At 66.3% G+C, this 113,873-nt stretch carries 100 protein-coding genes and 4 tRNA genes (1 of these 104 cut by a window edge); 43 read left to right on the top strand and 61 right to left on the bottom strand.

Annotated features, from left to right (window positions below; genetic code table 11):
• The first annotated feature begins 788 nt into the window (after positions 1-788).
• Both CFE50_RS11720 and CFE50_RS11715 read left to right on the top strand, forming a co-directional pair.
• Positions 789-1,895: an AAA family ATPase gene (locus CFE50_RS11720; RefSeq protein ID WP_286733679.1), complete on the top strand. Its 1,107-nt coding sequence runs from the start codon at positions 789-791 to the stop codon at positions 1,893-1,895.
• Between the two features lie 5 nt (positions 1,896-1,900).
• Positions 1,901-4,165 (top strand): S8 family serine peptidase, encoded by a 2,265-nt coding sequence (locus CFE50_RS11715; protein ID WP_286733678.1) that lies wholly within the window; start codon positions 1,901-1,903, stop codon positions 4,163-4,165.
• Between the two features lie 328 nt (positions 4,166-4,493).
• On the opposite strand, the gene CFE50_RS11710 is transcribed toward CFE50_RS11715, so the two are convergent.
• From CFE50_RS11710 to CFE50_RS11700, 3 genes are all read right to left on the bottom strand, one after another.
• Positions 4,494-5,114 carry a LysE family translocator gene (locus CFE50_RS11710; RefSeq protein WP_286733677.1) on the bottom strand — a complete coding sequence of 207 codons (621 nt, stop codon included), beginning with the start codon at positions 5,112-5,114 and terminating at the stop codon, positions 4,494-4,496.
• Between the two features lie 109 nt (positions 5,115-5,223).
• A complete protein-coding gene (locus CFE50_RS11705; protein WP_027597570.1) occupies positions 5,224-5,712 on the bottom strand; it encodes a hypothetical protein in 489 nt (162 codons plus the stop codon).
• A gap of 214 nt (positions 5,713-5,926) precedes the next feature.
• Complete coding sequence (locus tag CFE50_RS11700) at positions 5,927-6,313, bottom strand: response regulator (protein WP_286733675.1); 387 nt, start codon at positions 6,311-6,313, stop codon at positions 5,927-5,929.
• A gap of 234 nt (positions 6,314-6,547) precedes the next feature.
• Here CFE50_RS11700 and CFE50_RS11695 point away from each other — a divergent pair, with 234 nt between their 5' ends.
• The 4 genes from CFE50_RS11695 (at position 6,548) to CFE50_RS11680 (ending at position 12,536) form a co-directional block, all read left to right on the top strand.
• Positions 6,548-8,161: a histidine kinase famiy protein gene (locus tag CFE50_RS11695; RefSeq protein ID WP_286733674.1), complete on the top strand. Its 1,614-nt coding sequence runs from the start codon at positions 6,548-6,550 to the stop codon at positions 8,159-8,161.
• Positions 8,162-8,422: 261 nt separating this feature from the next.
• Positions 8,423-9,916, top strand: a complete 1,494-nt coding sequence (locus tag CFE50_RS11690; protein ID WP_286733672.1) for an ATPase domain-containing protein — start codon at positions 8,423-8,425, stop codon at positions 9,914-9,916.
• Positions 9,913-12,015: an ATP-binding protein gene (locus CFE50_RS11685; protein ID WP_286733670.1), complete on the top strand. Its 2,103-nt coding sequence runs from the start codon at positions 9,913-9,915 to the stop codon at positions 12,013-12,015. Before CFE50_RS11690 ends, CFE50_RS11685 begins: the two co-directional genes overlap by 4 nt.
• Positions 12,016-12,050: 35 nt before the next feature.
• Positions 12,051-12,536, top strand: a complete 486-nt coding sequence (locus CFE50_RS11680; RefSeq protein ID WP_278439998.1) for a GNAT family N-acetyltransferase — start codon at positions 12,051-12,053, stop codon at positions 12,534-12,536.
• 167 nt (positions 12,537-12,703) lie between these two features.
• On the opposite strand, the gene CFE50_RS11675 is transcribed toward CFE50_RS11680, so the two are convergent.
• From CFE50_RS11675 to codB, 3 genes are all read right to left on the bottom strand, one after another.
• Complete coding sequence (locus tag CFE50_RS11675; protein ID WP_286733669.1) at positions 12,704-13,114, bottom strand: hypothetical protein; 411 nt, start codon at positions 13,112-13,114, stop codon at positions 12,704-12,706.
• Between the two features lie 131 nt (positions 13,115-13,245).
• On the bottom strand, positions 13,246-14,487 hold the full coding sequence (gene codA, locus CFE50_RS11670; protein ID WP_042135569.1) for a cytosine deaminase: 1,242 nt from the start codon (positions 14,485-14,487) through the stop codon (positions 13,246-13,248).
• Positions 14,488-14,594: 107 nt separating this feature from the next.
• Positions 14,595-15,899, bottom strand: a complete 1,305-nt coding sequence (gene codB, locus CFE50_RS11665) for a cytosine permease (protein WP_286733667.1) — start codon at positions 15,897-15,899, stop codon at positions 14,595-14,597.
• Between the two features lie 198 nt (positions 15,900-16,097).
• On the opposite strand from codB, the gene CFE50_RS11660 reads away from it, so the two are divergent.
• The 8 genes from CFE50_RS11660 to CFE50_RS11625 all read left to right on the top strand — a co-directional run bounded on the left by CFE50_RS11660 (position 16,098) and on the right by CFE50_RS11625 (position 25,095).
• Positions 16,098-17,015 carry a 3-hydroxyacyl-CoA dehydrogenase family protein gene (locus tag CFE50_RS11660; protein WP_286733666.1) on the top strand — a complete coding sequence of 306 codons (918 nt, stop codon included), beginning with the start codon at positions 16,098-16,100 and terminating at the stop codon, positions 17,013-17,015.
• Positions 17,012-18,448, top strand: coding sequence for a sigma-54 interaction domain-containing protein (locus CFE50_RS11655; RefSeq protein WP_286733665.1), 1,437 nt, complete (start codon positions 17,012-17,014; stop codon positions 18,446-18,448). Before CFE50_RS11660 ends, CFE50_RS11655 begins: the two co-directional genes overlap by 4 nt.
• A 359-nt stretch (positions 18,449-18,807) precedes the next feature.
• Complete coding sequence (locus tag CFE50_RS11650) at positions 18,808-20,202, top strand: GntP family permease (RefSeq protein ID WP_286733663.1); 1,395 nt, start codon at positions 18,808-18,810, stop codon at positions 20,200-20,202.
• A gap of 10 nt (positions 20,203-20,212) precedes the next feature.
• Positions 20,213-20,965, top strand: a complete 753-nt coding sequence (locus CFE50_RS11645; protein WP_286733660.1) for a 3-hydroxybutyrate dehydrogenase — start codon at positions 20,213-20,215, stop codon at positions 20,963-20,965.
• A gap of 19 nt (positions 20,966-20,984) precedes the next feature.
• Positions 20,985-21,686 carry a CoA transferase subunit A gene (locus CFE50_RS11640; RefSeq protein ID WP_007162850.1) on the top strand — a complete coding sequence of 234 codons (702 nt, stop codon included), beginning with the start codon at positions 20,985-20,987 and terminating at the stop codon, positions 21,684-21,686.
• Position 21,687: 1 nt separating this feature from the next.
• On the top strand, positions 21,688-22,314 hold the full coding sequence (locus CFE50_RS11635) for a CoA transferase subunit B (RefSeq protein ID WP_077173209.1): 627 nt from the start codon (positions 21,688-21,690) through the stop codon (positions 22,312-22,314).
• Between the two features lie 13 nt (positions 22,315-22,327).
• Positions 22,328-23,509, top strand: a complete 1,182-nt coding sequence (locus CFE50_RS11630; RefSeq protein ID WP_286733656.1) for an acetyl-CoA C-acetyltransferase — start codon at positions 22,328-22,330, stop codon at positions 23,507-23,509.
• Between the two features lie 164 nt (positions 23,510-23,673).
• Positions 23,674-25,095, top strand: coding sequence for a short-chain fatty acid transporter (locus tag CFE50_RS11625; protein WP_278388745.1), 1,422 nt, complete (start codon positions 23,674-23,676; stop codon positions 25,093-25,095).
• Positions 25,096-25,151: 56 nt separating this feature from the next.
• Here the strand turns inward: CFE50_RS11625 and CFE50_RS11620 are convergent, their stop codons facing one another.
• The 5 genes from CFE50_RS11620 to CFE50_RS11600 all read right to left on the bottom strand — a co-directional run bounded on the left by CFE50_RS11620 (position 25,152) and on the right by CFE50_RS11600 (position 28,997).
• Positions 25,152-25,376, bottom strand: a complete 225-nt coding sequence (locus CFE50_RS11620; RefSeq protein WP_007159037.1) for a hypothetical protein — start codon at positions 25,374-25,376, stop codon at positions 25,152-25,154.
• A 132-nt stretch (positions 25,377-25,508) separates the two neighbouring features.
• Positions 25,509-26,261 (bottom strand): TerC family protein, encoded by a 753-nt coding sequence (locus CFE50_RS11615; RefSeq protein ID WP_007159038.1) that lies wholly within the window; start codon positions 26,259-26,261, stop codon positions 25,509-25,511.
• Positions 26,262-26,372: 111 nt separating this feature from the next.
• Complete coding sequence (locus tag CFE50_RS11610; protein WP_286733652.1) at positions 26,373-27,188, bottom strand: quaternary amine ABC transporter ATP-binding protein; 816 nt, start codon at positions 27,186-27,188, stop codon at positions 26,373-26,375.
• Positions 27,185-28,036 carry an ABC transporter permease gene (locus tag CFE50_RS11605; protein WP_027597557.1) on the bottom strand — a complete coding sequence of 284 codons (852 nt, stop codon included), beginning with the start codon at positions 28,034-28,036 and terminating at the stop codon, positions 27,185-27,187. The genes CFE50_RS11610 and CFE50_RS11605 overlap by 4 nt, the downstream gene beginning before the upstream one ends.
• 1 nt (position 28,037) lies before the next feature.
• On the bottom strand, positions 28,038-28,997 hold the full coding sequence (locus CFE50_RS11600; protein WP_286733649.1) for an ABC transporter substrate-binding protein: 960 nt from the start codon (positions 28,995-28,997) through the stop codon (positions 28,038-28,040).
• Between the two features lie 284 nt (positions 28,998-29,281).
• Between CFE50_RS11600 and CFE50_RS11595 the strand changes: the two genes are divergently transcribed.
• Positions 29,282-30,115, top strand: coding sequence for an MBL fold metallo-hydrolase (locus CFE50_RS11595; RefSeq protein WP_286733646.1), 834 nt, complete (start codon positions 29,282-29,284; stop codon positions 30,113-30,115).
• Between the two features lie 386 nt (positions 30,116-30,501).
• Here the strand turns inward: CFE50_RS11595 and CFE50_RS11590 are convergent, their stop codons facing one another.
• The 3 genes from CFE50_RS11590 to hpxO form a co-directional block, all read right to left on the bottom strand.
• Complete coding sequence (locus tag CFE50_RS11590) at positions 30,502-31,284, bottom strand: phosphate/phosphite/phosphonate ABC transporter substrate-binding protein (protein ID WP_286733643.1); 783 nt, start codon at positions 31,282-31,284, stop codon at positions 30,502-30,504.
• Positions 31,285-31,330: 46 nt separating this feature from the next.
• The gene (locus CFE50_RS11585; RefSeq protein ID WP_286733640.1) at positions 31,331-32,344 is read right to left on the bottom strand and encodes an ABC transporter substrate-binding protein; all 1,014 of its coding nucleotides are present in this window, start codon (positions 32,342-32,344) and stop codon (positions 31,331-31,333) included.
• 75 nt (positions 32,345-32,419) lie between these two features.
• Entirely contained in the window at positions 32,420-33,577 is a 1,158-nt protein-coding gene (gene hpxO, locus CFE50_RS11580) for an FAD-dependent urate hydroxylase HpxO (RefSeq protein WP_286733637.1), read from the bottom strand.
• Positions 33,578-33,868: 291 nt separating this feature from the next.
• On the opposite strand from hpxO, the gene CFE50_RS11575 reads away from it, so the two are divergent.
• Positions 33,869-34,462: a Yip1 family protein gene (locus tag CFE50_RS11575; RefSeq protein WP_007159047.1), complete on the top strand. Its 594-nt coding sequence runs from the start codon at positions 33,869-33,871 to the stop codon at positions 34,460-34,462.
• A gap of 70 nt (positions 34,463-34,532) precedes the next feature.
• Here the strand turns inward: CFE50_RS11575 and CFE50_RS11570 are convergent, their stop codons facing one another.
• Both CFE50_RS11570 and CFE50_RS11565 read right to left on the bottom strand, forming a co-directional pair.
• A complete protein-coding gene (locus CFE50_RS11570; RefSeq protein WP_286733635.1) occupies positions 34,533-35,309 on the bottom strand; it encodes a DODA-type extradiol aromatic ring-opening family dioxygenase in 777 nt (258 codons plus the stop codon).
• 23 nt (positions 35,310-35,332) lie between these two features.
• The gene (locus CFE50_RS11565; protein ID WP_007159049.1) at positions 35,333-35,731 is read right to left on the bottom strand and encodes a DoxX family protein; all 399 of its coding nucleotides are present in this window, start codon (positions 35,729-35,731) and stop codon (positions 35,333-35,335) included.
• 102 nt (positions 35,732-35,833) lie between these two features.
• Between CFE50_RS11565 and CFE50_RS11560 the strand changes: the two genes are divergently transcribed.
• The 3 genes from CFE50_RS11560 (at position 35,834) to CFE50_RS11550 (ending at position 37,906) form a co-directional block, all read left to right on the top strand.
• On the top strand, positions 35,834-36,742 hold the full coding sequence (locus CFE50_RS11560) for a LysR family transcriptional regulator (RefSeq protein WP_027596810.1): 909 nt from the start codon (positions 35,834-35,836) through the stop codon (positions 36,740-36,742).
• Between the two features lie 106 nt (positions 36,743-36,848).
• Positions 36,849-37,220: a YkgJ family cysteine cluster protein gene (locus CFE50_RS11555; RefSeq protein WP_027602781.1), complete on the top strand. Its 372-nt coding sequence runs from the start codon at positions 36,849-36,851 to the stop codon at positions 37,218-37,220.
• Between the two features lie 413 nt (positions 37,221-37,633).
• Positions 37,634-37,906: an HU family DNA-binding protein gene (locus tag CFE50_RS11550; RefSeq protein WP_007159052.1), complete on the top strand. Its 273-nt coding sequence runs from the start codon at positions 37,634-37,636 to the stop codon at positions 37,904-37,906.
• Between the two features lie 107 nt (positions 37,907-38,013).
• Here the strand turns inward: CFE50_RS11550 and CFE50_RS11545 are convergent, their stop codons facing one another.
• The 4 genes from CFE50_RS11545 to lpxO all read right to left on the bottom strand — a co-directional run bounded on the left by CFE50_RS11545 (position 38,014) and on the right by lpxO (position 44,138).
• Entirely contained in the window at positions 38,014-41,088 is a 3,075-nt protein-coding gene (locus CFE50_RS11545; protein ID WP_286733879.1) for an error-prone DNA polymerase, read from the bottom strand.
• A complete protein-coding gene (locus tag CFE50_RS11540) occupies positions 41,085-42,494 on the bottom strand; it encodes a Y-family DNA polymerase (protein WP_286733627.1) in 1,410 nt (469 codons plus the stop codon). The genes CFE50_RS11545 and CFE50_RS11540 overlap by 4 nt, the downstream gene beginning before the upstream one ends.
• Positions 42,495-42,501: 7 nt before the next feature.
• Positions 42,502-43,116, bottom strand: coding sequence for a translesion DNA synthesis-associated protein ImuA (gene imuA / locus CFE50_RS11535; protein ID WP_286733624.1), 615 nt, complete (start codon positions 43,114-43,116; stop codon positions 42,502-42,504).
• 122 nt (positions 43,117-43,238) lie between these two features.
• A complete protein-coding gene (gene lpxO / locus CFE50_RS11530) occupies positions 43,239-44,138 on the bottom strand; it encodes a lipid A hydroxylase LpxO (protein ID WP_286733623.1) in 900 nt (299 codons plus the stop codon).
• 180 nt (positions 44,139-44,318) lie between these two features.
• Here lpxO and CFE50_RS11525 point away from each other — a divergent pair, with 180 nt between their 5' ends.
• On the top strand, positions 44,319-44,804 hold the full coding sequence (locus tag CFE50_RS11525) for a DUF4124 domain-containing protein (protein WP_286733622.1): 486 nt from the start codon (positions 44,319-44,321) through the stop codon (positions 44,802-44,804).
• 2 nt (positions 44,805-44,806) lie between these two features.
• On the opposite strand, the gene CFE50_RS11520 is transcribed toward CFE50_RS11525, so the two are convergent.
• The 3 genes from CFE50_RS11520 to CFE50_RS11510 all read right to left on the bottom strand — a co-directional run bounded on the left by CFE50_RS11520 (position 44,807) and on the right by CFE50_RS11510 (position 48,102).
• A complete protein-coding gene (locus CFE50_RS11520; RefSeq protein WP_115946136.1) occupies positions 44,807-45,751 on the bottom strand; it encodes a SphA family protein in 945 nt (314 codons plus the stop codon).
• Positions 45,752-45,821: 70 nt separating this feature from the next.
• Positions 45,822-46,589, bottom strand: a complete 768-nt coding sequence (locus CFE50_RS11515; RefSeq protein WP_286733619.1) for a coniferyl-alcohol dehydrogenase — start codon at positions 46,587-46,589, stop codon at positions 45,822-45,824.
• Positions 46,590-46,629: 40 nt separating this feature from the next.
• Positions 46,630-48,102: a benzaldehyde dehydrogenase gene (locus CFE50_RS11510; RefSeq protein ID WP_115946134.1), complete on the bottom strand. Its 1,473-nt coding sequence runs from the start codon at positions 48,100-48,102 to the stop codon at positions 46,630-46,632.
• 227 nt (positions 48,103-48,329) lie between these two features.
• On the opposite strand from CFE50_RS11510, the gene CFE50_RS11505 reads away from it, so the two are divergent.
• Both CFE50_RS11505 and CFE50_RS11500 read left to right on the top strand, forming a co-directional pair.
• Positions 48,330-50,057 (top strand): sigma-54-dependent Fis family transcriptional regulator, encoded by a 1,728-nt coding sequence (locus tag CFE50_RS11505; RefSeq protein ID WP_042135613.1) that lies wholly within the window; start codon positions 48,330-48,332, stop codon positions 50,055-50,057.
• 54 nt (positions 50,058-50,111) lie between these two features.
• A complete protein-coding gene (locus CFE50_RS11500) occupies positions 50,112-50,576 on the top strand; it encodes a MarR family winged helix-turn-helix transcriptional regulator (RefSeq protein ID WP_027602773.1) in 465 nt (154 codons plus the stop codon).
• A 235-nt stretch (positions 50,577-50,811) separates the two neighbouring features.
• On the opposite strand, the gene CFE50_RS11495 is transcribed toward CFE50_RS11500, so the two are convergent.
• The 3 genes from CFE50_RS11495 to CFE50_RS11485 all read right to left on the bottom strand — a co-directional run bounded on the left by CFE50_RS11495 (position 50,812) and on the right by CFE50_RS11485 (position 55,074).
• On the bottom strand, positions 50,812-52,680 hold the full coding sequence (locus tag CFE50_RS11495; RefSeq protein ID WP_286733615.1) for a feruloyl-CoA synthase: 1,869 nt from the start codon (positions 52,678-52,680) through the stop codon (positions 50,812-50,814).
• 75 nt (positions 52,681-52,755) lie between these two features.
• Positions 52,756-54,204: an aldehyde dehydrogenase gene (locus CFE50_RS11490; RefSeq protein ID WP_286733613.1), complete on the bottom strand. Its 1,449-nt coding sequence runs from the start codon at positions 54,202-54,204 to the stop codon at positions 52,756-52,758.
• Between the two features lie 39 nt (positions 54,205-54,243).
• On the bottom strand, positions 54,244-55,074 hold the full coding sequence (locus tag CFE50_RS11485; protein ID WP_241809792.1) for a p-hydroxycinnamoyl CoA hydratase/lyase: 831 nt from the start codon (positions 55,072-55,074) through the stop codon (positions 54,244-54,246).
• A gap of 267 nt (positions 55,075-55,341) precedes the next feature.
• On the opposite strand from CFE50_RS11485, the gene CFE50_RS11480 reads away from it, so the two are divergent.
• Positions 55,342-56,400 carry an aromatic ring-hydroxylating dioxygenase subunit alpha gene (locus CFE50_RS11480; RefSeq protein WP_286733610.1) on the top strand — a complete coding sequence of 353 codons (1,059 nt, stop codon included), beginning with the start codon at positions 55,342-55,344 and terminating at the stop codon, positions 56,398-56,400.
• 10 nt (positions 56,401-56,410) lie between these two features.
• Positions 56,411-57,364, top strand: a complete 954-nt coding sequence (locus tag CFE50_RS11475; RefSeq protein ID WP_286733607.1) for a PDR/VanB family oxidoreductase — start codon at positions 56,411-56,413, stop codon at positions 57,362-57,364.
• Between the two features lie 63 nt (positions 57,365-57,427).
• On the opposite strand, the gene CFE50_RS11470 is transcribed toward CFE50_RS11475, so the two are convergent.
• Together CFE50_RS11470 and CFE50_RS11465 are read right to left on the bottom strand one after the other, a co-directional pair.
• The gene (locus CFE50_RS11470) at positions 57,428-58,135 is read right to left on the bottom strand and encodes a GntR family transcriptional regulator (RefSeq protein WP_286733605.1); all 708 of its coding nucleotides are present in this window, start codon (positions 58,133-58,135) and stop codon (positions 57,428-57,430) included.
• Entirely contained in the window at positions 58,132-59,037 is a 906-nt protein-coding gene (locus tag CFE50_RS11465; RefSeq protein WP_027596841.1) for a LysR substrate-binding domain-containing protein, read from the bottom strand. The genes CFE50_RS11470 and CFE50_RS11465 overlap by 4 nt, the downstream gene beginning before the upstream one ends.
• Positions 59,038-59,188: 151 nt before the next feature.
• Between CFE50_RS11465 and ydiJ the strand changes: the two genes are divergently transcribed.
• A complete protein-coding gene (ydiJ, locus tag CFE50_RS11460) occupies positions 59,189-62,218 on the top strand; it encodes a D-2-hydroxyglutarate dehydrogenase YdiJ (protein WP_286733876.1) in 3,030 nt (1,009 codons plus the stop codon).
• Between the two features lie 516 nt (positions 62,219-62,734).
• Here the strand turns inward: ydiJ and CFE50_RS11455 are convergent.
• Positions 62,735-62,811, bottom strand: a tRNA-Asp gene (locus CFE50_RS11455).
• Between the two features lie 13 nt (positions 62,812-62,824).
• Positions 62,825-62,900, bottom strand: a tRNA-Val gene (locus CFE50_RS11450).
• 210 nt (positions 62,901-63,110) lie between these two features.
• Here CFE50_RS11450 and rdgC point away from each other — a divergent pair.
• Positions 63,111-64,031 carry a recombination-associated protein RdgC gene (gene rdgC / locus CFE50_RS11445; protein ID WP_007159072.1) on the top strand — a complete coding sequence of 307 codons (921 nt, stop codon included), beginning with the start codon at positions 63,111-63,113 and terminating at the stop codon, positions 64,029-64,031.
• 219 nt (positions 64,032-64,250) lie between these two features.
• Positions 64,251-65,192, top strand: a complete 942-nt coding sequence (locus CFE50_RS11440) for a bile acid:sodium symporter family protein (RefSeq protein ID WP_027602755.1) — start codon at positions 64,251-64,253, stop codon at positions 65,190-65,192.
• Here CFE50_RS11440 and CFE50_RS11435 read toward each other — a convergent pair.
• Positions 65,142-67,598, bottom strand: a complete 2,457-nt coding sequence (locus CFE50_RS11435; RefSeq protein WP_077172237.1) for a putative bifunctional diguanylate cyclase/phosphodiesterase — start codon at positions 67,596-67,598, stop codon at positions 65,142-65,144. The genes CFE50_RS11440 and CFE50_RS11435 overlap by 51 nt on opposite strands.
• 187 nt (positions 67,599-67,785) lie before the next feature.
• Positions 67,786-68,352, bottom strand: a complete 567-nt coding sequence (locus CFE50_RS11430) for a GNAT family N-acetyltransferase (RefSeq protein ID WP_027596845.1) — start codon at positions 68,350-68,352, stop codon at positions 67,786-67,788.
• Positions 68,353-68,510: 158 nt separating this feature from the next.
• Between CFE50_RS11430 and CFE50_RS11425 the strand changes: the two genes are divergently transcribed.
• From CFE50_RS11425 to CFE50_RS11410, 4 genes are all read left to right on the top strand, one after another.
• Positions 68,511-71,981, top strand: coding sequence for a hybrid sensor histidine kinase/response regulator (locus CFE50_RS11425; RefSeq protein WP_027596846.1), 3,471 nt, complete (start codon positions 68,511-68,513; stop codon positions 71,979-71,981).
• A gap of 568 nt (positions 71,982-72,549) precedes the next feature.
• On the top strand, positions 72,550-73,431 hold the full coding sequence (rfbD, locus tag CFE50_RS11420) for a dTDP-4-dehydrorhamnose reductase (protein WP_286733598.1): 882 nt from the start codon (positions 72,550-72,552) through the stop codon (positions 73,429-73,431).
• Positions 73,432-73,528: 97 nt separating this feature from the next.
• Positions 73,529-73,810 carry a DUF3509 domain-containing protein gene (locus CFE50_RS11415; protein WP_007159078.1) on the top strand — a complete coding sequence of 94 codons (282 nt, stop codon included), beginning with the start codon at positions 73,529-73,531 and terminating at the stop codon, positions 73,808-73,810.
• A gap of 15 nt (positions 73,811-73,825) precedes the next feature.
• Complete coding sequence (locus CFE50_RS11410) at positions 73,826-74,263, top strand: hypothetical protein (protein WP_286733595.1); 438 nt, start codon at positions 73,826-73,828, stop codon at positions 74,261-74,263.
• Positions 74,264-74,388: 125 nt separating this feature from the next.
• Here the strand turns inward: CFE50_RS11410 and CFE50_RS11405 are convergent, their stop codons facing one another.
• A complete protein-coding gene (locus tag CFE50_RS11405; protein ID WP_007159080.1) occupies positions 74,389-74,676 on the bottom strand; it encodes a DUF3509 domain-containing protein in 288 nt (95 codons plus the stop codon).
• 352 nt (positions 74,677-75,028) lie between these two features.
• On the opposite strand from CFE50_RS11405, the gene CFE50_RS11400 reads away from it, so the two are divergent.
• The 6 genes from CFE50_RS11400 (at position 75,029) to CFE50_RS11375 (ending at position 81,505) form a co-directional block, all read left to right on the top strand.
• Positions 75,029-75,424, top strand: a complete 396-nt coding sequence (locus CFE50_RS11400) for an ElaB/YgaM/YqjD family protein (RefSeq protein ID WP_077172236.1) — start codon at positions 75,029-75,031, stop codon at positions 75,422-75,424.
• Between the two features lie 15 nt (positions 75,425-75,439).
• Complete coding sequence (locus tag CFE50_RS11395) at positions 75,440-75,832, top strand: phage holin family protein (protein ID WP_144955307.1); 393 nt, start codon at positions 75,440-75,442, stop codon at positions 75,830-75,832.
• A complete protein-coding gene (locus CFE50_RS11390; protein ID WP_027596850.1) occupies positions 75,829-76,176 on the top strand; it encodes a hypothetical protein in 348 nt (115 codons plus the stop codon). The genes CFE50_RS11395 and CFE50_RS11390 overlap by 4 nt, the downstream gene beginning before the upstream one ends.
• Positions 76,177-76,267: 91 nt before the next feature.
• A complete protein-coding gene (locus CFE50_RS11385) occupies positions 76,268-77,446 on the top strand; it encodes an EAL domain-containing protein (RefSeq protein WP_115946116.1) in 1,179 nt (392 codons plus the stop codon).
• Between the two features lie 94 nt (positions 77,447-77,540).
• The gene (locus CFE50_RS11380) at positions 77,541-78,872 is read left to right on the top strand and encodes a deoxyguanosinetriphosphate triphosphohydrolase (protein ID WP_058792083.1); all 1,332 of its coding nucleotides are present in this window, start codon (positions 77,541-77,543) and stop codon (positions 78,870-78,872) included.
• A gap of 11 nt (positions 78,873-78,883) precedes the next feature.
• On the top strand, positions 78,884-81,505 hold the full coding sequence (locus CFE50_RS11375; RefSeq protein WP_286733585.1) for a ligase-associated DNA damage response DEXH box helicase: 2,622 nt from the start codon (positions 78,884-78,886) through the stop codon (positions 81,503-81,505).
• Here the strand turns inward: CFE50_RS11375 and CFE50_RS11370 are convergent.
• Together CFE50_RS11370 and CFE50_RS11365 are read right to left on the bottom strand one after the other, a co-directional pair.
• Positions 81,459-82,310 (bottom strand): CvfB family protein, encoded by an 852-nt coding sequence (locus CFE50_RS11370; RefSeq protein ID WP_007159087.1) that lies wholly within the window; start codon positions 82,308-82,310, stop codon positions 81,459-81,461. The two genes, CFE50_RS11375 and CFE50_RS11370, sit on opposite strands and share 47 nt — an antisense overlap.
• 280 nt (positions 82,311-82,590) lie before the next feature.
• On the bottom strand, positions 82,591-82,827 hold the full coding sequence (locus CFE50_RS11365; protein ID WP_007159088.1) for a hypothetical protein: 237 nt from the start codon (positions 82,825-82,827) through the stop codon (positions 82,591-82,593).
• A gap of 548 nt (positions 82,828-83,375) precedes the next feature.
• Here CFE50_RS11365 and CFE50_RS11360 point away from each other — a divergent pair.
• The 4 genes from CFE50_RS11360 (at position 83,376) to dacB (ending at position 86,156) form a co-directional block, all read left to right on the top strand.
• A complete protein-coding gene (locus CFE50_RS11360; protein WP_007159089.1) occupies positions 83,376-83,585 on the top strand; it encodes a cold-shock protein in 210 nt (69 codons plus the stop codon).
• 106 nt (positions 83,586-83,691) lie between these two features.
• The gene (locus CFE50_RS11355; RefSeq protein WP_286733582.1) at positions 83,692-84,348 is read left to right on the top strand and encodes a hypothetical protein; all 657 of its coding nucleotides are present in this window, start codon (positions 83,692-83,694) and stop codon (positions 84,346-84,348) included.
• Between the two features lie 26 nt (positions 84,349-84,374).
• Positions 84,375-84,524, top strand: coding sequence for a hypothetical protein (locus CFE50_RS11350; RefSeq protein WP_017639713.1), 150 nt, complete (start codon positions 84,375-84,377; stop codon positions 84,522-84,524).
• A gap of 168 nt (positions 84,525-84,692) precedes the next feature.
• Positions 84,693-86,156: a D-alanyl-D-alanine carboxypeptidase/D-alanyl-D-alanine endopeptidase gene (gene dacB, locus CFE50_RS11345; RefSeq protein ID WP_007159092.1), complete on the top strand. Its 1,464-nt coding sequence runs from the start codon at positions 84,693-84,695 to the stop codon at positions 86,154-86,156.
• A 159-nt stretch (positions 86,157-86,315) separates the two neighbouring features.
• On the opposite strand, the gene CFE50_RS11340 is transcribed toward dacB, so the two are convergent.
• The 24 genes from CFE50_RS11340 to CFE50_RS11225 form a co-directional block, all read right to left on the bottom strand.
• Positions 86,316-86,474, bottom strand: coding sequence for a DUF3309 family protein (locus CFE50_RS11340; protein ID WP_007159093.1), 159 nt, complete (start codon positions 86,472-86,474; stop codon positions 86,316-86,318).
• A gap of 203 nt (positions 86,475-86,677) precedes the next feature.
• Entirely contained in the window at positions 86,678-88,333 is a 1,656-nt protein-coding gene (locus tag CFE50_RS11335) for a cation acetate symporter (protein WP_286733577.1), read from the bottom strand.
• Positions 88,330-88,641, bottom strand: coding sequence for a DUF485 domain-containing protein (locus CFE50_RS11330; protein WP_144955319.1), 312 nt, complete (start codon positions 88,639-88,641; stop codon positions 88,330-88,332). The genes CFE50_RS11335 and CFE50_RS11330 overlap by 4 nt, the downstream gene beginning before the upstream one ends.
• Positions 88,642-88,737: 96 nt before the next feature.
• Positions 88,738-89,640, bottom strand: coding sequence for an efflux RND transporter periplasmic adaptor subunit (locus CFE50_RS11325; protein ID WP_027596856.1), 903 nt, complete (start codon positions 89,638-89,640; stop codon positions 88,738-88,740).
• Between the two features lie 28 nt (positions 89,641-89,668).
• The gene (locus CFE50_RS11320) at positions 89,669-89,872 is read right to left on the bottom strand and encodes a DUF1656 domain-containing protein (RefSeq protein WP_042135685.1); all 204 of its coding nucleotides are present in this window, start codon (positions 89,870-89,872) and stop codon (positions 89,669-89,671) included.
• Positions 89,859-91,862, bottom strand: coding sequence for an FUSC family protein (locus CFE50_RS11315; protein WP_286733571.1), 2,004 nt, complete (start codon positions 91,860-91,862; stop codon positions 89,859-89,861). Before CFE50_RS11315 ends, CFE50_RS11320 begins: the two co-directional genes overlap by 14 nt.
• A 153-nt stretch (positions 91,863-92,015) precedes the next feature.
• Entirely contained in the window at positions 92,016-93,014 is a 999-nt protein-coding gene (locus CFE50_RS11310; protein WP_286733568.1) for a tRNA dihydrouridine synthase, read from the bottom strand.
• Between the two features lie 2 nt (positions 93,015-93,016).
• Positions 93,017-93,457 (bottom strand): acyl-CoA thioesterase, encoded by a 441-nt coding sequence (locus CFE50_RS11305; protein WP_007159100.1) that lies wholly within the window; start codon positions 93,455-93,457, stop codon positions 93,017-93,019.
• A 142-nt stretch (positions 93,458-93,599) separates the two neighbouring features.
• A tRNA-Arg gene (locus CFE50_RS11300) sits at positions 93,600-93,676 on the bottom strand.
• A 106-nt stretch (positions 93,677-93,782) separates the two neighbouring features.
• Positions 93,783-93,873, bottom strand: a tRNA-Ser gene (locus CFE50_RS11295).
• Positions 93,874-93,934: 61 nt separating this feature from the next.
• On the bottom strand, positions 93,935-94,120 hold the full coding sequence (gene csrA / locus CFE50_RS11290; protein WP_007159101.1) for a carbon storage regulator CsrA: 186 nt from the start codon (positions 94,118-94,120) through the stop codon (positions 93,935-93,937).
• A gap of 155 nt (positions 94,121-94,275) precedes the next feature.
• On the bottom strand, positions 94,276-95,511 hold the full coding sequence (locus CFE50_RS11285) for an aspartate kinase (RefSeq protein ID WP_007159102.1): 1,236 nt from the start codon (positions 95,509-95,511) through the stop codon (positions 94,276-94,278).
• 84 nt (positions 95,512-95,595) lie between these two features.
• Positions 95,596-98,220 carry an alanine--tRNA ligase gene (alaS, locus tag CFE50_RS11280; RefSeq protein WP_108581417.1) on the bottom strand — a complete coding sequence of 875 codons (2,625 nt, stop codon included), beginning with the start codon at positions 98,218-98,220 and terminating at the stop codon, positions 95,596-95,598.
• A gap of 185 nt (positions 98,221-98,405) precedes the next feature.
• A complete protein-coding gene (gene ltaE, locus CFE50_RS11275; RefSeq protein ID WP_286733553.1) occupies positions 98,406-99,404 on the bottom strand; it encodes a low-specificity L-threonine aldolase in 999 nt (332 codons plus the stop codon).
• Positions 99,405-99,415: 11 nt separating this feature from the next.
• The gene (gene astE, locus CFE50_RS11270; RefSeq protein WP_027596863.1) at positions 99,416-100,423 is read right to left on the bottom strand and encodes a succinylglutamate desuccinylase; all 1,008 of its coding nucleotides are present in this window, start codon (positions 100,421-100,423) and stop codon (positions 99,416-99,418) included.
• Between the two features lie 37 nt (positions 100,424-100,460).
• A complete protein-coding gene (locus CFE50_RS11265) occupies positions 100,461-100,757 on the bottom strand; it encodes a GTPase (protein WP_286733550.1) in 297 nt (98 codons plus the stop codon).
• Between the two features lie 14 nt (positions 100,758-100,771).
• A complete protein-coding gene (gene astB, locus CFE50_RS11260; RefSeq protein ID WP_286733548.1) occupies positions 100,772-102,133 on the bottom strand; it encodes an N-succinylarginine dihydrolase in 1,362 nt (453 codons plus the stop codon).
• The gene (gene astD / locus CFE50_RS11255; RefSeq protein WP_286733546.1) at positions 102,130-103,593 is read right to left on the bottom strand and encodes a succinylglutamate-semialdehyde dehydrogenase; all 1,464 of its coding nucleotides are present in this window, start codon (positions 103,591-103,593) and stop codon (positions 102,130-102,132) included. The genes astB and astD overlap by 4 nt, the downstream gene beginning before the upstream one ends.
• Before the next feature lie 9 nt (positions 103,594-103,602).
• Entirely contained in the window at positions 103,603-104,610 is a 1,008-nt protein-coding gene (astA, locus tag CFE50_RS11250; RefSeq protein WP_241809157.1) for an arginine N-succinyltransferase, read from the bottom strand.
• Between the two features lie 26 nt (positions 104,611-104,636).
• Positions 104,637-105,656: an arginine/ornithine succinyltransferase subunit alpha gene (gene aruF / locus CFE50_RS11245; protein ID WP_241809158.1), complete on the bottom strand. Its 1,020-nt coding sequence runs from the start codon at positions 105,654-105,656 to the stop codon at positions 104,637-104,639.
• Positions 105,657-105,718: 62 nt separating this feature from the next.
• Positions 105,719-106,939: an aspartate aminotransferase family protein gene (locus tag CFE50_RS11240; protein WP_286733544.1), complete on the bottom strand. Its 1,221-nt coding sequence runs from the start codon at positions 106,937-106,939 to the stop codon at positions 105,719-105,721.
• A gap of 185 nt (positions 106,940-107,124) precedes the next feature.
• On the bottom strand, positions 107,125-107,589 hold the full coding sequence (locus CFE50_RS11235) for an outer membrane lipoprotein (RefSeq protein ID WP_007159112.1): 465 nt from the start codon (positions 107,587-107,589) through the stop codon (positions 107,125-107,127).
• A 141-nt stretch (positions 107,590-107,730) separates the two neighbouring features.
• Positions 107,731-108,378: a pyridoxamine 5'-phosphate oxidase gene (gene pdxH, locus CFE50_RS11230; protein ID WP_144946073.1), complete on the bottom strand. Its 648-nt coding sequence runs from the start codon at positions 108,376-108,378 to the stop codon at positions 107,731-107,733.
• A gap of 80 nt (positions 108,379-108,458) precedes the next feature.
• Entirely contained in the window at positions 108,459-109,304 is an 846-nt protein-coding gene (locus tag CFE50_RS11225; protein ID WP_286733540.1) for an OmpA family protein, read from the bottom strand.
• Between the two features lie 422 nt (positions 109,305-109,726).
• Between CFE50_RS11225 and CFE50_RS11220 the strand changes: the two genes are divergently transcribed.
• Positions 109,727-110,032, top strand: a complete 306-nt coding sequence (locus tag CFE50_RS11220; protein WP_286733538.1) for a hypothetical protein — start codon at positions 109,727-109,729, stop codon at positions 110,030-110,032.
• Between the two features lie 254 nt (positions 110,033-110,286).
• Positions 110,287-110,880, top strand: a complete 594-nt coding sequence (locus CFE50_RS11215; RefSeq protein ID WP_286733536.1) for an NYN domain-containing protein — start codon at positions 110,287-110,289, stop codon at positions 110,878-110,880.
• A gap of 18 nt (positions 110,881-110,898) precedes the next feature.
• Here CFE50_RS11215 and CFE50_RS11210 read toward each other — a convergent pair whose 3' ends face one another.
• Together CFE50_RS11210 and dinG are read right to left on the bottom strand one after the other, a co-directional pair.
• Entirely contained in the window at positions 110,899-112,044 is a 1,146-nt protein-coding gene (locus tag CFE50_RS11210) for an EstA family serine hydrolase (protein ID WP_027596873.1), read from the bottom strand.
• Between the two features lie 136 nt (positions 112,045-112,180).
• Positions 112,181-113,873: the 3' portion of an ATP-dependent DNA helicase DinG gene (dinG, locus tag CFE50_RS11205; protein WP_286733534.1), read on the bottom strand. 452 nt of this gene lie beyond the right edge of the window; 1,693 of the gene's 2,145 nt are visible here — the last part of the coding sequence; its start codon lies beyond the right edge, outside the window; its stop codon occupies positions 112,181-112,183.

The raw sequence follows: 113,873 nt of genomic DNA, 5'->3' as shown, positions 1-113,873 counted from the left end.
ACCCAATACAGGCCGCGGAAACGCAAACAGCAAGCGCCCTCCCCTCTGACATTCTCCCCTCTATCGCTGAAGGCGATTACCACCTGCCCTGCTTTGACGTAGGCGTTCTCCACTTCCTCTTGCAGACTGAAACAAGAGCCTGCCGACGCCCAGGCGAAATCCAGCTGCGCAGCGTCTAGATCTTGCTGGCCGGCGACAGGCCGCCTACGGGCGGCCTTTTCGTATCCTGCCGCCAAGGCCCGCATCGACGCTCTACGCGCCTTGCAGGGAGTCTGATCAGGTCAGACCCCCTGCCCTCTGGATGCAGAGCTGCGACTGTGGAGCGTCACAGGCTGGGGAGCCGACTGACTGCAGTGATCACCCTACCCTGGCCAGCGAAAGGCCGACGGCGGGCGGCGTGAAGGTGTCTGGGTAGCCGGTCCCACACCTCGGCCGCCAAGAGCCGCGCCGGAGGGCTCTGCACCCGGCGCGCGCCGTTGTCCCCCCGCCACACCTGCGGGCTAAATGCATCAGTTTTTCTGCACCCCTGCACCTACTGCCAACGAAGGCCTGTAGCGGCGCCAGAAAGGCTTGATAAGGGATCAGGGCCCCTGCGGAATTCTGCACCAACAACCCTTTTTCCTTGGCCCACAGCGAGTTAGCCTTTCACCGAACCAGCACCTTCGAGCGCTTCTAGCTTGTCATAAAATCGATCTAGCTTTACATTATCCAAGGCTGGCTTGACGCATTCCCCTGCATTGCTTGACGGCGACCAACCATACCTTTACACTGTAACATTTGAGGTTGACATGCAAATTGAGCATCAAGACATTCTTGCCTTGATCAAAGCGGCGCTTGAAGCAAATTACACAGACGTAAAAAATGCTAGCAACAGAATCGCTAGCACGTTTAGCAAGGACAACATTGAAGTCGCCAAACAGATCAAGTCTCTAATCAGAAAGAAGGGAGTTCCCCTTCGAAGCTCGGGTTATTCTGACGCTCTACCAGTCGACGCAAAATCGAGATCGCCACTTATAGAAGAGCACTCATGGCCGGTTACGCCGCTCTTCTTGAACGAAGATCAAAAAAACATATTTGACACTTTTGTCTCAGACGTATTAAACATTGAGACATTAGTCAAGCACGGCCTTGCAGGTCGTCTGAACCTCCTTCTTTCCGGGCCACCAGGCACTGGAAAAACCTTAATTGCTGGACATATCGCAGCACAACTTGGTCGCCCCCTATATGTGGTTCGGCTTGACTCAGTAATCTCCTCATTACTCGGTGACACTGCAAAAAACCTGAGACAGGTTTTTGACTTTGTTCCATCAAAAAATGGAGTACTCTTTCTAGACGAGGTCGATGCAGTAGCTAAGCTACGAGATGACACCCATGAAGTGGGCGAACTCAAAAGAGTGGTAAATACGCTTATCCAAGGCTTGGACTCCCTTGATGACCAGAGCGTAGTTATAGCAGCAACAAACCACTCGGGGCTTTTGGATCATGCCATATGGAGAAGATTTCCATACAAAATACGATTTGAGCTTCCATCCTTAGAAGTAAGGAAAGACCTCATAAATCACTATTTATTCTTGGATAAAGGTGAAGAATGGATACTGAACACTCTCGCAGCCATATCAAAGAGTTTGAGCGGGGCTGACATTGAAAACGTATGCCTTTCAGCCAGAAGAAGAAGCATCTTGTCAGGAAAGCCGATTTGTGTCGCGTCTGTAGCGCGTGCAATTCTTGCTAGCGAAACCGACCACACTGCAATCGCATTTAACCAAGAATTAAATACAGCACAGAAAAGGCATACTGCGCAGGAACTTCATACAAAGCACGACATTAGCAAAGTAGATCTATCAAAACTACTGAACGTAAGCCGCCAAACAATTTCTAGCTACTTTAGAGACTAATCACTATGGCCGAAGGTAATGGAAAACCGCTTCTCAATCCCGTCTTAAACTTTATGAAGGAACCTGTACCCTTCATGCCTGACGGTAGAGGGAAGAGCGTAAAAGGAATTGTAGTTGATCGGCTAGAAGCCCAAAGAAAGCGTCTATCGAAAAGCCTTATGGAGATCTCGGCGATCAGCTCTGAAATCCCTACACATAAGGGGAGGACGCATTTAATCGCCAGAATGTTTGATGACTCACATGCTCCCACATGGACTCCAAAGGATATTTTTGCCCATAGAAATGGCTGCCAAATACTAGCGCCAGCATTCAACGGATTTCTTATCGAAGCACCAATCGAAAACCTAGAAAAGATAGCGTCGAAACTCAAATCCGCAGAGTCAACAGCTGAAAAAGTCGATATATCCAGGGTCGAATCCATTAAGATTTTCGACTCTACCGAAACCATGCGAGGCAGGAGCATTCGTTCTGCTTGGAAAAATGCCGACTCGGGTAATAAGAAAGAATTCATTTTCTGGCTGCTACCTTTTTTCGACGTTGATGCAAGGAAATCTGTAGCTTCGAAGATCATTGAATTCTATAGACAGAACAAGCTGGAGTTTGGCAACCCAAAATTCGAAAATCCGTTTCAGCCCAACGGGGACTCTGTTCGATTCAATCCAAGAGACAAGCCTGTCGACCCTGACCTTTTGCGCGTACTTCGTGAGTATGTCAAAAACGGTGCGGCGGCATTTTCAGCGCGTGTGGCCAGCGCCGAAAACTTAAGTGAGATAGCAGCGTCTGGTACATCTTATAGAATTGAGCCAGTTGTCCCCATCGGGACAGCTGCTCTTCCCCCTGGAAATGGCAAAGAGCCTACACCTCTAACGGGGCCGATTGATCACTTGCCAGTTGTCGTTGTTTTCGACGGCGGCCTGTCGGCCAAAAGCTACAAACCCCTAGAATTTTGGGCGGCGCCCCCACTGGTCCCGGATCGACTTGCAAACCAAATCCATGGCAACAGAGTCACATCACTCGTATGTCAAGCACATGAGTGGAATAACAATTTGAGCCTGCCGGATCATTTCTGCCGATTTGTGACAGCTCAAGCCATCACGAAGGACGACGCCCCCAGCCAACCAACTCATGAACAATTCATTTCTTATTTAAGAAGCGTGGCCGAGCACACTGCTGCAGAGGCTAAAGTCTGGAATCTATCCTTTAACGAAAGGTCGCCCTCAAAGAATCCTGATGAAATCAGCTTTTTGGGCCACGAAATAAACAAAATCGCGCGCGAATTTGACATTCTACCTGTAATTTCTATAGGCAACTCTAGCGCTAAAAACTCTGCCACGCTGTGCGCTCCTGCCGACTGCGAATCAGCTATAACTGTTAGCGGTAGATCCTCTTGCAACCAAGGCTATCCAGCTGAATTCAGTCCAATAAGCCTGAAAGGGCCTGCACCTGCCGGCATGAGAAAGCCTGACGTATCTTGGTTTTCCAAAGTTCGAACGATAGGCGGCGACATCGTAAACGGAACTAGTTACAGCACCCCACTAGTTTCATCACTTGCTGCACATACGTTCGCCAATTTAAAGAAACCCACTCCAGACTTAGTCAGGGCCCTGCTGCTTAACAACTCTGAACTTGATCAGCACTGTAATGAATTAGGCTGGGGCACCCCTTGGTCCGAGAGCAATACGCCTTGGATATGTGCCGACGGCACCGTGACCTTAGCTTGGGTATCCAAGCTCAAACCTGGCTATTTTTATTACTGGAATGATATTCCCGTACCTCCTGAAATGCTTGTCGAAGGGAAACTTGCCGGCAGGGCATCCTTAACCGCAATCCTCAAGCCAATTGTTTCAGAGCTGGGAGGGACCAACTATTTTTCCACTCGCGTGCAAGTCGCTCTTCAGGCCCTATCAGCAAATGGAAGATGGAAGAATCTCCTTGGATCTATGAAAGAATCCAAAAGCGAGGAGAATGAGGCGCGAAGTGAGCTAGCTAAATGGTGTCCGATACGTCGTCACTCTGCACCATTTTCCAGGACAACCATTCAGAAAAACTCCATGCGCCTTAATGCTCGAGTTTATACTCGCGATTTGTACCAGTACGGCTTGGATAACCACGGACAGTTAGAAGAGCAAGAAGTAGCGTTCGTACTAACCTTTGAAGCGGTAAACCGAGATAATGGTATCTATAACTCTATGACAAACAGATTAGGGACTTTTGTCGAGAGTGCGGTGGTCGAGCAGGGTATCGACGTTATTCTCGGCGATGACACCTGATCGCGAATGCGTCCAGAAGAGACTGACCTCATCCGAGCTCGTCATGCTGGATGGTCATAGGATCCTGGCAGTGGGCTACGTTGCAGCTTTATGCAGATATGGATAAAGGCCCTGATTAACAGCTCGCAGAGGTACGTGTATGCCCGTGTGTATGCCAGGCTTATCCAATGTGAATCAAAGCCAGGCAGCATGCATGTTACCGCAGCCAGTATTGACGTAGTCGCTCGACCAATCCGATCCGCAAGGATCACCGCAAAGCCCGCCCAGTGCGGGCTTTGTCGTTTCTGGAGTTTGGCCTTGGCGCCCCCAAGGAGCGCCGCCCCCCTCTCTATCGCCGACTCAACGCCAGCTTCGCGGCGAACAGCAGAAAGACCACGCCCGTCACTCGATCCAGCCAGCGGATCACCGCGGCTTTGCGCAGGGTCTCGCCCAGGGTGCGGGTGGCGCCGATCAGGGTCATGGACCAGAGCAGGCCCAGCGCCACATGGATGGCGACCAGACCGAAGGTCCAGGCGATCAGGGGTTGGCCCTGGGGGATGAACTGGGGCAGGAAGGACACATAGAAGATGCCGACCTTGGGATTGAGCACGTTGCCCAGCATCCCTTTAAGGAACCAGTTGGAATCTGAGCCGCCCTCGCCTGCCGCGGGGGCGAGGGCATTACGGGGGCGCAGCAGCAGGTTGAGCCCGAGCCAGCAGAGGTAGGCGGCGCCGCAGTATTTGAGCAGCGTATAGGCCAGTTCCGAGACCGCCAGCAGCGCGCCCAGGCCGAAGGCCACGGCAGCGCCCCAGAGTAGGCAGCCGGCATTGATCCCGAGGGCCGCGCGCCAGGCCTGGGCACGGCCTTCTACCGCAGCGGTGCGCAGGATCAGCGCGGTATCGAGACCCGGAGTGAGGGTGAGCAGGGACGCGGCCAGGGTAAAGGCCAGCAGGTTATCAGCGAGGGACATGGCGGGGCTCGTTTCGGCTGGAGAGGCTCGAAACGGTAGCACGGGGTCAGGGCGACGATCAGCCTGCTCTCGGACTGGCATGGCCGCCCGCAGGCGGCCATGCCAAGGCTCAGCCGGCGGCGCGGAAGGCGGGTTCCTGGTCGGCGATGTAGCGGGCGGCGGCGCGGCGGGCTTCCAGTTCGAAGGCCTGGGGATTGCGATCGACGATGCGTTCCAGGGTGCCGCGGGGAATGCCGTCGGCTTCGAAATCGGTGCGGCACTGCAGGGCGCCGGCGTGGCAGACGTTGCGCTCGACCGCCTCGATCAGACCACCGGCGCGCAGGGTCTTGACGATGTTATGGGGCAGACGGCGGCTGCGACGCAGGGCGGCGGTGGCCATGGCCAGGACGTCGAGGATCTCGTTTTCCACCGGGGTGAAGGGGCCGTTGCCGAGCTTGCCCTTCTGCATCAGGTAACGACGCGAGAGCAGATTGCCCTGGCGTTCGAGGGCTTCTCGCGCGGCCAGGTCAAGGCGACCGCGGCTTTCCAGGCTGCGCTCCAGCGCAATGAGAAATTCCCAATCGGTGATCTGAGAAATCTGGGTGATGACTGCGTCCATGAAGCGCTCCTTGCCAGTCGGGAATAGATGGCACATTGATAGCGTTCAGCGCATTTGGTTCCCTGCAAAACCGGGATGCCGACGGACGTCATATCATTTGGCCAGTGGCGACTGATCCCGGCCGACGAGCGTGTCTGTTCGGGGGACGAAAGGAGCGATGACAAGAGCTGGGTACGCAGGCCGCACAAGCCGCTCTACCCCAAGACGCAGGGCGTTAGCGACGCGGCAGCAGGTTCTCGACCAATTGGCTGAGGTCGGCCACGCTCCAGGGTTTGGGCAGGAAGGCGGCGCGGCGCGGCAGGACGGCGAGATCCTGGTCGATATAGCCGGAAATGATGATGAAGGGCACTGTGGGCCAGCTCACCGCCGCGAGCTGGGCGAAGGCCAGACCGTCCAGAATGCCCGGAACGTTGACGTCGGCGATGACCATCTTGGTATCGCTGCCACGGGTGTCCATATGAGCCATCGCTTCATCGCTGGAGGCGACCGCCACGACATCCAGCCCCTGTTCGGTGAGGATTTCGGTCAGCAGCTCGCGCTGCCCCGGATCGTCTTCCAGAACAAGAATTTGTCTTTGTATTTCAAGGCTTCTTGGCTTCATGGCAGCTCAGACAGCGAAGGCGGGAGAGGTTCTCCCCAAACCTACCTAACGGTCACCTGAGGCAGGTGAGCGGTACGCTGGCAAATTGCCGTCAAGGCCGCGCCACGCCTGGCTTTCAGCCCGGAAAACTACGATGCCAGACAGCCTCGCACGAGGTGCGGATGAAGTTTTTTCGCCGCCTGGCTGTCTGAGGGGCAAGACGACCAATTTTGCCTGCGCAAGGATTCCACCTCCGTGAGCCGACAGCCCCCACCCCGCAAGGCGCGGGTCGACAATTCCGCGACCAGCGATGTTTCGCACGAGGGCAAGAACATCTTCTTCGCCGCCGTGGAAACCACGCGGATGCCGATGCTGGTGACCGATCCCAAGCAGCCGGACAACCCGATCATCTTCGCCAACAACGCCTTTACCGACATGACCGGCTACCGGGTGGACGAGTTGCTGGGGCGCAACTGCCGCTTCCTGCAGGGGCCGGAGACGGATCGTTCGGTGGTCGGCCAGATTCGCGAGGCGGTGGAGCAGGAGCGCGAGATCTCGGTGGAGATCATCAACTACCGCAAGGACGGCTCGACCTTCTGGAATGCGCTGTTCGTCTCCCCGGTGTACAACGACGCGGGCGAGCTGACCTATTACTTCGCGTCCCAGCTGGATGTCAGCCGGCGGCGCGACGCCGAGGACGCCCTGCGCCAGGCGCAGAAGATGGAGGCGCTCGGCCAGCTCACCGGCGGCATCGCCCACGACTTCAACAACCTGCTGCAGGTGATGATGGGCTACATCGACATCATCCAGCGCACCGCGGAAAAGCCGAGCTTCGACCAGGAGCGCATCGTCCGGAGCGCCACCCACGCCAAGTCGGCGGCGGAGCGCGCCAGCACCCTCACCCAGCAGCTGCTGGCCTTTTCCCGCAAGCAGAAGCTCGAAGGCCGGGTGCTCAACCTCAACAACCTGATCCGCACCTCCCATGAACTGGCGGAGCGGACCCTGGGCGACGTGGAAATCCGCACCCAGCTGGATCCCGAGCTGTGGAATTGCCGCATCGACCCTACCCAGGCCGAGGTGGCGCTGCTCAATATCCTGATTAACGCCCGCGACGCCCTGGCGGATTGCGCGCAGCCCAGCGTGGGCATCGAGACGCGCAACGTCGAGGTGCGCGAACTGGCGAACATGTCCTACGACGGCCTCATGCCCGGGCGCTATGTCAGCCTGGCGATCACCGACAACGGCCACGGCATGCCGGCCAGCATCCGCGATCGGGTGATGGATCCCTTCTTCACCACCAAGGAAGAAGGCAAGGGCTCGGGGCTCGGCCTGTCGATGGTCTATGGCTTCGCCAAGCAATCCGGTGGCACGGTGCGCATCTATTCGGAAGAAGACGTCGGCACTACCCTGCGCCTGTACTTCCCGGTGGATGACAGCCATGTCACCCAGCAACAGGCCGAGCAGCGCTCGGAGCGTCGCAGCGGAACCGAGCGCATCCTGGTGGTGGAAGACCGTCCAGACGTCGCGGAACTGGCCAAGCTGGTGCTGGAAGACTACGGCTACACCGCGCGGATCGCCTTCAATGCCAGCGAAGCCCTGCGCCTGCTGCGCGAAGACGAGCAGCCGTTCGACCTGGTGTTCACCGACCTGATCATGCCGGGCGGCATGAATGGGGTGATGCTGGCGCGCGAGGTGAAACGCCTGCATCCGGCGATGAAGATACTGCTCACCACCGGCTACGCCGAGAATTCGCTGGAGCGCACCGACATCGGCGGTTCGGAATTCGATGTGATCTCCAAGCCCTATATCCCCAACGACCTGGCGCGCAAGATTCGCCGGGTGCTGGACGGACCCAACGGGATCGCCTGATCCCGGCGCCCGGCCACGCCAGAACCTCGCGCCCCCGGCGATCCGGCGCTTCCCCCCTGGTGGCCGGACTGGACCCGGGGTATTAGACTTACCAATAAGTCAGTACGGGTTGTGCCTTCGCCCGCTCCGCCGTCAGCCGACGGCGTCTCTTCTTCACTGCCTGCACCTTGCCGCCGCACTCCCGGGCCTGTCCGGGGCGTTGGCCGGGCCGCGTCCACGTTCTGCCCTTTCGTTTTCCGACGCCACGAGGTCCGGTCATCCATGAACTCCCCTAGTCCGTCAGTCATGGCGACAGGCAACATCGGCCTGGATCAGGTGTTGCGCGGCGGCCTGCCCCGCGATCGGCTCTATCTGCTCGAAGGGACCCCGGGATCGGGCAAGACCACGCTGGGGCTGCAGTTTCTCTTCGAAGGGGTACGCCAGGGCGAATCGGTGCTCTACATCACCCTGTCGGAGACCAGTGAAGAGCTGCGTTGCGTGGCCGAGTCTCACGGCTGGAGCCTGGACGGCGTCGAGCTGTTCGAACTGTCCGCGGCCGATGCGGTGCTGGGCGGTGCCCAGGAGCAGACCATCCTCCACCCCTGGGAATCCGAACTGGGCGACACCATCGAGCTGATCCAGGCGCGGGTGGACGAACTGCAGCCCAGACGCCTGGTGTTCGACAGCCTGTCGGAGATGCGCCTGCTGGCCCAGGACCCCTTGCGTTATCGGCGTCAGGTGCTGGCACTCAAGCAGTTCTTTGCCGGGCGCGGCATCACCGTCCTGCTGGTGGACGATCTGACCGCCAGTGGGGGCGAACGAGACAATCATCTGCACAGCCTCTGCCACGGGGTGCTGACCCTGGAGCGCCTGACCCTGGATTTCGGCGCTGCCCGCCGGCGCCTGCAGATCCAGAAACTGCGTGGCCGGGACTTCATCGCCGGCTATCACGACTTCACCATCCGCCGCGGCGGGCTGGAGGTCTATCCGCGCATGATCGCCGCGGGGCGCTACGAAGACTTCATCGGCGAATCCGTCCCCAGCGACATCCCCGACCTGGATGCGCTGCTGTACGGCGGTCCGCTGCGGGGTACCAGCACCCTGATCACCGGCCCGGCCGGCACCGGCAAGACCACCCTGGCCCTGCAATTCGTGATGGCCGCCTGCGCGCGTGGGGAAAGGTGCGCGGTCTATGAATTCGACGAGCGCATCGGCACCCTGCTCAAGCGCGCGGAAAGCATGGGCATGCCGCTGCTGCGCTATATCGACGAGGGCCTGGTGGTGGTGCATCAGATCGATCCGGCCGAACTGTCGCCCGGCGAATTCGCCTGGCGCGTGCGGCAGGACGTCGAGAAAAACAGCTGCCGGATGCTGGTGCTGGACAGCCTCAACGGCTACCTGGCCGCCATGCCCCAGGAACAGCACCTGATCCTGCAGTTGCACGAACTGCTCTCCTACCTGAGCCAGTCCGGGGTGGTGACCTTTCTCATCAATCCCCAACACGGCCTGGTCGGAACGATGACCTCCAACCTGGATATCTCCTACATCGCCGATACCGTGGTGCTGGTGCGCTTCTTCGAGGCCCAGGGGCGACTGCGCAAGGCCATTTCCATCCTCAAGCACCGCGGCGGCGCGCACGAGGATGCCATTCGCGAATTGCGCATCGACCGTCAGGGCATCCGGGTGGGTCAGCCGCTGGTGGACTTCCGCGGGGTGCTGACCGGGACCCCGGAATACTTCGGTGCCAGGCAACCCCTGATGGAAGAGCGCGATTGACCGAGCACACCTTGCCCGCCTGCGAGCTGATCATTTGCGCCCCGCTCCGCGGCGACGCCACCAGCCTGCAGCGCCTCTTCACCCAGGGCTACCGCACCCGCTATCTGTCCAGCCTGGACGAGGTCGCGGCGGCGCTGGGTGAGGACACCGGCATCATCCTCTTCACTGAGGAGGCCCTGCGTCAGGACCTGGGCGCCCTGGCCGCAGCGCTGGAGCGCCAGCCAGCCTGGTCGGACATTCCGCTGGTGCTGCTGGCCTCCGACGCCAAGCGCTCGGGACGCGGCAACGATCTGCTGCGCCGACAACTGCCTGCGGCGACCACCAACCTGGTCATCCTGGAGCGGCCGCTGAGCGGCGCCTCCCTGCAGAGCAGTGTCGCCGCCGCCTGGCGTTCACGGCTGCGCCAGTTCGAGATGCGCGACCGCCTCGCCGAACTGGCCCAGGAGCGCGAGCGCCTGCAGACGCTGCTGGAGAATCTGCCGGTGGGGGTGTGTTTCATGGATGCCCAGGGCCGCACCCTAGTCAGCAATCCCTTCTATGAGCAGTACGTGCCGGGTCAGCGCATTCCGTCCCAGCAACCGCAGGAAGCGGCGCGCTGGACCGCGCTCGACAGCAATGGCCGGCTGCTGCCACCCGAACGCTTTCCGGGGGCCCGGGCGCTGGGTGGCGAGCGGGTCAAGGGGCAGGACTTCTATCACACCAGCGCCACCGGCGAGGAATCCTGGCTGCGGGTGAGCGCGGTGCCCCTGCACGACGCCGGCCAGCAGATCATCGGTGCGACCACGGTGATCGCCGATATCAGCGACGAGAAACGCGCGGAACTGGCCTTGCGCCGCTTCAACGAAGAACTGGAAGTCCAGGTCGCAGAGCGCACCCGCACCCTGGCGCTCACCCTCAGCGAATTGCAGCGGGAAACCGCCGAGCGCAGTCGCGCCGAAGAGCAGTTGCGCCAGTCGCTGAAGATGGAAGCGGTGGGTCAGCTCACCGGCGGCATCGCCCATGACTTCAACAACATGCTCACCGGGGTGCTGGGCGCCCTGGATCTGATGAAGATCAAGAACAAGGGGCAACTGGCCGGCCTGGAGCGCTACATGGAGGCGGCGCAGCACTCGGCGCACCGGGCGGCGGCCCTCACCCAGCGGCTGCTGGCCTTTTCCCGCCGGCAGTCGCTGGAATCCCGGCCGATGTCCGCCAACGAACTGATCCTGGCGTTGCAGGACCTGTTGCAGCGCACGGTGAGCGAACAGATCTCGGTGGAGCTGGCGCTGGGCGAGGACCTGCCCTGGATCCTGGCCGATGCCAACCAGTTGGAGAATGCCCTACTCAACCTCGTGATCAACGCCCGCGATGCCATGCCGGATGGCGGCGTCGTGACCCTGGCGACCTCGCTGCTGACGGTCACCGAACCGGGCGCCGAGGACGAGGCCCTGACCCCCGGCGACTATGTCTGCATCGAGGTGCGGGACAGCGGAACCGGGATTCCCGAGCGGCTGCTGAACAAGGTGCTCGAACCCTTCTTCACCACCAAGCCCCAGGGCCAGGGCACCGGCCTGGGGCTGTCGATGGTCTATGGCTTCGCCCGGCAGAGCAATGGCCGTCTGACCCTCGCCAGTGACGCCAGCGGAACCCGGGTGTGCGTCTATCTACCGACGGCGGAACAGCGCCGCGCACCGCAGCGGTCCGAGCCAGCGGAGCTCGTCCAGGGTGCCGGCCAGACCATCCTCCTGGTGGAAGACGACGATGCGGTACGGCTGGTCAACCAGGAAGCGCTGCAAGCCCTGGGCTATCGGGTCTGGAGCGCTGCGGAAGGCAAGGCCGCGCTGCGCCTGCTGGATCAGATCCCGCAGCTGGACCTGCTGGTGACCGATGTCGGTCTGCCGGGCCTCAATGGTCGTCAGCTGGCGGAGGTCATCCAGCAGCTCAGGCCGCGGCTGCCGGTGCTGTTCCTGACCGGTTACGCCGAGGGCGCCCTCAGCAGGAGTGCCTTCCTGGGTGGTAACATGGAGCTGATGACCAAGCCCTTCACCCTGGACCAGCTGGCCGCGCAGGTCGCCGCCATGCTGGCCGGATCCGCCAATCGGGCCGTGGTGCCCTCCTGAGGTCGCCGCCGCCCCGCGACCAGACCAAGGCACCCATGACCGCCCAGATCCGCCCCGCCCGCCGCGAAGACGCCACCCGCATCCACGAACTGATCGTCGAACTGGCCGACTACGAAAAGGCCGTCCACGAGGTGCTGGCCAGCCCGGCCCAGATCGAGGCGACGCTGTTCGCCGCCGACACCCCGACCCGGGCGCTGGTCGCCGAGCACGACGGCGTGGTGGTGGGCTATGCCGTGTATTTCTACAGCTACTCCACCTGGCTGGGCCGCAACGGCATCTACCTGGAAGACCTCTATGTGAGCCCCAGCGCCCGCGGCACCGGTCTGGGCAAGGGTCTGTTGCGCGAACTGGCCCGCGAAGCGGTGGCCAACGACTGCGGCCGCCTGGAATGGAGCGTGCTGGACTGGAACACCCCGGCCATCGACTTCTACGAAAGCCTGGGCGCCCAGGCCCAGAGCGAATGGGTGCGCTATCGCCTGGACGGTGCGGCGCTGCGGGATTTCGCCGAGAGCGGGCGGTAGGATTCACAGGTTGGGTTGAGCGCCAGCAAAGCCCGACGCGATGGGACGCGACATGGGTAATGTTGGTTGCGGTTATGGCGATCCGCTGTTGCCGGGGGACGCCGATCGCGGCCATGGGCCGCTCCTACGGATTCCGATTCCCCTGTAGGAGCGGCCCATGGCCGCGATCAGCGCCGTAGCGTGGAAAACGGCGCAGCCTTTTCCACCGGGGACTTCGGCATGGGGCGCGCCCTCACCCCAGCCCTCTCCCGGAGGGAGAGGGGGTTGTCCGAGTGAGAATCAGCGGCGTAGCGCCGTAGCGTGGAAAACGGCGCAGCCTTTTCCACCGGGGACTGCGGCATGAGGCGCGCCCTCACCCCAGCCCTCTCCCAGAGGGAGAGGGGGTTGTCCGAATGGGTATCAGTGTCGTAGCGCCGTAGCGTGGAAAACGGCGCAGCCTTTTCCACAGGGACTTTGGCATGGGGCGCCCTCACCCCAGCCCTCTCCCAGAGGGAGAGGGGGTTGTCCGAGTGAGAATCAGCGTCGTAGCGCCGTAGCGTGAAAAACGGCGCAGCCTTTTCCACCGGGGACTTCGGCATGGGGCGTGCCCTCACCCCAGCCCTCTCCCAGAGGGAGAGGGGGTTGTACGAGTGAGAGTCAGATCTTTGCCAGTCCTGAAAAATCGCAGGCGACTGGCACAATCCTATCCGCATCGAAGGACCGCCACCCGTTACCGATCCGCCAGTTCCACCTGTGCCGGGCGGCGCTGCATCAGCACCTTGCCGTTACGGATGGAGTACAGCGGCAGGCCCTGGCTGCGGACCATCTCGTAGTCGCTGTCGGCGGAGAGCACCAGCAAGTTGGCCGGGCGCCCCTCCTCCAGGCCGTAGCGATCGCCCAGGCACAGGGCCTTGGCGCTGTTGACCGTGACCAGATCCAGCGCCGATTGCAGGTTGCGATAGCCGAGCATGTGGCAGATGTGCAGGCCCGCTTCCAGCACCCGCAGGATGTTGCCGTTGCCCAGCGGATACCAGGGATCGACGATGGAATCCTGGGCGAAGCAGACGTTGAGGCCGGCCTCCAGCAACTCGTTGACCCGGGTCACGCCGCGACGCTTGGGAAAGGTGTCGAAGCGGCCCTGCAGGTGGATGCTCTCGGTCGGGCAGGAGATGAAGTTGATGCCGGCGTGGGTCAGCAGGCGGAACAGCTTGGCGCAGTAGGCGTTGTCGTAGGAGCCCATGGCGGTGGTGTGGCTGGCGGTGACCCGCGAACCCATGCCGCGGCTGCGTGCCTCTTCGGCCAGCACCTCGAGAAAGCGCGAATGGGGATCGTCGGTCTCGTCGCAATGGACGTCCACCAGGCAGCCGGTGCGCTCGGCCAGGTCCATGAGGAATTTCACCGAGCTCACGCCCTGGTCGCGGGTGTATTCGAAGTGCGGGATGCCGCCGACCACATCCGCGCCCAGGCGAATGGATTCCTCCATCAGCTCGCGCCCGTTCTTGAAGGACTCGATGCCCTCCTGGGGAAAGGCGACGATCTGCAGGTCGATCAGGTGGCCGGTCTCCTCGCGTACCTCCAGCATGGCCTTGAGTGCGGCCAGCGACGGATCGGTGACGTCGACGTGGGTGCGCACGTGCTGGATGCCATGGGCGGCCAGGGCGCGGATGGTGCGTGTGGCGCGGGTCTTGGTGTCTTCCTGGGTGATGGTGGCCTTGCGCTCGCCCCAGCACTCGATGCCCTCGAACAGGGTGCCGCTCATGTTCCAGCGCGGCTCGCCAGCGGTCAGGGTGGCGTCGAGGTGGATGTGCGGCTCGACGAAGGGCGGCACCACCAGGTTGCCGGCGGCGTCGATGTCGTCCGGCCCTACCGCAGGCGGCATGAGCTGCTCGGCGATGGCGGCGATGCGTCCGCCTTCGAGGCGGATGTCATACAGGCCTTCGCGGTCACGCAGGCGGGCGTTGAGGATGCGCATGGTCGATCTCCTAGAGCAAGGCAGGGGCGGCGGCACGTCCGCGATCGTAGCCTGTTCAAAGGCTGCTGCGCGTCGGCCAACCGGCGTTGAAAACGGCTTCGGAATGCTCATTTACTCGCTGTAAATTCCGCTTCCTCAGCCATTTTCGCCTTGTTTGGCTCTAGCTCGCCGGCCTTTGAATAGCCTCCGAGGCCATTGAACACGCCATAGCCGAGCGCCGCCACCCCGATGCCCACCAGGGGCGCCACCCAGGGCGAACCGAAGGCGGCGATGGTGCCCAGGCCGTAGGCCGCCAGCCCCGGCCAGTTGTAGTGCGGCAGGCGGGCCTCGGCGAGCAGCGGATAGCGCCCGCGATGGCGCAGCCAGAAGTCGGCGACGATCACCCCGCCGATGGGTGGGATCACCGTGCCGAGCAGTACCAGATAGGGCACCAGCAGGTCGTACATGCCCAGCACGGCCAGGGCGGTACCGATCAGGGCGCCGGCAAGGGTCACCGTCTTGCGGCGGCTGGTACGCACCAGATTGCAGCCGGCCACGGCGAAGTTGTAGATGGTGTTGTCCTGGGTGCTCCAGATGTTGAGCAGCAGCATGGCCAGGGCGGCGGTGGCGAAGCCCTGCAGCATCAGCACCTCCACCACGTCCGGCTGCTGGTAGACGATGGCGCCATAGGCGCCGATCAGCACCATCAGGCCGTTGCCGATGAAGAAGCCGATCAGGCTGGCCAGCACCGCCACCCGGGTGGAACGGGCGAAGCGGGTCCAGTTGGTGGCCTGGGTGGCGCCGCTGACGAAGGTGCCGAACACCAGGGTGATGGCGGTGGACAGGTCCAGGCTGGCGCTGGGCTGGATCGCCAGCAGGCCGGCCAGACCGCCGGCCTTGGCGGTGGTCACGCTCATGGACAGGATCAGCAGCAGCGCCATGGCCGGCACGGCGATCCAGGAGAGGATCTCCAGGCCGCGGTAGCCGATGTAGGCGGTGGCGCAGAAGCCCAGGCCGAACACCGCCATCAGCGCCAGCACCGCGCCCTGCTCCAGGCCGAAGTACCTGCCCAGCACCACGGCAGCGGTGGCCGTCCCCCAGGCGTACCAGCCGATCTGGGTGAAGCCGAGGATGAGGTCGCACAGCTTGCTGCCGCGTTCGCCAAAGGCGAAGCGCCCCATCAGCACCGAGTTGAGGCCGCTGCGACAGGCGATATGGCCGAGGGCAGCGGCATAGAGACCCAGCAGCAGATTGCCGAGGGCGATCACCCACAGCAGGTCGGTGAAACCAAAGGCCACCCCCAGCTTGCCGCCGGCGAACATGGTGGCGGTAAAGAAGGTGAAGCCCAGCAGCACCATGGCCAGGGAGGCCAGCCCCTTGCGGGCGTGGGGCGGGACTTCGCTCAGGGGATAGTCGTTGCCGGCGTTGCTCATAAGGGACTCCTCGGGATGGGCGTGTCTCTCCTGTAGCAGTGGCCATGCCAGACTCGGCCAAGGGGCGTGGCAGAGCCTAGGGTCGCGTAACAAAGCCTTTGCCGGGGCCCGCCTTTGGTGCAAGGCTGCATCCCGTGCCTTGGCCGGGGGCGGTCAAGTGTGAGACGGTTGCCGCGGCCGTCCTACAAGGAAAAGATCATGACCACGCCACGCCTCGCCGTCCTGGGTTCCGGTCTCATGGGCATCGGCATCGCCGTGCACCTGGCACGCCACGGCCATGCCGTGCGGCTGCAGGACGTCGACCCCGCCCGCCTCGCCGAGGTGGCCGCTACGGCGCGCACCCTGCTCGCCGAGCTGGAGGAAGCCGACATCGCCGTGGACACCGAGGCGGTCATCAGCCGCCTCAGCACCACCACCGAGCTGGCCGATCTCGCCGACTGCGACCTGCTGTTCGAAGCCGTGCCCGAGCGCCTGGAGCTCAAGCACAGTCTCTATGCCCAGCTCGAAGCCGTGCTGCGCCCGGACGCTCTGATCGCCAGCAACACCAGCGGCCTGCCACCGGACGAACTGGCCGCGCACCTGCGCCATCCCGAACGCCTGCTGATCGCCCACTTCTGGAATCCGCCGCACTTCATTCCCCTGGTGGAGCTGGTGCCTGGCACGGCGACCCTGCACTCTCACCTGGAGGCCGTGCGCCAACTGCTGGAGGCCGCCGACCTGGAGGCCGTGGTCCTGCAGCGCGCCATTCCCGGCTTCGTCGGCAATCGCCTGCAATTCGCCCTGCTGCGCGAAGCCCTGCACATCGTGCAGAGCGGCGCGGCGGATGCCGAAACGGTGGACCGGGTGATGCGCGCCTCCCTGGGGCGGCGCTATGCCATGGTCGGTCCGCTGGAAGCGGCGGACATGGGTGGCCTGGATACCTTTCGCGACATCGCCCGGCATCTCTGGCCGACCCTGGCGCGGGACGAGGCCCCGCTGCAGCTGCTGGAAGACCAGGTGGCCGCCGGCCGTACCGGCCTGCGCAGCGGCCACGGCTTCCATGAGTGGGACGCCGCGCGGCGCGAGCGCATCGTCCAGCGGCGCCTGCACCAGCTGCGCCATGCGCTGAAGCCATGAGCCGCACCCCGCCGGGTCTGCCCGGGCTGGAAGACTATGCCGACATCCGCCAGCGGGCGATCCGCTCGCTGTTCGAGATCATCGAGCAGACCAGCAACGGCACGGTAATCGTCGACCGCGAGGCGCGCATCGTCTGGATCAACCAGAGATACGCCCAGCACTTCGGCCTGCCGGATGCCGCCGCCGCCATCGGCCAGCCGGTGGAACAGATCATTCCCCACAGCCTGCTGCGCGAGGTGGCGCGCAATGGCCAACCGATCCTGCTGGACATGCTGGAGACCCGCAACGGACCCCTGGTGGTGATGCGCCTGCCGATCCACACCGACGAGGACGAACTGATCGGCGCCATCGGCTTCGCCCTGTTCGACCAGTTGCAGCAACTGGCGCCACTGGTGACCCGCTACCTGCGCATCCAGGAAGAGCTGGCCACCACCCGGCGCTCGCTGCAACACGCGCGCACCGCCAAGTATGGCTTCGGCCACTTCGTCGGCAGCGGCCCGGCCAGCCTGGAGGTCAAGCGCCGCGCCCGCCGCGCCGCCGCCAGCGAGGCCGCAGTGCTGCTGCTGGGCGAGACCGGTACCGGCAAGGAGTTGCTGGCCCACGCCATCCACGGCGCCTCGCCACGGGCCGGGCGGCCCTTCGTCAGCATCAATGCCGCGGCCATCCCGGAAAGCCTGCTGGAAGCGGAATTCTTCGGCACCGCGCCGGGTGCCTTCACCGGTGCCGAACGGCGCGCCCGCCCGGGCAAGCTGCAGATCGCCCAGGGCGGCACCCTGTTTCTCGACGAGATCGGCGACATGCCGCTGGCCTTGCAGGCCAAGCTCCTGCGGGTGCTGCAGGAAAAGGAATACGAACCCCTGGGCTCCAACGAGGTGCTGGCCTGTGACGTGCGCATGATCGCCGCCACCTCCCGTGACCTGGAGGCCGCCGTGGCCGAGGGGCGCTTTCGCGCCGATCTCTATTACCGCCTCAACGTGCTGCCGATCCGCATCCCGCCGCTGCGCGAGCGCCTGGACGACCTGGCGGTGCTGGCCGAGGCCATCCTCGACGGGTTGCCGCAGGTGGGCGGACAGTCGACGCCCGACCTCACCGCCGACGGCCTGGCCCTGCTGCAGCGCCAACCCTGGTCCGGCAACGTGCGCGAGTTGCGCAACGTGCTGGAGCGCGCGGTGCTGCTGGGCGACGACAGCCAATTGGATGCCGGGGCGCTGGCGGAGGCCTTGGGCGTTTCCGCCGAACTGCCAGCCAAGTCCGTGGTGAGCACTACCGGCGAAACCTATGCCGAAGCCCGCCAGCGCTTCGACCGGGAATTGTTCCAGGCGACCCTGGCCGCCTGCGGCGGCAAGGTTGACGAAGCCGCGCGGCGCCTGGGGCTGGGGCGTTCTACACTGTACAAGAAGCTGGTGGCGCTGGGGCTAATGTCTCGAATATGAGACATGTCTATATATAGAGACACAGCCTGTAGGAGCGGCCCATGGCCGCGATTGACGATCTATCGCGGCCATGGGCCGCTCCTACAGAGTCGTGCGTAGGTTGGGTTAAGACGGATCTATCGTCGAAGCCCAACATGGCCGGCGTCAGGCCTTTGTTGGGCTTCGCTTCGCTCAACCCAACCTACGGGTTCCAGTTTTTGAGACAAATTTTCGGTAAATGGCAATCATCTAAATAAAAAACCATATAAAACAATAAGTTATAAATCTGGCACGGTTCTGGCTCCTGCATTCGGGCGATCTCTGAATCGCCCTATAACAACAAGAACCGCTTCGCCCCAGGCGGAGCTCTAGGAGAAGCCATGAGTGTCCTGATCGCACTCGCCGCCCTGGCGCTGCTGATGTTCGCCGCCTACCGGGGTTTCAGTGTCATCCTCTTCGCCCCCCTCGCCGCCCTCGGCGCCGTGCTGCTCACCGATCCATCCGCCGTGGCGCCCGCCTTTACCGGGGTGTTCATGGACAAGATGGTGGGCTTTCTCAAACTCTACTTCCCGGTGTTCATGCTGGGCGCGCTGTTCGGCAAGCTGATCGAGCTGTCGGGCTTTTCCCGCGCCATCGTCGCCGCGGCCATTCGCCTGCTTGGTCGCGAGCGGGCCATCCCGGTGATCGTCGCGGTCTGCGCCCTGCTCACCTATGGCGGCGTCTCGCTGTTCGTGGTGGTCTTCGCCGTCTATCCCTTCGCCGCGGAGATGTTTCGCCAGAGCGACATCCCCAAGCGGCTGATCCCGGCGACCATCGCCCTGGGCGCCTTCTCCTTCACCATGGACGCCCTGCCCGGCACGCCGCAGATCCAGAACATCATCCCCACCAGCTTCTTCCAGACCACCGCCTGGGCCGCGCCCTGGCTGGGCCTGGCCGGTTCGCTGTTCGTCATCGCCGTGGGCCTGACATATCTCGGCAGCGCTCGTCGCAAGGCGCGCAACAGGGGCGAAGGCTATGCCAGCGTGCCGCTGCGCAACGAACCCGAGACCGCGGCCGACCTGCCGCTGCCCAATCCCTGGCTGGCCCTGGCGCCGCTGGTGCTGGTGGGCGTGCTCAACCTGCTGCTGACCCGCTGGATTCCCGACTGGTACGGCGCCACCCATAACCTGGCCCTGCCCGGCATGGCCAAACCGGTGACCCAGGAAGTCGCCAAGCTGACTGGCATCTGGGCGGTGGAAGGCGCGCTGCTGGCTGGCATCCTGCTGGTGCTGGCGACCGGCTTCGGCGCCATCCGCGGACGCCTGGCGGAAGGCAGCAAGACCGCCGTCTCCGGTGCCCTGCTGGCCGGGATGAACACGGCCTCGGAATACGGCTTCGGCGCGGTGATCGCCGCCCTGCCCGGCTTCGTGCTGTTCGCCCAGGGCCTCAAGGCCATCCCCGATCCGCTGATCAACGAAGCCGTCAGCGTGACACTGCTGGCCGGCATCACCGGCTCGGCGTCCGGTGGCATGAGCATCGCCCTGGCCGCCATGAGCGACACCTTCATCGCCGCCGCCAACGCGGCCGGCATCCCCCTGGAGGTGCTGCACCGGGTGGCGGCCATGGCCAGCGGCGGCATGGACACCCTGCCGCACAACGGCGCGGTCATCACCCTGCTGGCGGTGACCGGCCTGACCCACCGCGAAGCCTATGGCGGCGTGTTCAAGATCACCCTGATCAAGACCGTGGCGGTGTTCTTCGTCATCGCCCTCTACTACCTGACCGGCCTCGTCTAAGGAGACAGCCATGGACCTCACCGGCAAGACCGCCCTGGTCACCGGCTCCACCAGCGGCATCGGCCTGGGCATCGCCCAGCGCCTGGCCGCCGCTGGCGCCACCCTCATCCTCACCGGCTTCGGCGATCCCGCTGCGGCCCAGGCCAGCCTGCCCGGTCGCAGTGGCTTCCACGGCGCCGACCTGTCCAGGCCGGAGGAGATCGAAGAGCTCTTCGCCTACGCCCAGCGCGACTTCGGCGGCGTGGACATCCTGGTCAACAACGCCGGCATCCAGCACGTGGCGCCGGTGGAAGACTTTCCGGTGGAGCGCTGGGACGCGGTGATCGCGCTCAATCTCTCGGCGGTGTTCCACACCACCCGCCTGGCGCTGCCGGGCATGCGCGAGCGCGACTGGGGTCGCATCATCAACATCTCTTCAGTGCATGGCCTGGTGGCCTCCACCGGCAAGGCCGCCTATGTGGCCGCCAAGCATGGCGTGGTGGGCCTGACCAAGGTCACCGCCCTGGAGACCGCCCGCACCGGCATCACCTGTAACGCCCTCTGCCCGGGTTTCGTGCTCACCCCGCTGATCCAGCAGCAGCTGGACAGCCGTGGCAGTGATCCGGACCAGGCGCGGCGCGACCTGCTCAGCGAGAAGCAGCCGTCGCAGGAATTCGTCACCACCGACCAGTTGGGCGAACTGGCGCTGTTCCTGTGCAGCCAGGCCGCTGCTCAGGTACGGGGCGCCGCCTGGACCATGGACGGCGGCTGGACCGCCCAATAACGACAAGAGGATCTCCATCATGAACAAGCTCTATCCCAACGCCGCGGCTGCCCTCGATGGGCTGGTCAGCGACGGCATCACCCTGGCCGTGGGCGGCTTCGGTCTCTGCGGCATCCCCGAGGCGCTAATCGCCGCCCTGAGAGACACCGGCGCCCGCGAACTCACCGCCATCAGCAACAACGCCGGGGTGGACGGCTTCGGCCTCGGCCAGCTGCTGGAGACCCGGCAGATCCGCAAGATGATTTCCTCCTACGTGGGCGAGAACAAGGAATTCGAGCGCCAGTACCTGGCCGGCGAACTGGAGCTGGAATTCACCCCCCAGGGCACCCTGGCCGAGAAGCTGCGCGCCGGTGGCGCGGGCATTCCGGCGTTCTATACCCGCACCGGCTACGGCACCCTGGTGGCCGAGGGCAAGGAGGTCCGCGACTTCAATGGCCAGCCCCATGTCATGGAGCTGGCGCTGACCGCCGACGTGGCCTTGGTCAAGGCGCAACGCGCCGACAAGGCCGGCAATCTGGTCTTCAACAAGACCGCGCGCAACTTCAATCCGCTGTGCGCCATGGCCGGTCGCGTCTGCGTGGCCGAGGTGGAAGAGCTGGTGGAGGTCGGCGAGCTGGATCCCGACCAGATCCACCTGCCCGGCATCTTCGTGCAGCGCCTGGTGGTCAACGCCAGCCCCGAGAAACGTATCGAGAAACGCACCCTGAGCGAGGAGAAGTAAGATGGCCTGGACCCGCGAACAGATGGCGCAACGCGCCGCCCGGGAGCTGCAGGACGGCTTCTACGTCAACCTCGGGATCGGCTTACCGACCCTGGTGGCCAACTACATCCCCGCCGGCATGGACGTCTGGCTGCAATCGGAGAACGGCCTGCTCGGCATCGGCCCCTTCCCCACCGCCGAGACGGTCGACCCGGACCTGATCAACGCCGGCAAGCAGACCGTCACCGCCCTGCCCGGCAGCAGCTATTTCGACAGCGCCGCGAGCTTCGGCATGATCCGCGGCGGCCACGTCAACCTCGCTATCCTCGGTGCCATGCAGGTGTCGGAACAAGGCGATCTGGCCAACTGGATGATCCCCGGCAAGATGGTCAAGGGCATGGGCGGCGCCATGGACCTGGTAGCCGGCGTGCAGCGCGTGGTGGTGCTGATGGAGCACACCGCCAAGGGCGCCCACAAGATCCTGCCGGCTTGCGACCTGCCGCTGACCGGGGTCGGCGTGGTCGACCTGATCATCACAGACCTGGCCGTGCTGGAGGTGACCGAAGGCGGCCTCAGGCTGGTGGAACTGGCCGAAGGCGTCAGCCTCGATGAACTGCGCGCCGCCACCGGCGCCCCCATCCAGGCCTGAGGAGACCCCAGCCATGCAAGATGTCGTCATCGTCGCCGCCACCCGCACCGCGGTCGGCAGTTTCCAGGGCTCCCTGGCCAACGTACCCGCGGTGGAGCTCGGCGCCACCGTCATCCGCGCCCTGCTGGCGCAGACCGGTGTGGCACCGGCCGAGGTGGATGAAGTCATCCTCGGTCAAGTGCTCACCGCCGGCGCCGGCCAGAATCCCGCCCGCCAGGCGGCGGTCAAGGCCGGCCTACCCCACGAGGTGCCGGCCCTGACCCTCAACAAGGTCTGTGGCTCCGGCCTCAAGGCGGTGCAACTGGCCGTCCAGGCGATCCGTTGCGGCGACGCCGAGATCGTCATCGCCGGTGGCATGGAAAACATGAGCCTTGCGCCCTATGTGCTGCCCAAGGTGCGCAGCGGCCTGCGCCTGGGGCATGCCGAGCTGGTCGATTCCATGATCAGCGATGGGCTGTGGGATGCCTTCAACGACTACCACATGGGCCAGACCGCGGAGAATCTGGTGCAGCAGTACCAGATCAGCCGCGAGGCCCAGGATGCCTTCGCTGCCCGCTCCCAGCAGCGCGCCGCGGCGGCGGTGGAATCCGGGCGTTTCCGCGAGGAGATCACCCCGGTGGCCATCCCCCAGCGCAAGGGCGAGCCGCTGCTGTTCGACACCGACGAAGGCATCCGCGCCGATACCAGCGCCGAGGGCCTGGCCCGCCTGCGGCCGGCCTTCGCCAAGGACGGCAGCGTCACCGCCGGCAACGCCTCCAGCCTCAACGACGGAGCCGCCGCGGTGCTGGTAATGAGCGCGACCAGGGCCGCTGCCCTGGGCCTCACGCCGTTGGCTCACATAGCCGCCTATGCCAGCGCCGGGGTGGACCCGGCGATCATGGGCATCGGCCCGGTGTCGGCGACCCGCAAGACTCTGGAGAAAGCCGGCTGGCAGTTGGGCGACCTGGACCTGATCGAGGCCAACGAAGCCTTCGCCGCCCAGGCCCTGGCCGTGGGCCAGGAGCTGGGTTGGGATGACGAGAAGGTCAACGTCAACGGCGGCGCCATCGCCCTGGGCCACCCTATCGGCGCCTCGGGGTGCCGGGTGCTGGTGACGCTGCTGCACGAGTTGCGTCGGCGCGAGGGTCGCCGTGGCCTGGCGACCCTGTGCATCGGCGGTGGTCAGGGCGTGGCCCTGGCGGTGGAGCGGCGTTAAGCGCTATCGCGGCCATGGGCCGCTCCTACAAGAGCATCAATCCCCGTAGGAGCGGCCCATGGCCGCGATAGACCGTGCTCTGGCGCCAATCCGTGGAAAAGGCTGCGCCGTTTTCCACCCTACGTTTGTTTATCCCCTGAAGAACAACAACAAAAGGATCCACCATGAGCTCAACCCCTTCCCGCGATTCGCGCAGTGCGCGGTTCGCCCTGGCCTGCTCCAACTGGGCCGAGCGCTGGTTTCCCGATTCCTGGGTGTTCGCGGTGCTTGCCGTGGCCGTGGTGGCCCTGGCCGCCCTCGGCATGGGCGCGCCGGCGGCCAAGACCGCCAAGGCCTTTGGTGACGGTTTCTGGAGTCTGATTCCCTTCACCATGCAGATGGCCTTCGTGGTAATCGGCGGCTATGTGGTGGCCAGTTCCGGCCCGGCCGGACGCCTGATCGAGCGCCTGGCGCGGGTGCCCCGTACCGGACGCGGCGCGGTGTGCTGGGTGGCCCTGGTGGCCATGCTCGCCTCCCTGCTCAACTGGGGCCTGAGCCTGGTGTTCGGCGGCCTGCTGGTGCGCGCCCTGGCCCGCCGCGAAGAACTCAAGATGGACTATCGCGCCGCCGGCGCCGCGGCCTACCTGGGCCTGGGCGCGGTCTGGGCGCTGGGGCTGTCGTCGTCGGCGGCGCAGCTGCAGGCCAATCCGGCCAGCCTGCCGCCCTCGATCCTCGCCATCACCGGGGTGATTCCCTTCAGCCAGACGCTGTTCCTCTGGCAATCCGGCGCCCTGCTGCTGGTGCTGCTGGTGGTCTCGGCGGTGATCGCCTATGTCACCGCGCCCGGACCGGACAGCGCGCGCGATGCCCGTGCCTGTGGCGTCGACGTCACCCCGGCGCCCAAGCCGGCCGCTACGCCGACCCGCCCAGGAGAATGGCTGGAATACAGTCCGATCCTGATCGTGCTGCTGGTGCTCCTGGCCGCTGGTTGGTTGATCCAGGAATTCTCCAGCAAACCAGCCATCGAGGCCATCTCCGGGCTGAACACCTACAACCTGCTGTTCATCTCCCTGGGCGCCCTGCTGCACTGGCGGCCGCGGCATTTCCTCGACGCCGTGGCCCGCGCCGTGCCGGCCACCACCGGAGTGCTGATCCAGTTTCCGCTATACGGCTCCATCGCTGCCATCCTGACCAAGGTCAATGGCGCCGATGGCCAGACCCTGGCGCACCATATCGCGGCATTTTTCACCCAGATCGCCACCCACGACACCTTCGCCCTGCTGATGGGCGTCTACTCGGCGCTGTTGGGATTCTTCATCCCCTCGGGCGGGGGCAAGTGGATCATCGAGGCGCCCTACGTCATGCAGGTGGCCAACGACCTGCAGTACCACCTGGGCTGGGCCGTGCAGATCTACAACGCCGCCGAGGCACTGCCGAATCTGATCAATCCCTTCTACATGCTGCCGCTGCTGGGCGTGCTGGGGCTGAAGGCGCGCGACCTGGTCGGCTTTTCCTTCGTGCAGCTGCTGGTCCATGCACCCCTGGTGCTGGTGCTGCTATGGCTGTTGGGGGGAACGTTGGCCTATCTGCCGCCGGTACACCCGTAGCTCGGGTGGGGCGCAGACGGTAAAGCGGGAGGGGTGGAGCGGGAGCCGGCTGAATCTCAGCCGGCGATGGCCAGGCGGGTGCTGTCGATGATGGCCTGCAGGCGGCTCGGGTTGCTGTATTCGTCGCGGTAGATCCGGCGGGTGTGCTTGGCCACGCCATGCTCGTTGACGACGATGAAGGAAAAACCACGCTTGCTGGGCGCGTCGATGACGCAGCTCATCGGCGCGAAAGCGGCGCTGAGGGCATGCATGGCGTTCTGGGCTTGGGCTTGTATGTTCATGACTTCAGTTGTAAACCTCACGTGTGACGCTGCTATGACAAAGGTCTTGACCGATAGTGCCTAGACTTTCCAGTAATTGTTAGCAATAGGCGTGCCGGAATGTAACAAGGCCTTTTCCAGCACGCCCTGCCCTCACTTGCCGGCAGCCTGCTGGCGACGCTTGGCGCGCCGCGACAGCATGTTCAGGCCCTCGATCAGCGCCGAGAAGGCCATGGCCGCGTAGATGTAGCCCTTGGGCACATGGGCGCCGAAACCTTCGGCGATCAGGGTCATGCCGATCATGATCAGGAAGCCCAGCGCCAGCATCACGACGGTGGGGTTGTCGTTGATGAACCTGGCCAGGGGGTCGGCCGCCAGCAACATGACGGTCACCGCCACCACCACCGCGATCACCATCACCGGCAGGTGCTCGGTCATGCCAACGGCGGTGATGATGCTGTCCACCGAGAACACCAGGTCCAGCAGGAGGATCTGCACGATGGCCGAACCGAAGGCCAGGGTCGCCGTCTCGCCGCCCTTGCTCAGGGCGCTGTCGGGCTCGGGATCGACGTTGTGGTGGATTTCCTTGGTCGCCTTCCACAGCAGGAACAGGCCACCGGCGATGAGGATCAGGTCCTTCCAGGAAAAGCTCTTGCCGAACACCTCGATGATGGGTTCGGTGAGCTGGACGATCCAGGCCACGGTACCGAGCAGCCCCAGGCGCAGGATCAGCGCCAGGCTGATGCCGATGCGGCGTCCCTTCTGCTGTTGGTGAGCGGGCAGCTTGTTGGTGAGGATGGAGATGAAGATGAGGTTGTCGATGCCCAGCACCACCTCCATCACGATCAAGGTGGCCAGGGCAGCCCAGACGGTAGGATCAGCAGCGAGTTGTAGCAGATAGTCCATTGCGGCGCGGTTCCAGTGGCAAGAGAAAGGCCTGACAAGGTCAGGCCGCAGGTCTCACCATCAGAACCTCGCGCCCGTGAAATGCTCGTGAAGGCCTCTGCTGCAATTGTTTCAAACTGTCGCAGCGCTGCGTCGCTGAACGAAGCGCGCCACATAGTCGTCGGCCGGCTGGCCGAGGATGTCCGCGGGGGTGCCCACCTGCACCAGGCGACCGTCGCGCAGGATGGCGATGCGATTGCCCAGGCGCAGCGCCTCGTCCAGGTCATGGGTGATGAAGACGATGGTCTTGTGCAGGCGCTGTTGCAGCTCCAACAGTTGCTCCTGCATCTCGGCGCGGATCAGCGGATCGAGGGCGGAAAAGGCCTCATCCATCAGGATGATCTCGGTGTCCGCCGCCAGGGCACGGGCCAGGCCGACGCGCTGGCGCATGCCGCCGGAGAGCTGGTGCGGCCACTTGCGCTCGTAGCCGGCCAGACCCACCACCTCCAGCCAGTGCAGCGCCCGTTCGCGGCAGACCGTCTTGGACTCGCCCCGCACCTTGAGGCCGTAGGCGACGTTGTCCAGCACCCGCCGATGCGGCAGCAGGCCAAAGCTCTGGAACACCATGCTGATGCGCTGGCGGCGCAATTCGCGCAGCGCCGGCAGCGGTAGCTGGAGGATGTCCTGGCCATCGATGAGGATGCGCCCGCTGCTCGGATCGATCAGCCGATTGAAGTGGCGCACCAGGGTCGACTTGCCGGAACCGGAGAGACCCATGATGACGAAGATCTCGCCCTCGGCGATTTCCAGGGAGAGATCGTCCACCCCCACCACGCAGCCGGTGCGGGCGAGGATATCGGCCTTGTCGTGCCCTTCGCGAAGCAGGGCCAGGGCCGCCTGCTCGCGCTTGCCGAAGATCTTGGAGACCCGCTCGACGACGATCTTCATCGCTCCACCTCGTGGCGCTGGCGGCCATAGGCCTGGGTGATGCGGTCGATGACCACGGCGAGGATGACGATGGCCAGGCCCGCCTGCAGGCCCTTGCCCACGTCCAGGGTCTGGATGCCCACCAGCACCTCTTCACCGAGGCCGCGGGCGCCGATCATGGAGGCGATCACCACCATGGACAGCGCCATCATGGTGGTCTGGTTGATGCCGGCCATGATGCTCGGCAGCGCCAGCGGCAACTGCACGCCGAACAGCTGCTGCCAGCGACTGGCGCCAAAGGCGTTGACCGCTTCCATGACCTCGCGATCGACCTGGCGGATGCCGAGATCGGTGAGGCGGATCAGCGGTGGCGCGGCATAGATCACCGTGGCGAAGATCGCCGGCACCTTGCCCAGGCCGAACAGCATCAGCACCGGGATCAGGTACACGAAGCTGGGCATGGTCTGCATGATGTCCAGCAGCGGCATCAGCACCAGGCGCAGGCGGGCGCTGCGGGCGCAGAGGATGCCCAGGGGCACGCCGATGATGACCGCGATGGCGGTGGCCACCAGCACCAGGGCCAGGGTCTGCATCAGCTTGTCCCACAGCCCCAGGGCACCCACCAGGAACAGCAGGCCGGTGATCAGCAGGGTCGGCAACACTCGCCGGGTGGCATGGGCGGCCAGGGCCGCGACGATCAGCAGCAGCGCCCACCAGGGGGTGCCGCGCAGCAGGCCTTCGAGCCAGACGATGGCCTGCAGCAGGGTGTCGGAGATGGTCCGGAAGACGTCGCCGTAGCGCGTCACCAGCCAGTCGACCCCGCGATTGACGGCATCGGCGAAGGAAAAGGTCAGACCTTCGGGAAACATCCTAGAGCGCCGCCTGGATCTTGCTGCGCGCCGCGGCGTCGGTCACCCAGGCCTGCCAGAGTTCCGGATGGGCCTTGAGTAGCGCCTTGGCGGCGGCGGGGGCATCCTGCTTGGCCTCGGCCTGCTCGGCCAGGGTGCGGTTGAGCAGTTCGATGGGCACATTGACCCGACTCAGCACGGCCACCAGTTCGGGGGCGCCGTCGTGGAAGGGCTTGGAGAGGCCGGCCTGCACCTGGATGCGCTTGGCCTCGCCGTCGCGGGGCTTGAGCTGGACCATGTCGACCCGACCCAGCAGGGGCGTCGGCGACCAGTAATAGGTGAGGATCGGCTGCTTGCGTTTGGTCGCCGAGACGATGGCCGCATCCAGCGCCGGACCGGTGCCGGGGCGGAAGTTGGTGTATTTGTCGCTCAGGCCGTAGCTCTGCAGCATCTGGGTATTTTCCAGTTCGCAGGTCCAGCCGGCCGGGCAGTTGTAGAAGCGGCCCTTGCCCGGCTCTTCCGGATCGCGGAACAGCTCGGCGTACTGGCCCAGGTCGGCGATGCTCTTCAGCTTGGGCGCCTTGGCGCCCTCGCCTTCCACCAGATAACGCGGCACGTACCAGCCTTCGGTGGCGCCTTCGATGGGCGCGCCCACGCCGACCACCTTGCCGGCCGCGGCGGCCTTGTTCCAGGCCTCGCTACGGCCGATCCACTCCTCGGCGAACACCTGGATATCGTTGTTGCCCAGCGCCTGCTCCAGGGTGATGGAGTTGCCGGGGATGCTATCCACCTTGCAGTCGTAGCCGTGCTGCAGGACGAAGCCCATCAGTTCGGTGAGCAGCATGCCGCTCTCCCAGTTCACCCCAGCGAACTTGACCGGCTTGCTGGCGCACCAGCTGTCGGCCTGGGCGGTACCGGCGGCGAGCAGGCCAAGGGAAAGGCCGGCGGCCAGGAGGGAACGGCGGGGAAAGGCTGTGGGCATGAGTGGCTCCGTCTGCACTGGGAGGGCCAGGGCGGCAGAGCCGGTCCGCTGGCGATCCTATGTTGGTCAGCGCCGACGGCTCAGGGTTCAGCCAGAGGCCCTGGCGCTGCCCTTACCCGCCTCGGCGGCGCTGCATCCGGGAGCGTGCTCCGGTCGATCGATCGTCGCCACCCGGGTCCGTCGATCTCTCATCACTGGCTGCGACACCCGCGCGAATGGCCGCTGCGCTCGAACTTTGCCCACGCGCACCTCTTCTACCGGAGGTCACCTTCGCGGAGCCGAGCATGCGTATCCATCACCTCAACTGCGGCTGCATGTGCCCCCTGGGCGGAGCGCTGTACGACGGTTTCAGCCGCGGATTCGCCGCGCACCTCGCCTGTCACTGCCTGCTGGTGGAAACCGACCGGGACGGCCTGGTGCTGGTGGATACCGGCTTTGGCGAAGCCGATCTGCGGGAGCGCGGGCGGCGCCTGAGTCCCTTCTTCCGGCTGATGAATCGCATCCAGTACGATCCCGAACTCAGCGCCCTGGCGCAGCTCCGCCGCCTGGGTTTTCGTCCGGGCGACGTCCGCCATATCGTGCTGACCCACCTGGATTTCGACCACGCCGGCGGCCTGGACGACTTTCCCCAGGCCCAGGTGCATGTGCTGCAGCGGGAATGGGATGCACAGCGGCAGCGCCACGGCTTCATCGGTCGGCGCCGCTACAGCCCGGTGCAGTGGCAAGGCATCCGCCACTGGCATTTCCACGAACCCCGGGGCGAGGCCTGGCACGGCTTCGCCAGCGTGCGCGACCTACCCGGCCTGCCGCCGGAAATCCTGATGATCCCCCTGCCCGGCCACACCCCGGGCCATGCCGGCATCGCCGTCCAGCACGACGGGGGCTGGTTGCTGCACGCGGGCGACGCCTATTTCTATCGCGACGAGATGCGCCAGCCCGAACGCCACTGCACGCCGGGGCTGAGGTTCTACCAGCGGCTGATGGAAGCCGACCGCGCCAGCCGCCTGGACAACCAGGCCCGCCTGCGCGAACTCTCCTTGCGCCAGGACCTGGAGCTGACGCTGTTCTGCAGTCATGATCTGGTGGAGTTCAAGCGGTTGCAGGCAGGGACACCGTAGGTTGGGTTGAGCACAGTGAAGCCCAACGCCACCAGGCCTAATTCATTCATGTTGGGCTTCGACGATAGAGCCGTCTCAACCCAACCTACGCGGTCTTCTGGCGCGATACACCGTAGGTTGGGTTGAGCGCAGCGAAGCCCAACGCCACCAGGCCGAACAGCCTCATGTTGGGCTTCGACGATGGAGCCGTCTCAACCCAACCTACGCGCATACCCGTCAGCGGCTACTCATCGCGGCCATGGGCCGCTCCTACAGAGGACTGATGTCCCGTAGGAGCGGCCGCATCGGCCGACCGCCATGGCCGCGATTGATCAGAGCGCAACGGCAACGATGCCAGGGCCGAATCCTTCATGTTGGTTGCGACGACAGGGCCGTCTCGACCCAACCTACGCAATCACCGGATAACCCTGCTCCACCGCTTCTCGCCGCCAGTCCAGCAGCGGTAGATAGGTCACCTCATCCACCGCCGCGACACCCTCGAGGGCCAGGGTGTCGGCCAGGGCAGGATCGGCGGCCAGGCTGTCGTTGAGGGCGGTGCGCAGGGCTTCCACGTCCGCATCCGAACGACTGGCGGCGGTGATGAAGGGCAGTGTCGGACTGGGGCGGGTGCGTTGCAGCAGGCGCAGGCCGGCGACCCGCTCGGGTTGGGCGCGCTGCAGATAGCCGTAGGTCACGGCATCCACCGAGGCGACATCGGCGTGCCCCTGCTGCAACAGCGCCAGGCTGTTGGCGTGGCTCTCGCTGACGATCATCTCGCCAAAGAAGCGGGCGCGCTCGGCGAGGGGCGCCACGGCGTGGCGCAGCAGATTCATGCCGGTGTTGGAATCCAGGCCGTTGAGCGCCACGCGCTTGCCGCGCAGATCGGCCAGGCCGGTCGCCTCCAGCGTCTCGGGCACCAGGATGAAGGCGCAGTGTTCGGCCGCCTGGCAACCCGCGAAGCGATAGCGCGGCGCTGCGACCAGACGCACCTGGCCGCGCAGGCGGGTGGCCCAGGGATAGCCGCAGGTCTGCGCCAGCAGCAGTTCGGGATGCGTCCAGAGCGCCGGCAGCTCCTCGGGCGCGGGGTCGAGCGTCTCGCCCAGGCGCTGCGCCACGGCCTCGGCCAGCTGGCGATAGGCGTCGCGCACCTCGGCAGGCTCGACGTACATGGTAAGGGCGGCAACGGTCATGGGCGGCTCCAGCACGGAAAACCGCCATTATCCCCTATCACCGCACTCAGAGCGCCGCCTTTACCCGTTCGGCGTTTTCCGCCGGCAGCCAGGTCGTCCAGAGCTCCGGGTGCTCCTTGAGGAAACGCTTGGCCACCACCTGGGCGTCTTCGCGCTTCTCGGCCATGCCGGCGAGGATGCCGTTGAACTGGTCGAGGGGGAATTCGACCTTCTCGAACAGCGCCACCAGGGCCGGCGCCTTGTCGTGGAGGTCGCGAGAGACGCCGATGGTGATCTTGGCCGGCAGCGAGCGCGACGGCAGCGGATCGGGATTCTTCGGATCCGACAGGGTCTCCCAGGCCTTCTCGCTGAACGGCGGCTCTTCCAGCTGGACCAGCTTGTAGCGGCCCATCAGCGGCGTCGGCGACCAATAGTAGAAGAGCACCGGCTCGCCACGGCGCATGGCGGTGGCGATGGCCGCGTCCAGCGCGGGACCGGTGCCGGTGCGGAAGTTGGTGTAGCTGTCGGTCAGCTTGTAGGCCTTGAGCTTCTGGCTGTTGACGATCTCGCAGGTCCAGCCGGTCGGGCAGTTGAGGAAGCGGCCCTTGCCGGGTTCTTCCGGATCGCGGAACAACTCCTTGTAGCGCGGCAGATCGGCGACGCTCTTGAGGTCCGGCGCCTTGGCCTGGATGCCGCGCGCGGGATCGCCCTTGACCAGGTCTTCCGGTACCCACCAGCCTTCGGTGGCGCCCTTGACCGTCTCGCCGACGGCAAAGACCTTGCCGGCCTTTTCCGCCGCGCGCCAGGCGGGACTGCGCCCGGCCCACTGCTCGCCGGTGACCTGGATGTCGTTTTGCGCCAAGGCGTTTTCCAGGGTCACGGTGTTGCCCGGCACGCTGTCGGTCTGGCAGCCATAGCCCTTTTCCACCAGCAGGCGCAGCACCTCGGTGGTGAACATGCCGCTCTCCCAGTTGGGGCCGGCGAACTTCACCGTCTGCGGATAGGGACAGCCGCCGTCGGCGGCAAAGGCCAGCGGGGTGATGGCGAGGCTGGCGAGGGTCAGGACGAGACGCAGGCGCATGGGCTAACTCTCCGACGAGGACGTGGGCCTTTCGACCCCCGGCACTGCCATTCGTCCCCGCGGCCCAGGGCTATTTCACAGAGGACCGCCCTCGGCGGTCTTGCGCAGACCGGCGATCACCGTCTCGCCGGTTTCCCGGGCCAGCTCGGCGTACCAGGCCTGGGTGGCCAGGGGCTCATGCCCATGGGTGATCTCGCAGCGCTTGCGCGCCCGCTCGACGATGCCGGCGACCCGCTCCAGCCGTGCGGCCTGATAGGCCTGGAGCGCTGCCAGGGGATCCTGTTCGGCGTCCAGACAGCGCGCCAGCACCCAGGCATCCTCCATGGCCTGGCAACCGCCCTGCCCCAGGTCCGGGGCCATGGCATGGGCGGAGTCGCCCAGCAGCGCCACCCGCCCCTGTACCAGGGTCGGCAACGGCCGGGTATCGTGGATCTCCACCCGGGCCACGCCCTGGGGATCCAGCCGTTCGATCAGGCGCTGCACCGGCGGCGCCCAGCCGGCGAAGTGCTCGGCCAGTTCCGCGCGGTAACGGCTGCGGTCGTTGGGCGTGCCCTTGGGCAGGGGCACGTCGAAGAAGAAATAGAATTCATCGCCGCCCATGGGCATCAGCGAGACCCGCTGGTGCGCCCCGACGAATTGCGCCCAGTCCTGGGCCTCGGCCAGATCCGGCGCGATCTTCACCCGTCCGTTCCAGTTCACGTAGCCGCAATACTCGCGGGTGATGGCCTGGCCCACCACTCGCTCCCGCAGGCGCGAGTGGGTGCCATCGGCGGCGATCAGCAGATCGGCCCGTTCGCGCCGACCCTCGCCGAGCAGCACGGTCACCCCGGCCGCATCCTGCTCGAAGCCCTCGCAGCCGACACCCAGGGTCACGTGCTCGGCGCCCACGGCTTCGAGCAGGAGGCGCTGCAGGTGGGCGCGGGCGATGGGGCGCGCCGGTCGACCCACGGCCTCATAGAGTGGCAGCAGGCTGAACCGGGTAAGCAACTGTCCCTCATGGTCGCGATAGCTCATGGTCTGCATGTCGCCGCTGACCGCGGCGATGGCGGACCCGAGCCCCAGCTGCTCCAGCACCTTGACGCCATTGGGCCAGATGGAAAGGGCTGCGCCGATGGGGGCCAGATCCTGCGCCCGCTCGAACAGGCGGACCCGGTGGCCGGCCTGTTGCAGCGCCAGGGCGGCGGTGAGACCGCCCATGCCGGCGCCGGCGATGATGATGTCGAGAGATGGCATGACGGACCTCGTTGACCGGTAACAGATGCCTTGGGCAAGCAATTTCCTGACCAAGTGGTCAAGTATTGCCGTCCGGGCGTTGCCCGCTTGCTGGGGGCCCGGAAACGCACCAGGGTGGTGCCCCGTGACCATTGGTCGCTTCGTTTCCAGGCAGACTGCCCTTCGTCGGCTCGCATGACGCATTCCAGAGCTCTTCTATACTCCTAAGGTAGTCGCCAGTCGCGTTGTACCCAGCGTTCGCCATCCACAGAGGCCCGCTTGCGGCGACCACAGCGGGTGAGGAGCAGGATCATGATCAATCATGTCTGGGGCCTGCTGGCCCATCCCGATCGCGAGTGGCAACAGATTCGTCGCGAAGGGGAAACGGTCGGGCACTTCTTTGCCCATCATGTCGCCTTCCTGGCGGCCATTCCCGTCGTCGCTTCCCTCGTGGGTACCACGACCTTCGGCTGGCGCTTCGGTGGTGGTGAAGCCCATGTGCTGGACCTGCCCACGGCGGTGGTCCTGGCGGTCATCAGCTATGCGCTGATCATGGCGGCGGTGGTGGCCATGGGTCATGTGATCCACTGGCTGGCGCGGCGCTATCCGGATCGGCCCAGCGCCAATCGCTGCATCCTGTTCGCCGGCTACGTGGCCACGCCCATGCTGCTGAGCGGCCTGGTGGGCTTCTATCCGCTGGTGTGGCTGTGCGCCATCGCCGGGATCGTCGGCTTGGCCTATTCGGCCTATCTGCTCTATACCGGCATCCCTTCCTTCCTCAATATCGATCAGCGGGAAGGCTTTATCATGTCCGGCTCCACCCTGGCCATCGGGGTGCTGGTACTGGAGGTGCTGATGGCCACCACGGTGCTGATGTGGGGCTATGGACCTGAGTTGTTTGGCTGATCGAACGTCGTTTTGGACATGGCAAAAAGCCCGGATCGGTCATCGATCCGGGCTTTTTGTCGTCAGGCGGCTAGTGGCGGGAAAAGCCGTAGAGGTCCATGGCCAGGATGCGATGGGCGATGCCGTCGTGATGGACGCTGAAGGAGCCCTCGGGATCGGCCGCGCCCAGGGCGACGAACAGCGGCAACAGGTGCTCGTCGGTGGGATGGGCCTGACGGGCCTGCGGCGCCTGGCGCCGGTAGTCGAGCAAGGCGTCCAGATCCCGCTCGCGCAGGCGGCTCTGGATCCAGTGCTGGAAGTCCCGCACATAGGCGGGGGACTCGACGCCGCCACGACGGAAGTCACCGAGGTTGTGGGTCAGGCTGCCCGAACCGATCAGCAGGGTATCCGCCGGTAGCACCCTGGCCAGTGCCCGGCCAAGGGCAAAGTGGTAGTCCGGTCCACGGGCGGCGCTCATGGACAGCGGCACCACGGGGATTTGCGCGTCGGGATAGAGATAGCGCAAGGGCACCCAGGCGCCATGATCCAGTCCCTGCTCGCCCGTCTCGGCCTCCCAGCCCTGCTCGCGCAGGCCCTGGGCCAACTGCTCGGCCAGGGTCGGAGCGCCAGGCGCGGGATAATCCAGCTGATAGAGGGCCTCGGGAAAGCCATAGAAGTCATGGACGGTGGCCGGCCACGTGGCGTTGCCGAATACCGGTATCCGGGTGTCGAAGTGCGCCGAGACCACGACGATGGCGGCCGGGGTCGGCAGCGACTGCCCCAGGGCGCGCCAGGCCGCTCCCGCCGCACCGGCGTCGAGCGCCTCCATGGGCGAGCCGTGGGAAACGAACAGGGTGGGAAGCGACATGGTGGCGACCTCTCGAGCAGGATTCAGGAGCGCTTGCGTGCATCCCAGGAGAGCTGGCCCGCGCCCAGCAGCGCCAGGGCGGCAGCGGTCACGGCGAGAAAGACCGGATATTCCCAGCCGCCGTGGGGATTGGAAAAGGACCAGCCGTTGCCGAAATGGACCGTCGCCGCCGCGAACAGTTGGACGGCGGCGACTGCCGCGACCGGACGCACCCAGGCGCCCAGGATCAGCAGCACGCCGGCGCCCAGCTCGAAGAAGGTGACCGGATAGGCCAGCCAGCCGGGAAAGCCCACCGAGGCGAAGAAACCCGCCGTGCCCGGCAGGGTGAACACCAGCAGCTTGGTCAGGCCATGGGCCAGGAACATGGCGCCCAGGGCCAGGCGCAGCAACAGAGGAGCATAGGAAGAGGTACGGTCGGTCATGCTGATTCTCGAACTGAGGAAAGATGACCCCATTGTCCTGTTTCCAAGACGCGAATAAAGGTGCACGCTGGGAATGAACTGTGCACGTTATGGAAACAATCCTTGGATACCCTGAAAGCTCTGCAGGCCTTCGTCAAGATCGTCGAACTAGGCAGCCTGACCGCGGCGGCGGAGCGGTTGGAGCTGTCCCGCTCGGTGCTGACCAAGCACCTGGCCGCCCTTGAACGGCATTACGGTACCCGGCTGCTGCAGCGCACCACCCGTACCCTGAGCCTGACCGAAGCCGGACGCACCCTCCATGAAGGACTGGTGCCCCTGCTGGGTGATCTGGAGGCCCTCGAACAGCGCCTGCAGGAAGGCCACGAACGGCCCCGCGGGCGTCTCAGGGTCAGTGCGCCCCTGACCTTTGGTGTGCGTCACCTTGCGCCCTTGGTGAGCAGCTTCCTGCACGAATATCCCGAAGTCGCCATCGACCTGGAGCTGAGCGATCGCCAGGTGCGCCTGGTCGAGGAAGGCTTCGATCTGGCCGTGCGCATCGGCGACCTCAGCGATTCCAGCCTGGTGGCGCAGCCCCTGGGAGCGGTCGAGCTGTTCATCTGCGCCGCGCCCGCCTATCTGCAGCGCCACGGTCGCCCCGAGCATCCTGCCGAGTTGCGCGAGCACCGCTGCCTGCTCTACAGCTATGCCAGCGACGGCGATCTCTGGGAATTCCGGCGCGACGACGAGCGCCTGCAGATCAAGGTCAGCGGGCCGCTGCGCGCCAACAACGGCAGCGTCCTGCACCAGGCGGCGCTGGACGGCCATGGCATCATTCGCCAGCCGGATTTCCTGGTGGGTGATGACCTGGCGGCAGGTCGCCTGGAGCGACTGTTCGCGCCCTGGTACACCCAGGCCATCGCCATCCATGCCCTCTATCCCCATCGGCGCCTGGTGCCGGCCAAGGTACGGCTGTTCATCGCCTGGCTGCAGCGACATCTGGTCACGCCCGGGCCGCGAAAAGCACTGCCGTAGGTCGCCGCCGAACGGTCGTTGGGAGGGGCTTCGCAGCCTCGCGGGGCTTGCCTAGAATCCCCGTCTGTCCCGCCGGCGCTGCCGGTTTCTGCGATGACTGTCGTCCATGTCGACCGAGAATCCCTGCCTCAGCTGTGGCGCCTGCTGCGCCCATTTCCGCGTGTCTTTCTATTGGGGCGAATGCCAGTCGGCCGGTGGCCTGGTGCCCGACCACCTGACCGTCGCGATCAGCCCGCATCTGGTGGCCATGCAAGGTACCGAGCAGAAGCCGGTACGCTGCACCGCCCTGCTCGGCGAGGTCGGCTGCGGCACGCGCTGCACCGTCTACGAGAACCGTTCCAGCACCTGCCGCGAGTTCACCGCCGCCTGGGAGAACGGCGAAGCCAATCCCCATTGCGATGCGGCCCGCGCCGCCTATGGGTTGCCGCCCCTGACGCCGCCGTTGCAGCCGCATCTATCGCCCGATCGCGTAGCTTAGGCACCGTACGAAAACTGCCTGCGCTCGGTGATGCTTCGTTGAAAAACCTCTGGGTCGCCAGCCCGGTCGGAATGCTCATTTACCACTCGTAAACTCCGCTTCCTCAAGGTTTTTCGCCTCGCCTCACCATCGCTCGGCGACTTTTCGTTCAGCGCCTAGAGGAAACCAAACGGCCATAGCCGCTGCCCAAAAAGGCGACGGCTGGGCTGTAAAGCGTGGAAAATGCAGTGCGGATCAGGTTTTCACGGCCCTGCTTGATCGAATACCCTATCGCTCTTTCGCCCGCTATGCGTATCCTGTAGCGCCGAACAACAAGGCTGCTTCAACCGGCCACGTAGAGGCTCACAAAGGCTCTACGCAAGGCAAAGCTGCCGCTATACTGCCTGGCCAATACTCACACATGGAGTTTTTACATGAATAAAGCTGAGCTGATCGACGCCATTGCCGCGTCTGCCGACCTGCCCAAGGCCACCGCTGCCAAAGCCCTGGACGCCTTCACCACTGCGGTGACCGACGCCCTGAAGCAAGGCGACAGCGTCAGCCTGGTCGGTTTCGGAACTTTCGCAGTAAAAGAGCGCGCTGCTCGCGAAGGCCGCAACCCGCAGACCGGTGCCACCATCAAGATCGCCGCTGCCAAGCTGCCCGGCTTCAAGCCCGGCAAAGGCCTGAAAGACGCCGTCAGCTAAGACTGCATTGGTCGATTCTTGTCTTCCGGGCGCTCCAGAGCGCTTCGGAAGACAGTCCCCCGCTCCACCCGCTCTCTCCCTCCTCCGCTTTTCCCTCTCTGTTCGTCCTAGTGAAAATCCCGACTCGACACCATGAGCTCGTCGAGCAGCGGACTCAGATCGGTCAGGCGACCGGCAATCAGGTGCTGCACCCCCGCTTCCCGTTCCAGATGCCCCTCGACCTGTAGCAGCCGTGCCTGCAGCAGGGGTCGACGCTGCTGTTCGCCCACCGCGCGCCAGACCACCACGTTGAGCATGCCGTGCTCGTCTTCCAGGGTCAGGAAGATCACCCCGCTGGCCGTGCCCGGGCGCTGTCGGCCGCGCACCAGGCCGGCTACCCGCACCAGGGCACCGGGCTTGATCTCGTCCAGCTGCCGGAAATCCCGGCAGCGCCGCGCCTGAAGTTCGCCGCGCAGCAGACTCAGCGGATGCGGCCCCAGGGTGGTGCCCAGCATGCGGTAGTCGGCATGGACGTTTTCCGCCACGCTGGGTACGGGCAAGGCTGGCCGTTCCTCCAGGCCGCTGTCCGCCGACGCGAACAGCGGCAGCTGGCGCTCCACCCCGGCCATGGCCCAGCGCGCCTGATGGCGATCACCGGCCAGCTCCGCCAGGGCGCCGGCCTCGGCCAGTTGTCCGCGCGCCCGGGCATCCAGCTCGGCCCGGCGGCAGAGGTCCTCGACATCGCGAAAGGGCTGCGTGCCCCGCGCCGCGACCAGGCGTCGACCCACCGCCTCCGCCAGTCCCTGCACCAGGCGCAGGCCCAGGCGGATCGCCGGCTGATGGCCGGCCCCCACCTCCAGCCGGCAGTCCCAGTCGCTGGCCTGCACGGTCACCGCGCGCACCTCGATGCCGTGGCGCCGGGCGTCCTGGAGGACCTGGTCGGGACTGTAGAAGCCCATCGGCCAACTGTTGACCAGGGCACAGGCGAAGGCGGCCGGCTCGTGGCACTTGAGCCAGGAGCTGGCATAGGTCAGCAGGGCGAAACTGGCGGCATGGGATTCAGGAAAGCCGTAGCTGCCGAAGCCCTTGATCTGCTCGAAGAGGCGCGCGGCGAATTCCGGGCGATAGCCGCGTTCGACCATGCGAGTGTGCAGGCGTTGACGGTGGGGTTCGAGGCCGCCATGACGCTTCCAGGCCGCCATGGAGCGGCGCAGCTGATCGGCCTCGCCCGGCGAATATTCGGCGGCGACCATGGCGATCTGCATCACCTGTTCCTGGAACAGCGGCACGCCCAGGGTGCGCTCCAGCGCTGGCCGCAATTCGTCATGGGGATAGTCCGCCTCTTCCTCGCCATTCCGGCGGCGCAGATAGGGATGCACCATGTCGCCCTGGATCGGCCCGGGGCGAACGATGGCCACCTCGATCACCAGGTCGTATAGGGTTTGTGGCCGCAGTCGCGGCAGCATGGCCATCTGGGCGCGGGATTCGATCTGGAACACCCCCACCGTGTCGGCGCGGGAGATCATGGCGTAGGTAGGCGCATCTTCCTGGGGCAGGCTGGCCAGGGTCCAGCGCTGGCCGCGCCAGTTGGCGACCAGGTCGAAGCAGCGGCGCAGGGCGCTGAGCATGCCCAGGGCGAGGATGTCGACCTTGAGCAGGCCCACGGCATCGAGGTCGTCCTTGTCCCACTGGATCAGGGTGCGTTCGGGCATGGCGGCGTTTTCCACCGGCACCAGCGTGGCCAGGGGCGCTGCGGAAATGACGAAGCCGCCGGGGTGCTGGGAAAGATGCCGGGGAAAGCCGATCAACTGGCCGGCCAGGATGAGCACCCGCTGCAGCAGGGGGCTGTCGGGATCGAAACCGGCTTCGCGCAGACGCGCGGGGCCGGGGATCTCGTCGGTCCAGCGCCCGGCGCACCCGGACAGGGCGTCGAGCTGGTCGCCCGGCAGGCCCAGCGCCTTGCCGACATCGCGCAGGGCGCCGGCGGCATGGTAGGTGCTGACCACCGCGGTGAGTGCAGCGCGCTCGCGCCCATAGCGGCGAAAGACGTACTGGATGACCTCTTCGCGGCGCTCGTGCTCGAAGTCGACATCGATGTCGGGCGGTTCGTCGCGCTCGCGGGAGATGAAGCGCTCGAACAGCAGATTGCCGGTGAGCGGATTCAGCTCGGTGATGCCCAGCACGTAGCAGACCACCGAATTGGCCGCCGAGCCGCGGCCCTGGCAGAGGATGTGCTGGCGGCGGGCGTAGTCGACGATGTCGTGCACGGTGAGAAAGTAGTTCTCGTAGCCCTTCTCGGCGATCAGCGCCAGCTCCCGGGCCACCTGGTCGGTGACCTGTGCCGGCGCGCCCTCCGGCCAGCGCCAGGCCAGGCCGCGGCGGGTCAGCTCGGCCAGCCAGGAGCCGGCCGTTTCGCCAGTGGGTATCACCTCCTGGGGATAGCGATAGCGCAACTCGCCCAGGTCGAAGCGGCAGCGGGCGGCGATCGCCAGGGTCTCGGCGCGCAGCGCCGCGGGATAGAGGCCCTCCAGCACCGCCAGCGGCCGCAGATGACGCTCGCCGTTGGGATGCAGGTGATAGCCGGCCTCGGCCACCGGCAGGTGATGGCGGATGCCGGTGAGCACATCCTGCAGGGCACGGCGTCCGCGGGTGTGCATGTGCACGTCGCCGCAGGCCACGGCCGGCACGCCCAGTTGCCTGGCCAGCGCCTGCAGCTGCAGGAGTCGAGCGGCATCGTCGGCGCCGCGCAGCAATTCGACGCCGAGCCAGAGGCGTTCGGCGAAGACGCTCCTGAGCCAGGCGCCCTCCTCGCTCGCGGGTTCGCCGCCCGGCAGCCAGATCGCCAGCAGGCCGGGCAACGGCTGCTGCAGATCCGCGCGATCCAGCTGGTAGCGGCCCTTGGGCGCACGGCGGCGGGCCCGGGTGATCAGTGCACAGAGGCATTCGTAGCCCGGCAGATCCTCCACCAGCAGCACCAGGCGCAGACCGTCGTCGAGGGTCAGCTCGCTGCCGATGACCAGGGGCAGCCCGACCTGCCGCGCCGCCTGCCAGGCGCGGACGCTGCCGCTCAGGGTGCATTCGTCGGTGATGGCCAATGCCGCGTAGCCCAGCGCCTTGGCCCGCTCGAACAATTCCAGGGCACTGGAGGCACCGCGCTGGAAGCTGAAATTCGACAGGCAGTGCAATTCGGCATAGCCGCTCATGCGAACCAGCCCTGGATCCACCAGGGCGCCTCCTCGCCATAGCGGCGAAAGGCCCAGGCCTGGCGTCCGTCGGCCACCTCGATGCGGTAGTAGTCGCGCCGCTGATCGCCCCCGTCCCACCAGCCGCTTTCGATGCGCTCGGGACCGGCGAGGACCCGGCGTGGCTGGCCGTCGAGGGGACGCGGCTCGCTCAGCAGCCAACCCGGACGCAGGCCGGGCAAGACGGTCTCCAGACGCCGCTCATGACGCCAGACCAGGGCGCGCTCGGGACGATGATCCGCCTGGATGCCGAGCCCCAGCACCGCTTCCTCGCCCAGCCGGGCACGCAGACGTTCGCGCAGCACCTCCCAGCCCACGGCCTGGGCGGGACGCTCGTCGAACAGGCCATGGCGTTCCGGCACGAAGAGCGGCAATTCCTCGCTTTCCAGGCGCAGCGCCAGCACCGGCGCCACCACCTGCAGCTGCTCGAGGCGACCGCGGGCGAATTCGAACAGCAGGGCGGCATCGCGTTCGGGGGCCAGCAGGCCGATGGTGAGGGTGGTGGCCGGCCCCTGGCGATGTTCCAGCCAGAGCAGGAAGCGCTGCACGCCACGGTCGCGACTGGCCAGCCAGACCGCCAGATCGGCGGTGAGGCGACGCAGCGGGAACAGCAGCGCCTGGTGGGATTCCACCTCGAAATTGAGTTCCACCCGCGCCACGAAACGATCGGGCGGCCGGTAGAACTCCAGCGCCAGGCTGCGACTGCCGCCCAGCAGATCCAGCTGCTGCAGCAGCTCGGGGGCGAAGCGCCGGGCCAGGGCGGCCCTGGGCAGGGCCTTGAGTTGCTCGAGGCGACGGATGCCCATGCGCACCAGCGCCTGGGCCTGCTGGGGGGCGAAACCGGCGCGCTCCACGGGCAGCCGATCGAGCAGGCGCGGCAGGTCGTCCGGCGCGGCGATGAGGCCATCGGCGACATTGGTCAGCATGCGCGCCGCCACCGGATTGGGCGCCAGGGCCAGCCGGTGGCGAAAGCCCAGGCCCTGGAGTTCCTGGCGCAGGCGCCGCTCCAGCCGCGGCCAGGGTCCCAGCAGCGGCAGACTGGACTGGATCTCCAGCAGCAGCGCCCGCGGATAGTGGCGACTGACCTGGGAGCTGAAGCCATAGCCCCAGGCCGCCAGCAGCGCCTCGGCCGTCTCGATGAGCGCCGGGTCGTATTCCTGCTGCTCGAAATCGCGGGTCAGCGCCTGGGCGGCGGCCAGGGTCAGGCCGGGGCGCAGCCCCAGGGCCCGCGCGGCCGGATTGACCGCCTGCAGCAGGCGACGCTGCGGCGGACCGGAAAGCAGCACCAGCGGCTGCTCCGGCTGGGGATGACGGCGCAGCACGGCATCCAGCGCCAGCTGCGGAAAGAGGATGCAGGCCCAGCGCATGGCAAGCTCAAGCGCCGCCGGCCAGATCGAGCACGCCGGGCTGACCGCCGCGGCATTTGCGGATATGCAGCCGCTGCAGCGGCGCCCGGAGTTCCAGGCGCAAGGCCGCCGGCGAGGGATTGTCCAGGGCGGCGGCCGGGCGCAGGGCGAAGGCCAGGGTACGACCGCTCTCGGCGGCGACCTGCAGCCGGCGCAGCTGGCGGTCGTCGGCCCGCTCGGGCCAGCAGAGCACCGCGCCGAAGCAACCGGAGCGCAGGCACTGCTCGGCGGCCCAGAGCACCTCGGCGCCCTGGGCGCGGATCACCATCAGGGCATCCAGCGCCACGCCGGCCGCCTGCCAGGCCAGGGGATAGGGCAACAGCGGCGGCCCGATCAGGGCGATGCGCTCGGCGGCCTGGCTCAGGCGCGCCAGGGTCGGCCAGAGCAGCCGCAACTCGCCATGGCCGGGACCGGCGAGCAACAATTCGGTCAGGGCCGCTTCCGGCCAGCCGGCGCCGGGCAGATGGGCATCCAGGGCGGCGACCCCGGTGGGCTGGCCGCTGCGTCGGGCGTCGGGACTGGTCTGCCCCTTCCACAGGCGCCGCTCCTCGAACAGCCGGGCCAGGCTGGCGCCGCCGCTCATGCCGCCAAACCTGCAGGGGTGTTGTCCATGGCCATCGCCTCTATCTGTATATGCATACAGTATTAGAGGCGATTCGCATCGGGGTCAAGTCGAACCGCTGTCTTTGCGGTTGCAGGGATCGCTCAGATCCAGATCAGCACGCCGACCAGCGCCGCCAGCAACAGCCACTGTTCGAGGTAGTAGCGGAAGCGGTTGCGCTTCTTCAGCGCCTTGCCGCGCTGGCGGATGCGATAGAGGTGCCGGAAGGCGCGATTGAGGCCGCCGGTCTTGTCGCTGGCGTCATTGGGCGAGGCCGCCGAGGCCAGCAGGGTGCCACTGACCCAGCGGTTGAATGCGCTCGCCCAGCGATAGCGCAGCGGCCTTTCCACGTCGCAGAACAGGATGATGCGATCCTGGTCGGTGGTGTTCTCGGCGTAGTGGATGAAGGTTTCGTCGAACACCACCGCCTGGCCATCGCGCCAGTGATAGCGCTGGCCGTCCACCTCGATGAAGCAGCGCGGATCGTTGGGCGTGGCCAGGCCCAGGTGATAGCGCAGGGAGCCGCCATAGGGATCGCGATGGCGCACCAGCCGCGATCCGGGCGGCAACTCGGCGAACATGGCCGCCTTGACCGTGCCGATGCCGCGCAGCAATTCGGTGGTCCTGGGGCACAGCTGCAGGGCGGAAGGATGGCTGTCGCCGTACCACTTCAGATAGAAGCGCTTCCAGCCGCTCTTGAAGAAGGAGTTGAAGCCGGCATCGTTGTGCTCGGCGGATTTCTTGATCTGGCCGGCGCGCAGCAGGTCGAGGGCCTCGTCGCGGATCAGCTGCCAGTTGTCCTGCAGCACCTGCAGTTCGGGAAAGCGCTCCACCGGGTGATAGGGCGCATTGGGCACCCGCGAGGTCAGGAACATGAAGGTGTTCAGCGGCGCCAGAAAGGTCGAATGGTCACTGAGCTGACGCAGGAAGTGATGGCGCACCCGGCCGCGAAAATGCACGTACAAAACACAGAGAAAAAAACCGCCAATCACGAACCACTTCACGCGTCGCTGCCCTGAAAAGAATGTTTCCGGATGTTATACGCCTCACCTCAGGCCGGGCCTAGTCTTTACAGTCTGACGATTAGCTGAACGCCTGGCGTCGAGCGGGGCCGCGGCACTGGGAGCCGTAGCGGGCATCTTGTATCCTGCAGGTGACAATTCGAGTGCCCGGAGGGCCTCATCATGCGTTCGCTGCTCTATGGCCTGCTGCTTGCCAGTGGCGTCGTGGCCGCTCAGGATGTCTACAAGTGCGTGGACGACCAGGGCCGGACGACCTATACCCAGGGCGCCTGCCCGACGAATAGTCAGATCACCACCATTCCGCTGCAGAGCCTGCCCGAGAGCAACGGCTTCACGCCGCCGCCCCGGCCCGCCGCGCCGCCGCCGGCCGCCGCGCCGCGGGAGGTCACCGTGGTACCCGCCCCCGCTGCCAGCCGCCAACGTCCGGTCGACGACGTCACCGTGGTCGGTGGCTCTTCGTCCTCTTCGAGCTTTCGCCAGGAAACCGAGGTGCGCGGCTCCGGCATCATCTATCAGCCGGTGCCGGTCTACATCGACCGCCGCCCGCGCAACGAGACCTGGCACATGGTGCCCCATCCCCAGGCGCAGCAGCCCCAGCCGCCGGCGCCTCCTCCGCCGCCGAACCGGGGCATCCCCATCGATCGCTAGCGCTAGAGCTTGTGCAGGAAGTTGACGACGAACTTGCGCCCCTCGGTGCGGTTCTCGGCGTCCTGCTCGAAGTAGCTGTTGACGGTGATCAGGTTCTCCCGGGAAAAGGCGTAGGTGAAACCCGGCCCCCAGGCCCAGACCTTTTCCCGCCGCCCGCTGACGTCGTGGCCGTCCACCTGGGTGTCGGTGATCTGCCGCAGCCAGTAGCCGCTCAGGCCGACGCTGAGCCGATCGTTCAGCGCGTACTGGGTGGCGAAGTTGGCGTGCAGCGCCTGGCCGGCCTGGGTGTCGGAGACCGCGCCGAAGCTGCGTAGCGGCTGGTCGTTCTTGCCGTTCCACAGGTACCAGAAGCGCCCGGTCACCGACCACTGGGGCGTCAGCCAGTAGGTGGTGGCGTAGTAGGGATTGAAGGACCAGAAGTTGCTGCCCGGATTGATCGCCCGGTCGCGGTCGTAGCGGCCGGTGGGGGCGACGATCTCGGCCTCGAGGCGTTGCGCCCAGCGCGGACCGCCGTCGGGGCGGGTGGTGGTGGGCAGCTGCAGGAAGGCGCCCAGGGTCAGGTCCCCTACCCCTTCGCGGGCGCTCAGCGCCTGGCCGCCGAGGCCGTCATCGACATCGGCGTGGGCCAGCCAGGGCAGGATGGCGGTGAATCCGGGCATGGCGCCATTGGCCAGGGGCTGGCCGACATAGATGATCTGGCTGACCGGGGCGAAGGTGGTCAGCTCCTGCTTGGGCAGGGGCAGCTTGCGGCCGTCCTGGTCGTTGAAGCGGCTGGTCTTGCCGTAGATCAGGTACTCCTCCCAGTACCAGCCGGGACCGTCCGGCGCCGGGGCGCCGTCGTAGAAGCTGGTGGAGCCGAGATTGAGACCGGGCAGGTCGTAGGCCTGGGCCACTGTGGAGGCGAGACTGGCCGCGGCCAGCAGACCGAATCCGAAACGTGTGCGCATGACGTCGTCCTGAAGTTGTTCTTGTCGTGGGAAAACGCGATCGCCGCACCGGCCGGCGCGGCGATCCGGGTCAGACGTAACTGGCGGCGAGACCGCCATCCACCGGCAGGTTGGCGCCGTTGATCCAGCGCGAGGCATCGCTGCAGAGAAAGGCGATCACCGCGGCCACCTCGTCGGCCAGCGCCGGGCGCAGCATGCGCTGGCTGTCGCGGGCGACGCGCTCTTCGCCGAGCATGCTGACGAAGTCGCCGAGGATGGGGGTGAATACCGGACCGGGCGCCACGCAATTCAGGCGCACGCCGAATTCGCGCAGCCAGCTCTGGGACTGCACGAAGCTCCAGACGATGAGCGCCTCCTTGAAGTACTGGTAGCAGGTGGCCTGGTCGACCGGATGACGCTCCAGCCAGGCCTGGGCCGGGGCGAAGTCGGCGATCTGCGCCAGCTCGCGGTGCTGTTCCAGGCGCTCTGGCCATTCGGCGCCGAGGATGGAGGCGACATTGACGATGGCGCCGCCCGGCCCCAGCCGCGCGACCAGTTGCTGGCTGAGCAAGCGCAGGCCGAGGTAGTTGACGCGCGCCACCGTCTCCCGGGGCGCCGTGCCCGGTACCCCGGCGATGTTGCACAGGCCGTGCAGGCGCGCCGGCAGGCGACTGACCAGGGCGGCAATGCTGTCGGGGTCGCCCAGGTCGGCCTGGTGGAAGTCGTCCAGGCTGAACTGGGGCTGGTTGCGGTCGACGCCGATCACGGTGGCGCCCTGGAAGCGCGCCAGCCGCGCCAGCTCGGCGCCGATGCCGGAGGCCACGCCGGTGACGACCAGGGTCTTGCCATTCAGGGTCATGGGATTTTCCTCTTGTTGTTATTGGGGGATGGAACAGGGGCTAGAAGGGATAGCGTGGCGGCTCGTTATGCTCGGTCACCCACTGCCACTGGCTGTAGTCGTCCCAGTTGCACAGGCCACCGACGCTGCCGCCGTTGCCGGACTGGCCACGGCCGCCGAAGGGATTGACCACCTCGTCGTTCACCGTCTGGTCGTTGAGGTGCAGCATTCCGCACTCCAGCCGTTCGCCCATCGCCCGGGCGCGGGCCAGGGAGCCGGAGAGCACGCCGGCCGCCAGGCCGTAGGGGGTGCGATTGGCCAGGTCGACGGCCTCGGCCTCGCTGGCGAAGGTCACCACGCTGGCCACCGGTCCGAAGATCTCTTCGTCGAAGGCGCGCATGCCGGGACGGACGCCGCTCAGTACGGTCGGGGCATAGAACAGCCCTTCGTGCCGGCCGCCCTGCTCCAGCCGGGCACCGGCGGCGAGGCTGTCGGCGACGATGCCCTGTACCCGTTGCAGTTGCCGGGCATTGATCAGCGGACCCAGCTGGGTTGTGGGTTCCAGCGGATCACCGAGGCGCAGGGCGGCGGCGCGGGCGGCCAGGCGTTCGGTGAAGGCGGCGGCGAGGCGCTGGTGCACCAGGATCAACCCGGTGGCCATGCAGATCTGCCCCTGGTGCAAAAAGCTGCCCCAGGCGGCGCAGCCGACGGCGCGGTCGAGATCGGCGTCGTCGAGCACGATCAGCGGATTCTTGCCACCCAGTTCCAGGGCCACCTTCTTCAAGTGGCGCCCGGCGCTTTCCGCCACCTGGCGTCCGGCCTGGGTCGAGCCGGTGAAGGCGATCATCCGCACCTGGGGATGGGCGCAGAGCGCCGCGCCGGCCTCGGCACGCCCGGGCAGCACCTGCAGCACGCCCCGGGGCAGGCCGATGGCCTCGAACAGCCGGGCGATGAGGATGCCGCCACTCACCGGCGTCTGGTGATCCGGCTTGAGCACCACGGCATTGCCGCAGGCCAGCGCCGGGGCCACGGCGCGCAGGGAAAGGATCAGCGGGAAATTGAACGGCGAGATCACCCCCACCACGCCATGGGGCAGGCGCCGGGCATAGGACAGGGCCCCGCGCTCGCTGGGCAGGACCACGCCATGGGCCTGCAGCAACTGACCGGCGACCTGCTGCAGGATGACCCCGGCTTCGCGCAATTCCAGCTCGGCCTTGGGCAGGATGCCACCGGTCTCCCGGGCGATCAGGGGGGCCAGTTCGGCGCGATTCATCTCCAGGTGCGCGGCGGCGGCCAGGAACAGCCCGGCCTTTTGCCGGGCGGTCCAGGCCGCCCAGGCCGGTTGCGCCCGGGCCGCCTTGGCGCAGGCCTGGTCGATGTCGGCGACGCTGGCCAGACCGGTGCGGTGCAGGGGCTGGCCGGTGGCAGGTTCGATGACCTCCAGGGTGCCGCCCTGGGCGGCGATCCAGTCGCCATCGAAGATCCGCTCGCGCCAGGGGGCGCCGTCCAGGAACGGCGTGGATGATCTGCTCATAGCCTTCTCCTTGTTGTTATCGGGCCGCGGTGGGCACAGGCAAGGGAGCAAGGGCTGTGCCCAGACCGGGCTGGCAGGAAAAAGAGTCTTTCAATCAAGAACTTGCTGGCTTGAGCGGATGCAGGCAGCAGGCTCGGTCGGCAAATGCCTTGCTCAAAAGATAAAGTTATGAGGTATAACCTTTTCCTCGATTGCGCATTTGCGCAATTCACCCGAGAGGTCGTGCCATGGCCCGTTCCGAACGTCTGTCCCTCAGCGATCTGCAGCAGGCCGCTACCGGCTTCCAGCGTGGCGACAGTGCCGCCTGGGATGGCAGCGCCAGCCCGACCCAGGCGGAACTGGCCGAGTGCCTGTTCTTCTCCCCCGGTGATGGCCGCATCTGGCTCAACGACCAGCGCATGCTGCTGGTACACGCCTCCGCCTTTGGTGCCCTGCGGCGCGAGCTGATCGGCGCCCTGGGGCAGGAACGCGCCCGCGGCCTGCTGACCCGGGTCGGCTATCTTTCCGGAGTGCGCGATGCCGAGCTGGTGCGCAAGCGCTGGCCGCAGGCCGACGCCGCGGCGATCTTTGCCGCCGGTACCCGGCTGCATGGCCTGGAGGGCCTGGTGCGGGTCGAGCCGCTGCATTTCGAATTCGATGTCGACCAGGGGCGCTATGGCGGCGAATTCCTCTGGCATCACTCGGCCGAATGCGACGAGCACCAGATCGCCCATGGCCAGGGCAGTGATCCGGCCTGCTGGATGGAAATCGGCTATGCCATCGGCTACGTCAGCAGCCTGTTCGGCCGCCTGGTGATCTTTCGCGAAGTGGAATGCCGCGCCATGGGGCATGCCGTCTGCCGGGTCGAAGGCCGCAACGCCGAACGCTGGCCCGACGTGGCGGAAGACCTGCGCTATCTCAATGCGGCCGGCGATGGCGCTCCGGCGCTGACGCCGGCGGAACGCCTGCCCGCGCCCCTGCCCCACGCCGCCGACGGCCAGCAGCCGCTGGTGGGGGCCTCAGCGGCCTTCAACAGCGCGTTTCAGGCGCTGCAGCGGGTCGCCCCGACGCCGGCCACGGTGCTGCTCACCGGCGAATCCGGGGTGGGCAAGGAACTGTTCGCCAGCCACCTGCACCGCCTCAGCCGCCGCGCCGACGGCCCCTTCGTCGCCCTCAACTGCGCGGCCATTCCCGAGAATCTCATCGAAGCCGAATTGTTCGGCGTGGAGCGCGGCGCCTTCACCGGCGCCAACCAGTCCCGCGCCGGACGTTTCGAACGGGCCCAGGGCGGCACCCTGTTCCTCGACGAGATCGCCTGCCTGAGCCTGCCGGGTCAGGGCAAGCTGCTGCGCGCGCTCCAGGAGCGCGAGATCGAGCGGGTCGGCGGCAGCCGCACGCTCAGGGTGGACGTCCGGGTAATCGCCGCCACCAACCTGGACCTGCGCGAGGCGGTACGCCGTGGCGACTTCCGCGAAGACCTCTTCTATCGCCTCAACGTCTATCCCATCGGCATTCCGCCCCTGCGTGACCGGCGCGACGACGTGCCCCTGCTGGTGGATCTGTTCCTGCGGCGCTTCTGCGCCGCCTACGAACGGCCGCCGGTGGGCCTGACCATGCGCGCCCTCAAGGCCCTGCTGCGCTACGACTTTCCCGGCAACGTGCGGGAATTGCAGAATCTGGTGGAACGCGGGGTGATCGCCAGCGATCCGGGCGAACTCATCGACCTGCCCCATCTGTTCCGCGGCGAGCCGCTGCCGGCCGAGCTCGTCGACGAGGCGCCGCCTGCCACCGGCTGGCTGGAGCGCCTGGGCGTGGATGGCGAACGCCCGCTGCCGCTGGCGCAGCTGGAAGCCGAGCTGCTCGACGAAGCCCTGGCGCGCAGCCAGGGCAACATGGCCGCCGCGGCGCGCCTGCTCGGCCTGAGCCGCGCCCAGTTCGCCTATCGCCATCGCCGCGCCCGCCAGGATCTGGACTAGAATGACCCCTCGATACCCTCCCCTCGCCATCTCCGACGGAAGCCCTTCCCGCCGATGAGTTCCCCCGACGACGCCACGCCCCTGGACCCTGCCGCCACCCCCTGGCTGGACACCGCAGTAGGCTATGCCCTGCGCCGCGCCCAGATGAAGATGTTCCAGCATCTGGTGGACAGCCTGGCCGCCTATGACCTGCGCCCCGCCCAGTTCACCGCCCTGGTGATCCTCGAACAGGAGCCCGGCCTGATGCAGGCCGACCTGGCCCGGCGCCTGGCCATCGAGCCGCCACAACTGGTCCTGCTGCTGAACAAGCTGGAACGCCAGGGTCTGGCCGAGCGGGTGCGCGGCACCCAGGATCGCCGCGCCTATGCCCTGCACCTCACCGAGCAGGGCCGCGCCCTGGTCGGCGAACTCAAGGAACGCGCCGCCGCCAGCGACCGCGCCGCCAGCGCCCCGCTGGACGACGCCGAGCGGGCCGAGTTGTTGCGGCTGCTGCGCAAGCTCAATGGGGAGCTGGGCTGACGGTTGCTGGCGGTGTTCTGTGTTGGGCTTCGTTGCGCTCAACCACAACCTACGAAAAGCCAGCCTGCACCAAATGCCCCCTCTCCCTCAGGGAGAGGGAGATCGGCAGCGCCTGAGGCAGCGCCCTGTTGGGCTTCGCTGTGCTCAGCCGCAACCTACGGAAAGCCAACCTGCACCAAACGCCCCCTCTCCCTCAGGGAGAGGGTTGGGGTGAGGGGGACCCCGGCACCTATCGTCACGCCCTGATCAACAGCGGCGCCGTTCCACGGTAGCAGGCGTCCACCCGCTCGGCGCGATGGGTCAGGACGCTGCGCTGGTTGAGCGAGCCCTTGTCGGTGATCTCGCCGCGGTCGGCGGATGGCGGTTCTTCCTGCAGGGCGATCCATTCCAGGCGACTGGCGTTGCCCGAGGCATCCTTATTGAGACGCTTGAGCCAATCGGCGAACCACTGTTGTACCGGGGCGCTGGCCAGCACCGTGGCGGCATCGACGCCGTCGTCCAGCCCGGCCAGTTGCCGGCAGTCCGCCAGGCGCGGGAAGACCAGCAGCCCCAGACACTCGCGATCCGGCGCCGCCACCACCACGTCCTGCACCAGGGGCGTGCCCTCCAGCACTGCACGGTTGCGTAAGGGACCGACGCTGACGAACACCCCGGACGACAGCTTGAAGTCCTCGGCGATGCGGCCGTCGAACATCAGGCCCAGTTGCGGATTGGCTGGATCGACCAGCTTGAGCGCATCGCCCGAGCAGTAGAAGCCTTCCTCGTCAAAGCAGGCGGTGGTCTGGGCGGCATCGCGCCAGTAGCCGGGCATGATGTGCGGACCGCGGAAGCGCCCTTCCAGCTTGCCGTCCACCGGCACCAGCTTGAGTTCGCAGCCCGGCGCCGGCACCCCGACATAGCCGGCCACCGAGAGCGGCCCGGTGGTGAAGGTGCAACTGGGCGAGGCTTCGGTCATGCCCAGGCCGGCCATCATGCGGATGCGCTCGCCGCAATGGGCCTCGGCGATGCGATCCAGGCGATCCCAGACGCTTTGCGAGAGCCCCGCCGCGGCAAAGAAGAACAGTCGCATGCGGGCGAAGAAGCGCTCGCGCAACTCCACGTCGCGCTCCAGGGCGTTGGCCAGCTCTTCCCAGCCGCGCGGCACCGTGAGGTAGGCGGTGGGCGACACCTCGCGCAGGTTGCGCAGGGTCTCGCCGAAGCCCTGGGGCGTCGGCTTGCCCTCGTCCAGGTAGAAGGTGCCGCCGTTGTAGAGCACGATCCCCAGGTTGTGGCTGCCGCCGAAGGTGTGGTTCCAGGGCAGCCAGTCCACCAGCACCGGCGGCTCTTCGCCGAATACCGGAAAGGTCTGCAACAGCATCTGCTGGTTGGCGCAGAGCATGCGCTGGGTGGTGGTCACCGCCTTGGGCAGCTTGGTGGAACCTGAGGTGAAGAGAAACTTGGCGATGCTGTCCGGCCCGGTCGCGGCGAAGGCGCGCTCGGCGGCGGCCAGTTCACCGCGGGCGAGCAGCGCCGCGAAGGCCAGGGTGCGGCGACCCTGCACCTGGCCGCGGGTCGCGATCACCGGCACGTCGGTGGGCAACACGGCGTCCAGGGCCTTCTGGAAGGCCGGGCCATCGCTGACGAACACCAGTCCCGGCTGCAGCAGACCGCAGACATGGCGCAGCTTGGCGTGGTCCTGGGACAGCAGCGCATAGCCGGGCGACACCGGGCAGAAGGGAATGCCGGCATAGAGCGCCGCCAGGGCCAGTTGCAGGTGCTCGGGGTCGTTGCCGGAGAGAATCGCCAGCGGACGCTCGGCGGAGAGACCGAACTCCAGCAGCGCGGCGGCCAGTTGGCGCACCCGCTGCAGCATCTCGCCATAGGAAAATTCACGCCAGGCGCCGCCGGCGTCCCGCGCGGCGAAGAAGGTGCGGTCCGGTGCCACCGCGGCCCAGTGCAGCAGGCGATCCAGCAGCCGCGGCGGTGGTGGGGTCAGGGCTTCCTGGGAGGCCATGTAGAGCAGTCCCCCGCGCTCTTCCACCGTGACCCCTGGGTGGCCCAGGGTCACCGGGCGATAGCGCAGCGGCTGATCGGCGGGCGCGCGGGTTTGCGTGACGTGACTCACCTTGAATTCTCCTCTGGGCTGGCGCCCGGAGGCGCCTCTTATTGTTGTCGCGACAGGAGCTAGGTACGGCGGACGCTAGATGGGGTAGTGGCGCGGCCCCGTCTGCAGCGTCACCCAGCGCAACTGGGTGAAGTGGTCGATGGAGGCGCGCGAACCGAAGCTGCCGTAGCCGCTGGACTTGACGCCGCCAAAGGGCATCTGCGCCTCGTCGTGCACCGTGGGGCCATTGATGTGGCAGATGCCGCTCTCGACCCGCTGGGCCAGCGCCAGGGCGCGGGCGGTGTCGCGGCTGAAGATGGCGGACGAAAGCCCGAATTCGGAATCGTTGGCCAGACGCAGCAGGGCTTCGTCGCCCTCGGCGCGGATCACCACCGCCACCGGACCGAAGGACTCCTCGGCATAGAGCTTCATCTCCGCGGTGACGCCATCCAGCAGGGTCGGCTGGAGGATGCTGCCGTCGAGTCCGCCACCACAGACCAGTCGGGCACCCTTGCCCACGGCATCGTCGATCAGCGCCTTGATACGGGTGCCAGCGCTGGCATCGATCAGCGAGCCCAGCACCGAATCGGGCGCGCTGGGATCACCGGCCTTGAGGGTGCGCACCTTGGCCGCCAGGCGCGCGACGAAGGCATCGGCGATGCGGCTGTCCACCAGCAGGCGCTCGGTGGACATGCAGATCTGGCCCTGGTTGAAGTAGGCGCCGAAGGCGGCCGCGGCGACCGCGGCATCCAGGTCGGCGTCTTCCAGCACCAGCAACGGTGCCTTGCCGCCCAGCTCCAGCACGGCGGGCTTGAGATGGCGCGCCGACAGCTCGCCGACGATGCGGCCGACGCGGGTGGAGCCGGTGAAGTTGACCCGCCGCACCGCCGGGTTGGCGATCAGCCTTTCGACGATGGCCGGGGCATCCTCCGGGGCGTTGGTGACGACGTTGACCACGCCGTCGCCCAGACCGGCGTCCTGCAGCACCTGGCCGATCAGCCGGTGCACGCCCGGACTCTGCTCCGACGCCTTGAGCACCACCGTGTTGCCGCAGGCCAGGGGCATGGCCAGGGCGCGGGTCCCCAGGATCACCGGTGCGTTCCAGGGCGCGATGCCCAGCACCACGCCACAGGGCTGGCGCAGCGCCATGGCGAAGCTCCCGGGGACGTCGGAAGGTATGACCTCGCCCTGGATCTGGGTGGTCATGGCCGCCGCCTCGCGCAGCATGTTGGCGGCCAGGTGCACGTTGAAGCCGTACCAGTTGGCCATGGCGCCAGTCTCCCCGGCGAGGGCGACGAATTCGCCACTGCGCGCGGCCAGGCCATCGGCCGCCGCCAGCAAGCGGCGACGGCGCTCACCGGGCGGCAGCGCCGCCCAGGCGGGAAAGGCGGCCTGGGCCGCAGCCACCGCGGCGTCGGCATCGTCCAGGGTGGCGGCGGCCACCGTGGAGACCACCGCGTCGGTCACCGGATGGCGACGCTGATAGCTGCGACCGTCGCCGGCTGGGCGGCTGGCGCCGCCGATGAGCAGGGATACCTCGACCATGACGCTACCTCTTGTTGTTGTGCGTGGGGCGGTGGCGATCTAGCGCTTGTAGGTCTGCAGACCGGGCTTGATGCTCTTGTCGTCGAGGAACTGCTTCATGCCCTGCTCGCGACCGCCTTCCGGATCCTGCAGCCGCGACTGGTCGAGCTTGGCATAGAGGTAGTCCTCGTTCTGCTCCCAGGTCAGTTCGCGGCAGCGCTTGAAGCCGACCTTGGCGGCGCGCAGCACCACCGGATTCTTGTCCAGCAGCTCGCGGGCCAGGGCGGTGGTCACCTCGCGCAACTGGTCGCGCGGCACGCTCTGGTTGACCAGGCCCATGGCCGCGGCCTCGGGACCGCTGAAGGTCTTGCCGGTCATCACATAGTAGAGGGCGGTGCGATGGCCCACGGTGTCGGCGAGGGCCTTGCTCACCAGGTTGCCCGGCGGGATGCCCCAGTTGATCTCGGACAGGCCGAAGGTGGCCTCGTCGGCGGTGATGGCCAGGTCGCAGGCCACCAGCGGACTGAAGCCGCCGCCAAAGCACCAGCCGTTGACCATGGCGATGGTCGGCTTGGCGTACATGCGTAACAGCTTCCACTGCCACTGGGAGGCCTCGCGGCGAATCTTTTCCTGCAGGATCTCGGGGCCGGCATCGGTCTCGCGGAAGTATTCCTTGAGGTCCATGCCCGCGGTCCAGGCCTCGCCGGCGCCGGTCAGCACCAGCACACCAGCGCTGGCGTCCTGCTCCAGGGTCTCCAGCACCTCGACCATCTCGCGGTTGAGGGTGGGACTCATGGCATTGCGCTTTTCCGGACGATTGAGCGTCACCCAGGCGATACCGTGCTCGATGTCCACTTTGACCGTCTGCCAGCGTCCGTCATAACTGCCCATGGCGTGTGCCTCTTGTTGTTGGGTGGGTATGGAGCTGAAGCTACGCCAGAGAATTAGTTAAGTCAATTAACTATTTTGCCGGGCGTGAACGAGACCGGTGAACGACAGGGGCGTCTGGGCATACAGGATCCAATCCAGCGGCAAAGGGTGCAAGATTCGTAACGCCATTCGTCCTGAGCGCGGCATTCCCAAGGCAAATGCCGTTGACAGAAAAGGTTAACCGCCATAACCATTGGATCCAATAGACAACAACAAGAGGTCTCGTTCATGTACCCGAAGAATGCCTGGTACGTCGCCTGCACCCCCGACGAAGTGCAGGACAAACCCCTGGGCCGCCAGATCTGCGGCGAACCCCTGGTCTTCTATCGTGATGCCAATGGCCAGGTGGTGGCCCTGGAAGACTTCTGCCCGCACCGCGGCGCGCCACTGTCCCTGGGCTTCGTTCGCGACGGCACCCTGGTCTGCGGCTACCACGGCCTGGAGATGGGCTGCGGCGGCAAGACCCTGGGCATGCCGGGGCAGCGGGTCGGCGTCTTTCCCGCGGTACGTCCCTATGCCGCCGTCGAGCGGCACGGCTTCGTCTGGGTCTGGCCGGGCGACCAGGCCAAGGCCGATCCCGCGCTGATCCCCCGCCTGGAATGGGCCGAGAGCCCGGACTGGGCCTATGGTGGCGGCCTCTATCACATCCAGTGCGACTACCGGCTGATGATCGACAATCTCATGGATCTCACCCACGAGACCTATGTCCACGCCTCCAGCATCGGCCAGAAAGAGATCGACGAGGCGCCGCCGGCCACCCGCGTCGAAGGCGACGAGGTCATCACCAGCCGGCACATGGAAAACATCTCCGCCCCGCCCTTCTGGCGCATGGCCCTGCGCGGCAACGGCCTGGCCGATGACGTCCCGGTGGATCGCTGGCAGATCTGCCGCTTCACCCCGCCCAGCCACGTCATGATCGAGGTAGGCGTTGCCCATGCCGGCCATGGCGGCTACGACGCCCCGGCGGCGGTCAAGGCCGCCAGCGTGGTGGTGGACTTCATCACCCCTGAGACCGAGACCTCCATCTGGTACTTCTGGGGCATGGCGCGCAACTTCAAGCCGGACGATGCCGAGCTCACCGCCAGCATCCGCGAGGGCCAGGGCAAGATCTTCGGCGAAGACCTGGAGATGCTCGAACGCCAGCAGCAGAACCTCCTGCGCTATCCCGAGCGCGGCCTGCTCAAGCTCAACATCGACGCCGGCGGCGTGCAGTCGCGGCAGATCATCGACCGCCTGCTGGCCGCCGAACAGGCCGCCACCGGCATCCCGGTCCGGCAGATCGCCTAGGAGACCTCCCATGCTCGACCTGATCGTTACCGCCGTGCAGCGCGAGGCGCCCACCATCCTGGCCTTCGACCTGGCCCGCGCCGACGGCGGCCCCCTGCCCGGCTTCGCCGCCGGCGCCCATCTGGAGATCGCCCTGGGCGACGGCCTGCTGCGCCACTATTCGCTGTGCGCCACGCCCGAACCCGCCCCGACCCGCTATCGCATCGCCGTGCTGCTCGTCCCCGACTCCCGCGGCGGCTCCCAGGCCATGCATCGCCTGCAGGTGGGCGATCGGCTGCAGGTCAGCGAGCCGCGCAATCTGTTCGCCCTGGTGCCGAGCGCGCGCCGCACCCAGCTGCTGGCCGGAGGCATCGGCATCACCCCCCTCCTGGCCATGGCCGAGCAGCTCTATCAGCAGGGCGCGCGTTTCACCCTGCGCTATCTGGTGCGCGACCGCGAACACGCGGCCTTTATCCCCTGGCTCAAGGCGCGACCCTATGCCGAGCAGGTCAGGGTGCATTTCGACCAGCACGATCCGGCGCTGAGACCCAACTTCCAGCACCTGCTCGGCCCGGCGGCGCCGGACGACCACCTCTATGTCTGCGGCCCGGCCGGCTTCATGGCCGCGGTGGTGGACGCCGCCCAAGCCCAGGGCTGGCAACCCGGGCAGATCCACCGCGAATACTTCGCCGCCGATCCGGCCGCCCAGGGCGAGCAGCGCCCTTTCGAGGTGGAACTGGCGCGCAGCGGGCGCCGGGTGCAGGTGCCGGCCGAACGCAGCGTGGTCGAGGTGCTGGCCGATATGGGGGTCGTCCTGCCGGTGTCCTGTGGCCAGGGCCTCTGCGGCACCTGCCTGACCCCGGTGCTGGACGGTGAACCCGAGCACCGCGACCTCTTTCTCTCCGAGGCCGAGCGCGCCGCCAACGACCGCTTCACCCCCTGCTGCTCCCGCGCCAAGGGCGAGCGTCTGGTGCTGGATCTCTGACCACCCGAGCCCACCCTACCTCCCCCTCTCCCTCTGGGAGAGGGCCGGGGTGAGGGAACCGCCCTACACCAACACCCGTACCGCCCCCGCCTCCCCCTCTTCCCCACCGAACCAGCGTGCATAGCCCAGGGTCGCCTGGGCGTGCTCGCGCATGATGCCCTCGGCACGGGCGCCCTGGCCGCGCACCAGGGCATCGAAGACCGCATGGTGCTGCAGATGGGCGAAGTTGAAGCGGCGGTATTCGCGCTCGAGATTGTCGGCATCCACCGCCAGCGCGCTCACCGAGGCGAAGGGCAGATGCTCGTGGCGGCCCAGGGCCAGGCCGATGGCCGGATTGCCGCTGGCCGCGACGATGGCCTGGTGGAAGCCGCGATTGAGATCGTGGTACTCCTCCAGATCCTCCAGCACCACGTGTCCCTTGGCGAACAGCCGGTCACCCCGGCGCAGACAGTCTTCCAGCACCGCACGAGTTTCAGCATCCAGGCCCCGCTCAGCCGTCTGGCGCGCGGCCAGGCCCTCCAGCACCCCGCGCACTTCCACGGCGCCCTCCAGATCGGCACCGGTCAGCGCCCGCACCTGATAGCCGCGGGCACCGCTGCGCTCCAACAGGCCTTCCTCGGCCAGGGTGCGCAGGGCCAGGCGCACCGGCATGCGCGACACGGCAAAGCGTTCGGCGGTGGGAATCTCCGCCAGGCGTTCGCCCGCGCCCAGTTCGCCGGACAGGATCATCTGCCGCAGCGCGGCCAGTACCCGCTGTCCCGGCTTGCTCATGGCTGTCCCTCTCCTTCATTGATCTCGGCCAGCAGCCACTGCCGAAAGGCCTGCAGCGACGGCAGCCCCTCGTTGCGCGGCGGATAGACCAGGTAATAGCTGCGGCGACTGACCAGCGCCGGCCCACAGGCCAGCAACTCGCCCTGGGCCAGTTCGTCCTCCACCAGTACCCGCGGCACCAGGCCGATGCCGATGCCGGCGCGTACCGCCTGGATCAGGTGCGAGGTCAGCTCGAAACTCGGCCCCGGGCGCATCGCCCGATGCGGCAGCTCGTGATGCCGGAACCACTCGCCCCAGGCCTGGGGATTGTTGGCCACGCCCAGCAGCAGCTGGTCGGCCAGGGTGGCAGGCGTGGCGTCCGGCAATTCCGCCAGGGTCGCCGGGCTGGCGATCACCACCAGGTGCTCGGCTTGCAGCGGATGGGCACGCAGCCCTGGCCAATCGCCGCTGCCGACGCTGATGGCGGCATCGATCTCGCTGGCGGCGAAGTCCACCGCCTGGATGCGCGAATGCAGGTGCACCAGCATGCCGGGGTGGGCGGCATAGAAGTCGCCCAGTCGCGGCAGCAGCCACTTGGAACCAAAGGTCGGCAGCACCGCCAGGCGCAGGGTGCCCTGGCCGGAGGCGAAGGCCATGGCCTGCAGGGTCGCGCTGCGGATCTGCCCGAGGGCCAGGCCCAGCTCGCGACTGTAGGCGCGACCGACATCGGTGAGGACGATCTGCCGCCCCTCGCGGCGAAACAGCGTCAATCCCAGCAACTGTTCCAGGGCCTGCACCTGGCGACCGACGGCGCTCTGGGTCAGCGACAGCTCCTCGGCCGCCCGGGTATAGCTCTCATGGCGCGCTGCCGCCTCGAAAGCCAGCAGCAGCGACATGGAGGGCGTCAGGCGACGGTGATTCATTCAGGATCTTCCGGCATAGGCGGCGGAATCTTCGGTTGTGGCGCCGCCGCGCTGTGGTGAGAATGCCTACTATAGCCAGAAAAGGTCGACGCCATTCCTTCGCTCGCTGAAGGAGACGGCCGTCCGCCGCCAGAGAGCCCGCCTGATGAACATGATCGCCCGCCTGCCGGCCCCGGCGCCCCTCGCCGCCGCCTACACCGACTTCCTGACCACCCTGGCCGCCAGCGGCTTCCAGGGCGAGATCGCGCTGGATCATGCCAGCCGCACGGTCATGGCCACCGACAACTCCATCTACCAGCGCCTGCCCCAGGCGGCGGTCTTTCCCAAGGACAGCGCCGACGTCCAGCGCCTGGCCCGACTGATGGGCGAGTCGCGCTTCCAGGGCGTGGTCCTGACCCCGCGTGGCGGCGGCACCGGCACCAACGGCCAGTCCCTGACCGACGGCATCGTGGTCGACCTCTCCCGCCACCTGAACCAGATCCTCGAGATCAACGTCGCGGAGGGCTGGGTGCGGGTGCAAGCAGGCGTGGTCAAGGACCAGCTCAACGCCGCGCTCCGGCCCCACGGCCTGTTCTTCGCCCCGGAGCTGTCCACCTCCAACCGCGCCACCATCGGCGGCATGATCAACACCGACGCCAGCGGCCAGGGCAGCGTGACCTACGGCAAGACCCGCAACCACGTGCTGGAGCTGGATGCCTACCTGATCGGCGGCGAGCGCCTGCAGAGTCGCCCGGTGGACAACGCCGAGCTGGACGCCCTCTGTGCTCGCGACGACCGCACCGGCGCCGTCTATCGCTGCGCGCGGGATATCGCCGAGCAGCAGGCCGAACTGATCGAGGCGCGCTTTCCCAAGCTCAATCGCTGCCTGACCGGCTATGACCTGGCGCACCTGATCGAGGCGGACGGCCGCTTCAACCTCAACAGCGTGCTCTGCGGCGCCGAGGGCTCCCTGGCCTTCATCGCCGAGGCCAAGCTCAATGTCCTGCCGATTCCCAAGTATTCGGTATTGGTCAACGTCCGCTATGCCAGCTTCATGGATGCCCTGCGCGATGCCCGCGCCCTGATCGAACTCAAGCCGCTGTCCATCGAAACGGTGGACTCCAAGGTCCTGCTGCTGGCCATGCAGGACATCGTCTGGCACAGCGTGGCGGAATACTTCCCCGAAGACGTCGAGCGCCCCACCCTGGGTATCAACCTGGTGGAATTCAGCGGCGACGCCCCCGAGGAAGTGGATGCCCGCGTCCAAGGCTTCCTCGCCCACCTGCGCCAGGACGGTACCGTCGAGCGCCTCGGCCACACCCTGGCCGTCGGCCGCAACGCCGTGACCCGTGTCTACACCATGCGCAAGCGCGCGGTGGGCCTGCTCGGCAACGTCCAGGGCGAGATCCGCCCGCAGCCCTTCGTCGAAGACACCGCGGTACCGCCGGAGCGTCTGGCCGATTTCATCGCCGAATTCCGCGCCCTGCTCGATGGCCACAACCTGCAATACGGCATGTTCGGCCACGTCGACGCCGGGGTGCTGCACGTGCGTCCGGCGCTGGATCTCAAGGACCCGCGCCAGGCGGCGCTGGTCCGACCGATCTCCGACCAGGTGGCCGCCCTGACGCAGAAATACGGCGGCCTGCTCTGGGGCGAACACGGCAAGGGCGTACGCTCGGAATACGCGCCGGCCTTCTTCGGTGACCTCTACCCCGCTCTGCAGGCGCTCAAGGGCGCCTTCGATCCGCACAACCAGCTCAATCCGGGCAAGATCGCCACCCCACTCGCCAGCGGCGCCGAGTTGCTCAAGGTCGATGGCGTGACCCTCCGCGGCGAACTGGACCGCACCCTCGACGAGCGCGTCTGGCAGAGCTACGGCACCGCCATGCACTGCAACGGCAACGGCGCCTGCTACAACTATGATCCCGACGACGCCATGTGTCCGTCCTGGAAGGCCACCCGTCAGCGCATCCATTCGCCCAAGGGCCGCGCCGCCCTGATCCGTGAATGGCTGCGCCTGCAGGGCCAGGCCGGCATCGATGTGCTGGCCCCCGCCCCGCGTGGTGCGCTGAACTGGCTCAAGGCCCTGCCTAAGCGCTGGCGCAATGGCCGCCAGGCCGAGGCGGACTTCTCCCACGAGGTCTATGACGCCATGGCCGGCTGTCTGGCGTGCAAGTCCTGCGCGGGCCAGTGCCCGATCAAGGTCAATGTGCCGGAATTCCGCTCGCGCTTTCTCGAGCTCTATCACCGTCGCTACCTGCGCCCCGTCCGCGACTACCTGATCGGCTCCCTGGAATTCAGCCTACCGCTGTTCGCCCGCGCCCCGGGCCTCTACAACGCGGTCATGGGCGCCACGCCGATCCAGCGCCTGTTCGCCGAGCGCATCGGCATGGTCGACAGCCCCCTGCTCAGCCGCTTCGACCTGGTGCCGGTCATGCATCGGTGGCAGGTGCAGATCGCCACGCCGGAGCGGCTGCTGGCGCTGAGCGAGGAAGAGCGCGCCAGGACCGTAGTGGTGGTACAGGATGCCTTCACCCGCTATTTCGAGACGCCGCTCACCGCCGCCTTCCTCGAACTGGCGGCGCGGCTGGGGCAGCGGGTGTTCCTTGCGCCCTATCGCGCCAATGGCAAACCGCTGCAGGTGCAGGGCTTTCTCGGCGCCTTCGAGCGCACCGCACGGCGCAATGCGGCTCAGCTCGCCAGTCTGGCCGGCTTCGGCGTCACGCTGGTCGGCCTCGATCCGGCCATGACCCTGGTCTATCGCCAGGAATACCCCAAGGTCCCCGGCATCGCCCGGATGCCCGAGGTGCTGCTGCCCCAGGAGTGGCTGCTGCAGGTGTTGCCGAAAGAGCAGAAGGTGGTCGGCGACAAGGTCTATCGCCTGCTCGGCCATTGCACCGAGAAGACCAACGCCCCGGCCAGCGTCAGCCAGTGGCAGCAGGTGTTCGAGCGCCTGGGCCTGGGCCTCAAGCCGGAAAGCACCGGTTGCTGCGGCATGTCCGGCACCTACGGTCACGAGGCACGGAATCTCGCGACCTCCAAGGTGATCTACGACCAGTCCTGGGCCCGCGCCCTGGCGGTCCCGGCGGACCAGGGCGAAGCCCTGGCCACCGGCTACTCCTGCCGCAGCCAGGTCAAACGCATCGACGACCGCCGCCTGCGGCACCCGCTGGAAGCGGTGTTGGAAGCGGTGCGGGGCTGACCGCCCTATTGGACTTCGCTGCACCCAACCCAACCTACAGGACGCATCCTTCCGTAGGTTGAGTTGAGACAGCTCCATCGTCGAAGCCCAACAGCCGGAGTTCGACCGGGGCGATGTTGGGCTTCGCTGCGCTCAACCCAACCTACAGGACGCATCCTTCCGTAGGTTGGGCTGAGACAGCTCCATCGTCGAAGCCCAACAGCCGGAGTTCGACAGGGGCGATGTTGGGCTTCGCTGCGCTTAACCCAACCTACAGGACGCATCCTTCCGTAGGTTGGGCTGAGACAGCTCCACCGTCGAAGCCCAACAACAGCCGTAGGGTGGAAAACCGCGCAGCGTTTTCCACGCGTCCAGGCGCACGCTCGACCCGCCTGTTGGCAGATCGCTCGGCAGGAGCGCGAGGAAAAAAGGAAGGTACCAGACAGCACGACCAAAAAAATCGCGCCCAAACGAAAAAGCGGCCACTAGGGCCGCTTCTCGATGGTTGCTGGCGTTCAGAACCAGACAACCTTTAAATGGCGCAGCGGACGGGACTCGAACCCGCGACCCCCGGCGTGACAGGCCGGTATTCTAACCGACTGAACTACCGCTGCGCATTACCTCGAGTGGTGGGTGATGACGGGATCGAACCGCCGACCCTCTGCTTGTAAGGCAGATGCTCTCCCAGCTGAGCTAATCACCCGTTTGCTCTCGAAGTGGGGCGCATTCTACGGAGGGGTTTACGACCTGGCAACCCCTTTTTCAAAAAAATTTTCCCAGCACTTCCAAAGGCTTAGCGCTGCCCTCCCGCGCACCTAAGAAAGCGCGCATTCCCGACGACCATCGCGATCCGGGGTTGGCCTCCGGGGCGGGCGACGCGGATAATGCGCGCTTCGTTTTTGGGAGTGACACCATGTGGTTCCGTAATCTGCTCGTCTACCGTCTCACCCAGGAAGTCGCCTTCGAGACCGAAGCCCTCGAAGCCGCCCTCGCCGCCAAGCCGGCTCGTCCCTGCGCCAGCCAGGAATTGTCCACCTATGGCTTCGTCGCGCCCTTCGGCAAGGGCCCGGACCTGCCGCTGGTGCACGAAAGCCAGGGCTTCTTCCTGATCGCCGCGCGCAAGGAGGAACGTATCCTGCCCAGCAGCGTGGTCAAGGAAGCCGTGCAGGAAAAGGTCGACGAGATCGAAAACCAGCAGATGCGCAAGGTCTACAAGAAGGAGAAGGAGCAGATCAAGGACGAGATCGTCCAGGCCTTCCTGCCGCGCGCCTTCATCCGGCGCCAGACCACCTATGCCGCCATCGACCCCAAGCAGGGCTGGATCCTGGTCGACGCCTCCAGCGCCAAGCGCGCCGAGGACCTGCTCTCCACCCTGCGCGATGCCCTGGGCTCGCTGCCGGTCCGGCCGCTGGGCGTCAAGCAGGCGCCGATGGCCACCTTCACCGACTGGGTCAAGGCCGGTGACGCCACCCATGGCCTCTATATCCTCGACGAGTGCGAGCTGCGCGATGCCGGCGAAGACGGCGGCGTGGTGCGCTGCAAGGGTCAGGACCTGACCAGCGAAGAGATCCAGAACCACCTGGGCGCCGGCAAGCTGGTCACCAAGCTGGCCCTGGCCTGGCAGGACAAGCTGGCCCTGCTGCTGGACGACAAGGTCACCATCAAGCGCCTGAAGTTCGAGGACCTGCTGCAGGACCAGGCCGAACAGGACGGCGGCGAAGACGCCCTCGGCCAGCAGGACGCCAGCTTCGTGCTGATGATGATGACCCTGGCGGAATTCCTGCCCCAGCTGATCGAAGCCCTGGGTGGTGAAGAGTTGCCCCAGGGGCTGTAAGAGCCTGCTCAAAGTCTGCTGCGCGTCGGCCAAACGGCGTTGAAAAGACCCTGGATCGCCAGCCCGGTCGGAATGCTCATTTACAAATTGTAAACTCCGCTTCCTCAGATCTTTTCGCCTTGTTTGACTCTAGCTCGCGAGACTTTGAAAAGGCTCTAAGCTCACCTCAAGGCCGGCGCAGACCGGCCTTTTTTCTGCCTATTGAAAAAGGAGTTTGCCATGCGTGCCCTGGCCGCCTTCAGCCGCTTCGTCGGCAATACCTTCGCCTTCTGGGTGCTGCTCGCCGCCCTGCTGGCGTTCTTCGCCCCCGCAGTATTCAAGCCGCTGAGCGTGGCCATCGTGCCGCTGCTGGGGGTGATCATGTTCGGCATGGGCCTGACGCTCAAGGTCGAGGATTTCGCCGCCGTCGGCCGTCACCCCTGGCGGGTGCTGCTGGGGGTGGTAGCCCACTTCGTCATCATGCCGGGCGTGGCCTGGGCGCTCTGTCAGCTGTTCCACCTGCCGCCGGAGATCGCCGTCGGCGTCATCCTGGTCGGCTGCTGCCCCAGCGGCACGGCGTCCAATGTCATGACCTGGCTGGCCAAGGGCGACCTGGCGCTGTCGGTGGCCATCGCCGCGGTGACCACCCTGCTCGCGCCCCTGCTGACCCCGGCGCTGATCTGGCTGCTGGCCTCCACCTGGCTGCCGATCTCCTTTGGCGGGCTGTTCTGGTCGATCCTGCAGGTGGTGCTGCTGCCCATCGCCCTGGGTCTAGTCGCCCAGCGTCTGCTCGGCCAGCGCGTCGGCGCCCTGGTCGAGGTGCTGCCGCTGGCTTCGGTGGTGAGCATCGTGGTGATCGTCGCTGCGGTGGTGGCCGCCAGCCAGGCGCGCATCGCGGAATCCGGGCTGCTGATCATGGCGGTGGTGATCCTGCACAACGGCTTCGGCTTCCTGCTCGGCTATCTCACCGGCAAGTTCTGCAAGTTGCCAGTGGCCCAGCGCAAATCCCTTGCATTGGAAGTCGGGATGCAGAATTCCGGGCTCGGCGCCGCCCTGGCCACGGCGCATTTCTCGCCGCTGGCGGCGGTCCCCAGCGCCCTGTTCAGCGTCTGGCACAACATCTCCGGGGCGCTACTGGCCACCCTCTTCCGCCGCTTCAAGGACGACGACGCGCGTCCCTGAAGTCTCGTGCCACACCTGCCGGAGCAGCGCCTGGCAGGTGTCCTCGGTGAAGGGCTGCGGCCGGGCGATGCCGTAGCCCTGGGCATAGTCGACCCCCAGGGCAGTCAGCGCCGCCACCACCGCCGGGTTCTCGGCGAACTCGGCGATGGTCTTCTTGCCGGTGAGATGGCCCAGCTGATTGATCGCCTCGACCATGGCGCTGTCCACGGCGTCTTCCAGCAGGTGACGAACAAAGCTGCCGTCGATCTTCAGGTAGTCCACCGGCAGGTGCTTGAGGTAGGTGAAGGACGACATCCCGGCGCCGAAGTCGTCCAGCGAGAATCTCACCCCCAGGCCACGCAATTCGTCCATGAACAACCGCGCCGCATCCAGATTGGCCACGGCGCTGGTCTCGGTGATCTCGAAGCAGATGCGCGCCGGCGCGATCTGCCAGCGCTGCAGCTGTTGCCTGACGAAATCGGCCAGACCCGCCTCGCCCAGCGAGTGCCCGGACAGGTTGATGGCCAGGGTGTCGAGCAACCCGTCGGGCAGCTCGGCGAAGCGCGCCAGGGCCGCGGCGATCACCCAGCGATCCAGGTCGGGCATCAGGCCATAACGCTCCGCGGCCGGGATGAAGGCGCCCGGCGCGATCAGCCGCTCGCCCTCTTCCAGCCGCATCAGCACCTCCACGTGGTGATCCGCGACGGTCTCCTGGCCCAGCCCCAGGATCGGCTGGACATATAGCCGAAACCTGTCCTCGGCCAGCGCCCGATGCAGGCGCTGCACCCAGGCCATCTCGCCATGGCGCTGATCCAGCTCCACATCGCCCGGGGCAAAGACCTGGATGCGATTGCGCCCCTTGTCCTTGGCCGCGTAGCAGGCCAGATCGGCCAGGCGCAGCGCCTCCTCGGGCGCCAGGGCCTGGCCTCCCAGGTGCACCACACCGATGCTCAGGCCGACGCGAAAGCCCTGCCCGGCCGCTTCGAATTGCAGGCTACCCACGCAGCAGCGCAGGCGCTCGGCGACCGCCTCGACCTGCGCCGGCGTACGGTTTTCCAGCAGCACGCCGAATTCGTCGCCGCCCAGCCGCGCCAGGCAATCCTCTTCGCCCAGTTGCTGAGCGAGCAATTCGCACAACTGGCGCAGCAGGCGATCGCCATGGAAATGCCCGGAGGTGTCGTTGACGATCTTGAACTGGTCCAGATCGATGAACAGCAGCGAGGCACAGGCCAGGTCCTCGCGGGCCAGCAGGCGCTCCAGCCGGGTCTCGAATTCGCGGCGATTGAGCAGCCCGGTCAGGGCATCGTGACTGGCCTGCCAGGCCAGATCGTGCAGAAAGGCGCGCTCGCGGGTCTGGTCGTGCATCACCAGCACCACCCCGGTGCCGGACTCGCCCCGCGGCAGGGGGGTCACCGTCAGGGCCACTGGCACCCGGGTACCGTCGATGCGCACCAGCTGATGCGCCAGGGGCTCGTTGCCCGCCAGCCAGTCCTGGCTGCGCAGGCGCTCGGCCAGCGGCTGGGTCGACGCCGGCTGGTCCTCGGTCTGGATGTCGAACAGGTGGGTGACGGGCGTACCCGCCGCCAGCCCCGGCCACGCCAGCAGGCGCTCCGCGGCCGGGTTGTGATAGAGCAGCCGACCCTGGGCATTCAGCGCCAGCACGGCATCGCCCAGGGACGCCAGGATGACCTGGATATGTTCTTTTTCCGCCTGCAGCGCCTGCTCGGAGCGCCAGCGCTGCTGCACCAGGCTGTGCATGCGCCAGATGGCCAGGAGCACCAGCAAGGCGCCGACCAGGACGTTGGCGATGAACAGGGCCGCCACCAGCTGCCGCGACGCCACCCCCAGGCGCTCCGAGAAGGCCACGGTTTCCGGCATCATCCGGTCGTGCAGGTCCAGCAGCTGGCGTTTCAGCGGAATCAGCGCCGGTCCCGGTCCCCGCAGCTTGATCAACTCGAAGCCGGTGCGCGCCAGGGCCTGGAATTCGTCCATGTAGGGATCGGTGATCTGCCAGCGGGCGATCACCCCTTCGAAGGGTTCCACATGGCGAGCCATCTGGAAGAGCGCGATGAGGCCGTCGATGTCGTCCGGACTGTTGCCGGCCAGGCGCAGCAGCCGCGCCGCTTCGGCGCGGTCGCCGCCGCTATCGAGTTCCTGCCGCGCCGCCCGGTCGAGGTCGTTGACGCTGATGGACGCGAGGTAGGCGTGATAGAACTCGGGCCGTCCTTCGTCCAGGTAGGCGCCGAGCGCCAGCATGGCGTTGCCGAGGCTCTTGCTCCACAGGCTTTCCGCGGACACATAGGCGCGCACCGTCGACAGCAGTTGCAGGCTGACGATGGCGACCAGCGCCTGGCAGGACAGGATGATGACGAAGGGCCAGACGACCCGCAGCGTGCGCAGCGCAGAGGAAGGCGACAGTGAAGACATACAGCGATCCGCAAAAGGAGACGGGCGAATTCTTGCCATTGAGCAGGCATGTCGGCCGTTTCGCGGAAAACTGTTGGCTCGTAAAGACAGCTACGTTGGATTACCGGCGCCAGACAAGCGACGCAGAGGGGGGTGCCGCCCTACCGCTGCCGGCGGCTGCCGACGAACGGTAGTCGAGGAGCCACCGCTAGTTGAAGGACGCCTCCAGGCGCGCCTTCACCTCGGGCCATTCGCGATCGGTGATGCTGTACATCACGGTGTCGTCCAGACGCCCGTCGGCCAGGCGCCGGTGATGGCGCAGCAGGCCTTCGCGGACCGCCCCCAGCTTCTCGATGGCGGCCTGGGATCGGAGATTGGTCGCGGCGGTCTTGAGCTGCACCCGCACCAGCTGCCAGTGCTCGAAGGCATGGCGCAGCATCAGGTACTTGATGTTGCCGTTGAGTCCGCTGCCATGCTGCTCACTGTCGAGCCAGGTCCAGCCAATCTCGGCGGCGGGCAGCGCCGGCAGGAAGTCGGCGAAACGGGTGGTGCCCACCAGCCGGTCGGCGATGCGCACGGCAAAGGGCAAAGCGCGTCCTTCGCGCTGCTCGGCCAGGGCTTGGCGATACCAGTCCGGACGCAGGGGCCCGCTCAGGTAGTGCAGCGCTTCGCGATTGCGCTCGGCCAGACTGACCAGCTCCAGCACGTCGCCTTCCGCCAGGGGGTCCAGGCGCAGCGCACCACGTTGCAGGGAAATGGGCTGCGCTTGGAACATGACGGTCTCTCGCTCTTGAATCAGCCCGCCAACCTAACAGGGCCGGCCGCCCGGCTCAACCCACTGGCATCCCCCAACGCACCAGAACTGACGTCTGGCACCCCAAGGTGCGACACTTTGTCCGGGCGCGATGGGCGCCTGGAATGTCTGGAGTCGCCATGTCCCTGCCCAGCGGACTGATCATCACCGTTACCCTCGGCTATCTGGCCCTGCTGTTCGCCATCGCCTTCTATGGCGATCGCCGGCCCCCGCTCAGGCCGCGCCTGCGGGCCTGGGTCTACAGCCTGTCGCTGGCCGTCTACTGCACCAGCTGGACCTTCTTCGGCGCGGTCGGCCAGGCCGCCGACCAGCTCTGGTCCTTCCTGCCCATCTACCTGGGGCCCATCCTTTTCCTGCTGCTGGCGCCGCAACTGGTGAAGAAGATGGTGCTGATCAGCAAGAAGGAAAACATCACCTCCATCGCCGACTTCATCGCCTCCCGCTATGGCAAGTCGCAGACGCTGGCCATCGTCGTCGCGCTGATCTGCCTGGTCGGCGTCCTGCCCTACCTGGCGCTGCAGCTCAAGGGCATCGTCATCGGCGTCAACCTGCTGACCGGCATCAATGCCGAGTCCCTGAGCACCCGCGCCCAGGACACCGCGCTGTTCGTCTCCCTGGTGCTGGCGGTCTTCGCCATCCTGTTCGGCACCCGCAACCTGGACGTCACCGAGCACCACCGCGGCATGATGCTGGCGATCGCCTTCGAATCCCTGGTCAAGCTCGCCGCCTTCATCGCCGTCGGCCTCTGGGTCACCTATGGCCTGCACGACGGCTTCACCGATCTGCTCACCCGCTCGCAGCAGGCGCCGCAACTGCAGGAATACTGGCGCGAAACCCTGGACTGGCCGGGGCTGCTGATCCAGACCGGCGTGGCCTTCATCGCCGTGATGTGCCTGCCGCGCCAGTTCCACGTCACCGTGGTGGAAAACACCGACACCCGGGACGTCAACCTGGCGCGCTGGGTGTTTCCGCTCTATCTGGCGCTGGCCGCGCTGTTCGTCATCCCCATCGCCCTGGCCGGCCAGTTGCACCTGCCCGGCGGTGTGCTGCCCGACTCCTTCGTCATCAGCCTGCCGCTGGCCCAGGAGCGTCCCTGGCTGGCCCTGCTGGCCTTTCTGGGCGGCGCCTCGGCGGCCACCGGCATGGTGATCGTCGCCTGCGTCGCCCTCTCCACCATGATCTCCAACGACATCGTGCTGCCCTGGCTGCTCAAGCGCCGCGGTCAGGTCGAGAGCCCCCATGCGGTGTTCAGCCACTGGATGCTCACGGTGCGCCGCGCCAGCATCGTGGTCATCCTGGTCCTGGCCTATTGCAGCTATCGCCTGCTGGGCTCCAATGCCAGCCTGGCCACCATCGGCCAGATCGCCTTCGCCGCCATCGCCCAGCTCGGACCGGCCATGGTCGGGGCGCTGTTCTGGAAGGCCGCCAATCGCCGCGGCGTCTTTGCCGGTCTCACCGCCGGCGCCCTGCTCTGGGGCTATCTGATGGTGCTGCCGGTGGTGGCCACCAGTCTGCAATGGTCACTGGAGGCCTTTCCCGGCCTCGCCTGGTTCGAGCAGCCCGCGGGGGAGCGGACGCTGCAACCGACCACCGTCGGCGCCCTGGTCTCCCTGGCCGGCAACTTCCTGCTGTTCGCCCTGGTGTCGCTGCTCTCGCGCACCCGGGTCTCGGAATACTGGCAGGCCGGGCGCTTCATCGCCCAGTACGCCCTGCCCCGACCGCGCAATCGCGCCCTGCTGGCGGTCAAGCTGGAAGACCTGCGGCTGCTCGCGGCGCGTTTCGTCGGCGACGAGCGCGCCCGCCTGAGCTTCAGCCGCTTCGCCGAGCAGAGCGGCCTGACCTACCACCCCGGGATGAACGCCAACAGCGAATGGATCGCCCAGACCGAGCGGCTGCTGGCCGGGGTGATCGGTGCCTCTTCCGCCCGCGCGGTGGTCAAGGCCGCCATCGAAGGCCGCGACATGCAGGTCGACGACGTGGTGCGCATCGCCGACGAAGCCTCGGAGGTGCTGGAATTCAACCGGGCGCTCCTGCAGGGTGCCATCGAGAACATTTCCCAGGGCCTCAGCGTGGTCGACCAGTCGCTGCGCCTGGTGGCCTGGAATCAGCGCTACCTGGAGTTGTTCGACTATCCCGACGGCATGATCCAGGTCGGTCGCCCTATCGCCGAGATCATCCGCTACAACGCCCTGCGCGGGCTCTGCGGCCCGGGCGATCCCGACGAGCACGTGGCGCGCCGGGTGGAGCGGATGCGCCAGGGCATTCCCCACACCTCGGAGCGCACCTTTCCCAATGGCCGGGTGATCGAGCTGATCGGCAGCCCCATGCCCGGCCGCGGCTTCGTGATGAGCTTTACCGACATCACCGCCTTCCGCGAGGCCGAACGCGCCCTGCGCGAAGCCAACGAGGGCCTGGAGCAGCGCGTCGAGGAACGCACCCGCGAATTGTCTCAGCTCAACCAGGCGCTGGAGGAAGCCAAGGCGCATGCCGAAGCGGCCAACCAGTCCAAGAGTCGCTTTCTCACCGCGGTCAGCCATGACCTGATGCAACCCCTGAGCGCCGCGCGCCTGTTCACCGCCGCCCTCGCCCACCAGGACGGCTTGGCCCAGGAGGCCCAGGAACTGGTGCGCAACATGGACAGCGCCCTGAGGTCCAGCGAAGACCTGATCGCCGATCTGCTGGACATCTCGCGGCTGGAGAACGGGCGGATCCTGGCGGCGCCGGCGCCCTTCTCCCTGGCCACCCTGTTCGAAGCCCTGGGTGTCGAATTCAAGGCCCTGGCGCAGAACCAGGGCACCAGCCTGCGCATCCGCAGCAGTCGGCTGGTGGTCAACAGCGACAGCAAGCTGCTGCGCCGGGTGCTGCAGAATTTCCTCACCAACGCCCTGAGATACGCCCACGGCCGGGTATTGCTCGGCGTGCGCCGCCAGGGCCAGCACGTTAGCCTGGAAGTCTGGGACAGCGGCCCCGGCATCCCGGCGGACAAGCTGGAGCTGATCTTCGAGGAATTCAAACGCCTGGACAGCCACCAGACCCGCGCGGAAAAGGGCCTGGGCCTGGGGCTGGCGATCGCCGACCGCCTCTGCCGGGTGCTCGGTCACGAACTCTCGGTACGCTCCTGGCCGGGCCATGGCAGCGTCTTCAGCGTCAAGGTGCCCCTGGCGCCCGCCCTGGCCATCCAGGCCGCAGCCGCCAGCGAAGCGGCCCAGCCCCTGGCCGGCGATCCGGTGCTGTGCATCGACAACGAAGACAGCATCCTGCTCGGCCTGCGCAGCCTGCTGGGCCGCTGGGGCTGCCAGGTCTGGACCGCACGCAGCCGCGAGGAGTGCGCGGCCCTGCTCGCCCAGGGCGTGGTGCCGCGGCTGCTCATCGTCGACTACCACCTGAGCGATGCCGACACCGGCCCGGATGTCGCCGAATGGATTCGCCAGACCCTGGGCCAGGACATCCCCGGCATCGTCATCAGTGCCGATGGCCGCCCGGAATGCCTGGACAAGGTGCGCCAGGCGCGCCTGGACTTCTTGCCCAAGCCGGTGAAGCCGGCTTCGCTGCGCGCCCTGCTGAGCCGTCAGCTCGCGCTGTCCGGCTAAGCGAAACCGCGGCGACCGACCCCGTTGCCGACCGGTCTTTCGTTCAGCGTCGATTAAGGTTGCCGAGGCCCAGCGGGACGGAACAATCCACAGCTTCTGTTGATAACTTTGTTGAAAACATGGTGGAAAAGAACCCGGAGCCTTGCTCTGCGGGCTCCTCAAACAAGTTGATCATTTTTTAATCACTTTAATAAGTTCAACGTAATCAACAACTTAATTTAAAAGCAGGATTTCCGGCAGGCAAAACTCCGGGCGAAAGAGGGCTTGACAAGCACTAGCACAACTTGTGCACAACTCCGGATGAAAATGACCAACGGAGACCTGTCAGCCGTCGCACAATTGTCAAGTATTCGTGAAAGAAATTTTTGCGCTCCGGTCCCGAGGACAGTAGCCGGAGGCAGCCCGCAGGCTAGAGCCGACAGCCAGGACAGAGGGCAGGCCAAAGGCTAGCCTTGTCCTCTGCCGGTCATCGGGTAGACTGCCTGCTTTTGCTCAGGGCTGTCGTGGCGACGCCCACCCTGTCAATCAGGCATGGACGCGCCAGCCCTTCTGGAATCAGCTCAGTCACATGAACGTCTTCATCGCGGGTCAACACGGCCAACTCTCTCAGGCGCTGCAAAAACTGCTGGCTACCAAAGCCCAGGTAACCGTCATTGGCCGGGCCCAGGTGGATTTCACCCAGCTGGACGCGCTCCATGACCGCGTCCTGGCCGCAAAGCCCGACGTCATCATCAATGCCGCCGCCTATACCGCCGTGGACGCCGCCGAGAGCGACGCCCAGACCGCGACCCTGATCAACGAGCGGGTGCCCCAGGTCTTCGCCCGGGCGGCGCAGCAGCTGGGCATCCCCATGGTCCACTACTCCACCGACTACGTCTTCGATGGCACCCGGGAAGACCGGTACCGGGAAGAGGATCCGACCTGTCCGCTCAATGTTTATGGCCGGACCAAACTGGCCGGCGAGAACGCCGTGCGCGAACACGCCGAACGCCACCTCATCCTGCGCACCAGCTGGGTCTATTCCTGGCAGGGCAACAACTTCCTGCGCACCATGGTGCGGCTGCTCAGCGAGCGTGACGAACTGAACATCGTCGACGACCAGATCGGCGCACCCACCTGGACCCGGACCATCGCCGACGCCACCGAGCGCCTGCTGGCCCACAGCAACCAGAACGATGGCCTCTGGGGCACCTATCACCTGACGGCCAACGGCACCACCTCCTGGTTCGGCTTCGCCGAGCAGATCGCCCAGCGCCTGCGCGAGACCGGTCAGCTGAAGGCTCGGCTCAATCCGATCCCCAGCAGCTCCTACCCGACCCCGGCGCATCGCCCCATCAATTCGCGGCTGTCCACTGAAAAGCTGGCAGCGGTGCTGGGGCAGCCGCTACCCGACTGGCAAGCGGCTTTCGCCCAGTGCTGGAGCGAGCGCGAACGTCAGGTGAGCGGCTGAAACGGGCCGTCGGTCATACTTCTGGGATCTCGCCCAGAACTACCCCCGCCCCTGGAAGTCAATGGCACTGACCCCGCTCACGCCAGTCAGGTACGTCATGGACAACCCTTTCCAACTCATCGCCGCGGCTTTCGAGCAAGACTTTCGGGTCAATTTCCGCATCGAACGCCTCGACGGCAGCGTCAGCCTGACGCTGTCCGACGACAGTGGCGTCAAGGTCAAGCGGTTGATCAGCAAGCAGCAATTGCATGACCACACCCGCCTCGCGCGCCTGATCGACAGCATCCGGCTGGGTATCGCCATCGACGAGGGCCATGGCGTCACCGCCCTGCTGGCCGGTGGCACTGGCGGTGCGCCCCGCCTGACCGTCGCGAACTGAGCAGGGATCCGCGCTATGCACACCATGGAAGGCTCTACCCCCCGTCTCATGCAGGCGGCAAATACCGCGCCGCTGCTCGACAGTCTGGAAACGGCGGCGCCCGAGCGGCAGCCGGCTACCACCTCGCTGTATCAGCTGACCTGCGCCCGTCTCGACGAACAGCTGGCACCGCTCAAGGTCTGGCCGACCCTGCCGGATCGTACTGGACGGTTTTCCTTTACCCTGCTGGACAGGTGCGGACGCATCCTCTATCGCTCGCCGACCTTGCGCCAGGCGCTGTATCGGGAAGAAGAGCTGCTCAATGGTGTGATCGCCAATGCGCGGCTGGCTGCCGTGCAGGCCGGACAGGGCTTTCCGTCCTGGGGAGTGGTGGACGTCGCCTGCCCCATGTACCCGCTGCCTGCGACTCAACTTCCCTGCGCGGGATGCCGTCTGCTGAAGTGCAAGAGCTGACAGAGACGTTGCGGGATTAACGCTAACTACTTGTTTGTCCATCTTTAAATCTTCAACGTTCGAGACCAACGAATGCCGAGGCATCCGTACTGCAAGTCTCGCGCTGAAGCTTTGAAGCCGTGGTGTTACTCGGAATATCTCAGCATGTTGGCGCCCGTGGCCCGCAGCACCGCCATGGATTGCGGCGCCAGCGCACCGGCCCGCAGCGACACGTCCTTGCGCACCTCGTCGATCACCGTTTTCAACAGCTGGCTCTCGCCCAGTTGCCGGGCGCTGACCACCCGGTTCACTCGCGCATCGTCACACTGCTGATCCTGCACCGTCAGCACAATACTGCCGTCAGGGCGAGGCGCCGTAACCGAGCATTTATAAGTACTGAAAGCGGCAGTCAGTCTATCTATGGCGTTTTCCATTCTTCCCCCTCTTATTTGTCTAGAAGTGCATGGACGATCAAATACGACGCAACTGACAGTGATAGAAACAGCAAAGTTCTTGCGTCTTACTTGAATAAGACGAGCAATGGCGCTAGCGCCTGATTTTGTGAGCCAGCTCTTCTAATCCGTATTGGGTACGGAACTTTTGGCGAGGCTGAATCGAAAAGGTATGACCATTCGTCCGCCTTGGGCTGCGTTTCGGGTGCCGTGTCTGGCTACCTTATAGAGGCGCCTGGCTCGCGCCGGGATGGCTCTGGCCGGTGGAACCTTTGCTCCAGGCGCTCACTCGAAAGGGCTGAAACGGATACCCATCGCCTACCAGGAGCGCGCCATGACCGACAAAACCCCTCCCGTGATCAAAGACGAGCTTGCCGCTGACATCGATGAGCAGGCACATAAGCAGAACGCTGACCGGGTCCGTCGTCATCTGGGCGAGGCCGAGCAGGCACTGACCGACGAATTTCACACCCTGCTGGCAGACGCCGAGCAGCTGCTCAAGCACACCGCGAGCATGGCCGGTGAGCAGGCGGACGAGCTGCGCGCCAAGTTGAGTTCCAGCCTCGAACGCTCCCGCGACGCCCTCAAGACCAAGCAGGACGATCTCTATCGCCAGGGCGTCGCGGCCAAGGAGACCACCGAGGAGTACGTGGTCGACAATCCCTTCAAGGCCCTGGGCATCGCTGCCGGCGTCGGCTTCCTGATCGGTCTGCTGGCCTCGCGCCGCTAAACCTGGGGGATTGCCATGGACACCTCCTCTCCTCCACGGGAGCTGCCTGACGAGGCGCCCAAGCCATCGGTCAAGCGTCTCGCCGGCGCGGTGGTAGGGCTACTGCAGAGCCATCTGGAACTGCTGGGCATCGAGGTTCAGGAAGAGAAGGTCCGGACCTTCCAGCTGTTCCTCTTTACCGGCCTGAGTCTGATCTTCGGCTTGCTGGTGCTGGTCGGCGTCTCGGCGGCGGTCATCATCGCCTTCTGGGATACCTATCGCATGGGCGCGACCCTGGGCCTGTGCGCCTTCTATGCCGTGGCGCTGGCGATCTGCATCCTGCGGGCCCTGAGCCTGGTCAAGGGCGCCGCGCCCTTCCATGCCACCCTGGAAGAACTCAACCGCAACCGGGAGCGCCTACTGCCATGAACCAGCCGCTTACCTCTGCCACCAGCCAGGCCAAGCGCAAGGAACTGGTCCGGCTGCGCATGGAGATGTATCGCCAGCAGCTGATCTACAACGCCCAGCCCCTGCACAACCCCATCAGCCTCATCGGCGATCTGGTGCGGCCGAATCGGGACAAGGTCGCCAGCTCGGCGAAGAAGCCGCTGATGCTCGGCGCCACGGTATTCCTGTCGTTGTTCGGCAAACGCCTGGGCGCGGTGGGCCGTCTGGCCCGCATCGGTCTGGCCCTCTACCCGATCGTCAACCGATTGCAGGCTCACCATCGTGAACAACGGCAGGCGGAACACCCGCTGCCACCGCCGCGCTAGGTAGAGAATGGCTCCTTCGGGAGCCATTCTGTCATCTGGCACCCTTATCGCATGGTCAAGCCGAACGCTACTCAAAAGATAAGGATGCCCTGTGTTTTCCGGCCACCCCACCGCCTTCTTCCAACCCTTCATCGACACCGCGACCGGGCGCATCGCCGGCGTCGAAGCCCTGGGGCGCCTGCGCCAGGATGACGGCAGCCACACCTCCGTCGGCCCCCTGTTCGCCGATCCCGGCACCCCAACCCTGGACCTGCTCCACCTCGACCGCACGCTGCGGGACGATGCGCTGCGGCGCTTTGCCAGCGCACCGGATGACTGGTTTCTCAGCCTCAATCTCTCGCCGCGCTGGATCAGCCAGCTGGAAAGGGGCGCCGAATTGCCCAGCCTGGCGCAGCTGGAACGCTCCGGCATCGCCCCGAGCCGAATCGTCTACGAGATCACCGAGGCCGCTGGCGATCTGCCCAGCCTGACCCAGGCCGTCGCCCGCTATCGCGAACTCGGCATCCGCATCGCCATCGACGATTTCGGTTCCGGCTATTCGCAACTGGATCGGGTGCTGGATCTGCAGCCGGACATCCTCAAGCTGGACATGCGCCTGTTCCAGGCCGCGGCCCGGGGTGGCACCCGTGGCGATGCGGTCAAGGCCCTGGCGCAGATGGCCGAGAAGACCGGGTGCTGGCTGATCGCCGAGGGCGTGGAGACCGAGACCGAACTCGACTTCGCCCTGGAGTGCGGTGCGCGCTACGTCCAGGGCTTCCTCTTCGCTCAGGCCACCGCCGAGCTGGGCGCCAGCGACAGCCATCAGCAGCGCTTCGCCGCCCTGCGCAGCCGCTTCGTCGATGGCAAGCTGGCCCAGCAGACCCGGCTGCTGGAGCTGCGCCAGCAACTGGCCGACTTCGTCACCCAGCTCAGGCCCTGGGCGGAACACGGCGGCCCCCTGAGCGCCCTGCCCGATCCCCAGGCGTTTCCCGGGCTGCTGCGCATCTACCAGTGCGACCGCACCGGCACCCAGATCACCCCCAACCTGGAATGGAACGGCATGTTCTGGCGCGAGAATCGCCGCTACCTCAATCACAACTGGTCCTGGCGACCCTACTTCTATGCCCTGCTCGCCGAAGGCTGGAACGAGCGACGCCTGGCGCTTTCGACGGTCTATCGCGATGCCACCACCAACCAGTATTGCCTGACCGCCAGCCAGTTCCTGGAGAGCGGCCAGCGCCTGCTGCTGATCGACCTGGACGCCAGCCAATTGCCGGGCTTTGCCAACTGAGCGGTGATGATCGTATGTTGCCGAGGTCAGAACGCAGAAGCGCCGAACGGCTACCGCCGGCGCTCCCCTTATCGGTGATAGCTCGAGGACGGCCTTGGACTGGCAGACACTTCTTATCCGCGAACGGCTGGGCAAACCCCTGCACAGCCCGGATGAACTGGGGCGCAGCCCCTTTCACAAGGACCACGATCGCATCATCTTTTCCGGCGCCTTCCGCCGGCTGGGACGCAAGACCCAGGTTCACCCGGTCACCAGCAACGATCACATCCATACCCGTCTGACCCACAGTCTGGAGGTGAGCTGCGTCGGCCGCTCCCTGGGCATGCGCGTGGGCGAGAGTCTGAGGGGCGCCTTGCCCGAATGGTGCGATCCGAGCGATCTCGGCATGGTGGTGCAGTCCGCCTGCCTGGCCCATGACATCGGCAATCCGCCCTTCGGCCACTCCGGCGAAGACGCCATCCGCTACTGGTTCACCCAGGCCGCCGGCCGCGGCTGGCTGGACGACATGAGCGAGGCCGAGCGTCAGGACTTCCTGCATTTCGAAGGCAACGCCCAGGGCTTCCGGGTGCTGACCCAGCTCGAATACCACCAGTTCGACGGCGGCACCCGCCTGACCTACGCCACCCTCGGCACCTATCTCAAGTATCCCTGGACCTCGCGCTATGCCGCGGCGCCCGGCTACAAGAAGCACAAGTTCGGCTGCTACCAGAGCGAGCTGCCGCTGCTGGAGCAGATCGCCGAGAAGCTCGAGCTGCCACTGCTGGGCCCGGAGCGCTGGGCGCGGCATCCGCTGGTCTACCTCATGGAAGCCGCCGACGACATCTGCTACGGCCTGATCGACCTGGAAGACGGCCTGGAGATGGAGTTGCTGGACTATGCCGAGGTGGAGGCCCTGCTGCTGGGCCTGGTCGGCGACGACCTGCCGGAAACCTATCGCCAGCTCGGCCCCAGGGATTCGCGGCGGCGCAAGCTGGCCATCCTGCGCGGCAAGGCCATCGAACACCTGACCAACGCCACCGCCCGCGCCTTCGTCGACCAGCAGGACGCCCTGCTCGCCGGCACCCTGGGCGATGACCTGGTCGAACACATGGCCGGTCCGGCCAAGCTCTGCGTGCAGCGCGCCAAGGCCCTGGCCCGGGAAAAGATCTTCCACGACAAGCGCAAGACCCTGCACGAGATCGGCGCCTACACCACCCTGGAAATCCTGCTCAATGCCTTTTGCGGCGCCGCCCTGGAACAGCACCGCGGACGCGAGCCCTCGTTCAAGAGCCGCCGCATCCTCGACCTGCTGGGCAACAGCGCGCCCGATCCGTCCTGGACGCTGCACCAGGCCTTCATGCGGGTGATCGATTTCATCGCCGGCATGACCGACAGCTACGCCACCGCCATGGCGGCCGAGATGACCGGGCGTTCGAACCCGGTCTAAGGAGCGCCACGATGGCCACCGCACCCCGCACGCGCAAGGGCCCAGGCAGTCGCTGGCTGGCCGCCCAGGGCTGGAAGGCCTTTCCCTTTCAGCGCGAGGTGGCCAAGGCCATCGCTGCCGGTGAATCCGGCCTGCTGCACGCCACCACGGGTTCGGGCAAGACCTACGCCGTCTGGCTGGCCGCCCTGGATGCCTTCGTCGCCCCCAAGCCGATCACCGCCAAGGGCCTGCCCAGCAAGCGCAAGCAGGCACCACCGCCGCTCACCGTGCTCTGGCTCACGCCCATGCGCGCCCTGGCGGCGGACACGCTGCGCGCCCTGGAGCGCCCGGTACTCGACGAAGAACTGGAGTGGACCCTGGGCCTGCGCACCGGCGACACCGGCAGCAGCGAGCGTGCGCGGCAGAATCGGCGCCTGCCGACGGCGCTGGTCACAACCCCCGAAAGCCTGTCGCTGCTGCTGTCCCGCGAAGACGCCCAGGAGGCCCTGGGCCAGGTTCGGCTGGTGGTCATCGATGAGTGGCACGAATTGCTCGGCAACAAGCGTGGCACCCAGACGCAACTGGCCCTGGCCCGCCTGCGCCGCTGGAATCCCGGATTGCAGACCTGGGGCCTGTCGGCCACCCTCGGCAACCAGGCCCATGCGCTGGATGTGCTGCTGGCCGGCGCCCCGGGCCATCTCGTCCAGGGGCGCCAGGACAAGCGCCTGCAGGTGGATACGCTGCTGCCCGAAGGCGGCGTCGAGCGCTTCGCCTGGGCCGGGCACCTGGGCATGCGCCTGCTACAGCAGGTCATCCGCGAACTGGAGGACAGCCCCACCACCCTGGTCTTCACCAACACCCGCGCCCAGACCGAGCTCTGGTACCAGGCCCTGCTGCAGGCGCGCCCGGACTGGGCCGGCCTGATCGCCCTGCACCATGGCTCCATCGAGAAACAGGCCCGCGAGTGGGTGGAAGGCGGTCTCAAGAATGGCCAGCTCAAGGCGGTGATCTGCACCTCCAGCCTCGACCTCGGGGTGGACTTCCTGCCGGTAGAGCGGGTACTGCAGATCGGCTCGCCCAAGAGCATCGCCCGCCTGCTCCAGCGCGCCGGCCGCAGCGGCCATGCCCCGGGCCGTGCCTCGCGTGCCACCCTGGTACCCACCTACAGCCTCGACCTACTGGATGCGGCGGCCACCCGCCGCGCCATCACCGCGGGCGAGATCGAAGCGCGCACCGCCCCGGTCAAGCCCCTGGATGTCCTGGTGCAGCACCTGGTGACCGTCGCCCTGGGCGGCGGCTTCGAGCCGGATGACCTGCTGCCGGAGATCCGCAGCGCCTGGGCCTATCGCGACCTCAGCGAGGGCGAGTGGATCTGGGCCCTGGCCTTTGTTCGCAACGGCGGCGCCTCGCTGTCGGCCTACCCGGACTATCGCCGCGCCGAGCCCGACGCCGAGGGCATCTGGCGCGTCCCCGACAAGCAGCTGGCCAAGCGGCATCGACTGGGCATCGGCACCATCGTCAGCGAGACCAGCCTCAATGTGCAGTTCTGGTCCAAAGGCGGCGGTGGCAATCGGCTGGGCAATATTGAGGAAGGCTTCATCGCCCGCCTGCGGCCCGGCGATCACTTTCTCTTCGCCGGGCGCACCCTGGAACTGGTGCGGGTGGAAAACATGACGGTGTACGTGCGCCGCGCCACGGGGCGCAAGGCCGCCATACCGCGCTGGAGCGGCAGTCGCATGCCGCTTTCGGACACCCTGGCCAAGCACGTCCTGGCGCTGCTGGAAGACGCCGAGGCGCAGCGCTACGAGAGTCCGGAGATGCGCCTGCTGCAACCGCTGCTGGACGTGCAGCGGCAGTGGTCGGCGCTACCAAGCGCCCACTACCTGCTCGCCGAAACGCTGGAATCCCGCGAGGGCTCGCACCTGTTCCTCTATCCCTTCGCCGGCCGTCACGCCCACCTGGGGCTGGCCAGCCTGCTGGCCTGGCGGCTGGCGCAGCGGCGTCCCTGCACCTTTTCCATCGCCGTCAACGACTACGGCCTGGAGCTGGTCTCGCCGGTCAGCCTGGACTGGCAGGCGCTGCTCGATGCCAGTCTTTTCACCACCGACAACCTGGTCAGCGACACCCTGGCCAGCCTCAATGCCGCCGAACTCGCCCAGCGCCGCTTTCGCGAGATCGCGCGCATCTCCGGGCTGATCTTTTCCGGCTATCCGGGGGCGCACAAGAGCAATCGCCAGCTGCAGGCCAGCAGCAGCCTCTTCTACCAGGTGTTTCGCCAATACGATCCGGACAACCTGCTGCTCGGCCAGGCCCAGACCGAGGTCCTGCGTCAGGAGCTCGATGCCGATCGCCTGCAGCAGACGCTGATCCGCACCGGCGCCCTGCCGCTGCGCCTGGTGGTCCTGGACCACCCCTCACCCTTCGCCCTGCCGCTCATGGTCGAGCGGTTGCGCGAGAGTCTGAGTTCGGAAAAGCTGGCCGACCGCATCACCCGCCTGGTCGGCGATCTGGAGCGCGAAGCCGGGCCGGACGAGCGGGCGCGCGCCTTCGACCCCGAGTCCCTGGTGCAGCCCAGCCACGACAGCGATCTGACACCCCGCCGCGGCGCTAGCCAGCGGCGTCCTCCCGTACAGAAATCCGGTCGTCCTCGATAACGATCCGCCCCTGGCGATAGAGATGGCCGATGGCCTTCTTGAAGTTGCCCTTGCTGACGCCAAACAGCTGATGGATCAGCGCCGGCGGACTGCTGTCGCTGAGCTCCAGGACCCCACCGCGTGCCTTGGCCAGGCCGATGATCTGCTCGGCGAGATCGCTTCCGGCGGCAGCTCCCTGGGGCTGCAGGGTCAGGCTGATCTTGCCGTCCGCCCGCACCTCGCGAATGAAGCCCCGCTCCCGCTGCCCCAGGCGCAGTGGCTTGAAGGCCTCGTTGCGATGCACCAGGCCCCAGTGCTTGTTGTCGACGATCACCTTGTAGCCCAGGTCGGTCCGCTCGACCACCAGCAGGGGTACCGGCTGACCCACCTTGTAGCGTGGCGGTTCACGATCCAGGTAGCGATCCAGGCGCGCGGTGGCGACGATCCGCCGGGTGCGGGCATCCAGGTGCACATGCACCACGCAATGATCGCCAACCTGCAGCGGACGCTTTTCCTCCGAATGCGGCAGCAGCAGGTCCTTGGGCAGGCCCCAGTCGAGGAAGATCCCCACCCGGCCGACCTCCACCACGCGCAGACTGGCGAAGCCGCCGACCTGCACCTTCGGCTTCTCGGTGGTGGCGATCAGGCGGTCTTCGCTGTCCAGGTAGAGGAAGACGTTGAGCCAGTCGCCCTCGGCGCAGGGTTCGTCGCGAGGCGCATAGCGGCGCGGCAGCAGCACCTCGCCGTCATTGCCGGCATCCAGGAACAGACCGATGGGGGTGTTGCGCAAAATCTGCAAGCTGTTGAAGCGACCCAGCAAGGCCATGAGTGGAGACTCCTGTAGAAAGCGGTGCATTTTACCGCGATCAGCAGAGTCACCGCTTGGTCGCGACCCTTCGTCGCTGAACGGTCGCGAGGCGTGGCTGGCAGCCGGGTGGGTACGAATCTCGACCCGATCGGCCTTGCCCCCACCGCTCGGCACGCTGCCGTGCGGGAGACCTGACCAGGCTGTTTGAGGAGGAACGCCTCACGGCAGGTGGAGGCGGCGGTCGTCTTGAAGGCGATGCCTGGAGATCGCTTTGGCTCGCCTCAGGCGAGCGTCCGACTCAGGCGGTAAGGCAGTCGTCGGCGAGGGGAATCTCGATGAACAGACCCACGGTGTCAGCCTCGACCCGCATGGCGGCCACCACCGCATTCAGCAAGAACGGATTGGTCGCCTGTTCGTTGGTCACGATACGCTGGGTCAGCTTGATCGACTGGTGGGCGTGGTAGACGGCTACGAGTATTTCATTGAGGTTCAGGCGACGGAGCTCGACCCGGTATCCGGCGAGTCCGTGGCCCAAGGCGCGTCCTGCGCTTTCAAGCCCATTGTTCACGGTAAGTCCTTGGACCGTTGCGGTCCGGGGTAATGATTCGAACGGAATAATAGCACCAGGCCATTATCCTTATTGCGCAGGCCATCACCGTTTCGATACCACTGGCCGAAGAGACTGAACGCGCCCATGAACGTGCGCCTGCCGGGTACTGCCCAGCGCTTCGCGCGGCGCCCCTTTCGTGCCCGGGAAACGATTCAGCACGGTGCCTTTGTCACGATCGACCGGTCCCGGTGCCAGAGCGCGCCACGCCTCCCCCCTTCAACCGCCGTTCGCCCGCTTCAGCCCGCACTTCGACCATGGTCGGTAAAGTCAACATCGAGCTGCTCAAAGGTCTTGTTTTGCGCAAGCCAGTCTGAGACCATCCTTCGCTGTCAGGTGAGGCTGTCTCCACGGAGCGGCTGACCTGTCGAGAACCTGGAGTACATCAGGGCCAGCTTTCGCGGCATGGGTTTCTCCTCGTTTCAAAACTGTCGTCCTTCGCGGACAACAACGTCATCTTATTCAAGGAGAAATCCATGTCTACTCGCCAAACTGGCACCGTCAAGTGGTTCAACGACGAGAAAGGCTTCGGCTTCATCACCCCCCAGAGCGGCCCGGACGTGTTCGTTCACTACCGTTCCATTCAGGGCAACGGCTTCAAGAGCCTGCAAGAAGGCCAGGCTGTTTCCTTCCTGGTCGTGCAAGGCCAGAAAGGCCTGCAGGCCGATGAGGTGCAGGTGATCTAATCACCCGCCTTCTCGAAAAAGCCCAACCCCCGGTTGGGCTTTTTTTTGCGCGGACGTTGGCCTCCGCCAGCTTCTGCTATCGCCACTTAGGGATGAGGTGCGTCTCGTGAAAACCTTCGCTGCCCTGCTCTGCCTGCTCCTGCTCGCCGGTTGCGCCGCCTTTCCCGGCGATGAACTCTCTTCCCAGCCGTTCCGCGCGCCCCTGAGCGAGCAACCGCAGCGGCCCAAGGTGCTGGTGGAATTCAACTTCTATCGCGGCACTGTCGAGGACGCCAAGGACGCGACGTCGATCGCCGTCGCCCGCGAAGGCCTGAAGCCCCGGCTGCGCGAGATTCTGGAACGCTCCAAGCTGTTCGACCGCATCACTCTGGTGCCGGAGCCCGGCAGGCCCGACGACGCCCTGTTGCGCCTCAAGCTCTACAACAGCACCTCCTACGCCGCGGCCATCGCCAGTGGCCTGATCACCGGGGCCACCTTCTTTCTCGTCCCGGGTACCGCCAAGGACGACTATGTGCTGACCGCCGAATGGATCGCACCCGGCAGCGGTCCGTCCACTCGGGTGCGCAACGCCAGTTCGGTACGCACCTGGATGGGGGTCTGGTTCCTGCCCCTGGCCGCCAGCCATCAGGCCGGGACCGCCATCGAGGAAACCTTCGCCCGCCAGGTCAACGACGCCCTGCGCCAGCTGCAGAGCGCTGGCGCCTTCGCCGACCGCTCCTCGCTCCAGGGGAACGGCGAAACGCCTGCACCGGTCACACCTTGACCGGCAATCACGTAGACGAGGATCCCATGGCCGAAGAAAAGCGCAAAGCCGACGAACGCGAACTGCCCAAGGACGAAAAGCCCCTGCGCACCGAACACGCCAAGACCGACGACGGGCGCGATCCCCCTTCGCCCAACAGTCCGGACCGCACCAAGGACGCCACGGGCTACAACTGATCCCGACCTTTCCGGAAACGACCGCCACGGCGGTCGTTTCTTTATGTGCGCTCTGCCCCGCGGGGTTGGCTCGTCCCTCCCTCCTTACTGCATAATGCCCACACTCCGACGTCTATCGGCCCCTTTTCTCTTCAACTAGGCCGGTACCCTGCCAAGGTGTGTGTCCCGATGCGAAAGACCTTCCGATCTCTGGGCCTGCTGCTGAGCTGCTGCGCCCTGGGCTTTTCCCTGCCCGTCAGTGCCGATACCTCCTACCTGCCGCCGCGAATCGAAAAGGCGATGCAGACCAACAAGATCCCCGGCAGCGACCTGTCGCTGGTGATGCTGCCCCTCGATGGCCCGGGCGAGAACGACTACTACAATGCCGACGTCTCGGTGAATCCGGCGTCGACCATGAAGCTGATCACCACCTTTGCCGCCCTGGAACTGCTGGGTCCCACCTACCAGTGGAAGACCGAGTTCTATACCGACGGCACCCTCAAGGACGGCATCCTCAACGGCAACCTCTATCTCAAGGGCGGTGGCGATCCCAAGCTGAACATGGAGCGGCTGTGGCTGCTCATGCGTGACCTGCGCGCCAATGGCGTGCTGGAAGTCACCGGTGACCTGGTACTGGATCGCGGTCGCTTCGTGAAACCCAATCTGCCGGCCTTCAACGACGACGGCGAAGACGAGAACAAGACCTTCCTGGTCGGTCCGGATTCGCTGCTGGTCAATCTCAAGTCGGTGCGCATGGTGGTGCGCTCGGCCGATGGCCGGGTCAGCGTCTCCATGGATCCGCCGCTGACCAACGTCAACATCGACAACCAGATGCGTGCCACCGGCAAGAGCGGTTGCCCGGCCTGGCCGGAGGTGCGCTTCAATCCGGTGCCCCAGGCCGATGGCAGTACCAGCCTGGTGGTCAGCGGCCAGTTGCCGGACGGCTGCAACGCCCAGAGCTATCTGTCGCTGCTCGACCACCCGGCCTATACCGCCGGCGCGGTGCGGGCCATCTGGCAGGAACTGGGCGGCAGCATCAAGGGCCGTACCCGCGAGGGCAGCGTGCCACGCAATGCCGAGGTGCTGGCGCGGGCCTTCTCGCCCGATGTGGTGGAGATCATTCGCGACATCAACAAGTACAGCAACAACACCATGGCCCAGCAGCTGTTCCTCTCCATTGGGGCGCAATTCCGCACCTCGGCGGATGCGGACGACAGCAAGGCGGCGCTGCGGGTCATCCGCTCGTGGCTGGCGCGCAAGGGCATCAATGCCAGTCACCTGATCATGGAGAACGGCTCAGGCCTGTCGCGCACCGAGCGGGTCAGTGCCCGGGAGATGGCTGAGATCCTGCGCGCCGCCTGGCAGAGTCCCTATGGCCCGGAATTCATCTCTTCCCTGCCGCTGGCGGGCATGGACGGCACCCTGCGCAAGCGCATGAAGAATTCGCCGCTGACCGGCCAGGCGCACATGAAGACCGGCACCCTGAACAACGTACGGGCCCTGGCGGGCTTCGTCCGGGATGCCAATGCGCGCAACTGGGTGGTGGTCGCCATCCTCAACAGCAGCCGCCCCTGGGGCGCTTCGTCGATCCTCGACGAGGTGGTGCTGGACCTCTATCTGCGCAGCCGCCAGGACGGCGCGGTCGCCAACTGACGCGCAAAACAAAACCGGCGTCTGCTCACGCAGACGCCGGTTTTGTTTACAGCACTCGGCAAGGCAGGCCGGAAAGCCGACGTTACCGCGCTGCACCGCATTGGGCAAGAACTTTGTCCAACGCACCTTTGTGGGGCATTTTCAGGCGACCGTCAGGGCCTAGATCATGCCCAGCAGCAGCAGTACCAGCAGGACGACCAGAATGGCGCCCACGATGCCGGACGGGCCATAGCCCCAGCTGCGCGAATGCGGAAATACCGGAAGTCCGCCGATGAGCAGGACCAGCAGCACCAGAACCAGGATGGTCGAGAGAGTCATCTGCCATTCTCCATGAAGGCCAAGGGTCGACCGCCGCCGTAACAGGATGATACGAAGCGACGGGCTTATTCCATGGACCTGCGCCAGCGGCGGAAAATCCCGACGTCGTCAGCTAACCCTGCCCGCCCTCGCCGCCTCCCAGGTGCCAGCGCACAAAAAAGCCCGGATCAGAGATCCGGGCTTGGTCTTGTCGCAGCTGGCTGTCAGTGGGCCACAGCGCCACTGGCACCCAGGCCGGTCTGGGATCTCACGAACTGCGGATAGAAGCGTGCCCGCTCCTCTTCGGCAGCCGCCGACTTGTCGGTGATGGAGAAGAACCAGATGCCGATGAAGGCCACGGCGATGGAGAACAGCGCCGGGTATTCATAGGGGTAGATCGGCTTGGCATGACCGAGGATGGTCACCCAGATGGTCGGGCCGAGCACCATCAGCGCCACCGCGGTGATCAGGCCGAGCCAGCCACCGATCATGGCGCCCCGGGTGGTCAGACGCTTCCAGTACATCGAGAGCAGCAGGATGGGGAAGTTGCAGCTGGCCGCGATGGAGAAGGCCAGGCCCACCATGAAGGCGATGTTCTGCTTCTCGAAGAGGATGCCCAGGGCGATGGCGACCACGCCCAGCGCCACGGTGGTCATCTTGGAGACGCGGATCTCGTCCTTCTCGTTGGCCTTGCCCTTCTTGATCACGCTGGCGTAGAGGTCGTGGGAGACCGCCGAGGCACCGGCCAGGGTCAGACCGGCGACCACCGCCAGGATGGTGGCGAAGGCCACCGCCGAGATGAAGCCGAGGAAGATGCTGCCGCCCACGGCGTTGGCCAGGTGCACCGCCGCCATGTTGTTGCCGCCCAGCAGGGCGCCGGCGGCGTCCTTGAAGGCCGGATTGGTGCTGACCAGCAGGATGGCGCCAAAGCCGATGATGAAGGTCAGGATGTAGAAGTAGCCGATGAAGCCGGTGGCGTAGAACACGCTCTTGCGCGCTTCCTTGGCGTCACTGACGGTGAAGAAGCGCATCAGGATGTGCGGCAGGCCGGCGGTGCCGAACATCAGCGCCAGACCCAGGGAGAAGGCCGAGATTGGATCCTTCACCAGGCCACCGGGGCTCATGATGGCTTCACCCTTGGGATGCACGGCGATGGCTTCGGCGAACAGGCGATTGAAGTCGAAGCCGACGTGCTTCATCACCATGAAGGCCATGAAGCTGGCACCGGACAGCAGCAGCACGGCCTTGATGATCTGTACCCAGGTGGTGGCCAGCATGCCGCCGAAGAGGACGTAGAGCACCATGAGGATACCCACCAGCACCACGGCCAGGGTGTAGTCCAGGCCGAACAGTAGCTGGATCAGCTTGCCGGCACCGACCATCTGGGCAATCAGATAGAGGGCGCCCACCACCAGCGAGCCGCAGGCGGACAGGGTCCGGATGTCCTTCTGCTTGAGGCGATAGGAGGCCACGTCGGCGAAGGTGTACTTGCCGAGGTTGCGCAGGCGCTCGGCGATCAGGAACAGGATGATCGGCCAGCCCACCAGGAAGCCGATGGAGTAGATCAGGCCGTCGTAGCCCGAGGTGAACACCAGGGCGGAAATCCCCAGGAAGGAAGCGGCCGACATGTAGTCGCCGGCGATGGCCAGGCCGTTCTGGAACCCGGTGATGCGGCCACCGGCGGCGTAGTAGTCGGCGGCGGAGCGGTTACGCTTGGAAGCCCAGTAGGTGATGCCCAGGGTGGCGCCGACGAAGGCGACGAACATCAGGATGGCGGAGATGTTCAGCGGCTGGCGCTGGACCGCGCCGCTGATGGCATCGGCCGCCCACAGCGAAGGCGAGAGTGCCAGTAGCCCGGCCGCGAGGGAAAGACGTCTCATGGCTGCACCTCCCGGAGAATTTCCGCGTTGAGCCGATCGAACTCGCCATTGGCCCGGCGCACATAGATGCCGGTCAGGACGAAGGCCGAAAGGATCAGACCGACGCCCAGGGGAATGCCCCAGGTCATGGCGGCTTCCGCATGGATACGGGTCGCGAGAACCTTGGGCGCGAAGGCGATCAGGAGGATGAAGGCGGAATAGAGTCCGAGCATGATGGCGGAAAGCGTCCAGGCGAAGCGCCCGCGCTTGGTCACCAGTTCTTGGAAACGCGGACTGGCTTCAATCCGCCGGTAGGTGCTGTCATTCATTATTGTTGTTCCTTACAGCATGACGGGAGCGTCGAGCTCTACTCTAGGCCCGCCCGGTAAGGCTTCCAGACGACTTTAGTCGTACCCCTCCAGACCTCAGTAATCCCAGAGCCGACGCCAGCCCTGCAGCGGGTGGTGACCCTCGCCATCGAGCACCGAAACGCTTGCCGTCATCCCCGCGCTGAGGTGGATATCCGCGGGGACGTCCAGCAGTTCGATGCGTACCGGGATGCGCTGCGCCAGGCGCACCCAGTTGAACGTCGGCTCGACGTTGGCCAGCAGCTGGGTATCGCTGGCCGCGTTGCGATCGGTGATGCCGCTGCTGATGCTCGCCACCCGCCCCTGCAGGGGCGCCGCCTGGTTCATCAGGCGCACCCGTACCGCATCGCCGGGGTGGATGTGGGGAATCTTGGTCTCTTCGAAATAGGCCATGACGTAGAAGGAGCGGGTATCCACCAGGGCCATCACCGCCTGGCCGGTCTGCACATAGTTGCCCTCGGCGAATCTGAGGTTGGTGATCCGCCCTTCCCGCGGCGCCAGCACCCGGCTGCGATCCAGGTTGATCTGGGCCAGGTTCACATCGCTCAGGGCTTCCTGGTACTGGCTGCGGGCGACCGCCACGTTGACCTGGGCGGTCTCGCGATCCTCGGCGCTGATGGCGCTGGTGCCCAGCCGTTGGCGCCGGGCGGCCTCGCTCTCACGCAGGCGCAGCTGCTGCTGGCGCGTCTCGGCCACCGCCTTGGCATGGGCGAGGTTGGCCTGGTAGCGCTGCTGATCGATCTGCAGGAGCAGATCGCCGGGCTTCACCAGCTGGTTGTCCACCACCGCCAGGCGCGTCACCCAGCCTGATACGTCGGGCGCGACCACCACCACATCGGCGCGCACCCGCGCATCGCGCGTCCAGGGCGTATAGAGATAGAAGTGCCACAGCCAGGTGCCGGCCAGGATGGCGAGTAGTACCACGATCAGGGTTATCGCCACACGCAGGGTCTTGTGCATCGCCTTGTCGATCCTCTTGTTATGGGGCTCAGGTGGCCAGCACGGCCACGAGGCCGGCCAGCCACAGCACGAACAGCGCGCAACCGAACAGGGCGCTGTGCCAGAGATGGCGGCCCAGGCCACTGCGCTGCAGCAGCCACAGCGACAGCGCCGTCAGCAGCAGCGCCAGGACGCCATAGACGAACAGCGGCCCCAGGTAGACCCCGCCGATGGCCCATTCATGCAGATTCATCCGCGCCCTCCTCGGCTACCGCCTCTAGACAACAGCTGCGCCAGGTCTGCTGGAGCTGGCCGATGGCGCCGCGCGCCAATCGATGCGGCTCATCGTCCGGCGCCTGGTGCAGCGCCTGCCGCAGACGCTCTGCCGCCGCGTCCAGCGCGCCCGGCCGCAGGTTATCGAAGCCCACCTCCAGCTGGTCGGCGAAGCGGCCGAGAAAGGCGTCCCGCGCCCGGGCCACCTCGCCTTGGGCACCTGCCAGGCAGGCGCGCAGATGCAGCAGCTCGTTACCCAGGTCCAGCGCCAGCAGCCCCTGCTCCCAGCGCCCCCGCTCGCTGGCCGACAGCTGCTCGATATGTCGCGCCAGCAGCAGCAGGCGATCCGCCATGCGCCCGCCGAACCAGGTCTCGGCATTGGCCAGGGGGACCGTGGTCAGGCGCTGCAGGTCGTAGGTGGTGGCCTCGAGGATGCGGCGGCTGGTGCGCCGTGGCGTACGCAGGCTGATCAGCCGGAACATCAGCACGGCCGAACCGACGCCGATCAATAGACTCTGCAACTGGTTGAGCAAGGCGCCCATCTCCACCTGGCCGTGGTTGCTGGGCGAGACCAGCACCAGCAAATGGATGGCGAAGGCCGTCGCCGTCCCCACCACGCCCGGCGGTCCGGCCATTCCCAGGGCGGCAAAGAACAGCGGCACCCCCAGCACCAGGCACAGCAGCGGATAGCCGCTGATCTGCGGCAGCAGCACCTGGCTGACGAGAATCGCGACCGGCGCGGCATAGAGGATGCCCCGCAGGAAGCCGAGGCCGATGGTGGCGGCGTTGTCGCGATTGGCGAACAGGCTGCAGATGACCCCGGCCATGAGCATGGCACCCGGCGCCGAGGGCCAGGCGCTGGCCAGCCAGAAGACGCCGACGACCAGCAGCGCACAGGCGCTGCGCAGGCCGTAGAGCAGCGCCGTCTGCACATCGCGATGACGCGCCAGTGCCGAGGGCGCCACGGCGCTGAGCTGGGCCGTGTGGACGCTGTCCAGGGCGCGACCGGCCAGCAGGATCTTGTCCAGCAGGATGGCGAAACGGGCCAGCAGGTAGCGCTGATCGTTGTCCAGCTCCGGGGCGGTTCCCGCAGCCTCTCTCAGACGCTGCAGGAGGGCCTCCAGGGCAGACGCCTGGGGGTCGGCCAGGGTCGTGAGCAGTTCGTCGCGCCAGGGCTGCAGAGCGGCCCTTCTCGGCTCGTCCAGACCACGCCACTGCCGCATGGCACCACGGGCGGTGCGCAGCAGGCTGAGCAGATCCCGCGAGAGCAGGCGCAACGCCCTGGCGCGTTGCCGGCCGCGCTGGCCTTCGAACCAGGCGTGGTCGCGCTGGGCATCCACCGCCACCACCTGGCCAAGCATGGCCAGCAGACCCTGGGTGGCATCCTGGGCCTCGGCCAGCTCCGCCCGCGCCGCAGCCACGCCCTGCTCCCAGGTGCGCCGCGCCTGGGCGGCCAGGTTCTGCTCCACGCGCTGTGGCCAGAACAGCGCGCTGACCGCCGAGGCCACGACGATACCCAGGCAGATCTCGGTGCAGCGGGCCACCGCCTGGTCGAACACGGTCAGCGGATGGGCAATGGCAGGCAGGCCGATGATGGCGACGGTATAGCCGGCCAGCACGAAGCCATAGGCGACATGGTTGCGCAGCAGGGTCGAGGCTGCCGTGCAGAGGGCCATCCAGCCGGCCAGGGCCAGGAGGAACAGCCAGGGCGTCTGGGCGAAGAAGCCCATGAGCACCACCGCCATGCAGGTGCCGGCAATGGTGCCGAGCAGGCGGAACAGGCCCTTGGCCAGCACCATGCCGGACAGCGGCTGGGAGACGATCATCACCGTCATGCAGGCCCAGACCGGTTGTTCGAGACTGAAACGAAAGGCCAGCCAGAGCGCCAGTCCGGCGGCGAACAGGGTCTTGCCGGCAAAGAGGAGTGCCGCAGGCGTGGGTGCGAGAAAGACCGTCCAGGGTAGGCGCACGTCGGCTCTTGGTGTGCAGGGGGTCCAGCATAGGCCGCGTGGCCCAGGCGAAGTTCCAGGCGGGCGCCCAGACGAAAAAAAGGCGACCCGGGGTCGCCTGAAGTGCCTTGCGTGCTCGAGCGACGACGCTCCGTAGTCACCACTCCCCAGAGACTAGACGAGTTGCGGCCGGCGTTCTTGATCGAGATCAAGTTCGGCTGGATTGTGCCCGGCCATGCCGAGCAGGCGGTCGATCAGGGCGCAATCGGATTCGCGCCGCACCTCGGCGAACAGGGCCGCGGCCTCGGGATAGCTGCGGGTCAGCATGCCCAGCCACTGCTTGAGGCGACCGGGGGCGTAGCGCGGCGCCAGCTTGCGTTGCGCCATGACCCAGAAGCGTTGCACCCGCGGCAGGATCTCGGCCCAGCTCTGCGGCGCGGTCTCCTCTCCGCGCACCGCCGCGGCGATCTGCAGCGCCAGGTCCGGTCGCGAGACCAGGCCGCGCCCCAGCATCACCGAGGCCTGGCCGCTGACGCTGCGGCAGCGCCAGTAGTCGTCCAGGGTCCAGATCTCGCCGTTGGCCAGCACCGGCACGGACACCCGATCGGCTACCCGCGCCACCCACTCCCAGTGCGCTGGCGGCTTGTAGCCCTCGACCTTGGTCCGCGCATGGACCACCAGTTGCGCCGCGCCACCCTCGGCCAGGGCCTCGGCGCAGGCCAGGGCGGCGTTCGGACTGTCGTAGCCCAGGCGCATCTTGGCGGTGACCGGGATGTGCGCCGGCACGGCCTGGCGCACGCTCGCGACGATCCGGTTGAGCAACTCCGGCTCCTTGAGCAGCACCGCCCCGCCACGGGACTTGTTGACGGTCTTGGCCGGGCAGCCGAAGTTGAGATCGATTACCGGGGCGCCCAGGGTGCAGGCGAAGGCCGCATTGTCGGCCAGGCAGGCCGGATCCGAGCCCAGCAGTTGCACCCGCATGGGGGTGCCGGACGGCGTGCGCGCGCCCTGCTCCAGCTCCGGTGCCAGCTTGGCGAAGGCCGCCGCCGGCAGCAGGCGATCGCAGACACGGATGAATTCGCTCACGCACCAGTCGAGTCCGCCGACCTCGGTCAGCAGCTCGCGCAGGATGTCGTCGACGAGGCCCTCCATGGGCGCCAGGGCGATCTCCATGCTCAGACGTCCTCGCCAGGCAGCGCCTGGCCGTAACCGGCCAGGAATTCGGGCGGCATGCGCCTGGGCTTGCCGGAAGACAGCTCGATGCAGACGAAGGTCGTCCGGGCGCGCAGCAGGGTCACCCCATCGGCGGGACGCTGCAGCTGGAATTGCCGGGTCATGCGCAGACGGCGGTCCCAGTCCACCAGCCAGGTGCCGAGCACCAGCTCATCGTCCTGATAGCCACTGCTGAGGTAGTCGATCTCGTGGCGCACCACGGCCATGGCGCGATCCAGGCGCTGGAAGGTGGCGAGATCCAGGCCCAGGGCCGCCGAATGCTGCCAGGCGCACTGTTCGAGCCAGCTGACGTACACGGCGTTGTTGGCATGGCCCAGGCCGTCGATGTGCTCGGCACCGATGCGCAGCGGCAGGAGGTGGGGAGTCGGTCTGTCCCACTGCATGAAGAGACCCTCTCGCGGGCAAGGTCGAAAGACGCACGGCCTGACCGGACAGAATCCGGGCCAGGCCAACGGTCGCGAATACTGGCACGAATCCGCAGACAATAAAAAAGGGCCTGCATCGCTGCAGGCCCTTCTTCATGTTTGGCGCACTCGGGAGGATTCGAACCTCCGACCGCTCGGTTCGTAGCCGAGTACTCTATCCAGCTGAGCTACGAGTGCGTTGAAGCTGCATATTCTAGCTACCGTTTCTGACGTGTCAAGCAAATTTGCTTGTTTATCAGGTACTTACCTATCGGTCAGTACAGCGGAGCCAGTTTGAAGCAAATGGCGGTGAGGGAGGGATTCGAACCCTCGACACCCTTTTGAGGTGTACTCCCTTAGCAGGGGAGCGCCTTCGGCCACTCGGCCACCTCACCGCAACGGGGCGAAACTATATCGAAGGTTTGCCCGTTTGCAAAGAGAAAAATTCAAAAAAAATCAGTGGTTTGGTTCTTGGTCCTTTTCCTTCTGGATGCGCTGGTAGATTTCCTCGCGATGAACCGCGACTTCCTTGGGCGCATTGACGCCGATGCGGACCTGGTTGCCCTTGACTCCCAGTACCGTCACGGTGACTTCATCACCCACCATCAGGGTCTCACCAACCCGACGAGTCAAAATAAGCATTCCATTCTCCTTAAGCTTTAACTCAGTCTGCACGTATGAACCGAAACGATCCCTGAATGGACCCTCTAGTCGCTATTGACCTCTGTCCATGCAAGTAAAGTTCCGCAGGACCCGCGTCGGATGAGGTCCCTGTGGCAGGGACCTCATCTGGTGGGTCACTCGGCGCCGCGTGCGGGGGCGTCGAGTTCGAAGGCGGTGTGCAGGGCGCGGACGGCCAGCTCGAGGTATTTCTCCTCGATGACCACCGACACCTTGATCTCGGAGGTGGAGATCATCTGGATGTTGATGCTCTCCTTGGCCAGGGCTTCGAACATCTGGCTGGCCACGCCGGCATGGGACCTCATGCCGACGCCGACGATGGAGACCTTGGCGATCTTGGTGTCGCCGACGGACTCGCGAGCGCCGATCTCGACGCCGGTGCGCTTGAGAATCTCCAGGGCGCTCTGGTAGTCGTTGCGGTGCACGGTGAAGGTGAAGTCGGTGGTGTTATCGTGCGCGACGTTCTGCACGATCATGTCGACTTCGATGTTGGCCGCGCTGATCGGGCCGAGGATCTTGAAGGCCACGCCGGGGGTATCCGGCACACCGCGAATGGTCAGCTTGGCTTCGTCACGGTTGAAGGCGATGCCGGAGATGATCGGCTGTTCCATGGATTCCTCTTCATCAAGGGTAATGAGGGTGCCCGGACCCTCCTGAAAGCTGTGCAGCACGCGCAGCGGCACGTTGTACTTGCCGGCGAACTCCACCGAACGGATCTGCAGCACCTTGGAGCCGAGGCTGGCCATTTCCAGCATTTCCTCGAAGGTGATCTTGTCCAGGCGCTGGGCCTGGGGCACCACGCGCGGATCGGTGGTGTAGACGCCGTCGACGTCGGTGTAGATCTGGCACTCGTCGGCCTTCAGCGCGGCCGCCAGGGCCACGCCGGTGGTGTCGGAGCCACCCCGGCCCAGGGTGGTGATGTTGCCCTGCTCGTCCACGCCCTGGAAGCCGGCCACGACCACCACCTTGCCGGCCTTGAGCTCGGCGCGGATGCGGGCGTCGTCGATCTGCTGGATGCGCGCCTTGGTGTGGGCGCTGTCGGTGAGGATGCGCACCTGGTTGCCGGTATAGGACACCGCCTGGACGCCGCGCTTGAGCAGCGCCATGGCCAGCAGGCCGATGGTGACCTGCTCGCCGGTGGAGACCATGACATCCAGCTCGCGCGGATCGGGTTGCTCCATGATCTGCTTGGCGAGGCCGATCAGGCGATTGGTCTCGCCACTCATGGCCGATACCACCACCACGATCTGGTCGCCCGCCTCATGGAAGCGTTTCACCTTCTCGGCGACCTGCTCGATACGCTCCACCGTACCCACCGAGGTACCGCCGAATTTCTGTACGATCAATGCCATTGCTTGCTGCCCGTCCGCAGAAAAATCTGATTCAAGTTGTTGAGGGAGGAAGCGGGCCGCCCTCCCCGGCGACCCGCAGCGCTCTTAGAGGCTTTCCTCGGCATACTGCGCGGCGCAGGCCAAGGCCGCCTCGAGCTGGCTGGCATCGGTGCCGCCGCCCTGGGCCATGTCCGGACGGCCGCCGCCCTTGCCGCCGACCACAGCCGCGGCGCGTTTCATCAGCTCGCCGGCCTTGAGCCTGGCGGTGAGGTCGGCGGTGACGCCGGCCACCAGCACCACCTTGCCGTCGGCTTCGCCACCAAGCAGGATCATGCCGCTGCCCAGCTTGTTCTTGAGCTGGTCGACCAGCGCCAGCAAGGCCTTGCCGTCGAGACCGTCGAGGCGCGCGGTGAGCACCTTGGCGCCCTTGACGTCCTGCGCCTGGTCGACCAGGTCACCGGCCGAGGCACTGGCGGCCTTGGCCTTGAGCTGCTCGATTTCCTTTTCCAGCTGGCGATTGCGCTCGACCAGCGCGGCCAGCTTGTCCAGCACGTTGTCGCGACTGCCCTTGAGCAGGCTGGCGGCTTCGCGCAGCTGCTCCTCGGCGCCGTTGAGGTAGGCCAGGGCCGCGGTGCCGGTGATGGCTTCCACGCGGCGCACGCCGGAGGCCACGCCGCCTTCGCTGACCAGCTTGAGCAGGCCGATGTCACCGGTCTGGGCGACGTGGGTGCCGCCGCACAGCTCGACGGAGAATTCACCGCCCATGCCGACCACGCGCACCACGTCGCCGTACTTCTCGCCGAACAGCGCCATGGCGCCGCGGGCCTTGGCCTCGTCGATGGCCATGACCTCGGTGGTCACCGCGCTGTTCTTGCGGATCTCTTCGTTGACGATGGTCTCGATGCGCTTGAGCTCCTCGGGCTTGATGGCCTCGAAGTGGCTGAAGTCGAATCTCAGGCGCTGGTCGTTAACCAGGGAGCCCTTCTGGTGGACATGGTCGCCCAGCACCTGGCGCAGGGCGGCGTGCAGCAGGTGGGTACCGGAGTGGTTCAGGGCGATGCCCTGGCGGCGCCCGGCATCGACCTGGGCCATCAGCGCGGTGCCGACGTTGAGGCTGCCCTTGGTCACCACGCCATGGTGCAGGAAGGCCCCCTGGGTCTTGGTAGTGTCGCGCACGGCGAAGCCGACACCAGCGCTTTCCAGGGTACCGGTATCGCCGACCTGGCCACCGGATTCACCGTAGAACGGCGTCTGGTCGAGGATGACCACGCCCTCCTCGCCTTCGGCGAGGCTGTCCACCGGCTGGCCGGCGCGGTACAGGGCGACGATGGTGCCCGAGGCGCTGGTGGTGTCGTAGCCGAGGAAGCGGGTCTCGCCCTCGACCTTGACCAGGCTGTTGTAGTCCACGCCAAAGGCGCTGGCGGAGCGGGCGCGCTCGCGCTGGGCTTCCATCTCGCGCTCGAAACCGGCCTCGTCGAGGTTGAGGTTGCGCTCGCGGGCGATGTCGTTGGTCAGGTCGACCGGGAAGCCGTAGGTGTCATAGAGCTTGAACACCACGTCGCCGGGGATGGTATCGCCCTGCAGCTGCGCCAGATCCTGTTCGAGGATCTTCAGGCCCTGCTCCAGGGTCTTGGCGAATTGCTCTTCCTCGGTGCGCAGCACGCGCTCGATGTGCGCCTGCTGCTGGACCAGCTCGGGATAGGCCTGGCCCATCTCGGCCACCAGAGCGGCGACGATCTTGTGGAAGAAGGTGCCCTTGGCGCCCAGCTTGTTGCCGTGGCGGCAGGCGCGACGAATGATGCGCCGCAGCACGTAGCCCCGGCCTTCGTTGGACGGCAGCACGCCGTCGGCGATCAGGAAGCTGCAGGAGCGGATGTGGTCGGCCACCACCTTGAGCGACGGGGCGTCGTCGTTGGCGCAACCGATGGCCTCGGCCGAGGCCGCCAGCAGCTGCTGGAACAGATCGATCTCGTAGTTCGAGTGCACGTGCTGCAGCACGGCGCTCACCCGCTCCAGGCCCATGCCGGTGTCGACGCTGGGCGCCGGCAGCGGATGCAGGACGCCATCGGCGGTGCGGTTGAACTGCATGAAGACGTTGTTCCAGATCTCGATGTAGCGATCGCCGTCTTCTTCCGGCGAGCCGGGCGGGCCGCCCCAGATCTCGGGACCGTGGTCGAAGAAGATCTCGGTGCAGGGGCCGCAGGGACCGGTATCACCCATGGTCCAGAAGTTGTCCGAGGCATAGGGCGCGCCCTTGTTGTCGCCGATGCGCACCATCTGCGCCTCGGGCACCCCGACTTCCTTGGTCCAGATGTCGTAGGCCTCGTCATCGGTGGCGTAGACGGTGACCCAGAGCTTTTCCCGGGGCAGACCCAGCCACTGCGGCGAGGTGAGGAATTCCCAGGCGAAGGTGATGGCGTCGCGCTTGAAGTAGTCGCCGAAGCTGAAGTTGCCCAGCATCTCGAAGAAGGTGTGGTGACGCGCCGTGTAGCCGACGTTCTCCAGGTCGTTGTGCTTGCCGCCCGCGCGCACGCACTTCTGGCTGGTGGCGGCGCGGGTGTAGCTGCGCTTTTCCATGCCGAGGAAGCAGTCCTTGAACTGGTTCATCCCGGCGTTGGTGAACAGCAGGGTCGGATCGTTCGCGGGGATCAGCGAACTGGAGGCGACCCGGGTGTGCCCCTTCTCTTCGAAGAAGCGGAGGAAGGCTTCACGGATTTCGGCGCTTTTCATATTCATTCCAGACAATGGGCTTTTCGACGCGCGTGACGGGCATCCGACTGGATCGCAGACGAGACGAACGGAGCGGGCGCCGCAGACGCGGCACGTGCGGAAAACGGACACGCATGTCTGGGAGTATATCGACGCCTGCGCCCCGGTGTCGCCCCGGTTGCGCAGGAAAAACGTTGTCGGAAGACTTAGCGGCGGCGGTAGGTGGCGAAAGCGGCGATGACCGCCTCGATATCGGCGGCGCTGACGTCCAGATGGGTGACCAGTCGCAGGCGCGGCGCAGGACTGATGCGGATGCCGCGTTCGGCCAGGAAGGCCTGCAGGGCGGGCGCCCCGTCGCCCATGGCGAGGTAGACCATGTTGGTCTGCACCGGCTCCACCTGATAGCCGAGTTCGGCCAGGGCGGTGCCGAGCTGCGCCGCGTGGGCATGGTCCTCGGCCAGGCGCTCGACCTGGTGGTCGAGGGCATGCAGACCGGCCGCTGCCAGCATGCCGGCCTGGCGCATGCCGCCGCCGACCACCTTGCGCCAGCGGCGCGCCTTGGCGATCAGGGCGGCATCGCCGCAGAGCACCGACCCCACCGGCGCGCCGAGGCCCTTGGACAGGCAGACCGATACCGAATCGAAATGCTGGCTGATCTCGCGCGCCGGTACCCCGAGCTTGACCGCGGCGTTGTACAGCCGCGCGCCGTCCAGATGCAGGGCCAGGCCGTGCTCCCGGGTGAAGGCGCGTGCCGCGGCCAGATAGGTCAGCGGCAGCACCTTGCCGTGCATGGTGTTTTCCAGGGCCAGCAGCCGGGTGCGAGCGAAGTGGAAGTCATCGGCCTTGATGTAGCTGCGCACCAGATCGAGGTCGAGGCTGCCATCGGCGGCCATCTCTATGGGTTGCGGCTGGATGGAACCGAGCACCGCAGCGCCGCCCCCTTCGTACTTGTAGGTATGGGCCTGCTGGCCGACCAGGTATTCGTCGCCCCGCTCGCAGTGCGCCAGCAGTCCGAGCAGATTACTCATAGTGCCGCTGGGCACGAAGAGTCCGGCTTCCAGGCCCAGATCGCCCGCCAGGCGCTGCTCCAATCGGGTAACGGTGGGGTCTTCGCCATAGACGTCATCGCCCAGCTCGGCGGCCAGCATGGCCTGACGCATGGCCGGGGTGGGCTGGGTGACGGTATCGCTGCGCAGATCGATCATGAGGTCGCTCCTTAGGCCGGGACCACGATGAGTCCGGCCCGCAGGCCAACGGCGACCTTGGGATTGGGAAAGATGATGCGCGCCTCGGCTTCGTCGACGATCCAGCGCTCGCTGCCGTCTTCGGCCAGCAGCGAACCCTGGCGTAGCGGCGAGAAGTTGGCCACGTCGTCGGCCAGGTGCAACTGGAAGCGCGGACTGGACTTGTACACCTGGCGCGCCACGCGGAATCTCAGCAAGGAGGAATCCGGCGGCGGCAGCTCGGCTTCGCGGCCTTCGATCAGCGCCTGGAGCAGCAGCCGCAGGCGACTCAGATCGAGTTCGCTGTTCTCGCCAAAGGGCCGCGCCTGGCCCAGCTCCAGGGTCAGGGCTTCGGCCTGGCACTCGGCATAGGTATAGGCGCTGAAGGTGATGCCCGGCTTGTCGTAGAGCAGCACGGCTTCGATACCGGCGGCTTCGAGACGCTGCAACTCGGCTTCGGAATGCTCGCGCCCGGCGCTCCAGGGATAGAGGGCGAAACGCGGCAGCGCCGAGGCCCGCAGCGCGGTGTGCAGGTCGTAGTGCAGGCGCGCTCGATCCGGCTTGCTGAAGAATTGCGCGGACAGGCGTTCCAGGTCGTTGGCGCGTTGCGCCTCGGAGCCTTCGGCCTGGGCATGGCGGCCGTTGAACAGTCGATTCAGGTCCTGCTCGACATAGCGGGTGCCGCGGCGCATGGCGTCGGGATTGCCGAACATGAACAACAGGCGGCAGGCGGGACGCAGGGCGCCGCTGGCGATGCCGCCGAGCAACTCGTCGAGCAGCTCCATGGGCGCCGTCTCGTTGCCATGGATGCCCGCCGAGAGCAGCAGGTCCATGCGGTTGTCGCGCGCCACCGGCGGGGTGACTTCCAGCACGCCTTCGGTCAGCCAGTGGAGACGGGTGCCGTCGGCAGTCAGTTGAATCTTCTCGGTCGGCTCGCGGCCGGCCAGGGTCAGGTCCAGCAGGCGGCCAAGCGCCAACCGATAACGTTCAGATGCAGCCATGCTCTACTCCGCTGAGCGACGTGTCGAGGCTAGATACTCAATGATCGTGGCCGCAACCGCAATCGGCGTCATGCACAGGCTTCTCATCACCGTCGTCGGCGAAGGTCTCCAGGGCGATGGACAGGCCCAGGGCATTGAGAGCCTGAGGGCGCAGCACCAGGACCGGGGTCTGCTCTTCGTCATCCTGGGAGTCAGCGAAGATATTGAGGCCACCGGCGCCATCGGCTTCCAGCCAGAGGTCGCGACCGGCCAGGCGGATGGCCAGGCGCTGGACCTGCAGCGTCTGCTGCTCGTCGGCGGTGGGTTCGAGGATGAGATCGAGACGGTTGCTCATGGGGGCTCCGGACGTCAGGGCAATTGAAAGGGATAGACCGAGCCGAGGCCCAGCAACTGGGTCAACTCGTCGAGGGCGGTGCGGACCTCGCCCAGCAACTGGGGATCGGCGAGATCCGCCGGTGCCAGGCGGTCGCGGTAGTGCCGATCCACCCAGTCGAGCAACTGGGCATGCAGCGCCGGGGTGAAGCGCACTCCCGGATTCACCGCGGCCAGCTCCTCAGGGGCGAGCGCCACCCGCAGCCGCAGGCAGGCGGGGCCGCCGCCGTTCTGCATGCTCTGCTTGAGATCGAAGACCTTGACCTCGCCCAGCGGACCCGCGCCGCTGACCTGGGCCTGCAGATAGTCCCAGACCGCCGGATTCTGCCGGCACTCGTCGGGCACCACCAGCAGCGCGCCCTGCCCCGGCCGATCCAGTAGCTGGCTGTTGAACAGATAGGAGCGCACGGCGTCGCCGACACTGATCTCGCCACGACGCACGCAGAGGCGCTGCAACGTGGCGCCACGTCGGGCGAGCTTGGTTTGCAGTTCGTCGAGCACACGGTCGCTGTCGAGGAAGGCATCCTCGTGGTGGAACAGCACCTGGGCGTTGCCCACCGAGATGACATCGTTGTGGAAGACGCCCTGGTCCACCACCGCTGGATTCTGCTGGGCGAAGACCACGCCCTCCTCGCTCAGACCATGCAGCCGGGCGATGGCTTGGGAGGCTTCCAGGGTCTGGCGCGCCGGATAGCGATGGGGCTCGGGATAGCGCGGATCGAAGGCGCTGCGACCGAAGACGAAGAATTCCACGCCCGGAGCGCCATGGTCGCGACTGAAGCGGGTGTGGTTGGCCGCGCCCTCGTCGCCGAACTGGGCCACCGAGGGCAGCGGCGCATGGTGCTGGAAATGCGCGGAATCGCGAAACATCGCCTGGAGGATGCGCGCCGTGGTGCTGGGTTCGAGGCTGCGGTGGAACTTGCAGGCCAGGTTGGCCGGGGTGAAATGCACCCGGCCATCGCGAGTGTCGGCGCTGGGGCTGACGGTAGCGGCGTTGGCCGTCCACATGGCCGAGGCGGAACTGGCGGACAGGAGCAGCGGCAAGGCTTCGCGGGCGGCGCTTTCCAGCACCTGGGCATCGCTGCCGGCGAATCCCAGGCGCCGCAGCGAGGCGATGTCGGGTCTTTCGTGGGGGGCCAGCACGCCCTGCTCGAAGCCCAGCTCCATCAGCGCCTGCATCTTGGCCAGGCCCTGGCGCGCGGCCTCGCGCGGATTCGAGCACTGCTGCTTGCTGGCCTGGGAGGCCACGTTGCCATAGGACAGGCCGGCGTAGTTGTGGGTCGGACCGACCAGGCCGTCGAAATTGACCTCTCGAGCAGCAGGGGCGAGGTGACTCATAGCGGTAATCCTGGAGGCAATTGACTGGGCAGGGTCAGGGCGTCGCTTTCCAGCGAGGCGACCGGGAAGGCGCAGTAGTCCGCGGCGTAGTAGGCGCTGGGGCGGTGGTTGCCCGAGGCACCGACGCCGCCGAAGGGCGCCGCGCTGGCCGCCCCGGTCAAGGGTCGATTCCAGTTGACGATGCCGGCGCGCACGCCCTGCCAGAAGCCTTCGTAGAGGGCCGGGTCGTCGGCCAGCAGCCCGGCCGCCAGCCCGAAGCGGGTGGCATTGGCGAGGGCCAGGGCCTGGTCGAAGTCCGCATAGCGCTGGACCTGCAACAACGGCCCGAAGACCTCTTCGTCGGGCAGCTCGGCGATGCCCGACACCTCGATGATCCCCGGCGTGAGCAGCGCCCGCTGGGCGTCCGGCTGGCGCAGCTCCAGCAGTGCCCGGCCACCCTGCGCCAGACGCTGGGCCTGGGTCCGCAGCAGGGCCTGGGCAGCGGCGAGGGAGATGACGGTGCCCATGAAGGGCGGCGGATCGGCGTCGAAGCGACCGATGCCGAGACCGGCGCTGACTTCCACCAGGCGCGCCAGCAGGGCATCGCCCCAGGCCCCCTGGGGCACGAGCAGGCGGCGGGCGCAGGTGCAGCGCTGCCCGGCGGAGAGAAAGGCCGACTGGACGATGGTCACCACGGCGGCGTCCAGATCGGCCACCGGCGCCACCACCAGCGGATTGTTGCCGCCCATCTCCAAGGCCAGCAGTCGCTGCGGACGGTCCGCGTTGAGACGATGCAGCGCTGCACCGGTGGCGCTGGAGCCGGTGAAGAGAATGCCGTCCAGGTCCGGATGCGCGGCCAGGGCCTCGCCGGTGGTCCGGCCGCCCTGCACCAGATTGAGCACCCCGGCCGGCAGCCCGGCGGCGATCCAGCATTCCAGGGTCAAGGCGGCGAAGCGCGGCGTCAGCTCGCTGGGCTTGAACACCACCGTGTTGCCGGCCAGCAGCGCGGGCACGATATGGCCATTGGGCAGATGACCGGGAAAGTTGTAGGGGCCGAAGACCGCCAGGACACCATGCGGCCGATGGCGGGTCACGCTACGGGCATCGGCTACCGTCGCTGAACGCTCCCCGCTGCGGGCTGCTTCGGCCTGGGTGCAGATCGCCACCTTGGCGATCATGCTGCCAAGCTCGGTATCGGCTTCCCACAGCGGCTTGCCGGTTTCCTCGGCGAGGGCGTGAGTCAGCGCGGAGCGGCGTTGCTGCAGCGTCTGGGCGAAGGCCTGCAGGATCTCCAGGCGCGCGGCCAGGCCGCGTCTTTCCCAGGCGGGAAAGGCCTGGCGCGCCGCAGCGATCGCCTGGTCCACATCGCCGCCATCCGCGGCGGCGCCCTGCCAAAGCTCGGCTCCGTCGTAGGGATCGAGCGAACTGAACACCTCGCCCCTGCCGGGGCGCCACTGTCCCGCTATGTACAGGCTATCCATAGGGTCTCCTCAGGGCATCAGGCGCACGGCGCGCACCTGAGCGCCGGCCATCAGCCGCAACGCGCGGGCAGTAGCCAGATCGACCACCAGGGTGCCGGACGCCAGCCGGGCGCGGGCGCTGGTGATGCGGCAGTCCTGGCACTTGCGGTTGTGGATCAGATAGACCTCGGCGTCATCGCCAGGCGTGCCCACCGCCAGTACCAGGCGCTGGCTGTCGCGGATCGCGCGCACCTTGGCGGTCTCGGCTTCCAGGGTCGGACCGGCATCGAAGATGTCGACGTAGCCCTGGTAGTTGAAGCCCTCGGCCTCCAGCAGGCGGCGAGCGGCTTCGGTGTCCGGGTGTACCTTGCCGATCACCTGGCGCGCTTCGGCCGACAGGAAGCAGGTATAGAGCGGGAAGCGCGGCATCAGCTCGGCGATGAAGCCGCGATTGCCGATGCCGGTGAGATAGTCCGCCTGGGAGAATTCCATCTTGAAGAAATGCCGGCCCAGACCCTCCCAGAACGGCGACTGCCCTTGGTCGTCGGACATGCCGCGCAACTCGGCGATGAGGCGCTCGGCGAACAGCTCGCGGAATTCGGCGATGAACAGGAAGCGCGACTTGGACAGCAGGCGCCCGGCCGCGCCGCCGCGGCGATCCGCGCGCAGGAACAGCGAGCAGAGTTCGGAGCTGCCGGTCATGTCGTTGGCCAGGAACAGCGTGGGGATCTGCCGGTGGATGTCCAGTTCGCGCGAGGCGCTCACCGTCAGGCCGACCCGGTAGTTGTACCAGGGCTCGCGCAGGCCCAGGGCGGCGGCGATCCCGGCGATGCCGATCACCTCGCCGTCTTCTTCCAGGGCGAAGAGATAATCCGCATCGGCGGATTCGGCCTGGCGCAGAAAGCTGCGCTCGGCATTTTCCACCCGCTGCGCCAGGCGTTCTTCGCTGGCTGGCAGGGTGGTGAGACCGGCGCCGGCCGCCTGCGCCAGCTGCAGCAGCGCGGGCACATCGGCACGGGTGACGGGACGGACGATCATCGGACCTCCAAAGACGCTAGGGTCGGCTACAGCGCTACCAGACGAACCCGGTCGCCTTCGGCGATCTCCAGGGTGGCGATCTGCTCGGGGGAAAGGACGACGGACTCGCCAGGCGCCCAGCGCAGCGGCGTGGCCAGTGCCCGGAAGTTTTCCAGGCCGTCGTTGGCGATCAGGAACCAAGGCGCCTCCTCGCCGGCCGGGGCCCCTTCGCTCACCGGCGCCAGGCGGCTCTCGGCGATGGAGCGGATGGCCGTGGTGCGGGCGTGCAAGGTCGGACCGCCATCGAAGATGTCGATGTAGTTGTCGGTCTCGAAGCCCTCGCGGCTGAGGATGTCGAAGGTGATCTGGGCGCGGGGGTGCACCTGCCCCATGGCCTCCTGGGCGCTGTCGGGCAGCAGGGGCACATAGAGCGGATAGGTGGGCATCAGTTCGGCGAGAAAGGTGCGGCTCTTCTGCCCGGACAGGCGCTCGGCGGCGGCGTAGTCCATGTCGAAGAAGTTGCGCCCTACCCCGTTCCAGAACGGCGATTCGCCGTCGTCGTCCGCCAGCCCGACGATTTCCACCACCACCGTTTCGGCGAAGCGCGCCGGGTGCGCGGCCATGAACAGCAGGCGGGCACGGGAGTTGAGTTCGGCGTGGGGGGTGTCGAGCAGCGGGCGCTGGACATAGAAGCTGCTCAGCACGCTGTTGCCGGTCAGGTCGTGACAGAGCGACAGCACATGCACCTTGTTGTGGATTTTCAGCTCGCGCGAGGCGTGGATGAAGGTCTCGTTGCGAAAGCTGTAGAAGGGCTCGGAGAAACCGGCCGAGGCGACGATGGCCGAACAGCCCAGCAGCTCGCCGCTGGTGGTGTCTTCGAGCACGAAGAAATAGCTCTCCTCGCCATGAAAGCCCACCTCGGCCGCCAGCGACGACTCCGAGGTGCGAATCTTGTCGCGCAACCGCTCGGGGTTGTCGGGCAGCGAGGTGACGCCAACCGGGCTATCCGCGGCGAGCCGCTGGACCAGGGGCAGATCCGCCGCGCGCGCAGGGCGCATTACCAGCATGAGAACTCCTTGTGTACGGATCCATCCCTGGATGCCAGCGGTACGCGTCCCGCGTCCGGAGATTAGCCTTGGGTGAGGCGCGCCAGGGCGCGATCCAGGCGGGCCAGGCCTTCGTCGATATCGGTCTCGGAGATGATCAGGCTCGGCGCCAGACGCAGCACGTCGGGACCGGCCTGCAGGATCATCAGACCCTCTTCGTTGGCGGCGGTGACGATGTCCTTGGCGCGCCCCTTCCAGTTGTCGTTGAGCACGGCGCCGATCAGCAGGCCCAGGCCACGGATCTGCTGGAACAGGCCATAGCGGGCATTGAGCTGCTCCAGACCGGCGACGAAGCGCTGGTGACGGGCAGCGACACCGGCCAGGGTTTCCGGGGTGGCGACGATGTCCAGCAACGCGGCGCCCACGGCGCAGCCCAGCGGGTTGCCGCCATAGGTGCTGCCGTGCACGCCGGCGCTGAAGTGCTGGGCGACCTTCTCGGTGGTGAGCATGGCCGCCAGCGGAAAGCCGCCGCCGATGCTCTTGGCGGTGGTGAGGATGTCCGGTACCACGCCATAGTGCTGGTAGGCGTAGAGATGACCGCTGCGACCGACCCCGCTCTGCACCTCGTCGAAGATCAGCAGGGCGCCATGGGCGTCGCACAGGCGACGGGCGCCTTCCAGGTAGGCCTGGTCGGCCGGCAGCACGCCGCCCTCGCCCTGGATGGGTTCGAGGATGACCGCGCAGGTCTTGTCCGAGACCACCGCTTCGAGGGCGGCCAGGTCGTTGTAGGGCACGTGGCGGATGCCTTCGATCTTGGGACCGAAGCCATCGGAATACTTGGGCTGACCGCCGACGCTGACGGTGAACAGGGTCCGGCCGTGGAAGCTGTTGGTGGCGGCGACGATCTCGTAACGGCTGCCGCCGCTGACGTCATGACCATAGCGACGGGCCAGCTTGCAGGCCGCCTCGTTGGCTTCGGCGCCGGAATTGGCGAAGAACACCCGGTCGGCGAAGGTATGGTCCACCAGCTTGCGCGCCAGGCGCAGGGCAGGCTCGTTGGTGTAGATGTTGGAGACGTGCCAGAGCTTGCCGGCCTGCTCGGTCAGGGCGTTGATCAGTGCGGGATGGCCATGGCCCAGGGCGCTGACGGCGATGCCGCCGGCGAAATCGACGTATTCGCGCTCGGCCTGGTCCCAGACGCGGGAGCCCTCTCCTCGCACCGGAATGAACGCGGCAGGGGCGTAGGTCGGGACCATCACCTCATCGAAGGCGGCGCGTTGCACGTTGGGTTGAGAAGCGGACATCGGGGTTCTCCTGCCGATCACGGCGGTGACTGAGGGGGATTGTAGGACGGCCTCCAGGCGCGGCATTGCGCCCAGGCGACAACTATTTACGGGCGAAAACGCAAACGGGCGTCCGATTCGCAGTCTAGCGATTCGGACGCCCGTTCTGGAAGGGCATGGACGTACCTTCGGGTACGTCCGGCAGATCAGTTGGGCGCGACGCGGCTGGTGCCGTTGACGGTCAGGATGCGCACCCGCTCGCCCACGCGGAAGATCTCGCCCTTGTTGACCGCCTGCACGTAGGCGCGGGAGCCGCCGTCGTCTTCCTTCACGGTGATCTCGACCCCGTTGGCCTTGGTGAAGCCTTCTTCGGTGGCGGCACCCAGCAGGCCACCGGCCACCGCACCGATGATGGCGGTGACGAAGCTGCCACGACCGCCGCCGATGGCGCTGCCGCCAATGCCACCGACCACGGCACCGGCCCCGGCGCCCACCGGCGACTTGGTGCCCTCGATGGTGACCGGGCGCAGGGCGGTGATGGTGCCGGTACGGACCGTCTGCACCTGCCGCGCCTCATCGCGCGAATAGACGTCGCCGGACTGATCGGAGGCGCAGCCGGCCAGCAGGGCGACGGCGGTCAGGGAGGCGGCGAGCTGAAGGACTCTGTTCATGGGGCAACTCCAAGGGCAGTTGAAAGACACTGGCCGTACCGGGCAGCGGTAGCGGCGCAGATCGCTATTATCCTTGACCCAGGGCGTCCGGGGAGGTTTCCGGCGACTGTAACGCCGGTACCTTGCGAACGCCTTAACGCCTTAAGGTGCCAGGCGCTGGCGCTGCCACTCGCCTTCCACGCGCCGGTAGTCCAGCCGGTCATGGAGGCGGCTGGAGCGGCCCTGCCAGAATTCGATGCGTTGCGGCCTCAGACGATAACCACCCCAGAACGGCGGGCGGCTCGGCTCACCGTCGGCGAAGCGCTGCTGCACGGCGGCCAGGCGCTGCTCCAACTCGTGACGATCGGCGATGACCTGGCTTTGCGGCGAGGCCCAGGCACCCAGGCGACTGCCCAGCGGGCGGACCCGGTAGTAGGCGTCGGATTCCTCGGTAGAGACCTGCTCCACCCAACCCTCGATGCGCACCTGGCGCTCCAGCGCCGGCCAGAAGAAGGTCATGGCCGCCCGGGGTTGCCTGGCCAGCTGCTGGCCCTTGGCACTGTCGTAGTTGGTGTAGAAGACGAAGCCCTGGGCATCGACGCCCTTGAGCAGCAGCACGCGGCAATGCGGCTGACCCTCGTCATCGACGGTGGCCAGCCAGCAGGCGTTGGCTTCGACGGGAGGCTGCTCGGTGCGCACCGCCTCTTCGAACCACTGCCCGAACAGGGCATAGGGATCCGCGGGTGCCTGGGCTTCGGTCAGGCCGTCGCGGGTGTAGTCGCGACGCATATCGGCGAGGGACGGTGACATGGAGGTCTCCTGCTAGGTCGTTGTCGACCTAGCTTAACCAAGTCCCGCCCCGCTCGCCTGCTTCAGGACAAGCTTTGCCGCTAGCGCGCGGCCAGGGATTGCAGGCTGGCCAGCACGGTGGCGCGCGGCTGGATCAGCACCTCGACGCGGCGATTGGCGGCGCGGCCGGCGGCGGTGGTGTTGTCGGCACGCGGATGGGCGGCCGCCAGACCCCGCACGATCAGGCGATTGCCGCTGTAGCCACTGAGACGGAAGATCGCCGCCACGGCCTGGGCGCGCTGCAGACTGATCTTGTAGTTGAGCGCGGCGGCACCGGTGCTGTCGCTGAAGCCGAGCACGATCACGGCGCTGTCTTCATCCACGCTCACCGACTTGGCCGACCGCGACAGCGGGCCGAGCATCACCGGCAGCAGCATCTCGGCGCGATCCGGGTTGAAGGAGCCGTCCACCGGGGTCACCAGCACCAGGGCATCGTCGCGACGCTCGACCTTGACGTTGCTGCCGGCCACGGCGACGCGCAGCTTCTGCTCGTGCTCGTCCAGCCAGGCCTTGCTGACCTTGACCGGTACCGGCTTGAGGACTTCCGCCTTGGCGACGGGCTTCACGTCTTCGCTGCCGAAGGGCCACCACCAGTGACCGCCCTTCTCGCCCGCAGCAGTGGCCTGCTCCGGCTTGGCCGCCGGCGCCTTCGCCGCGACCTTGGCTTCGGCCTTGGGCTCGGCGGCCTTGGCCACCGGCTTGACCGGCTCGGCCGCCTTGTCGCTGCCGCCGAACGGCCACCACCAGTGGCTGCCACTGGTCGCGGTGCTGGCCTGGGCATTGCCCGGCTTGGCGGGGGCGGCGGCCTGGTCGCCAGTGCCCTGGAAGGAGCTGCAGGCGGATACGCCCATGCAGAGAATGAGGGTGGTGGATTTGATCAGCTTCATGCAAAGTTTCCCATCGGCGAGCCGGAGGACAGAGTGAATCAATGCCCCGGCCAGAGCCGGCGGCACGAGTGAACTTAAAGTAGTTTCGAGATTGTGGCCGCAAACCTACGCTGGGCAAAGCGGTGGAGTCACGAAATTTGCGTGTCCGCCGACCAGTGGCGTGTCTGCGGCCCAGACCCGACCAGATCCGGACGGCCCGGCGCGCTCCCGTCGTCAGCTCTAACAAGGTGCCCGAGCGGGTGCTGCCGGGTCACTCGTCAGCCGAGCGCCGTGGGCGCAAGGTCGCCCGACCAGCAGGAGGCTAGAGCCTGAAAGACTTCATCGATGTCGCGACCCTGAAGGCACTGGCCGCCACCGCTGCAGCCATCACCCAGGCGTGCCGCTGCCAGCAGCGCGACCTGTCGGGATGGACCGCCTGGCCGGTGGGCTATCGGGAAGCGGATTTTGCCCGCGTCGGCACCCTGGCGCGCCACGCGCCCGAGGAGTCGACCCTTGCGGAGTATCACCCCGCGGGCACTCACTACTGGGCAAGCACCGCCCCGATCGCACCGCGCTTCTATCCCTGCAACCAGAGCACGCTGTGGCGGTGCCTGGGCTGCCAGCGGCTGTACCTGCGACATAACGATGACGGTGCCTACCACGTGGCGCCGCGCATCCGGTTGCTGCAGCCGGCGCTGATCGTCGATGCCGCCCATGCCAACGACGGGCGCGACAGCAAGGCGACCTGACTCCGCCAGTGCCAGCCGGCCTTTGCGTTAAAACTGCTGCCAGCGGCCTGGCAAGACACCCGTACCGAATGGATGGTCGCCTCTCGTCGCCCGGAGCGACGCCTTCACCCCTGCGGGCGCTCTGGCACGCGGCCCTTGGAATTCCTGCTCGTTAGCAGAGGCGCAAACCGGGAATTAAGCCCACAATAGGCACCGCGTATCCCGCGTGCGGGTGTGCGCCCATCAACGGTAGAAAACCTGGTCCCAGCAATACGATGGCTACTACAACTCGAACGGGCGTCGCTTGGTTTGTCGACGGCGCCTACGCCCTGAGCGCCTGGAATGGTTCGGTATACGGCGCCAAATTCGACTATCTCAAACTGCGACTCTTCATCGAAGAGGATGCGGGCGAACCCATAGGTGACGCCTACTACTTTAACTGCGACAGCGATCCGCCCACCGTCGCCCAGACCAACTTCAACAAGTTTCTCAGCTCGGCCCCACCCAAGGGCGCCGGTCTCAGGGTCAAGCTCTACTGGCTGCAGAGCAAGGCCCACGAATGGCCGGCCTCGGCAGGCGGCGGCCCGATCCTGCATCCGGTGACCGGCGAGCAGTACACCACCAAGAGCCAGAAGGGCGTCGATGTCGGCCTGGCCTTCAACCTGATGCGCTCCCATGCCAAGCGCGGCTGGAAGAAGCTGTACCTGGTCGCGGGCGACGGCGATTTTCACGAGGTGGTGCAGTACCTGGTGGAAAACGAAGGGGTCGAAGTCACGGTGATCGGCGCGCACTTCTCCATCAGCGGCGAGATCGCGCCCTATGTCCGGGTGATCGAATTCAAGGACATCGAGGCGGCCATCGCCCGCTAGCCGCCCGTCGCGAGGTCCTTACAGGCACTCCCCCACCGCGCGCGCCAGGGCCTGGGCGCGCGGATCCATCAGTACATAGGGGCCGAGGGTGTTGGTGACGAAGCCAAAGGCCACCTCGCGCTCCGGATCGGCGAAGCCGGTCGAACCGCCCGCCCCCGGATGGCCAAAGGCCTGGGGGCCTAAGCCGTAGGTGGCATTGGCCTGGTCGGGCTGGTCGAGCATGAAGCCAAGGCCGAAGCGGGTCGGCGTGAGCAGGGTGCGGTCCTCGCCCTGGCTGTGCTCCACCAGGGCCTCGCTAAGCGTCTCCCATTCCAGCAGATCGCCGGCCAGCAGACCGGCATAGAAGCCCGCCAGGCTACGCGCATGGCCATGGCCGTTAGCGGCCGGCTGCTGGAAGCGGCGCCACTCCGCCTTGTTGGTGCTGGTGAGCACCCCGGACGGATTGCCAAAGGCCAGGGTCGGCAGCGCCGCCGGATCGCTCATGGTCGTCTTGAGCAGGCGCTGCGCGGCGGCGTCGCCCAGCACGCCTTTTCCACGCACGATATGGGCGACGCGTTCGTCTTCGCTGGCCGGCAGGCCGATATGGAAATCCAGGTCCAGGCGCCCGGCGGTACGGCCGACGATGGCCTCGCCCGGGCTACGGCCATCAGCGCGCCGGATCAGCTCGCCGAGCAGCCAGCCAAAGGTGATGGGCGCATAGCCATGGGCGGTGCCAGGCGTCCACCAGGGAGCCTCGGCGGCGACCGCGGCAGTCATGGTGTCCCAGTCGTACAGGGCATCCCCAGCCAGGCGTTCGCGCAAGGCGGAAACGCCGGATCTGTGGCTGAGCAGCTGCCGCAGGGTGATGTCGGCCTTGCCGGCGGCGGCGAACTCCGGCCAGCGTTCGGCGACCGGCGCATCGAGGGCCAGCTTGCCCTCCTCCACCAGCTGCAGCGCCGCCACCGTGGTGAAGGCCTTGGTGCAGGAGAACAGATTGAGCAGGGTATCGGTGTGCCAGGGCGTCTGACCGTCCTTGTCGGCCATGCCGCCCCAGAGATCCAGCACCGTTTCACCGCCGACCTGGACGCACAGCGCCGCGCCGCGGGTCTGGCCGGCCGCGAGCAATTCGGCGAAGGCTTCGCGGACGGATTCGAATCTCAGGTCGTGATAGCCGTGGACGGTCATGGGGGCTCCTGGGGGTATTAGGTGTTTACCGATAACTCAGACGCATGGGTTCGGCATCCATCGCGGCCATGGGCCGCTCCTACGGTTAGGGTTACCTGTAGGAGCGGCCGCATCGGCGGACCGCCATGGCCACGAATTACTGGATCTCCCGCCGGAACGGCGGCAGCGCATTGAGGATGGCCTTGCCGTAGCGCTGGGTCACCAGGCGGCGATCCAACAGCGAGATGGTGCCGCTGTCCTGCTCGGTGCGCAGCAGCCGGCCACAGGCCTGGATCAGTCGCAATGAGGCGTCGGGCACGGCGATCTCCATGAAGGGATTGCCGCCGCGCGCCTCGATCCACTCGGCGAGGGCGGCTTCCACCGGATCGTCGGGCACGGCGAAGGGAATCTTGGCGATGACCACGTGCTCGCAATAGGCGCCGGGCAGGTCGACCCCCTCGGCAAAGCTGGCCAGGCCGAACAGTACGCTGGCCTCGCCGTCGTCGACGCGCTTCCTATGCTTGTTCAGGGTCTCCTGCTTGGACAGGTTGCCCTGGATCAGCACCCGCTTGCGCCAGTCGCGCTCCAGGCCATCGAAGACGTCCTGCATCTGCCGCCGCGAGGAAAACAGCACCAGGGCGCCACGCGCGCCGTCGAGCATCGCCGGCAGTTCGCGGACGATGGCCGCGGTGTGCTCGGCGGCGTTGCGCGGATCGGCCTTGAGATCCGGCACCCGCAGCACCCCGGCCTCGGCATGGCGGAACGGACTGGGCACCACCGCGGTGGCCGCCGAGCGCGGCAGTCCGGATCTCATGCGAAAGCGGTCGAAGGTGCCCAGGGCGGTCAGGGTCGCCGAGGTCACCAGGGCGCCATAGGCGACGTTCCACAGGTGGCGGCGCAGCATCTCCGCGGCGAGGATGGGGCTGGCGTTGACCTCGATGTCGTACAGCGAACCCGTTTCGGCGAGGGTCATCCAGCGCGCCATGGGCGGGCTGTCTTCCGGATCCTCGCAGGTAAAGGCCGCCCACAACTCCCAATTGCCCTGGGAACGCGCCAGCAGACTGCCGAACAGCGGATACCACTCCTCGGCCTGGTAGCTGGCCAGGCCGATGCTGGATTCGCCATCCATGGCCTGCTTGAGCATCTCGGTCAGGCGGGTGAAGAGATCGGTGAGCTTGGCGAAGCCTTTCTTCAGCTCGATGCCCATCTCGCGCAGGTCTTCGGGAATCACCCCGCCGACGAATCTGTGCCGCGGCCGCTCGCGGCCTTCCATGTCCTCGCCGGCCCGGAAATCCGCCAGGGCCTCGCAGGCGGTAAACATGAATTGCTGCTGGGTGCGGATCTCCCGCGCCAGTTCCGGCACCTGCTCCACCAGCCGGCCGAGATCGCCCGGCAGAGGGTGCTGGGCAAGAAGCTTGGTAAGGTTCTTGGCGATCTGCTCCAGCCACTCGGCGGTGGATCTCAGCCGGGTGAAATGGGCGAAGTGGCCGATGGCCTTGTCCGGCAGGTGGTGGCCTTCGTCGAACACATAGAGGGTATCGCGGGGATCGGGCAGGATGGCGCCGCCGCCCAAGGCCAGGTCGGCCAGCACCAGGTCATGGTTGGTGACGATGACATCGACCTTGGTCATGCCTTCGCGGGCCCGATAGAAGGCGCACTGCTGGAAATTCGGGCAATGGCGATTGGTGCACTGGCTATGATCGGTGGTGATGCGCGACCACTGGACGTCCTCGATGGCTTCCGGCCAGCTGTCGCGATCGCCGTCCCAGCGATTGCCGGCCAGGCGCTCGATCATCTTGCCGAACAGTTCGTTGGACGCCTCGTCCACATCGATCTTGAAGCCATCCTCG

The organism is Pseudomonas sp. PGPPP4, from assembly GCF_002256045.1.
Classification (GTDB): domain Bacteria; phylum Pseudomonadota; class Gammaproteobacteria; order Pseudomonadales; family Pseudomonadaceae; genus Chryseomonas; species Chryseomonas oryzihabitans.
Note: the sequence above shows the minus strand (reverse complement) of the source record. Positions and strands in the feature narration are given on the sequence as shown.

Coding starts and splice junctions, on each gene's coding strand:
- CFE50_RS11400 (WP_077172236.1), top strand. CDS start 75,029: ATGACCGACAAAACCCCTCCCGTGATCAAAGACGAGCTTGCCGCTGAC.
- CFE50_RS11590 (WP_286733643.1), bottom strand. CDS start 31,284: ATGACCGTTGCCGCCCTTACCATGTACGTCGAGCCTGCCGAGGTGCGC.
- astB (WP_286733548.1), bottom strand. CDS start 102,133: ATGAGTCACCTCGCCCCTGCTGCTCGAGAGGTCAATTTCGACGGCCTG.
- rfbD (WP_286733598.1), top strand. CDS start 72,550: ATGAACGTCTTCATCGCGGGTCAACACGGCCAACTCTCTCAGGCGCTG.
- CFE50_RS11510 (WP_115946134.1), bottom strand. CDS start 48,102: ATGAGCAGATCATCCACGCCGTTCCTGGACGGCGCCCCCTGGCGCGAG.
- CFE50_RS11675 (WP_286733669.1), bottom strand. CDS start 13,114: ATGCCGAAGTCCCCGGTGGAAAAGGCTGCGCCGTTTTTCACGCTACGG.
- CFE50_RS11330 (WP_144955319.1), bottom strand. CDS start 88,641: ATGAATGACAGCACCTACCGGCGGATTGAAGCCAGTCCGCGTTTCCAA.
- CFE50_RS11475 (WP_286733607.1), top strand. CDS start 56,411: ATGCTCGACCTGATCGTTACCGCCGTGCAGCGCGAGGCGCCCACCATC.
- CFE50_RS11285 (WP_007159102.1), bottom strand. CDS start 95,511: ATGGCATTGATCGTACAGAAATTCGGCGGTACCTCGGTGGGTACGGTG.
- astA (WP_241809157.1), bottom strand. CDS start 104,610: ATGATCGTCCGTCCCGTCACCCGTGCCGATGTGCCCGCGCTGCTGCAG.
- CFE50_RS11440 (WP_027602755.1), top strand. CDS start 64,251: ATGCGTGCCCTGGCCGCCTTCAGCCGCTTCGTCGGCAATACCTTCGCC.
- CFE50_RS11655 (WP_286733665.1), top strand. CDS start 17,012: ATGAGCCGCACCCCGCCGGGTCTGCCCGGGCTGGAAGACTATGCCGAC.
- pdxH (WP_144946073.1), bottom strand. CDS start 108,378: ATGTCACCGTCCCTCGCCGATATGCGTCGCGACTACACCCGCGACGGC.
- hpxO (WP_286733637.1), bottom strand. CDS start 33,577: ATGCCATCTCTCGACATCATCATCGCCGGCGCCGGCATGGGCGGTCTC.
- CFE50_RS11265 (WP_286733550.1), bottom strand. CDS start 100,757: ATGAGCAACCGTCTCGATCTCATCCTCGAACCCACCGCCGACGAGCAG.
- CFE50_RS11470 (WP_286733605.1), bottom strand. CDS start 58,135: ATGAGCAAGCCGGGACAGCGGGTACTGGCCGCGCTGCGGCAGATGATC.
- CFE50_RS11705 (WP_027597570.1), bottom strand. CDS start 5,712: ATGGACGCAGTCATCACCCAGATTTCTCAGATCACCGATTGGGAATTT.
- CFE50_RS11640 (WP_007162850.1), top strand. CDS start 20,985: ATGAACAAGCTCTATCCCAACGCCGCGGCTGCCCTCGATGGGCTGGTC.
- CFE50_RS11210 (WP_027596873.1), bottom strand. CDS start 112,044: ATGACCGTCCACGGCTATCACGACCTGAGATTCGAATCCGTCCGCGAA.
- CFE50_RS11520 (WP_115946136.1), bottom strand. CDS start 45,751: ATGCGCACACGTTTCGGATTCGGTCTGCTGGCCGCGGCCAGTCTCGCC.
- CFE50_RS11720 (WP_286733679.1), top strand. CDS start 789: ATGCAAATTGAGCATCAAGACATTCTTGCCTTGATCAAAGCGGCGCTT.
- CFE50_RS11620 (WP_007159037.1), bottom strand. CDS start 25,376: ATGAACATACAAGCCCAAGCCCAGAACGCCATGCATGCCCTCAGCGCC.
- codA (WP_042135569.1), bottom strand. CDS start 14,487: ATGCGCATCCTCAACGCCCGCCTGCGTGACCGCGAAGGCCTGTATGAC.
- CFE50_RS11425 (WP_027596846.1), top strand. CDS start 68,511: ATGTCCCTGCCCAGCGGACTGATCATCACCGTTACCCTCGGCTATCTG.
- CFE50_RS11395 (WP_144955307.1), top strand. CDS start 75,440: ATGGACACCTCCTCTCCTCCACGGGAGCTGCCTGACGAGGCGCCCAAG.
- CFE50_RS11610 (WP_286733652.1), bottom strand. CDS start 27,188: ATGAAGATCGTCGTCGAGCGGGTCTCCAAGATCTTCGGCAAGCGCGAG.
- CFE50_RS11350 (WP_017639713.1), top strand. CDS start 84,375: ATGGCCGAAGAAAAGCGCAAAGCCGACGAACGCGAACTGCCCAAGGAC.
- CFE50_RS11555 (WP_027602781.1), top strand. CDS start 36,849: ATGTCGACCGAGAATCCCTGCCTCAGCTGTGGCGCCTGCTGCGCCCAT.
- astD (WP_286733546.1), bottom strand. CDS start 103,593: ATGGATAGCCTGTACATAGCGGGACAGTGGCGCCCCGGCAGGGGCGAG.
- CFE50_RS11570 (WP_286733635.1), bottom strand. CDS start 35,309: ATGTCGCTTCCCACCCTGTTCGTTTCCCACGGCTCGCCCATGGAGGCG.
- CFE50_RS11605 (WP_027597557.1), bottom strand. CDS start 28,036: ATGTTTCCCGAAGGTCTGACCTTTTCCTTCGCCGATGCCGTCAATCGC.
- aruF (WP_241809158.1), bottom strand. CDS start 105,656: ATGCTGGTAATGCGCCCTGCGCGCGCGGCGGATCTGCCCCTGGTCCAG.
- CFE50_RS11240 (WP_286733544.1), bottom strand. CDS start 106,939: ATGTCCGCTTCTCAACCCAACGTGCAACGCGCCGCCTTCGATGAGGTG.
- CFE50_RS11660 (WP_286733666.1), top strand. CDS start 16,098: ATGACCACGCCACGCCTCGCCGTCCTGGGTTCCGGTCTCATGGGCATC.
- CFE50_RS11320 (WP_042135685.1), bottom strand. CDS start 89,872: ATGAATCTGCATGAATGGGCCATCGGCGGGGTCTACCTGGGGCCGCTG.
- CFE50_RS11525 (WP_286733622.1), top strand. CDS start 44,319: ATGCGTTCGCTGCTCTATGGCCTGCTGCTTGCCAGTGGCGTCGTGGCC.
- CFE50_RS11375 (WP_286733585.1), top strand. CDS start 78,884: ATGGCCACCGCACCCCGCACGCGCAAGGGCCCAGGCAGTCGCTGGCTG.
- imuA (WP_286733624.1), bottom strand. CDS start 43,116: ATGAGCGGCGGCGCCAGCCTGGCCCGGCTGTTCGAGGAGCGGCGCCTG.
- CFE50_RS11650 (WP_286733663.1), top strand. CDS start 18,808: ATGAGTGTCCTGATCGCACTCGCCGCCCTGGCGCTGCTGATGTTCGCC.
- CFE50_RS11430 (WP_027596845.1), bottom strand. CDS start 68,352: ATGTTCCAAGCGCAGCCCATTTCCCTGCAACGTGGTGCGCTGCGCCTG.
- CFE50_RS11680 (WP_278439998.1), top strand. CDS start 12,051: ATGACCGCCCAGATCCGCCCCGCCCGCCGCGAAGACGCCACCCGCATC.
- CFE50_RS11410 (WP_286733595.1), top strand. CDS start 73,826: ATGCACACCATGGAAGGCTCTACCCCCCGTCTCATGCAGGCGGCAAAT.
- CFE50_RS11700 (WP_286733675.1), bottom strand. CDS start 6,313: ATGAAGCCAAGAAGCCTTGAAATACAAAGACAAATTCTTGTTCTGGAA.
- rdgC (WP_007159072.1), top strand. CDS start 63,111: ATGTGGTTCCGTAATCTGCTCGTCTACCGTCTCACCCAGGAAGTCGCC.
- alaS (WP_108581417.1), bottom strand. CDS start 98,220: ATGAAAAGCGCCGAAATCCGTGAAGCCTTCCTCCGCTTCTTCGAAGAG.
- CFE50_RS11645 (WP_286733660.1), top strand. CDS start 20,213: ATGGACCTCACCGGCAAGACCGCCCTGGTCACCGGCTCCACCAGCGGC.
- CFE50_RS11575 (WP_007159047.1), top strand. CDS start 33,869: ATGATCAATCATGTCTGGGGCCTGCTGGCCCATCCCGATCGCGAGTGG.
- CFE50_RS11550 (WP_007159052.1), top strand. CDS start 37,634: ATGAATAAAGCTGAGCTGATCGACGCCATTGCCGCGTCTGCCGACCTG.
- CFE50_RS11630 (WP_286733656.1), top strand. CDS start 22,328: ATGCAAGATGTCGTCATCGTCGCCGCCACCCGCACCGCGGTCGGCAGT.
- CFE50_RS11435 (WP_077172237.1), bottom strand. CDS start 67,598: ATGTCTTCACTGTCGCCTTCCTCTGCGCTGCGCACGCTGCGGGTCGTC.
- CFE50_RS11615 (WP_007159038.1), bottom strand. CDS start 26,261: ATGGACTATCTGCTACAACTCGCTGCTGATCCTACCGTCTGGGCTGCC.
- CFE50_RS11595 (WP_286733646.1), top strand. CDS start 29,282: ATGCGTATCCATCACCTCAACTGCGGCTGCATGTGCCCCCTGGGCGGA.
- CFE50_RS11490 (WP_286733613.1), bottom strand. CDS start 54,204: ATGGTCGAGGTATCCCTGCTCATCGGCGGCGCCAGCCGCCCAGCCGGC.
- CFE50_RS11585 (WP_286733640.1), bottom strand. CDS start 32,344: ATGCGCCTGCGTCTCGTCCTGACCCTCGCCAGCCTCGCCATCACCCCG.
- CFE50_RS11715 (WP_286733678.1), top strand. CDS start 1,901: ATGGCCGAAGGTAATGGAAAACCGCTTCTCAATCCCGTCTTAAACTTT.
- CFE50_RS11565 (WP_007159049.1), bottom strand. CDS start 35,731: ATGACCGACCGTACCTCTTCCTATGCTCCTCTGTTGCTGCGCCTGGCC.
- CFE50_RS11335 (WP_286733577.1), bottom strand. CDS start 88,333: ATGAGACGTCTTTCCCTCGCGGCCGGGCTACTGGCACTCTCGCCTTCG.
- CFE50_RS11340 (WP_007159093.1), bottom strand. CDS start 86,474: ATGACTCTCTCGACCATCCTGGTTCTGGTGCTGCTGGTCCTGCTCATC.
- CFE50_RS11635 (WP_077173209.1), top strand. CDS start 21,688: ATGGCCTGGACCCGCGAACAGATGGCGCAACGCGCCGCCCGGGAGCTG.
- CFE50_RS11710 (WP_286733677.1), bottom strand. CDS start 5,114: ATGTCCCTCGCTGATAACCTGCTGGCCTTTACCCTGGCCGCGTCCCTG.
- CFE50_RS11500 (WP_027602773.1), top strand. CDS start 50,112: ATGAGTTCCCCCGACGACGCCACGCCCCTGGACCCTGCCGCCACCCCC.
- CFE50_RS11540 (WP_286733627.1), bottom strand. CDS start 42,494: ATGCGCTGGGCCTGCATCCTCTTTCCGCAGCTGGCGCTGGATGCCGTG.
- CFE50_RS11405 (WP_007159080.1), bottom strand. CDS start 74,676: ATGGAAAACGCCATAGATAGACTGACTGCCGCTTTCAGTACTTATAAA.
- CFE50_RS11600 (WP_286733649.1), bottom strand. CDS start 28,997: ATGCCCACAGCCTTTCCCCGCCGTTCCCTCCTGGCCGCCGGCCTTTCC.
- CFE50_RS11310 (WP_286733568.1), bottom strand. CDS start 93,014: ATGGAGATCGCCCTGGCGCCCATGGAGGGCCTCGTCGACGACATCCTG.
- CFE50_RS11225 (WP_286733540.1), bottom strand. CDS start 109,304: ATGAAGCTGATCAAATCCACCACCCTCATTCTCTGCATGGGCGTATCC.
- ltaE (WP_286733553.1), bottom strand. CDS start 99,404: ATGATCGATCTGCGCAGCGATACCGTCACCCAGCCCACCCCGGCCATG.
- CFE50_RS11215 (WP_286733536.1), top strand. CDS start 110,287: ATGGCTACTACAACTCGAACGGGCGTCGCTTGGTTTGTCGACGGCGCC.
- csrA (WP_007159101.1), bottom strand. CDS start 94,120: ATGCTTATTTTGACTCGTCGGGTTGGTGAGACCCTGATGGTGGGTGAT.
- CFE50_RS11545 (WP_286733879.1), bottom strand. CDS start 41,088: ATGAGCGGCTATGCCGAATTGCACTGCCTGTCGAATTTCAGCTTCCAG.
- CFE50_RS11390 (WP_027596850.1), top strand. CDS start 75,829: ATGAACCAGCCGCTTACCTCTGCCACCAGCCAGGCCAAGCGCAAGGAA.
- CFE50_RS11480 (WP_286733610.1), top strand. CDS start 55,342: ATGTACCCGAAGAATGCCTGGTACGTCGCCTGCACCCCCGACGAAGTG.
- CFE50_RS11305 (WP_007159100.1), bottom strand. CDS start 93,457: ATGCAGTGGGACAGACCGACTCCCCACCTCCTGCCGCTGCGCATCGGT.
- CFE50_RS11370 (WP_007159087.1), bottom strand. CDS start 82,310: ATGGCCTTGCTGGGTCGCTTCAACAGCTTGCAGATTTTGCGCAACACC.
- CFE50_RS11360 (WP_007159089.1), top strand. CDS start 83,376: ATGTCTACTCGCCAAACTGGCACCGTCAAGTGGTTCAACGACGAGAAA.
- CFE50_RS11515 (WP_286733619.1), bottom strand. CDS start 46,589: ATGACCCTGAATGGCAAGACCCTGGTCGTCACCGGCGTGGCCTCCGGC.
- dacB (WP_007159092.1), top strand. CDS start 84,693: ATGCGAAAGACCTTCCGATCTCTGGGCCTGCTGCTGAGCTGCTGCGCC.
- CFE50_RS11690 (WP_286733672.1), top strand. CDS start 8,423: ATGAACTCCCCTAGTCCGTCAGTCATGGCGACAGGCAACATCGGCCTG.
- CFE50_RS11235 (WP_007159112.1), bottom strand. CDS start 107,589: ATGAACAGAGTCCTTCAGCTCGCCGCCTCCCTGACCGCCGTCGCCCTG.
- astE (WP_027596863.1), bottom strand. CDS start 100,423: ATGGCTGCATCTGAACGTTATCGGTTGGCGCTTGGCCGCCTGCTGGAC.
- CFE50_RS11485 (WP_241809792.1), bottom strand. CDS start 55,074: ATGGGCAGTTATGACGGACGCTGGCAGACGGTCAAAGTGGACATCGAG.
- ydiJ (WP_286733876.1), top strand. CDS start 59,189: ATGATCGCCCGCCTGCCGGCCCCGGCGCCCCTCGCCGCCGCCTACACC.
- CFE50_RS11505 (WP_042135613.1), top strand. CDS start 48,330: ATGGCCCGTTCCGAACGTCTGTCCCTCAGCGATCTGCAGCAGGCCGCT.
- CFE50_RS11415 (WP_007159078.1), top strand. CDS start 73,529: ATGGACAACCCTTTCCAACTCATCGCCGCGGCTTTCGAGCAAGACTTT.
- CFE50_RS11325 (WP_027596856.1), bottom strand. CDS start 89,640: ATGCACAAGACCCTGCGTGTGGCGATAACCCTGATCGTGGTACTACTC.
- CFE50_RS11465 (WP_027596841.1), bottom strand. CDS start 59,037: ATGAATCACCGTCGCCTGACGCCCTCCATGTCGCTGCTGCTGGCTTTC.
- codB (WP_286733667.1), bottom strand. CDS start 15,899: ATGAGCAACGCCGGCAACGACTATCCCCTGAGCGAAGTCCCGCCCCAC.
- CFE50_RS11625 (WP_278388745.1), top strand. CDS start 23,674: ATGAGCTCAACCCCTTCCCGCGATTCGCGCAGTGCGCGGTTCGCCCTG.